The 115,343-nt window shown below is 70.3% G+C and carries 91 protein-coding genes and 1 riboswitch (2 of these 92 cut by a window edge); of the genes, 61 read left to right on the forward strand and 30 right to left on the reverse strand.

All coding sequences use genetic code 11. From position 1 onward, the window contains the following. Positions 1–359 carry the final stretch of a CobW family GTP-binding protein gene (locus ACWGI2_RS00465; protein ID WP_453692743.1) on the forward strand. Its footprint begins 688 nt before the window's first position, so 359 of the gene's 1,047 nt are visible here — the last part of the coding sequence; the start codon falls outside the window, past its left edge; it ends in the stop codon at positions 357–359. Positions 360–363: 4 nt separating this feature from the next. Here ACWGI2_RS00465 and ACWGI2_RS00470 read toward each other — a convergent pair whose 3' ends face one another. Continuing rightward, a complete protein-coding gene (locus tag ACWGI2_RS00470; protein ID WP_453692745.1) occupies positions 364–2,817 on the reverse strand; it encodes a DNA gyrase/topoisomerase IV subunit A in 2,454 nt (817 codons plus the stop codon). Positions 2,818–3,059: 242 nt separating this feature from the next. Here ACWGI2_RS00470 and ACWGI2_RS00475 point away from each other — a divergent pair, with 242 nt between their 5' ends. From ACWGI2_RS00475 to ACWGI2_RS00490, 4 genes are all read left to right on the forward strand, one after another. Beyond that, positions 3,060–4,406, forward strand: a complete 1,347-nt coding sequence (locus ACWGI2_RS00475; RefSeq protein ID WP_453694609.1) for a M16 family metallopeptidase — start codon at positions 3,060–3,062, stop codon at positions 4,404–4,406. Continuing rightward, positions 4,403–5,803, forward strand: coding sequence for a M16 family metallopeptidase (locus tag ACWGI2_RS00480; protein ID WP_453393886.1), 1,401 nt, complete (start codon positions 4,403–4,405; stop codon positions 5,801–5,803). The genes ACWGI2_RS00475 and ACWGI2_RS00480 overlap by 4 nt, the downstream gene beginning before the upstream one ends. 220 nt (positions 5,804–6,023) lie before the next feature. Next, positions 6,024–6,187: riboswitch (cyclic di-AMP (ydaO/yuaA leader) on the forward strand. A 12-nt stretch (positions 6,188–6,199) separates the two neighbouring features. After that, positions 6,200–7,000 (forward strand): M23 family metallopeptidase, encoded by an 801-nt coding sequence (locus ACWGI2_RS00485; RefSeq protein WP_160507643.1) that lies wholly within the window; start codon positions 6,200–6,202, stop codon positions 6,998–7,000. Positions 7,001–7,240: 240 nt separating this feature from the next. Then, positions 7,241–7,927: a GntR family transcriptional regulator gene (locus tag ACWGI2_RS00490; protein ID WP_453393887.1), complete on the forward strand. Its 687-nt coding sequence runs from the start codon at positions 7,241–7,243 to the stop codon at positions 7,925–7,927. 141 nt (positions 7,928–8,068) lie between these two features. On the opposite strand, the gene ACWGI2_RS00495 is transcribed toward ACWGI2_RS00490, so the two are convergent. Beyond that, entirely contained in the window at positions 8,069–8,350 is a 282-nt protein-coding gene (locus tag ACWGI2_RS00495; protein ID WP_160507645.1) for an HPr family phosphocarrier protein, read from the reverse strand. Positions 8,351–8,561: 211 nt separating this feature from the next. On the opposite strand from ACWGI2_RS00495, the gene ACWGI2_RS00500 reads away from it, so the two are divergent. The 4 genes from ACWGI2_RS00500 (at position 8,562) to ACWGI2_RS00515 (ending at position 14,069) form a co-directional block, all read left to right on the forward strand. After that, positions 8,562–11,522, forward strand: a complete 2,961-nt coding sequence (locus ACWGI2_RS00500) for a bifunctional acetate--CoA ligase family protein/GNAT family N-acetyltransferase (RefSeq protein WP_453692747.1) — start codon at positions 8,562–8,564, stop codon at positions 11,520–11,522. Positions 11,523–11,573: 51 nt separating this feature from the next. Beyond that, the gene (locus tag ACWGI2_RS00505) at positions 11,574–12,161 is read left to right on the forward strand and encodes a DUF5998 family protein (protein WP_160507647.1); all 588 of its coding nucleotides are present in this window, start codon (positions 11,574–11,576) and stop codon (positions 12,159–12,161) included. Continuing rightward, positions 12,161–13,354 (forward strand): alkaline phosphatase family protein, encoded by a 1,194-nt coding sequence (locus ACWGI2_RS00510; RefSeq protein WP_453692749.1) that lies wholly within the window; start codon positions 12,161–12,163, stop codon positions 13,352–13,354. The genes ACWGI2_RS00505 and ACWGI2_RS00510 overlap by 1 nt, the downstream gene beginning before the upstream one ends. A 64-nt stretch (positions 13,355–13,418) precedes the next feature. Next, the gene (locus ACWGI2_RS00515) at positions 13,419–14,069 is read left to right on the forward strand and encodes a thymidine kinase (RefSeq protein WP_453393890.1); all 651 of its coding nucleotides are present in this window, start codon (positions 13,419–13,421) and stop codon (positions 14,067–14,069) included. 34 nt (positions 14,070–14,103) lie between these two features. Here ACWGI2_RS00515 and ACWGI2_RS00520 read toward each other — a convergent pair whose 3' ends face one another. Then, positions 14,104–15,576, reverse strand: coding sequence for an NCS2 family permease (locus tag ACWGI2_RS00520; RefSeq protein WP_453393891.1), 1,473 nt, complete (start codon positions 15,574–15,576; stop codon positions 14,104–14,106). Positions 15,577–15,849: 273 nt separating this feature from the next. Here ACWGI2_RS00520 and ACWGI2_RS00525 point away from each other — a divergent pair, with 273 nt between their 5' ends. Further along, the gene (locus ACWGI2_RS00525) at positions 15,850–16,542 is read left to right on the forward strand and encodes a helix-turn-helix domain-containing protein (protein ID WP_453692751.1); all 693 of its coding nucleotides are present in this window, start codon (positions 15,850–15,852) and stop codon (positions 16,540–16,542) included. Positions 16,543–16,567: 25 nt separating this feature from the next. Here ACWGI2_RS00525 and ACWGI2_RS00530 read toward each other — a convergent pair whose 3' ends face one another. Continuing rightward, positions 16,568–17,374: a VOC family protein gene (locus tag ACWGI2_RS00530; RefSeq protein ID WP_453393893.1), complete on the reverse strand. Its 807-nt coding sequence runs from the start codon at positions 17,372–17,374 to the stop codon at positions 16,568–16,570. 230 nt (positions 17,375–17,604) lie between these two features. Here ACWGI2_RS00530 and ACWGI2_RS00535 point away from each other — a divergent pair, with 230 nt between their 5' ends. Further along, positions 17,605–18,459, forward strand: a complete 855-nt coding sequence (locus ACWGI2_RS00535; RefSeq protein WP_453692753.1) for a sulfurtransferase — start codon at positions 17,605–17,607, stop codon at positions 18,457–18,459. 65 nt (positions 18,460–18,524) lie between these two features. On the opposite strand, the gene sepH is transcribed toward ACWGI2_RS00535, so the two are convergent. Further along, positions 18,525–19,634: a septation protein SepH gene (sepH, locus tag ACWGI2_RS00540; RefSeq protein ID WP_453393895.1), complete on the reverse strand. Its 1,110-nt coding sequence runs from the start codon at positions 19,632–19,634 to the stop codon at positions 18,525–18,527. Between the two features lie 462 nt (positions 19,635–20,096). Between sepH and ACWGI2_RS00545 the strand changes: the two genes are divergently transcribed. Further along, positions 20,097–21,329: a hypothetical protein gene (locus ACWGI2_RS00545; protein WP_453692755.1), complete on the forward strand. Its 1,233-nt coding sequence runs from the start codon at positions 20,097–20,099 to the stop codon at positions 21,327–21,329. A gap of 10 nt (positions 21,330–21,339) precedes the next feature. On the opposite strand, the gene ACWGI2_RS00550 is transcribed toward ACWGI2_RS00545, so the two are convergent. Together ACWGI2_RS00550 and ACWGI2_RS00555 are read right to left on the reverse strand one after the other, a co-directional pair. Further along, positions 21,340–22,671, reverse strand: a complete 1,332-nt coding sequence (locus tag ACWGI2_RS00550) for a D-arabinono-1,4-lactone oxidase (protein ID WP_453692757.1) — start codon at positions 22,669–22,671, stop codon at positions 21,340–21,342. Continuing rightward, positions 22,619–23,869: an MFS transporter gene (locus ACWGI2_RS00555; RefSeq protein WP_453692759.1), complete on the reverse strand. Its 1,251-nt coding sequence runs from the start codon at positions 23,867–23,869 to the stop codon at positions 22,619–22,621. The genes ACWGI2_RS00550 and ACWGI2_RS00555 overlap by 53 nt, the downstream gene beginning before the upstream one ends. Positions 23,870–23,977: 108 nt before the next feature. On the opposite strand from ACWGI2_RS00555, the gene ACWGI2_RS00560 reads away from it, so the two are divergent. Both ACWGI2_RS00560 and ACWGI2_RS00565 read left to right on the forward strand, forming a co-directional pair. Next, on the forward strand, positions 23,978–25,105 hold the full coding sequence (locus ACWGI2_RS00560) for a ferrochelatase (protein ID WP_453692761.1): 1,128 nt from the start codon (positions 23,978–23,980) through the stop codon (positions 25,103–25,105). Then, positions 25,098–25,922 carry an inositol monophosphatase family protein gene (locus tag ACWGI2_RS00565; protein ID WP_453692763.1) on the forward strand — a complete coding sequence of 275 codons (825 nt, stop codon included), beginning with the start codon at positions 25,098–25,100 and terminating at the stop codon, positions 25,920–25,922. Before ACWGI2_RS00560 ends, ACWGI2_RS00565 begins: the two co-directional genes overlap by 8 nt. A 97-nt stretch (positions 25,923–26,019) precedes the next feature. On the opposite strand, the gene ACWGI2_RS00570 is transcribed toward ACWGI2_RS00565, so the two are convergent. Next, positions 26,020–26,193, reverse strand: a complete 174-nt coding sequence (locus tag ACWGI2_RS00570) for a hypothetical protein (protein WP_202121369.1) — start codon at positions 26,191–26,193, stop codon at positions 26,020–26,022. A 331-nt stretch (positions 26,194–26,524) separates the two neighbouring features. Between ACWGI2_RS00570 and ACWGI2_RS00575 the strand changes: the two genes are divergently transcribed. The 4 genes from ACWGI2_RS00575 (at position 26,525) to ACWGI2_RS00590 (ending at position 30,050) form a co-directional block, all read left to right on the forward strand. Beyond that, on the forward strand, positions 26,525–27,178 hold the full coding sequence (locus ACWGI2_RS00575; RefSeq protein ID WP_453692765.1) for a response regulator transcription factor: 654 nt from the start codon (positions 26,525–26,527) through the stop codon (positions 27,176–27,178). 6 nt (positions 27,179–27,184) lie between these two features. Further along, positions 27,185–28,417, forward strand: a complete 1,233-nt coding sequence (locus ACWGI2_RS00580; protein WP_453393901.1) for a sensor histidine kinase — start codon at positions 27,185–27,187, stop codon at positions 28,415–28,417. A 393-nt stretch (positions 28,418–28,810) separates the two neighbouring features. After that, positions 28,811–29,107, forward strand: coding sequence for a DUF4193 domain-containing protein (locus ACWGI2_RS00585; RefSeq protein WP_055544889.1), 297 nt, complete (start codon positions 28,811–28,813; stop codon positions 29,105–29,107). A 13-nt stretch (positions 29,108–29,120) separates the two neighbouring features. Beyond that, positions 29,121–30,050, forward strand: coding sequence for a hypothetical protein (locus ACWGI2_RS00590; protein ID WP_453692767.1), 930 nt, complete (start codon positions 29,121–29,123; stop codon positions 30,048–30,050). A 37-nt stretch (positions 30,051–30,087) separates the two neighbouring features. On the opposite strand, the gene ACWGI2_RS00595 is transcribed toward ACWGI2_RS00590, so the two are convergent. Further along, entirely contained in the window at positions 30,088–30,534 is a 447-nt protein-coding gene (locus tag ACWGI2_RS00595) for a DUF3093 domain-containing protein (RefSeq protein WP_453692768.1), read from the reverse strand. Between the two features lie 58 nt (positions 30,535–30,592). On the opposite strand from ACWGI2_RS00595, the gene ACWGI2_RS00600 reads away from it, so the two are divergent. The 16 genes from ACWGI2_RS00600 (at position 30,593) to ACWGI2_RS00675 (ending at position 52,204) form a co-directional block, all read left to right on the forward strand. Further along, complete coding sequence (locus ACWGI2_RS00600; protein WP_351173880.1) at positions 30,593–31,177, forward strand: PaaI family thioesterase; 585 nt, start codon at positions 30,593–30,595, stop codon at positions 31,175–31,177. Then, positions 31,174–31,710, forward strand: coding sequence for a dUTP diphosphatase (gene dut, locus ACWGI2_RS00605; protein ID WP_453393904.1), 537 nt, complete (start codon positions 31,174–31,176; stop codon positions 31,708–31,710). The genes ACWGI2_RS00600 and dut overlap by 4 nt, the downstream gene beginning before the upstream one ends. A gap of 1 nt (position 31,711) precedes the next feature. Continuing rightward, positions 31,712–32,485 (forward strand): DUF3710 domain-containing protein, encoded by a 774-nt coding sequence (locus ACWGI2_RS00610; protein ID WP_453393905.1) that lies wholly within the window; start codon positions 31,712–31,714, stop codon positions 32,483–32,485. 330 nt (positions 32,486–32,815) lie between these two features. Then, on the forward strand, positions 32,816–32,905 hold the full coding sequence (kdpF, locus tag ACWGI2_RS00615; protein ID WP_033264828.1) for a K(+)-transporting ATPase subunit F: 90 nt from the start codon (positions 32,816–32,818) through the stop codon (positions 32,903–32,905). A gap of 8 nt (positions 32,906–32,913) precedes the next feature. Beyond that, positions 32,914–34,578, forward strand: a complete 1,665-nt coding sequence (gene kdpA, locus ACWGI2_RS00620) for a potassium-transporting ATPase subunit KdpA (protein WP_453692771.1) — start codon at positions 32,914–32,916, stop codon at positions 34,576–34,578. 71 nt (positions 34,579–34,649) lie between these two features. After that, entirely contained in the window at positions 34,650–36,758 is a 2,109-nt protein-coding gene (gene kdpB, locus ACWGI2_RS00625; RefSeq protein WP_453694610.1) for a potassium-transporting ATPase subunit KdpB, read from the forward strand. A 23-nt stretch (positions 36,759–36,781) separates the two neighbouring features. After that, entirely contained in the window at positions 36,782–37,462 is a 681-nt protein-coding gene (locus ACWGI2_RS00630) for a potassium-transporting ATPase subunit C (protein ID WP_453692773.1), read from the forward strand. A gap of 112 nt (positions 37,463–37,574) precedes the next feature. Then, positions 37,575–40,826: an FtsX-like permease family protein gene (locus tag ACWGI2_RS00635; protein WP_453692775.1), complete on the forward strand. Its 3,252-nt coding sequence runs from the start codon at positions 37,575–37,577 to the stop codon at positions 40,824–40,826. A gap of 1,151 nt (positions 40,827–41,977) precedes the next feature. After that, positions 41,978–44,563 (forward strand): hypothetical protein, encoded by a 2,586-nt coding sequence (locus ACWGI2_RS00640; RefSeq protein WP_453692777.1) that lies wholly within the window; start codon positions 41,978–41,980, stop codon positions 44,561–44,563. Then, a complete protein-coding gene (locus ACWGI2_RS00645) occupies positions 44,556–45,470 on the forward strand; it encodes an ABC transporter ATP-binding protein (RefSeq protein WP_453393910.1) in 915 nt (304 codons plus the stop codon). Before ACWGI2_RS00640 ends, ACWGI2_RS00645 begins: the two co-directional genes overlap by 8 nt. Before the next feature lie 91 nt (positions 45,471–45,561). Next, positions 45,562–46,788, forward strand: coding sequence for an alginate lyase family protein (locus tag ACWGI2_RS00650; protein ID WP_453692779.1), 1,227 nt, complete (start codon positions 45,562–45,564; stop codon positions 46,786–46,788). A 75-nt stretch (positions 46,789–46,863) separates the two neighbouring features. Continuing rightward, a complete protein-coding gene (locus ACWGI2_RS00655) occupies positions 46,864–47,544 on the forward strand; it encodes an ABC transporter ATP-binding protein (RefSeq protein WP_453692781.1) in 681 nt (226 codons plus the stop codon). Positions 47,545–47,706: 162 nt separating this feature from the next. Beyond that, a complete protein-coding gene (locus ACWGI2_RS00660; RefSeq protein WP_453692782.1) occupies positions 47,707–50,253 on the forward strand; it encodes an ATP-binding protein in 2,547 nt (848 codons plus the stop codon). 44 nt (positions 50,254–50,297) lie between these two features. Beyond that, entirely contained in the window at positions 50,298–50,981 is a 684-nt protein-coding gene (locus tag ACWGI2_RS00665) for a response regulator (protein ID WP_160507672.1), read from the forward strand. An 89-nt stretch (positions 50,982–51,070) separates the two neighbouring features. Then, positions 51,071–51,469 (forward strand): OB-fold nucleic acid binding domain-containing protein, encoded by a 399-nt coding sequence (locus ACWGI2_RS00670; RefSeq protein ID WP_249587256.1) that lies wholly within the window; start codon positions 51,071–51,073, stop codon positions 51,467–51,469. A gap of 3 nt (positions 51,470–51,472) precedes the next feature. Continuing rightward, positions 51,473–52,204, forward strand: coding sequence for a DUF3159 domain-containing protein (locus tag ACWGI2_RS00675; RefSeq protein ID WP_453692784.1), 732 nt, complete (start codon positions 51,473–51,475; stop codon positions 52,202–52,204). 80 nt (positions 52,205–52,284) lie between these two features. On the opposite strand, the gene ACWGI2_RS00680 is transcribed toward ACWGI2_RS00675, so the two are convergent. The 4 genes from ACWGI2_RS00680 to ACWGI2_RS00695 form a co-directional block, all read right to left on the reverse strand. Next, complete coding sequence (locus ACWGI2_RS00680; RefSeq protein WP_190082442.1) at positions 52,285–52,962, reverse strand: potassium channel family protein; 678 nt, start codon at positions 52,960–52,962, stop codon at positions 52,285–52,287. After that, complete coding sequence (locus ACWGI2_RS00685; RefSeq protein ID WP_160507676.1) at positions 52,962–53,630, reverse strand: potassium channel family protein; 669 nt, start codon at positions 53,628–53,630, stop codon at positions 52,962–52,964. Before ACWGI2_RS00685 ends, ACWGI2_RS00680 begins: the two co-directional genes overlap by 1 nt. A 138-nt stretch (positions 53,631–53,768) precedes the next feature. Further along, positions 53,769–54,008, reverse strand: coding sequence for a hypothetical protein (locus tag ACWGI2_RS00690; protein ID WP_453692786.1), 240 nt, complete (start codon positions 54,006–54,008; stop codon positions 53,769–53,771). After that, positions 54,008–54,337, reverse strand: coding sequence for an ArsR/SmtB family transcription factor (locus ACWGI2_RS00695; RefSeq protein WP_453393917.1), 330 nt, complete (start codon positions 54,335–54,337; stop codon positions 54,008–54,010). Before ACWGI2_RS00695 ends, ACWGI2_RS00690 begins: the two co-directional genes overlap by 1 nt. A 160-nt stretch (positions 54,338–54,497) precedes the next feature. On the opposite strand from ACWGI2_RS00695, the gene ACWGI2_RS00700 reads away from it, so the two are divergent. From ACWGI2_RS00700 to ACWGI2_RS00710, 3 genes are all read left to right on the forward strand, one after another. Then, on the forward strand, positions 54,498–56,786 hold the full coding sequence (locus ACWGI2_RS00700; RefSeq protein ID WP_453692788.1) for an MMPL family transporter: 2,289 nt from the start codon (positions 54,498–54,500) through the stop codon (positions 56,784–56,786). A gap of 61 nt (positions 56,787–56,847) precedes the next feature. After that, positions 56,848–58,896 carry an APC family permease gene (locus tag ACWGI2_RS00705; RefSeq protein ID WP_453692790.1) on the forward strand — a complete coding sequence of 683 codons (2,049 nt, stop codon included), beginning with the start codon at positions 56,848–56,850 and terminating at the stop codon, positions 58,894–58,896. Between the two features lie 108 nt (positions 58,897–59,004). Further along, positions 59,005–60,414: a class I SAM-dependent RNA methyltransferase gene (locus tag ACWGI2_RS00710; protein ID WP_453692792.1), complete on the forward strand. Its 1,410-nt coding sequence runs from the start codon at positions 59,005–59,007 to the stop codon at positions 60,412–60,414. A gap of 110 nt (positions 60,415–60,524) precedes the next feature. On the opposite strand, the gene ACWGI2_RS00715 is transcribed toward ACWGI2_RS00710, so the two are convergent. From ACWGI2_RS00715 to ACWGI2_RS00725, 3 genes are all read right to left on the reverse strand, one after another. Then, positions 60,525–61,025: a hypothetical protein gene (locus tag ACWGI2_RS00715; RefSeq protein ID WP_453692794.1), complete on the reverse strand. Its 501-nt coding sequence runs from the start codon at positions 61,023–61,025 to the stop codon at positions 60,525–60,527. A 38-nt stretch (positions 61,026–61,063) separates the two neighbouring features. Further along, positions 61,064–61,270, reverse strand: coding sequence for a hypothetical protein (locus ACWGI2_RS00720; protein WP_453692796.1), 207 nt, complete (start codon positions 61,268–61,270; stop codon positions 61,064–61,066). A gap of 599 nt (positions 61,271–61,869) precedes the next feature. Beyond that, on the reverse strand, positions 61,870–63,702 hold the full coding sequence (locus ACWGI2_RS00725; RefSeq protein ID WP_453692797.1) for a coagulation factor 5/8 type domain-containing protein: 1,833 nt from the start codon (positions 63,700–63,702) through the stop codon (positions 61,870–61,872). Positions 63,703–64,062: 360 nt separating this feature from the next. Here ACWGI2_RS00725 and ACWGI2_RS00730 point away from each other — a divergent pair, with 360 nt between their 5' ends. Then, positions 64,063–65,115, forward strand: coding sequence for a LacI family DNA-binding transcriptional regulator (locus ACWGI2_RS00730; RefSeq protein WP_453692799.1), 1,053 nt, complete (start codon positions 64,063–64,065; stop codon positions 65,113–65,115). Between the two features lie 41 nt (positions 65,116–65,156). Here ACWGI2_RS00730 and ACWGI2_RS00735 read toward each other — a convergent pair whose 3' ends face one another. Together ACWGI2_RS00735 and ACWGI2_RS00740 are read right to left on the reverse strand one after the other, a co-directional pair. Continuing rightward, positions 65,157–65,645 carry an ATP-binding protein gene (locus tag ACWGI2_RS00735; RefSeq protein WP_453692801.1) on the reverse strand — a complete coding sequence of 163 codons (489 nt, stop codon included), beginning with the start codon at positions 65,643–65,645 and terminating at the stop codon, positions 65,157–65,159. Positions 65,646–65,653: 8 nt separating this feature from the next. Beyond that, a complete protein-coding gene (locus ACWGI2_RS00740) occupies positions 65,654–66,517 on the reverse strand; it encodes an MEDS domain-containing protein (RefSeq protein WP_453692803.1) in 864 nt (287 codons plus the stop codon). Between the two features lie 128 nt (positions 66,518–66,645). On the opposite strand from ACWGI2_RS00740, the gene ACWGI2_RS00745 reads away from it, so the two are divergent. Beyond that, positions 66,646–67,614 (forward strand): aminoglycoside phosphotransferase family protein, encoded by a 969-nt coding sequence (locus ACWGI2_RS00745; RefSeq protein WP_453692805.1) that lies wholly within the window; start codon positions 66,646–66,648, stop codon positions 67,612–67,614. 86 nt (positions 67,615–67,700) lie between these two features. On the opposite strand, the gene ACWGI2_RS00750 is transcribed toward ACWGI2_RS00745, so the two are convergent. The 4 genes from ACWGI2_RS00750 to ACWGI2_RS00765 all read right to left on the reverse strand — a co-directional run bounded on the left by ACWGI2_RS00750 (position 67,701) and on the right by ACWGI2_RS00765 (position 72,033). Then, positions 67,701–69,722 (reverse strand): ABC transporter permease, encoded by a 2,022-nt coding sequence (locus ACWGI2_RS00750; RefSeq protein WP_453692807.1) that lies wholly within the window; start codon positions 69,720–69,722, stop codon positions 67,701–67,703. Positions 69,723–69,846: 124 nt separating this feature from the next. Continuing rightward, positions 69,847–70,683 carry a molybdate ABC transporter substrate-binding protein gene (gene modA / locus ACWGI2_RS00755; protein WP_453692809.1) on the reverse strand — a complete coding sequence of 279 codons (837 nt, stop codon included), beginning with the start codon at positions 70,681–70,683 and terminating at the stop codon, positions 69,847–69,849. 18 nt (positions 70,684–70,701) lie between these two features. Next, positions 70,702–71,109 carry a TOBE domain-containing protein gene (locus tag ACWGI2_RS00760; RefSeq protein ID WP_160507704.1) on the reverse strand — a complete coding sequence of 136 codons (408 nt, stop codon included), beginning with the start codon at positions 71,107–71,109 and terminating at the stop codon, positions 70,702–70,704. Between the two features lie 87 nt (positions 71,110–71,196). After that, positions 71,197–72,033, reverse strand: coding sequence for an arylamine N-acetyltransferase family protein (locus ACWGI2_RS00765; RefSeq protein ID WP_453692811.1), 837 nt, complete (start codon positions 72,031–72,033; stop codon positions 71,197–71,199). A gap of 156 nt (positions 72,034–72,189) precedes the next feature. Here ACWGI2_RS00765 and fes point away from each other — a divergent pair, with 156 nt between their 5' ends. The 5 genes from fes to ACWGI2_RS00790 all read left to right on the forward strand — a co-directional run bounded on the left by fes (position 72,190) and on the right by ACWGI2_RS00790 (position 76,201). Then, positions 72,190–73,422: an enterochelin esterase gene (fes, locus tag ACWGI2_RS00770; RefSeq protein ID WP_453692813.1), complete on the forward strand. Its 1,233-nt coding sequence runs from the start codon at positions 72,190–72,192 to the stop codon at positions 73,420–73,422. A gap of 118 nt (positions 73,423–73,540) precedes the next feature. After that, entirely contained in the window at positions 73,541–73,921 is a 381-nt protein-coding gene (locus ACWGI2_RS00775; RefSeq protein ID WP_160507707.1) for a cell division protein SepF, read from the forward strand. A gap of 124 nt (positions 73,922–74,045) precedes the next feature. Beyond that, on the forward strand, positions 74,046–75,212 hold the full coding sequence (locus tag ACWGI2_RS00780; RefSeq protein ID WP_453692815.1) for an AAA family ATPase: 1,167 nt from the start codon (positions 74,046–74,048) through the stop codon (positions 75,210–75,212). Further along, positions 75,209–75,532, forward strand: a complete 324-nt coding sequence (locus tag ACWGI2_RS00785; RefSeq protein ID WP_160507709.1) for a MazG-like family protein — start codon at positions 75,209–75,211, stop codon at positions 75,530–75,532. The genes ACWGI2_RS00780 and ACWGI2_RS00785 overlap by 4 nt, the downstream gene beginning before the upstream one ends. A 186-nt stretch (positions 75,533–75,718) precedes the next feature. After that, positions 75,719–76,201, forward strand: coding sequence for a DUF6099 family protein (locus ACWGI2_RS00790; protein WP_453694611.1), 483 nt, complete (start codon positions 75,719–75,721; stop codon positions 76,199–76,201). Between the two features lie 65 nt (positions 76,202–76,266). Here the strand turns inward: ACWGI2_RS00790 and ACWGI2_RS00795 are convergent, their stop codons facing one another. Together ACWGI2_RS00795 and ACWGI2_RS00800 are read right to left on the reverse strand one after the other, a co-directional pair. After that, complete coding sequence (locus ACWGI2_RS00795; protein WP_453692817.1) at positions 76,267–76,491, reverse strand: hypothetical protein; 225 nt, start codon at positions 76,489–76,491, stop codon at positions 76,267–76,269. A gap of 273 nt (positions 76,492–76,764) precedes the next feature. Beyond that, entirely contained in the window at positions 76,765–77,688 is a 924-nt protein-coding gene (locus ACWGI2_RS00800) for an LLM class F420-dependent oxidoreductase (RefSeq protein ID WP_453692819.1), read from the reverse strand. Between the two features lie 178 nt (positions 77,689–77,866). Between ACWGI2_RS00800 and ACWGI2_RS00805 the strand changes: the two genes are divergently transcribed. The 6 genes from ACWGI2_RS00805 (at position 77,867) to ACWGI2_RS00830 (ending at position 86,511) form a co-directional block, all read left to right on the forward strand. After that, positions 77,867–78,319, forward strand: a complete 453-nt coding sequence (locus tag ACWGI2_RS00805; protein WP_453393936.1) for a cold-shock protein — start codon at positions 77,867–77,869, stop codon at positions 78,317–78,319. A 145-nt stretch (positions 78,320–78,464) separates the two neighbouring features. Further along, positions 78,465–79,985: a 3' terminal RNA ribose 2'-O-methyltransferase Hen1 gene (locus tag ACWGI2_RS00810; RefSeq protein WP_453692821.1), complete on the forward strand. Its 1,521-nt coding sequence runs from the start codon at positions 78,465–78,467 to the stop codon at positions 79,983–79,985. Continuing rightward, positions 79,982–82,546, forward strand: a complete 2,565-nt coding sequence (locus tag ACWGI2_RS00815) for a polynucleotide kinase-phosphatase (RefSeq protein WP_453692822.1) — start codon at positions 79,982–79,984, stop codon at positions 82,544–82,546. Before ACWGI2_RS00810 ends, ACWGI2_RS00815 begins: the two co-directional genes overlap by 4 nt. 63 nt (positions 82,547–82,609) lie before the next feature. Next, positions 82,610–83,836: an arginine deiminase gene (locus tag ACWGI2_RS00820; RefSeq protein ID WP_453692824.1), complete on the forward strand. Its 1,227-nt coding sequence runs from the start codon at positions 82,610–82,612 to the stop codon at positions 83,834–83,836. A 123-nt stretch (positions 83,837–83,959) separates the two neighbouring features. Further along, entirely contained in the window at positions 83,960–84,958 is a 999-nt protein-coding gene (gene argF, locus ACWGI2_RS00825; RefSeq protein ID WP_453692826.1) for an ornithine carbamoyltransferase, read from the forward strand. Positions 84,959–85,065: 107 nt separating this feature from the next. Further along, the gene (locus ACWGI2_RS00830) at positions 85,066–86,511 is read left to right on the forward strand and encodes an amino acid permease (protein WP_453692828.1); all 1,446 of its coding nucleotides are present in this window, start codon (positions 85,066–85,068) and stop codon (positions 86,509–86,511) included. On the opposite strand, the gene ACWGI2_RS00835 is transcribed toward ACWGI2_RS00830, so the two are convergent. Further along, a complete protein-coding gene (locus tag ACWGI2_RS00835; RefSeq protein WP_453694612.1) occupies positions 86,492–86,923 on the reverse strand; it encodes an ATP-binding protein in 432 nt (143 codons plus the stop codon). The two genes, ACWGI2_RS00830 and ACWGI2_RS00835, sit on opposite strands and share 20 nt — an antisense overlap. Positions 86,924–87,179: 256 nt before the next feature. On the opposite strand from ACWGI2_RS00835, the gene ACWGI2_RS00840 reads away from it, so the two are divergent. Continuing rightward, a complete protein-coding gene (locus ACWGI2_RS00840; protein ID WP_393480627.1) occupies positions 87,180–88,007 on the forward strand; it encodes an enoyl-CoA hydratase family protein in 828 nt (275 codons plus the stop codon). Between the two features lie 116 nt (positions 88,008–88,123). Then, the gene (locus ACWGI2_RS00845; protein WP_453694613.1) at positions 88,124–90,430 is read left to right on the forward strand and encodes a bifunctional salicylyl-CoA 5-hydroxylase/oxidoreductase; all 2,307 of its coding nucleotides are present in this window, start codon (positions 88,124–88,126) and stop codon (positions 90,428–90,430) included. A gap of 4 nt (positions 90,431–90,434) precedes the next feature. Here the strand turns inward: ACWGI2_RS00845 and ACWGI2_RS00850 are convergent, their stop codons facing one another. Continuing rightward, positions 90,435–91,253 (reverse strand): PaaX family transcriptional regulator, encoded by an 819-nt coding sequence (locus ACWGI2_RS00850; RefSeq protein ID WP_453692831.1) that lies wholly within the window; start codon positions 91,251–91,253, stop codon positions 90,435–90,437. 4 nt (positions 91,254–91,257) lie between these two features. Next, entirely contained in the window at positions 91,258–92,898 is a 1,641-nt protein-coding gene (locus tag ACWGI2_RS00855) for an AMP-binding protein (protein ID WP_453692833.1), read from the reverse strand. 103 nt (positions 92,899–93,001) lie between these two features. Between ACWGI2_RS00855 and ACWGI2_RS00860 the strand changes: the two genes are divergently transcribed. Next, complete coding sequence (locus tag ACWGI2_RS00860) at positions 93,002–94,162, forward strand: acyl-CoA dehydrogenase family protein (RefSeq protein ID WP_453692835.1); 1,161 nt, start codon at positions 93,002–93,004, stop codon at positions 94,160–94,162. Positions 94,163–94,423: 261 nt separating this feature from the next. After that, positions 94,424–94,822 carry a RidA family protein gene (locus ACWGI2_RS00865; protein WP_453692837.1) on the forward strand — a complete coding sequence of 133 codons (399 nt, stop codon included), beginning with the start codon at positions 94,424–94,426 and terminating at the stop codon, positions 94,820–94,822. A 23-nt stretch (positions 94,823–94,845) separates the two neighbouring features. Here ACWGI2_RS00865 and ACWGI2_RS00870 read toward each other — a convergent pair whose 3' ends face one another. From ACWGI2_RS00870 to ACWGI2_RS00880, 3 genes are all read right to left on the reverse strand, one after another. Beyond that, the gene (locus ACWGI2_RS00870) at positions 94,846–96,195 is read right to left on the reverse strand and encodes an FG-GAP repeat domain-containing protein (RefSeq protein WP_453692839.1); all 1,350 of its coding nucleotides are present in this window, start codon (positions 96,193–96,195) and stop codon (positions 94,846–94,848) included. Positions 96,196–96,289: 94 nt separating this feature from the next. After that, positions 96,290–97,819 carry a helix-turn-helix domain-containing protein gene (locus tag ACWGI2_RS00875; protein WP_453393948.1) on the reverse strand — a complete coding sequence of 510 codons (1,530 nt, stop codon included), beginning with the start codon at positions 97,817–97,819 and terminating at the stop codon, positions 96,290–96,292. A gap of 119 nt (positions 97,820–97,938) precedes the next feature. After that, positions 97,939–99,819, reverse strand: coding sequence for an amidohydrolase (locus ACWGI2_RS00880; RefSeq protein WP_453692841.1), 1,881 nt, complete (start codon positions 99,817–99,819; stop codon positions 97,939–97,941). 171 nt (positions 99,820–99,990) lie between these two features. On the opposite strand from ACWGI2_RS00880, the gene ACWGI2_RS00885 reads away from it, so the two are divergent. The 7 genes from ACWGI2_RS00885 to mads7 form a co-directional block, all read left to right on the forward strand. Then, on the forward strand, positions 99,991–100,980 hold the full coding sequence (locus tag ACWGI2_RS00885) for a LacI family DNA-binding transcriptional regulator (protein WP_453694614.1): 990 nt from the start codon (positions 99,991–99,993) through the stop codon (positions 100,978–100,980). A gap of 258 nt (positions 100,981–101,238) precedes the next feature. Continuing rightward, entirely contained in the window at positions 101,239–103,950 is a 2,712-nt protein-coding gene (acnA, locus tag ACWGI2_RS00890; RefSeq protein WP_453692843.1) for an aconitate hydratase AcnA, read from the forward strand. Between the two features lie 518 nt (positions 103,951–104,468). Continuing rightward, positions 104,469–106,595 (forward strand): AIPR family protein, encoded by a 2,127-nt coding sequence (locus tag ACWGI2_RS00895; RefSeq protein WP_453692845.1) that lies wholly within the window; start codon positions 104,469–104,471, stop codon positions 106,593–106,595. A gap of 247 nt (positions 106,596–106,842) precedes the next feature. Further along, entirely contained in the window at positions 106,843–108,981 is a 2,139-nt protein-coding gene (gene mads2, locus ACWGI2_RS00900; protein WP_453692847.1) for a methylation-associated defense system DNA methyltransferase MAD2, read from the forward strand. Beyond that, entirely contained in the window at positions 108,978–110,402 is a 1,425-nt protein-coding gene (gene mads5, locus ACWGI2_RS00905; protein WP_453692849.1) for a methylation-associated defense system restriction endonuclease subunit S MAD5, read from the forward strand. Before mads2 ends, mads5 begins: the two co-directional genes overlap by 4 nt. Beyond that, positions 110,402–114,721, forward strand: coding sequence for a methylation-associated defense system protein kinase MAD6 (gene mads6, locus ACWGI2_RS00910; protein ID WP_453692851.1), 4,320 nt, complete (start codon positions 110,402–110,404; stop codon positions 114,719–114,721). The genes mads5 and mads6 overlap by 1 nt, the downstream gene beginning before the upstream one ends. Continuing rightward, positions 114,712–115,343 carry the 5' portion of a methylation-associated defense system protein MAD7 gene (gene mads7, locus ACWGI2_RS00915; RefSeq protein WP_453692853.1) on the forward strand. 1,036 nt of this gene lie beyond the right edge of the window, so the window shows 632 of its 1,668 coding nt (coding positions 1–632); it begins with the start codon at positions 114,712–114,714; its stop codon lies beyond the right edge, outside the window. Before mads6 ends, mads7 begins: the two co-directional genes overlap by 10 nt.

Here is a 115,343-nt window from a genome sequence, read left to right on the forward strand (position 1 = left end):
ACGAGAGCCTTTCCTTCTCCTCCGAAGTGCCCATGAGCCCCCGCCCGTTCATGGCACTCCTCGACAGTCGGCCCGAAGGGCTCTACCGCATCAAGGGGTACGTCGATTTCGGCGCCGCCGACCCGCGCAACAGGTACGCCGTGCACGCCGTGGGGCGGTTCCTGCGCTTCTACCCCGAGCCGTGGGCCCCGGGCGAGCCCCGGCTCACCCAGCTCGTCCTCATCGGCTCCGGCATCGACGTACCGGCTCTGGAGAAGGAGCTTGAGGCGTCTCGTGAGTACGCCCCACAGGGCAGTGCCGATGAGCACAGCATGTGGGGCGTACTTCGCTACGTGCAGGAACCCGAGCCGGAGCAGTAGCCGACTAGGCCGGGCCCGCCACCGCGGCCACCGGCTTCGCCAGCGAGACGCCCGAGCCGTCGCGGCGCGGGTCGATCTCCGGCAGCTCCGCGGGCAGACCACTGCGCTGGGCCGCGAGCGGCGGCGTCGGGCCCGCCCACGCGAAGCTCAGGCAGTCCTCGCCCTTCAGGAAGCGCTGGACCCGGACGCCACCCGTGGCCCGGCCCTTGCGGGGGTACTGGTCGAACGGCGTCACCTTGGCCGTCGTCTGCACCGAGTCGTCGAGCGTGCCGCGCGAGCCCGCCACCGTGAAGACCACGGCGTCCACGGCCGGGTCCACCGCCACGAAGGAGATGACCTTGACGCCGTCCGCGAGCTTGATGCCCGTCATGCCGCCCGCGGGACGGCCCTGCGGGCGCACCTGCGAAGCCTGATACCGGAGGAGCTGGGCGTCGTCCGTGATGAAGACCAGGTCCTCCTCGCCCGTGCGCAGCTCGGCCGCGCCGACGATCCGGTCACCGTCCTTGAGGGTGATGACCTCAAGTTCTTCCTTGTTGGACGGATAGTCCGGCACCACTCGCTTGACCACGCCCTGTTCGGTGCCGAGGGCGAGGCCCGGAGAGGACTCGTCCAGGGTCATCAGGCAGATCAGCTTCTCGTCCGCCTCCAGGGAGAGCAGTTCCGAAATCGGCGCTCCTCCGGAGAGGTTGGGAGCCGCGTGCGTCTCCGGGAGCTGCGGGAGATCCACCACGGAGAGGCGCAGAAGGCGACCCTCGGACGTCACCGCGCCCACCTCGCCCCGCGCGGTCGCGGGGACGGCGGAGACGATCACGTCGTGCTTGACGCGCTTGGTGTCGCTCTCGGCGAACGGCTCGCCATTGGCCGTACGGGCGAGGAGGCCCGTCGAGGAGAGGAGCACGCGGCACGGGTCGTCCGCCACCTGGAGCGACACCGTGGGCGCCGGGGTGCTCGCCGACTCCAGGAGGACCGTGCGCCGGTCGGTGCCGAACTTCTTGGCCACGGCCGCCAGTTCGGCGGAGACCAGCTTGCGCAGCTCCGCGTCGGACTCCAGGATCCGGGTCAGCTCCTCGATCTCGGCGTTGAGCTTGTCGCGCTCGGACTCCAGCTCGATGCGGTCGAACTTGGTGAGACGGCGCAGCGGCGTGTCGAGGATGTACTGCGTCTGGACCTCGCTCAGCGAGAAGCGCTCCATCAGGCGCTCCTTGGCCTGCGCGGAGTTGTCGCTGGAGCGGATGAGGCGGATGACCTCGTCGATGTCCAGGAGGGCGACCAGAAGCCCCTCGACCAGGTGCAGCCTCGCCTGCTTCTTGCCGCGGCGGAACTCGCTGCGGCGGCGCACGACGTCGAAGCGGTGGTCGAGATAGACCTCGAGCAGCTCCTTGAGGCCGAGCGTGAGCGGCTGGCCGTCCACCAGGGCTACGTTGTTGATGCCGAAGGACTCCTCCATCGGCGTCAGTTTGTACAGCTGCTCCAGGACGGCCTCCGGGACGAAGCCGTTCTTGATCTCGATGACGAGGCGCAGGCCGTGCGAGCGGTCCGTGAGGTCCTTGACGTCGGCGATGCCCTGCAGCTTCTTCGAGCCGACCAGGTCCTTGATCTTCGAGATGACCTTCTCGGGGCCTACGGAGAAGGGCAGTTCGGTCACGACCAGGCCCTTGCGGCGTGCGGTCACGTTCTCGACGGCCACCGTCGCGCGGATCTTGAAGCTGCCGCGTCCTGATTCGTACGCGTCCTTGACCCCGGACAGGCCGACGATGCGGCCGCCCGTGGGCAGGTCGGGACCCGGCACGAAACGCATCAGCGTCTCCAGGTCGGCCCCGGGGTGCTTGATCAGGTGGCGGGCGGCGGCGATGACCTCGCCGAGGTTGTGCGGCGGCATGTTCGTCGCCATGCCGACGGCGATGCCCGACGCGCCGTTGACCAGGAGGTTCGGATAGGCCGCCGGCAGGGTGACCGGCTCCTGCTCCTGACCGTCGTAGTTCGACTCGAAGTCGACCGTGTTCTCTTCGATCGACTCCGTCATCAGGGACGTCGCGTCGGCCATCTTGCATTCGGTGTACCGCATGGCGGCCGGCGGGTCGTCGTTGCCGAGCGATCCGAAGTTGCCGTGGCCGTCCACCAGCGGCAGACGCATGGAGAAGGGCTGGGCCATGCGCACCAGGGCGTCGTAGATCGACGCGTCGCCGTGCGGGTGCAACTTACCCATGACCTCGCCGACGACGCGGGCGCACTTCACATAGCCGCGGTCGGGGCGCAGGCCCATCTCGTTCATCTGATACACGATCCGGCGGTGCACCGGCTTCATGCCGTCGCGGGCGTCCGGCAGGGCGCGCGAGTAGATGACCGAATACGCGTACTCGAGGAAGGAGCCCTGCATCTCGTCGACGACGTCGATGTCGAGGATCTTCTCCTCGAACGACTCGTCGGGCTGCGGGGTCTTCGTGCTGCGGCGGGCCATCGCTGCTGCGGCTCCTTCACGGTGTCTGCCAGGGCATCAACAAGATCTGACGCCGACCATCAACGGGATCTGACGCCGACCATTGTGGACTGTCCCACTGACAACGCCGACCACGACCCGGACTTCGGGGCCGACTACGCCGAGCGCGGAGCGGGAACTTCACAGGTTGTCGGCACGCTTGCATACAGTGGCAGGACTGGCAGAATTTCCAGCTTTTCGCGATCGAAGGGACGTACATGCCCATGGGTCACACGGCCACAGCCGAGGCCGGTTCCGGCGGCCTGACAGCGACCGAGCACCGGCTGGCCAACGGCCTGCGTGTGGTGCTTTCCGAGGACCACCTGACCCCGGTCGCCGCGGTCTGCCTCTGGTACGACGTCGGCTCGCGCCACGAGGTCAAGGGGCGTACGGGCCTCGCGCACCTCTTCGAGCACCTCATGTTCCAGGGCTCGAAGCAGGTGCAGGGCAACGGCCACTTCGAGCTGGTGCAGGGCGCCGGCGGTTCGCTCAACGGCACCACGAGCTTCGAGCGCACCAACTACTTCGAGACCATGCCCACACACCAGCTCGAGCTGGCCCTGTGGCTGGAAGCCGACCGCATGGGCTCGCTGCTCTCCGCGCTCGACGAAGAATCCATGGAGAACCAGCGGGACGTCGTCAAGAACGAGCGCCGCCAGCGCTACGACAACGTCCCGTACGGCACGGCCTTCGAGAAGCTGACCTCCCTCTCGTACCCCGAGGGCCACCCCTACCACCACACCCCGATCGGCTCCATGGCCGACCTGGACGCGGCGACGCTGGAGGACGCGCGGCACTTCTTCCGTACGTACTACGCGCCCAACAACGCCGTCCTCTCCGTGGTCGGCGACATCGACCCGGAGCAGACCCTCGCCTGGGTCGAGAAGTACTTCGGGTCCATCCCCTCGCACGACGGCAAGCAGCCGCCGCGCGACGGCTCGCTGCCCGACATCATCGGCAAGGAGCTGCGCGAGGTCGTCGAGGAAGAGGTCCCGGCCCGCGCCCTGATGGCCGCCTACAGGCTGCCCGAAGACGGCACGCGCGCGTGTGACGCGGCCGACCTGGCGCTCACGGTCCTCGGCAGCGGCGAGTCGTCCCGCCTCTACAACCGCCTCGTGCGCCGCGACCGCACCGCCGTTGCGGCCGGATTCGGCCTGCTGCGGCTCGCCGGAGCCCCCTCGCTCGGCTGGCTCGACGTGAAGACGTCCGGCGACGTCGAGGTCCCCGTCATCGAGGCCGCCGTCGACGAGGAGCTCGCCCGCTTCGCGGAAGAGGGCCCCACCGAGGAGGAGATGGAGCGCGCCCAGGCACAGCTGGAGCGCGAGTGGCTCGACCGGCTCTCCACGGTGGCGGGCCGCGCGGACGAACTGTGCCGGTACGCCGTCCTGTTCGGCGACCCGCAGCTCGCCCTCACCGCCGTCGGGCGCGTCCTTGACGTCACCGCGGAAGAGGTCAAGGCGGCCGCGGCGGCCCGTCTGCGCCCCGACAACCGCGCGGTGCTCGTGTACGAGCCCATCGCCCCTGAGGCCGACGAAGCCACCGACGAGGACGAAGAGGAGGCCGCGAAGTGACCGAGGCCGCAACGATGCAGTTCCACCCGCAGCCCCAGGCGGGCACCGCACGGCCGTGGGCCTTCCCCGCGCCCGAGCGCGCCACCCTGGACAACGGCCTCACCGTGCTGCGCTGCCACCGCCCCGGCCAGCAGGTCGTCGCCGTGGAAGTCCACCTGGAGGCGCCGCTGGACGCCGAGCCCGAGGGCCTTGACGGCGTCGCGACGATCATGGCGAGGGCCTTCAACGAAGGCACGGACAAACACTCCGCCGAGGACTTCGCCGCCGAACTCGACCGCTGCGGCGCCACCATGGACGCGCACGCCGACCACCCCGGCGTCCGCGTCTCACTCGAAGTCCCGGTCTCCCGCCTCCCGAAGGCGCTCGGCCTGCTCTCCGACGCCCTGCGCGCCCCCGCCTTCGCGGACAGCGAGATCGAACGCCTCGTACGCAACCGCCTGGACGAGATCCCGCACGAGGCCGCGAACCCGGCGCGCCGCGCCGCCAAGGAGCTCTCCCGGCAGCTCTTCCCGGCGACCTCACGCATGTCGCGCCCCCGCCAGGGCACCGAGGAGACGGTCACGGCCATCGACTCGGCGGCGGTGCGCACCTTCTACGAGAAGCACGTGCGCCCCGCCACGGCGACCGCGGTCGTCGTGGGCGACCTGACCGGCATCGACCTGGACGCCGTCCTCGCCGACACCATCGGCGCCTGGACGGGCGGCACCGCCGAGCCGCGTCCGGTGCCCCCGGTGATCGCGGACGACACAGGCCGTGTCGTCATCGTGGACCGCCCTGGCGCCGTCCAGACGCAGTTGCTCATCGGCCGCGTGGGACCGGACCGGCACGACCGCGTCTGGCCCGCGCAGGTGCTCGGCACGTACTGCCTGGGCGGCACCCTCACCTCACGCCTGGACCGCGTCCTGCGCGAGGAGAAGGGATACACCTACGGCGTACGGGCGTTCGCCCAGGTCCTGCGTTCCGCCGCACCTTCTTCCCCGGAGGGGGCTACGGGAGCCGCGATGCTCGCCATCAGCGGCTCCGTGGACACCGAGTCCACGGGCCCGGCCCTCGACGACCTGTGGAAGGTCCTGCGCACCCTCGCGGCCGACGGCCTGACGGACGCCGAGCGCGATGTGGCTGTCCAGAACCTGGTGGGTGTGGCCCCGCTCAAGTACGAGATGGCGGCGTCCGTCGCGGCCACTCTCGCCGACCAGGTCGAGCAGCACCTGCCGGACGACTTCCAGGCCCAGCTGTACCGCCAGTTGGCCGCCACCGGAACCGTGGAGGCCACAGCCGCCGTGGTGAGCGCCTTCCCCGAGGACCGTCTCGTCACGGTGCTCGTCGGTGACGCCGCGCAGATCGAGGAGCCCGTCAGGGCGCTCGGCATCGGTGAAGTGAGTGTGGTCACGGGGTGAGCGCGGGGTGACTGCGAGCTGAGTGACAGTCAGGACATATCGGGACCCCAGTGGCGAGAAAATGCCACTGGGGTCCTCATATGTCCGAATTGCTATGGAGGTTACGTGTCTGACCTGTGGCGTGCGCTACAAAAGCTCTGATCCGTTTGTCGTTTGAAAGACGCCCCGCTTAGCGTCTGGTCCGGCTGTTCGTCATGCAGTACGCCGCACCCGCGGCACCGGACGGTCATCGCCGAGTCCCCGTACGGCGCGAGCCAGGGGAGCCGGGGACCCACATGTCCCCTTGGGGTGAATCGGGAACCTCGCCGTGAGGTGAGGGACTCGTAGGAGACCTTCCTGCTCCGAACCCGTCAGCTAACCCGGTAGGCGAGAAGGAAGGAAAGGATCAGCCGCTTCATGGCGTTCACCCGTGCCACCGGGAAGCACCGTCGCCCGAGCCGCCTCACGCGTACGACCGCGAACGTGGCGGGCGTCGCCGCCCTCACCACCACTGGTGTCATCGGAGGCCTGGCCGCTCCGGCGCTCGCCGCCGACGACGCGGCCCTTGAGCACACCGGCCTGACCCAGGCGATCTCCGTGGGCGACTCGCTCGCCCAGAGCATCGACGCGCAGGCCGCTGCCCAGCAGCAGGCCGCCGACGACGCCGCAGCCGCCAAGAAGGCCGAAGAGGCCGCCAAGAAGAAGGCCGCGGAGGCGAAGCGCAAGGCCGAGGCCGAGGCGAAGGCCAAGGCCAAGAAGGAGCGCGAGGCCAAGGAGCGTGCCGCTCGCGAGGCCGAGCGCAAGCGCCTCAACAGCTACGTGTCGCCGATCACCGGTTCGTCCATCTCCACGGGCTACCAGACCGGCGGCGCCATGTGGTCCTCCGGCAGCCACACCGGCGTCGACTTCCACGCCGCGTCCGGCACCTCGGTCCACGCGGTCGGCTCCGGTACCGTCGTCGAGGCCGGCTGGGGCGGCGCCTACGGCAACAACGTGGTCATCAAGATGAACGACGGCACGTACACCCAGTACGGCCACATGTCGTCCCTCGGTGTCACGGTCGGCCAGGCGGTCACCCCGGGCCAGCAGATAGGCCTCTCCGGCTCCACCGGCAACTCCAGCGGCCCGCACCTCCACTTCGAGGCCCGCACCGGCGCGGACTACGGCACGGACATCGACCCGGTCGCCTACCTCCGCTCGCACGGCGTCAACGTCTGATCCACGCCGATCCCGGGCGGTCGCGTGATCCACGCCGATCCAGGCGGACGCGCGAAGCGCACTGATTCAACGAAAGCCCCGGCTCGTCGAGAGCCGGGGCTTTCGCCGTTCCCGTATCTCCTTTGGCTAAAAGTATCCCTGGATTTCGGTCGACCGTCGGAAATTCAGCCGTTCTGCAATAGAGTCGCTGAACAGGCGTCGATCGACCGCGTTTCGCGGGGATTAAGGCGGAGGTCAGTCATGCGCATTCCCGCGCACTCGGTATGCACGGCCATCCGGGACGACATCGTCTCCGGTGTCTACGAACGGGGTGGCCGGCTCACCGAGGAACTGCTGGCGCGCCGCTATGGAGTCTCCCGCGTCCCCGTGCGCGAGGCCCTGCGCACCCTGGAGGCCGAGGGGTTCGTCGTCACGCGCAGGCACGCGGGCGCGTGCGTCGCGGAGCCCACCGAACAGGAGGCGGCCGACCTCCTGGAGATACGCGCGCTCCTGGAGCCGCTGGGCGCGGCCCGCGCCGCACAGCGCCGCACGGAGGCGCACCTGAAGGTCCTGCGCGGCCTCGTCAGGCTCGGCCAGGAGCGGTCGAGGCGCGGTCAGAGCGAGGATCTGCGCTCCCTGGGCGGCTGGTTCCACGAGACGCTCGCCCAGGCGTCCGGCAGCCAGGGCCTCACGGCACTGCTCACGCAGCTCCGGCACAAGATCGCCTGGATGTACGTGGTCGAGACGTCGGCCGCCCCCGCGGAGGCCTGGGCCGAGCACGCCGCGATCGTCGACGCCGTCGCTCGCGGGGACGCGGAAAGGGCCAGGTCGCTCACCGCCGCCCACACGGAACGGACGACGTCCGCGCACCGGCTGCGCTTCGGGCGCAATCTCTCGGCTGTGAGGGGTTCGCAACATTCCGTAAACACGGCGGGTCTGCGCCTTTAACAGAAGCGCCGTATACAAAGAAGTGCTATTCGACAGGGTATTCCGTCGGGGCATTATTTCCGCTGCCCGAAGCAGAAAAAAACACCGAAGGGCCCGCCCCTATTTCGGGCGGGCCCTTCGGTGTATGAGTATCAGTCTTTACTAGACGGTCTCGGGGAGTTCCTCGAGGCCGTCCGCGACCAGCTTCGCCAGACGGTCGAGAGCGGCGTCCGCGCCCTCGGCGTCGGAGGCGAGGGTGATCTCCTCGCCGCCCTGCGCGCCCAGACCGAGCACCGCGAGCATGGAGGCGGCGTTCACGGGGTTGCCGTCAGCCTTGGCGATCGTCACGGGGACGCCGGCGGCGGTGGCCGCGCGGACGAAGATGGAGGCGGGTCGGGCGTGAAGGCCCTCGGCCCAGCCGACGTTGACGCGGCGCTCAGCCATGTGTTGCTGCCCTTCCAGATGTCTCACACTTGTCTAGACCAGTGTCTCATGCCGTCACGAGTGCTCCGCCGGCCGTAGGTCCGTACCGTGCCGACCGATGGTCCGTGCTCCGTCGACCGTACGTCCTCGCGCCACGGGGCCCACGTCCCGCCCTTCGACGTCTCCTAGCCTGCCCCGGCCAAGGCGCCCCCGCGACCCGTACCCTGGGCCCATGCAGACCCCGTCGGACCGGCACGCATACCCCTCCCACTGGGAAGCCGATGTCGTCCTGCGTGACGGAGGCACCGCCCGGATCAGGCCGATCACGGCCGAGGACGCGGAGCGCCTGGTCAGCTTCTACGAACAGGTCTCCGACGAGTCGAAGTACTACCGCTTCTTCGCGCCCTACCCCCGCCTGTCCGCCAAGGACGTGCACCGCTTCACCCATCACGACCAGGTGGACCGGGTGGGTCTCGCGGCGACCGTGGGCGGCGAGTTCATCGCCACCGTGCGCTTCGACCGCATCGACGAGCGCGGCATGTCCGCCAGCGCGCCCGCCGACGAGGCCGAGGTCGCCTTCCTCGTGCAGGACGCGCATCAGGGCAGGGGTGTCGCCTCCACGCTCCTCGAACACATCGCCGCCGTCGCCAGGGAGCGCGGCATCCGCCGCTTCGCCGCCGAGGTGCTGCCCGCCAACACCAAGATGATCAAGGTCTTCACGGACGCGGGCTATCAGCAGAAGCGCAGCTTCGAGGACGGCGTCGTACGTCTCGAATTCGATCTGGAGCCGACGGACCGCTCCGTTGCCGTGCAGCGCGCCCGTGAGCAGCGGGCCGAGGCGCGGTCCGTGCAGCGGCTGCTCACGCCGAAGTCGGTCGCCGTGATCGGCGTCGGGCGCACGCCGGGGGGCGTGGGGCGCAGTGTGCTCCGGAACCTGCGCGAGGCGGGCTTCACGGGGCGGCTGTACGCGGTGAACAGTGCGTTCGACCAGGGCACCGAGGTGGACGGAGCGCCCGCGTACCGCTCCGTGCGGGACATCGACGAGACCGTCGAGCTCGCCGTCGTCACCGTGCCCGCCGAGCGGGTGCCGCAGGCCGTCGCGGAGTGCGGTGAGCGCGGGGTGCTCGGGCTCGTCGTGATCTCCGCCGGATACGCGGAGAGCGGTCCTGAAGGGCGGGAGCGGCAGCGCGAACTGGTGCGCCAGGCGCGGTCGTACGGCACGCGCATCCTCGGCCCGAACGCCTTCGGGGTCATCAATACGTCGCCGGATGTGCGGCTCAACGCGTCGCTCGCCCCGCATCCTCCCGAGCGCGGCCGGATCGGTCTCTTCACGCAGTCCGGCGCGATCGGCATCGCGCTGCTTTCCGGTCTGCACCGGCGTGGCGCGGGCCTCTCGACCTTCGTGAGCGCGGGCAACCGCGCGGATGTGTCCGGCAACGACGTCCTCCAGTACTGGTACGAGGACCCGGACACCGATGTCGCCCTGATGTACCTCGAATCCATCGGCAACCCGCGCAAGTTCACGCGCCTCGCCCGGCGCGCGGCGACGGCGAAGCCGCTGGTCGTGGTGCAGGGGGCGCGGCACAGCGGGATCGCGCCCACCGGGCACGCGGTGCAGGCCACGCGGCTTCCGCATGCCACGGTGTCGGCGCTGCTCCGCCAGGCGGGGGTGATCCGGGTCGACACCGTCACCGAGATGGTGGATGCGGGGCTGCTGCTCGCGGGGCAGCCGTTGCCTGCGGGGCCGCGGGTGGCGATTCTCGGCAACTCCGAGTCGCTCGGGCTTCTCACGTACGACGCGTGCGTCGCCGATGGGCTTCGGCCGATGCCGCCGGTGGATCTGACCACGGGGGCGACCCCCGGGGACTTCCGCGCCGCGTTGGCCGACGCGTTGTCTGACGACGCCTGCGATGCCGTGATCGTCACGGCGATCCCCTGGGTGGGGGAGGACGGCACCACGGCGTCCCCCGAGACGCTCGCCGGGGAGCTGCATGCCGCCGCTGTGGGGTGCCCCGCGAAGCCTGTAGCCGTGGTGCACGTGGAACTCGGCGGACTCGCCGAAGCGTTGGCCGCCGCGACCCGCACTCGCCCCGACGCAGCTGTAACTGTGCCCGGCAGCGAGGGCTGTGCCCACCCTTCCCCAAGCTCTCAACTGCGTTCGAGCAGGGGAGACCCCAATCGCCCTGCGGGACGCCTGCCCACAGCGGCGGCGCCCGTAGCCGCGGCCACGCACGCCCGGCCCGCAGCAGCGTCGGCGCCCCCGGTGGCAGCGGCGAGGGCGGGGGAGTCCGAGGTCCAGGACCGCCCGAGCCCGGCGCAGCCGTACCGCATCCCCGCCTACCCCGCCGCCGAGCGCGCCGTCCGGGCCCTCGCCGAAGCCGTGAAGTACGCGCAATGGCGGCGTGAGGCCAAGGAGCCGGGCAAGGTTCATGAGTACGAGGACATCGACGAGAGCGGGGCCGCCCGGCGGATCGATGAGCTGCTCGCCGCGCAGGACGACCCCCGCGGCGCCACCCTCGCCCAGGACGACGCCCGCGAGCTGCTCGGGCGGTACGGCATCGACGTACGGGACGCCCTGCCCGCGCCCGACCCGGACGCGGCCGTGGCGGCAGCCCGCGCGCTCGGCTACCCCGTGGCCCTCAAGACCACGGCCCCGCACCTGCGCCACCGTGCCGACCTCGGCGGCGTGCGGCTCGACCTGGCGGATGAGGAACAACTGCGCCGGGCCTACGCCGAGTTGACCGACGCCTTCGGCAAGCCCGCCGAGCTGCGGCCCGTCGTGCAGGCGATGGCCCCCCGCGGCGTCGACACCGTCGTCCGCGCGGTCATCGACCCGGCGGCCGGAGCGGTGCTCTCGTTCGGGCTCGCCGGCGCCGCGTCCGAGCTGCTCGGCGACACCGGGCACCGACTCGTCCCGGTGACCGAACGTGACGCGGGTTCCCTGGTCAGGTCCATCCGGACCGCCCCGCTCCTCTTCGGCTGGCGCGGCTCGGCGCCGGTCGACACCCCGGCCCTGGAGGAGCTGCTCCAGCGGGTCTCGCGCCTCGTGGACGATCACCCCGAGGTGGTCGCCGTGTCCCTGGAGCCCGTGGTCGTCGCCCAGCGGGGCCTCTCCGTGCTCGGCGCCTCCGTGCGGCTCGCGCCCCCGCCCGCCCGCAACGACCTCGGTCCGCGCGCCCTGCCCGGGTACTGAGGCGGCCAGTGGGGCACCGTGCCCCCTCCGCCGGGTCGTAGGATGGGCGGCATGGCAAAGACCGGTACGACGACCCAGGGGCTGCGCGCGGCGATCGAGCGCAGTGGCTACTACCCGGCCCTCGTGGCCGAGGCGGTGGAGGCCGCGATCGGCGGCGAGGCCATCGGGTCGTACCTGGTCCACCAGGAGACCACGTTCGACGCGAACGAAGTGCGCCGGCATGTGACGGTCCTCGTCCTGACCGGGACCCGCTTCATCGTCAGCCACACCGACGAGCAGGCGGCGGACAGCACATCCCCGACGCCGTACGCGACGACCTCCACGGAGTCCGTGAAAATCGGCCGGATCTCATCCGTCGTCGTCAGCCGCGTCGTCGCCAACCCCGAGAAGTACGTGCCGGGCTCGCTGCCCCGCGAGGTCGTCCTGACCATCGGCTGGGGCGCCGTGTCGCGCATCGACCTGGAGCCCGCAGCCTGCGGCGACCCCAACTGCGAGGCGGACCACGGCTACACCGGCAGCTCCACCGCCGACGACCTCAGCCTCCGGGTCAGCGAGGCGGGCGACGGCCCTGACGCCGTGCGCCAGACCCTGGCCTTCGCGCAGGCGCTGTCCGAGGCGACCGCGGACACCGCGCGCTGATGTCCCTGCCCGCCTGGGACGACGTGCAGCCGCTCGCCCTCGAAACCGCGCCCCTGCCCGAGTACGGCGCGGGTTCGCTCGCCGACCTGCTGCCCACGCTCGTCTCCCACCAGGGCGTCGACGGCTTCGCGCCCGTCATCCCGGAACTCGCCCCGGCCGACCGGAACTGCGTCTTCCTGATCGACGGCCTCGGCTGGGAGCAGCTCCGTGCCCACCCGGACGAGGCACCCTTCCTGACCTCGCTCATCAGTTCCTCACGTGGCGGTACGGGACGTCCGATCACCGCGGGCTTCCCCGCCACCACCGCGACCTCCCTCGCCTCGGTGGGCACGGGCCTGCCGCCCTCATCGCACGGGCTGCCGGGCTACACCGTGCGCAACCCCGCCACCGGCGAGCTGATGAACCAGCTCCGCTGGAACCCGTGGACCGACCCGCGCAAGTGGCAGCCGTACCCCACCGTCTTCCAGCAGGCCCACGCGGCGGGCGTGCACACCGCCCAGGTGTCGTCCCCGACGTTCGAGAACACCCCGCTCACCAAGATCGCGCTGAGCGGCGGCAGCTTCCGTGGCCGGCTCTCCGGTGAGGACCGCATGGACCTCGCGGCCGAGCAACTGGGCGCGGGCGACCGTTCGCTGGTCTACACGTACTACGCGGAGGTCGACGGCAAGGGCCACCGCTTCGGCGTCGACTCCGACGCCTGGCGCGGCCAGCTCATGTACGTCGACCGCCTCGTCCAGCGCCTGGCCGAGCAACTCCCGCCGCGCAGCGCCCTGTACGTCACCGCCGACCACGGCATGCTCGACATCCCCTTCGACGAGCAGTCCCGCATCGACTTCGACGAGGACTGGGAGCTGCGCGCGGGCGTCACCCTCCTCGGCGGCGAGGGCCGCGCCCGCCATGTGTACGCGGTGCCGGGCGCCGAGAACGACGTCCTGACCGTCTGGCGCGAGGTGCTCGGCGAGCAGTTCTGGGTGGCGAACCGGGACGAGGCGATCGCGGCGGGCTGGTTCGGCCCGCCCGGTGCCGTCGAGGAGCGGGTGTACGGACGCATCGGCGACGTCATCGCGGCGGCCCACGACGACGTGGCGATCATCGCCACCGAGAGGGAGCCGAAGGAGTCGGCCCTGGTCGGCATGCACGGCTCGATGACCGCCGTCGAGCAGCTCGTACCGCTCCTCGAAGTACGCTCCTGAACAGACCGCCGACCCGCAGCTGACCCGTACCGCCCCCGCACGTCCCGAAAGGCCTCAACTCCCCATGCCCGAGCTGGTGTTCTTCTCCGGAACGATGGACTGCGGAAAGAGCACCCTGGCTCTGCAGATCGAGCACAACCGCTCGGCCCGCGGTCTGAAGGGGATGATCTTCACCCGTGACGACCGCGCGGGCGAGGGCAAGCTCTCCTCGCGGCTCGGCCTCGTCACGGACGCGATCGAGGCCGCCGACGACTTCGACTTCTACGCCCATCTCGTCGACCACCTCTCGCAGGGCGGCCGCGCGGACTACGTGATCGTGGACGAGGCGCAGTTCCTCGCCCCCGGCCAGATCGACCAACTGGCCCGTGTCGTCGACGACCTGGGCCTCGACGTGTTCGCCTTCGGCATCACCACGGACTTCCGCTCCAAGCTCTTTCCGGGCTCGCAGCGGCTGGTCGAACTCGCCGACCGCGTCGAGGTGTTGCAGGTCGAGGCGCTGTGCTGGTGCGGCGCCCGTGCCACGCACAACGCGCGCACCATAGGCGGTGTGATGGTCGTCGAAGGTGCTCAGGTCGTCGTCGGCGACGTCAACCACGCGGCGGACGAGGTGGGTTACGAGGTGCTGTGCCGCCGTCACCACAGGCGCCGGATGACGAGCGCCACGGCGCATGCCGCGGCGCTCTCGCCCGATGTGCTGCCCGTCGCTTCCGCCTGACCGGCGCCTCAGCCCCCAGAGCGGGTCACTTCGCTCACTTCACCCCGAGCAGCTGCTCCAGCGGATCGATGGCGAAGTAGACGAGGAAGAGCGCCGCCGTGCCCCACAGCAGCCAGTGGACCTCGCGGGCCTTGCCCAGGCAGGCCTTGATGGCGACGTACGCGACGAAACCGGCGCCGATGCCGTTGGTGATGGAGTACGTGAACGGCATGACCGCGATGGTCAGGAACGCCGGTACCGCCAGTTCGTAGCGATCCCAGTCGATGTGCTTGACCTGGGTCATCATCAGGAATCCGACCGCGACGAGAGCGGGCGACGCGGCCTGCATGGGCACCATGGTCAGGACCGGGGTCAGGAACAGGGCGAGGCCGAAGAGGCCTCCGGTGACCAGGTTCGCGAAGCCGGTGCGGGCGCCTTCCCCGACTCCGGCCGCCGACTCGATGTACGTGGTGGCGGAGGACGACGAGGACGCGCCGCCCACGACGGCCGCCGCACCGTCGATGAGCAGGACCCGGCCCAGGCCGGGGACCTGGCCGCGCTCGTCAAGGAGTCCGGCCTCGGCCGTGACGCCGACGATGGTGCCCATCGTGTCGAAGAAGTCCGACAGGATGAGGGTGAAGACGAGCAGGACCACCGTGAGGACGCTCACCTGCCCGAAGGAGCCGAACAGGTCGAAGTCGCCGAGGAGGGCGAAGTCGGGGGCGGCGACGGGCTTGTCGGGCATCGACGGCGCGGTCAGGCCCCACGACTTGACGTCGGCGACCCCGTTGACGATCACGGCGAGGACCGTCGTCACCACGATGCTGATGAGGATGGCGCCCTTCACCTTGCGGGCGAGCAGTACGACCGTCAGGAGCACACCGAGGCAGAACACGAGCATCGGCCAGCCGGTCAGTGAGCCGGTGCCGAGCTGGACGGGAATGGTGCTGTTCGCGGCGTCCGGGACACGCGTGACGAACCCCGCGTCGACGAAGCCGATGAACGCGATGAACAGGCCGATCCCCACGCTGATGGCCTGCTTGAGCGGCTGTGGGATGGCGTGCATGATCGCCTCGCGCAGGCCGGTCATCACCAGGACGCAGATCAGCAGGCCTTCGAGCACGATGAGACCCATCGCGTCGTCCCAGCTCATCAGCGGCGCGATCTGGAACGCCACGACGGCATTGATGCCCAGGCCCGCGGCGAGTGCGAGCGGCAGATTGCCGCCGACGCCCATGATCAGGGTCATCACCGCGGCCACGAGAGCCGTGGCGGTGACCAGTTGGGCCGCGTCCAGCTGGTTGCCGAACTTGTCCTCGGCGCTGCCGAGGATGATCGGGTTGAGTACGAGGATGTACGCCATGGTGAAGAACGTGGCGAATCCGCCGCGTATCTCCCGGCCGTACGTCGAACCCCGTTCGGTGATGCGGAAGAACCGGTCGAGCGGGCCGCGGGGATACACCGGCGGCGCGTCGACGGTGCCTGGCTGGCCGAACGGCCCGGACGGGCCTGTCGCGCTGGTCGTCATGAACGTTTCTCCTGGACCGACAGATGGGGACGTGTGACGGAGGGGCACCGAGAGCATGCGAGCGGTATTTGGGGGAACACACATGCGGCGCCTCGCGAGCGGATCATACGGGGGGTCGTCACACCCTCAACTTCGGCCTCATTACCGGGCAGTAAAGGGCAAGGGAGCTCTTGTCGGTTCCTACGAACTTGACTGCGACGCTTACGCGAAAACCGAAACAAAGGCGACAGGTGACGTGGAGTTAACGGCCGTAACTCCATAGTGTCTGGCCCCGTGCACCCACCACCACCGTTCAACGCCCGGGCTGCCCGGATGCTCCGCGACAAGCTGGGAATGGCCCCCGGACACGTCGCCTACGGCATGCGTGTCTCGTACGGCCTGGAGTACGTGTCGCCGGAACATGTCACCGCATGGGAGCAGGGCAGGGCGGTACCCACGTCGAACGAGCTCGCCGCGCTTGCCGGTGCCTTGTGGTGCGCGCCCCATGAACTCATCGGCGCCCCGCGGACCCTGCGGGACCACCGTCTCGCGAGCGGGCTCGCCATCGAGGACGTCTCCCGGGCCACCGGCCTCGACGTGCGCGCCTACCAGCACATGGAAGAGACCAACACGTGGGCGGGAAACCGGCGCCAGTCGGCCCACCTCGGGGCCGTTCTGCAGCTGGGGCCACGGGATTTCGTGGCCGTCACCGGCCTGGAGGACGAACTCGCCCGGCTCCTCGGGGAGGCCGTCAACACACGGTGGCAGGCGCACATCCGCCCCATCGCCAAACTGCTCTCCATGGAGCGCCGCGCCCTGGAGGACCCCCTCAAGGCCATGCACCAGGAGTACCAGTCCCTCCTGACGGCCACCCTCGGCCGGGTCGGCAACGCCGCCGCGTCGGGCGAGACGGGGCGGCGTTACCTCGAAGACATCGTCGACCACTTCTGGTCCAGGTTCCCCGGCAGTGATCCCGGCGGAACGTGACCGTACGTACGGCAGGCTCGCGGAGTCAGTCCTCCGAGCGCACGAGCGTGAAGACCGCGCCCTCCGGGTCGGCGACCGTGGCCACCCGCCCATGGGCGCCCGCCTGCGCGGACTTGACGACGTGACCGCCGAGTTCGGTGACCCGCCGCACCGACTCGTCCACGTCGGCGACTTCGAAGTACGTCATCCAGTGCGCCCCCCGGTCCCGCGGCAGCGCCTGGCCCATGCCGTGCACCGAGGCCACCGGCCGTCCGTCGACCTGGAGTGTCACGTAGTCGAAGTCGGCCGAGACGACCGCCTCTTCCGTGTATCCGAAGACCGCTTGGTAGAACTTGACGACGCCCGCGGTCTCCTGGGTGACCAGTTCGTTCCAGGCCGGGGCTCCGGGCTCACCGACGAGGGCGGAGCCCAGATGCTCCGCTGCCTGCCAGATGCCGAACACCGCGCCCGCGGGGTCCACCGCGATGGCCATCCGCCCGGCCGGGCCCGCGTCCAGCGGGCCGACGCCGATCGTGCCGCAGCAGTGCCGCACCGCCTCGGCCGTCGCGTCCACGTCGTCCGACGCCAGGTACGGCGTCCAGGCGATCGGCAGATGGTGGTCGGGCGGCAGCTGCCCGATCCCGGCGACCTCATGGCCGTCGAGCAGCGCCCGTACGTAGGGCCCGAGCTGCTCCGGGCCAGGCCGGAACTCCCAGCCGAACAACGCTCCGTAGAACTCCTGGGTCGTGGCCAGGCCATGCACCATCAGGCTCACCCAGGTGGGTGTGCCGGGTGCGCGGCGGACGGCCCCCGAGCCGTCACGCTGACCCGTCGACCCCCGTGCCTCCGTCATCGTCACTCTCTCCTCGGCCCGTCATGGTGGCCGCTAGGCTCCGCTTTCGTACGCGCGTAGCGAGGATGCCCGGTTTGCCGTTCCTCATCCGTAAACGCGCGATTGCTCAGTGGTGTCGCTCGGCGGTACACGGTGTGCCCGGTTCCGTACACCGCGTGTTCGGCGGTCGTCCGGCGGCAGGGTAGCCGGACCTGGCCGACGCGGCCACCCCGTACGCAAGGATGGGGCCCATGAACGCCATCATCTCCGCAACCGAACTCGCGAGCGACCTGACGGGCGAGAACCCGCCAGTGCTCCTGGACATCCGCTGGCAGCTGAGCACCGCGAAGGCCGCGGGTGCCCCCGCCTTCGACGGGCGGGCCGAGTACGAGAAGGGGCACATCCCGGGCGCCGTCTTCGTCGACCTGGACGCGGATCTCGCGGGCCCTGCGGGCTCGGCCGGCCGGCATCCCCTGCCGGACGTGGAGCACTTCGGAGCGGTGATGCGGGCGGCCGGGGTCTCCGCGGACCGGGACGTGGTCGTGTACGACGGCGGGCAGGGCTGGGCCGCCGCACGCGCCTGGTGGCTGCTGCGCTGGACGGGGCACCCTTCCGTACGGGTGCTCGACGGCGGGCTCGCGGCGTGGGGCGGCCCGCTGGAGTCGGGCGACGAGCGTCCGGCGGCCGAGGGTTCGTTCGCCCCCGAGACGAACACCACGGATCTCCTGGACGCCGACGCGGCGGCGGCCCTGGCCCGCTCCGGGCTGCTTCTGGACGCCCGCGCGGCCGAGCGCTACCGCGGTGACGTCGAGCCGATCGACCGCGTCGGCGGCCACATCCCGGGTGCGGTCTCCGCCCCGACCACGGAGAACGTCACGGCGGACGGCACTTTCAGGCCGGCCGCCGACCTCGCGGAACGCTTCAACTCCCTGGGCGCGTCCGAGACTTCCGAGGTCGGCGTCTACTGCGGCTCAGGTGTGTCGGGCGCCCACGAGGTGCTCGCCCTCGCGGTGGCGGGCATCCCGGCGTCGCTGTACGTCGGCTCGTGGTCGGAGTGGTCGTCGGACGAGTCCCGTCCGGTGGCCAAGGGCCCGGATCCGCAGTAGCCCACGGAACGTGTCTGGGGCCCCGCACTGTGCGAGTGCGGGGCCCCGGCCGTTCGGACGACGTGCTACTCCTGCTTCTTGCGGCGCGTGCCGAAGACGATCTCGTCCCAGCTGGGCACCGCCGCGCGCCGCCCGGGGCGGACGCCGTCGGCCTCCGCCTGGCGGTCGGTGGTGCCGACGAGGCGGTCGCGGTGGCTGGCCACCGAGCGCGGCATCAGGACGTCCGCGTACGCGGCACCCGCGCCGGCCGACGCCGCGGGGGGCTCCTCCGCCTCCGGGTCCTGCTCGGGCTCCTCCACCGGCACCGGCACCGGCGGAAGATCCGTGGGCTGCGGCACGGGGCGCTCCGGCACGATCATGTCGCCGCGGAAGCTCGGCACCGCCTCCAGGAGGCTGGTGAGCGAGTCCCGCTCCGACTCGGAGACGGCGGCCGTCGCGCCGGTGGCCGCGGTCTCCTCCGAAGGCTCCGGGGACAGCGGCACGCTCGGGCGCTCCAACTGCCGGTCCAGGGCGCGGTCGAGGGGACGGTCGAGCGAGGGCCTGTCCCGGGGCAGCCGGGCGATGCGCGGCACGAACGGGAAGCTGGGCTCGGGCGCGGCGATGTCGTCCGTCTCACCGATCAGCGAGCGGGCCTCGTCGTCCACGGCCTGCACGAGCCGCCGCGGCGGGTCGTACGTCCAGCTCGCGGAGTGCGGTTCGGTCGCGACGCGGTAGACGAGCAGGACCTCCCAGGTGCCGTCGTCGCGGCGCCAGGAGTCCCACTGGACGGTTTCCTTGTCGGCGCCGCGCAGGAGCAGTCGCTCCGAGACGGCCTCGCCGAGCTGGGGTCCGGTGTTCTCGCCGGGACGGCGCACGGGGGTCTTCCGGGCCCGCTCGGCCATGAAGGCGCGCTCGGCGAGCACGGGTCCTTCGAAGCGGCGGACGCGATCGACGGGGATTCCGGCGAGAGAGGCGACTTCCTCCGCGCTGGCACCGGCACGTATACGCGCCTGGATGTCGCGGGGGCGGAGGTGGCTCTCCACCTCGATCTCGATCTGGCCGAGACGCGGGCGGTCGCCGCGCACCGCGGCGCGCAGCCGCTCGTCGATCGGAAGCGTGTACTCCGTGCTGTCCGCAGCTTTGAGCACCAGCCGTGTGCCGTCGTTGCTGACGGCCACGACACGCAGTTCGGGCATGGGGACCTCCCGGGTGGTGCCTGCCGACGTCACGTGCGTCGCTGCTTCCGCTAGTCGAGTGTGGCCTGCCCGGGTGCAGCCTGCCACAACCTTGCCGAGTTGCCCGGCGTGTCGGGCATGGGCCCAAGGTCGCCGTTATGGCACGGTTACCTCTTCGCAACTCTCAGTGACCATTTTGGTCACCCTGTGCAGCGAGCCCCCTCCCGGCGGTCCTGGAAGGCCCCGGGCACCCAGGTGGGAGACCGGACCCAGGGCTCGCAACAGTACTCCATTCGGGCCACGCGGGTGGTCCGCCGCGCCGCCGAAGTTCTCGCAGGGGACGGGAGTTGGCGCCCCGGGATACCCGGGCAGGGTGGTGCACGAGTGGCACACTTCACGGAAACTCCAGAAACGGAACTATCCACTTCACCCATACGTCCCTTTCTCGTGCAGTCAGTCGAGAAAGGCAGGCAAGGGTCGGAGATGCGTGAAAAGCCGGATTCCGACAAGGAGTCGAAGGGCCAGGCGGAGCCGGATGACTCGACGGAGCCGAAGGAGAAGCGGCGCCTCGATCTGAGTGTGCCGCAGGTGGCGGGGAGCGCGGTGGCCGCTGTGGTGGCGGCGAAGCTCGCATCGAGCTTCGGTGTCTACGGCACGATCCTCGGCGCCGGCGTGGTGAGTGCCGTCGCGACCTGCGGCGGCACGCTCTTCCAGCACTTCTTCCGTCGCACGGGCGAGCAGATACGTGACGTCACGGTGCAGGCCAAGCCGAGGGCGCGTCAGGTCCCGCTGACCGACGGCTCGGGCGCGCCTGTGGCGGAGACGTTCAGAGCACCGTCGTACACGAGTGCGGCGGCGCACACCGGGACGGGTCCGGTGACGACGACATGGGGGAGAACGGCCGAGCCGGACGCCACCTCGGTGCTGCCGCCCGCCGTTGACGCGGATCGCACGAGCGTGCTGCCGGTCGTGGGCGCGGACGCGGACGCCGATTCGGACCGTACGACCTTGCTGCCGGTGGCGGGCGCAGCCGCAGCCGCCGATTCCGACGCCGATGCCGAGAAGACGCAGATGCTCGGATCGGTCGATGCCACGCAGCTGGTGGCCCGGGACGACGCGACGCGCGTGCTGCGGCAGGCGGCCCCGGTCGTGCCGGGGGAGCCGGCGGTGCCACCGCTGCCCTCGGACGAGTTCACCCACGGCACCACGCATCGCACACAGGTCCGGAGTTGGAAGCGGCCGTTGATCGCGGCCGCGGTGGTCTTCGGCGTCGCCATGGCCGGCATCACGACGTACGAGATCGTCTCCGGCGAGGACTTCAGCGGGGGCCACGGCACCACGATCAGCAACAGCTTCTCGGGCAGGAACAGCTCGTCGGACGACCGGCCCACGCCCTCGACCGACCCCTCCGGGCAGCCGTCCGACGGTCCTTCCACGGGTACGGACGACGGTCCGCAGCAGGACGGCGGCGCGTCGCGGGAGCCGGACGGTACGAACTCGCAGACCCCGGACAACGGCAACGACTCGGACTCCGGTTCGAAGGACGACCCCGACAAGGGCTCCGGCTCCGGCACGGACTCCGGGGACGACGACGGTTCGAAGACGGACCCGACCCCGACGCCGACCCCCACCCCGACTCCGACGCCGACCCCGTCGAGCGGCGGCGACACCGGAGACGGGAACGACGCACAACAGGGACAGACCGCCACCCCGTAGGCGGCGGTCCTCAGGCGCCCAGGACGCGGCGCAAGTAGTCGTTGCCGAACATGCGGTCCGGGTCCAGGCGGTCGCGCAGCGCCGTGAACTCGGCGAAGCGCGGATAGGCCCCCGCGAAGTAGTCGGCGTCGCGGGTGTGGATCTTGCCCCAGTGAGGCCGGCCCTCGTGCGCGGTGAAGATCCGCTCGGCGGCGGTGAAGTACGCCTGGTAGGGCGTGCCCCGGTACATGTGGACGGCGATGTACGCGCTCTCCCGGCCCGAGGCCGTGGAGAGCGTGATGTCGTCCGCGGGGGCCGTGCGGACCTCCACGGGGAAGCTGATCCGCAGGTTGGAGCGCTCCACCATCGTCTTCAGCTCGCGCAGCGTCTCGACGAGGGCGGCCCGCGGGACGGCGTACTCCATCTCCATGAAGCGCACGCGGCGCGGGCTTGTGAAGACCTTGTAGGGGATGTCCGTGTAGGTGCGGGCGGAGAGCGCCTTGCTGGAGATCTTGGCGATGCCGGGGATCGTCGCGGGGACGGCCCTGCCGATCGTGTTGACCACCTGGAAGAGGCCGTTGGAGAGAATTTCGTCCTCTACGAAGGCGCTCACTTTGCCGGGCGGGGCGGCGGGGCCCGCGCTGCGGTTGTTGCGCTTGGTGGTGCAGTTGCCGGTGTGCGGGAACCAGTAGAACTCGAAGTGCTCGTTCTCCGCGTAGAGCGCGTCGAACTCGCTCGTGACCTTGTCGAAGGTCATCGGCTCCTCACGGGCGGTGAGGAAGAAGACGGGCTCCACGGCGAAGGTGATCGCGCTGATCACGCCGAGCGCGCCCAGGCCGATCCGGGCCGCCGCGAAGACGTCGGGATTCTCCTTCTCGGAGCAGGTGAGGACCGTGCCGTCCGCGGTGACCAGCTCAAGTGCCGTGATCTGTGCGGATATCGAGGCCGAGTCGCGGCCGGTGCCGTGCGTCCCGGTGCTGGTCGCGCCGGAGACCGTCTGCTCCATGATGTCGCCCATGTTCGTGAGCGACAGGCCCTCGCGGGCGAGCGCCGCGTTCAGGCGCTTCAGCGGTGTGCCCGCTTCCACCGTGACGGTGCCGGCCTCGCGGTCGATCTTCCGGATGCCGGTGAGGAGTTCGGGGCGTATCAGGAGGCCGTCGGTCGCCGCGGCCGCCGTGAAGGAGTGGCCGGTGCCGACCGGCTTCACCCTGAGGCCTTCGTCCCTGGCCTGACGCAGCGCTGCGGAGAGCTCGTCGACCGACGCGGGGGTGACCTCCCTGGCCGGGCGTGCGGTGACGTTGCCCGCCCAGTTACGCCACGCCGCTGTGCTCTTCCCGCTGCCCGTGCCCGATGCCGTGCTCATGGGTCCCTCCCCGTTGCAAAGCCGGCCTCTTCAGCCGGCGATACCCAAGGAACCCGACCGCCACCGCGGCGGCCCCGGAAAGTCCGGGGACCGCGTACCCGGCGTCCGATCCGGCCGCGTCGATGACCCAGCCGGCCGCTGAGGAGCCGAGCGCGACGCCGACCGCGAGTCCGGTACTCACCCAGGTCATGCCCTCGGTCAGCTTCGCGCGTGGTACGTGCTGTTCGACGAGGGCCATCGTCGTGATCATGGTCGGCGCTATGGAGAGGCCCGCGATGAACAACGCCACGGCCAGAAACGGAAGGTTCCCGACCAATTGAAGCGGGATCATACTCACGGCCGTCGTACAGACACCCAGCAGCCACCTCGGTGCGGGAGCGCCCTTGAAGTGGATGAGACCGAAGGCGGCTCCCGCCAGGCAGGAGCCGAGCGCGTAGACGGCGAGCACGAGGCTGGCCGCCGACTTGTGACCGTGGTCCTCGGCGTACGCGACGGTCACCACGTCGATGGACCCGAAGATCGCACCTGTCGCCACGAAGGTCGCGACCAGGACCTGGAGCCCTCCGGAGCGCAGCGCCGAGCCCTTGGTGTGGTGCTCACGGCCGTGCGGCACGGGCTCGGTGGCCCGCTGCGCCGTCAGCCAGAAGACACCCACGGCGAGGAAGACCCCGGCCAGGAGCGGACCGGCCTCCGGGAACCACACCGTGGAGAGCCCGATCGAGATGATCGGCCCGAAGATGAAGCAGATCTCGTCGACCACGGACTCGAAGGAGTACGCGGTGTGCAGCTGCGGAGTGTCCCGGTAGAGCACGGCCCAGCGCGCCCTGATCATCGAGCCCACGCTCGGCACGCAGCCGACGAGGGCGGCGAAGGCGAAGAGCGTCCAGTCCGGGAGTTCGTACTTCGCGCAGAGCAGGAGCCCGGCGACGGCGGCCAGGGACGCCAGGGTCGCGGGCCGCAGCACGCGGCGCTGGCCGTACCGGTCGACGAGCCGGGAGATCTGCGGGCCGATCGCGGCGGCGGAGAGCGCGACGGTCGCGGAGAGCGCGCCCGCGAGTCCGTACCGCCCGGTGAGCTGGGACACCATCGTCACGATGCCGATGCCCATCATCGACAGCGGCATCCGGCCGAGGAAGCCAGCCGTCGAGAACCCCTTGGTGCCGGGGGCGGCGAAGATGGCGCGGTAGGGGCTCGGCACGTGGGACTCCGGTAAGGCGTAAAGATGGCCGATACAGCTTACGGTCCCGACGGGGCCGAACGCACCGTGATTTTCCGGCTGTCAGTGGCGGGTGGCAGGATCGGATACATGTCCGATGCGCTCGATGCCTCTCCCTATGACGCCCTGCTGCTGCTCTCGTTCGGCGGCCCCGAAGGCCCCGACGACGTGGTCCCGTTCCTGGAGAACGTGACGCGGGGCCGTGGCATCCCCAAGGAGCGGCTCAAGGAGGTGGGGCAGCACTACTTCCTGTTCGGCGGGGTCAGCCCGATCAACGACCAGAACCGCGCCCTCCTGGACGCCCTGCGCAAGGACTTCGCGGAGCACGGCCTGGACCTGCCGGTCTACTGGGGCAATCGCAACTGGGCGCCCTATCTGACCGACACCCTGCGCGAGCTCGTCCAGGACGGCCACCGCCGCGTACTCGTCCTGGCGACCAGCGCGTACGCCTCGTACTCGGGCTGCCGCCAGTACCGGGAGAACCTGGCCGACTCCCTCGCCGTGCTCGCCTCCGAGGGCCTCGAAGTGCCGCGCGTCGACAAGCTCCGGCACTACTTCAACCACCCGGGCTTCGTCCGCCCCATGATCGACGGGGTCCTGAAGTCCCTGGCCGACCTTCCCGGTGACGTACGCGACGGGGCGCACCTGGCCTTCACGACGCACTCCATCCCGACCGCGGCCGCCGACACGTCGGGGCGCGTGGAGGACCACGGGGACGGTGGCGCGTACGTCGCGGAGCACCTGGACGTGGCCCGGCTCATCGCCGACGCCGTGCGTGAAGAGACCGGCGTCGAGCACCCCTGGGAGCTCGTCTACCAGTCCCGCAGCGGCGCCCCGCACATCCCGTGGCTGGAGCCGGACATCTGCGATCACCTGGAGGAGCGGCAGGCGGCGGGCGCGCCCGCCGTGGTGATGGTCCCGATCGGTTTCGTGTCGGACCACATGGAGGTGCTGTACGACCTCGACACCGAGGCCGAGGCCAAGGCCGCGGAGCTCGGCCTCCCGGTCCGCCGCTCGGCCACGGTCGGCGCCGACCCGCGGTTCGCCGCCGCGGTGCGCGAGCTCGTCCTGGAGCGCGCCGCCACGGAGAGCGGGCAGCCCGTCGCACCCTGCGCCCTGGGCGCGCTCGGCGCGAGCCACGACCTGTGCCCGGTGGGCTGCTGCCCGGCGCGCGCCCCGAAGCCCGCGGCCGCGGGTGCCGACAGCCCGTATGCGTAAGGACCCCGACGTGACCGACGTGACCGACCTCAAGGCAGAACTCCTCACCGTCGCCCTGGAGGCCGCGCACCGCGCCGGGGCCTTCCTGCGGGACGGGCGCCCGGACGACCTGGGCGTGGCCGCCACCAAGACCAGTGCGGTCGACGTCGTCACCGAGATGGACATCGCCTCCGAGAAGCTGATCACCGACTTCTTCGCCGAGCGCAGGCCGGACGACGGCGTGCTCGGCGAGGAGGGCGCGAGCGCCGAGGGCAGCAGCGGCGTCCAGTGGGTGATCGACCCGATCGACGGCACCGTCAACTACCTGTACGGCCGCCCGGACTGGTCCGTGTCCATCGCGGCCCGCAAGGACGGCGAGACGCTGGTCGGCGTGGTGCACGCCCCGATGCGTGGCGAGACCTACCGAGCCGTCCTCGGAGAGGGCGCCTTCGTCAACGACAAGCAGGCGCACACCCGCCCCGCACCCCCGATCGAACAAGCCCTCGTCGGCACGGGCTTCGGGTACATCACCGAGCGCCGCGTCCGCCAGGCCGAGGTGGCCAGGCAGCTGATCCCGCTGGTCAGGGACATCCGGCGCGGCGGCTCGGCGGCGATCGACCTGTGCGACGTCGCGCTCGGCCGCCTGGACGCGTACTACGAGCGCGGCCTCAACCCGTGGGACTTCGCCGCCGGTGAGCTCGTCGCGCGGGAGGCGGGCGCGCTGACCGGTGGACGCCCCGGAGAGGCTCCCACCGGGGAGCTGACCATCGCGGCCCCACCCGGCCTCTTCGAGGACCTGCAAGGCCGCCTGGAGGAGCTCGGCGCCTGGCACGACTGAGGCGGCGCGGGCAGCACACGGCACACGCGGAAGGGCCCCGGCATCTCGTCCACGGATGCCGGGGCCCCTCTGCTTGCGATGGATCAGGAGCGATGGATCAGGCGTGCAGCGCGCCGACCTCCACCCCGTGCTCGGCGGCCAGCCGGTGGAGATCTTCGAGTTCGGCCTGCTCGACCTCGGCAAGGAAGTCGTCGCCCGTCTCACGGGCCATCGTGAGGTCGGATTCCGTGGCCTTTATGCGCTGCAGCAGTCCTGCGGTAAAAGCGTCCATGGTTGCGCCCCCTCGGCTGGGTCGTGGGTCGATGGCACGGGGGTGTGCCCTCAAGAAGGGGCGATCACGTCTCAAGCCGCCCGCCCTGCGGCGAAGAGCGGGTTGTGGCGCGCCACATACAAAGCGTGATCGCGGGTGTGAGGTCGTCCTCCCCTGGCTCCCTTCCACGGAAACCTCAACCCTCGGAGAAAATCCCGCATTCCCCGGCCGGGAGGCCTCGGGGGACCGCCTTACAGCCGGTTTATGGCCGAAAGGGGCAGGATGGAGGCCACACCCACAACCACACCCACGAACAGACCTGCCCGCAGGGGCACAGAGGAAGGACAGCGCCGTGCGCGTACTCGTCGTCGAGGACGAGCAGCTGCTCGCCGATGCGGTGGCCACCGGACTGCGCCGGGAGGCCATGGCCGTCGACGTCGTGTACGACGGAGGGGCCGCCCTGGAACGCATCGGGGTCAATGACTACGACGTCGTGGTGCTCGACCGGGACCTCCCGCTCGTGCACGGCGACGACGTCTGCCGCAAGATCGTCGAGCTCGGCATGCCGACCCGCGTCCTGATGCTCACCGCGTCGGGCGACGTCAGCGATCGCGTCGAGGGCCTGGAGATCGGCGCCGACGACTATCTCCCCAAGCCCTTCGCGTTCAGCGAGCTCACGGCACGCGTGCGTGCCCTCGGCCGGCGTACGAGCGTCCCGCTCCCGCCCGTCCTGGAGCGCGCCGGGATCAAGCTCGACCCGAACCGCCGCGAGATCTTCCGCGACGGCAAGGAGATCCAGCTCGCGCCCAAGGAGTTCGCGGTCCTCGAAGTGCTGCTGCGCAGCGAGGGCGCCGTCGTCTCCGCCGAGCAGCTGCTCGAGAAGGCCTGGGACGAGAACACCGACCCGTTCACGAACGTGGTCCGGGTGACCGTCATGACCCTGCGGCGGAAGCTCGGCGAGCCCGCCGTCATCGTGACGGTGCCCGGCTCCGGCTACCGGATCTGATCCCCGGTGGCCGCGACCCCGGCGCCACCCGCCGCGCCCCCGAAACCCACCTGGGACCCCAGGAAGGCCGAACCGCCCTTCCCGTGGCTGCGCCCCACGATCCGCATACGGCTCACGTTGCTGTACGGCGGGATGTTCCTGATCGCGGGCATCCTGCTGCTCTCGATCATCTATCTGCTCGCCGCGCAGGCCCTGAACGTCGGCAGCGACCTGCCGTTCAAGATCGTCTCCGGCCAGGTGGCCAGCGACACGTGCAACTTCCCGAGCCAGCCGTCGGCGGGCGAGCTCAACAACGCCATGAACGCCTGCGTCAACGAACAGCGCCAGCACGCCCTGGACAACCTCCTGAGCCGCTCGCTGCTGGCCCTGCTCGGGCTCGCGGTGATCGCCTTCGCGTTCGGTTACGCGATGGCGGGCCGCGTCCTGTCCCCGCTGGGCCGCATCACGCGCACCGCGCGCAGGGTGGCCGGCACGGACCTGTCACGGCGCATCGAACTGGACGGTCCCGACGACGAGTTGAAGGAGCTCTCGGACACCTTCGACGAGATGCTCGACCGCCTGGAGCGGGCCTTCACCGCCCAGCAGCGGTTCGTCGGGAACGCCTCGCACGAACTGCGCACGCCCCTCGCGATCAACCGCACGCTCCTCGAGGTGCACCTCTCCGACCCCGGTGCGCCCCCCGAGCTCCACCAGCTCGGCAAGACGCTGCTCGCCACGAACGAGCGCAGTGAGCAGCTCGTGGAGGGCCTGCTGCTGCTCGCCCGCAGCGACAACCAGATCGTGGAGCGCAAGCCGGTCGACCTCGCCGAGGTCGCCGACCGTGCCGTCGACCAGGTGCGGAACGAGGCCGACGCGAAGGGCGTGGAGATCCGCGGGGAGCGGGGCCCGGCCGTCGTCCAGGGCAACGGCGTACTCCTGGAGCGGATCGCCCTGAACCTCGTCCAGAACGCCGTCAGGTACAACGTGCCGGACGAGGGCTGGGTCGAGGTCACCACGGAGGCCCAGCACGGCCAGGCGGTCCTCGTGGTGTCGAACACGGGTCCCGTGGTGCCCGCGTACGAGATCGACAACCTCTTCGAGCCGTTCCGGCGGCTCAGGACCGAGCGCACGGGCAGCGACAAGGGCGTGGGACTCGGCCTGTCGATCGCCCGGTCGGTGGCGCGGGCCCACGGGGGCCGTATCATCGCGGAGCCGCGCGAGGGGGGAGGGCTCGTGATGCGAGTCACCCTTCCTCTCTGAGATGCTGCCGCGGACTCGCCGCGATGTTCGCTTTGCGCGGAATTTTCTGGACCTGTTCCCGGAGATTTCGTGTGCGATCGATCACAGGGGCGAATTTTCGGCCATCTACTCTCCGTGATCGTGAAAGTCGTCGGAAAGCCGGGAAAATCCGGGTTTTCAGGGGTCTTGATCACGGGAAGTACACGGGGTGGCGCCTGTGAAGTGCGACATTCGGACCGTGTACGGTCCCGATCGCCATCCAAACCGATCACCTCTTCAGGGGTGCGGTTGGGTGTCGATTGAGTAACAGACCTTGATGTGAGGCAAAATCTCCGCCTCAGGTCGGGCACAAGTCCGGCCTCTCACGCGTTACGTGCGCTGAGACACCGCAGACACCCAGAGGGGGAGAGCGACATGGCAACGGACTACGACACCCCACGCAAGACCGACGATGACGTCAACGAGGACAGCATCGAGGAACTCAAGGCGCGGCGGAACGACAAGTCGACCTCGGCAGTGGACGTCGACGAGTTCGAGGCCGCAGAGGGCCTCGAACTGCCCGGCGCGGACCTGTCGAACGAGGAGCTCGCCGTTCGGGTGCTCCCGAAGCAGCAGGACGAGTTCACCTGCATGAGCTGCTTCCTGGTGCACCACCGCAGCCAGCTGGCCAGGGAGAAGAACGGCCAGCCGATCTGCCGCGACTGCGACTAGGGCAGGGTCGGCCGTGACAGGCTCGACCCCGCCGAGGAAGCGCCGCTTCCGCAAGCGCGGAGCGGACCAAGAGAGCGCCATCCCAGACGGCGTGCGTGACGACGAGCGGGGCTCTTCCCCCACAGGAACAGCCTCGCTCGGACCGGCGAACGCCCCAGTGGTGGCACACGACGAGACGGCGGCCGACAAGGCGTCCTGGACCGGTGGGTCCAAGGGCCGCGTTGCCGCCGTCACGGACGGAGTCAAGGCGGGCGTACGCAAGAGCGGACGCAGCGCCAAGGCCGGCATCGGCTATCTCGCCGACCGGATCATCGAGAACGCCCCGCGGGTCCCGGTCCGCGACCTGGGCACTCTCCGCAAACAGTTCCCGGGCCTCGACGCCGAGCGGCTCGCGGACAAACTCATCTCCGGCGCGGCCAACGCGACCTCGACGGTCGGTGCCGGAGTCGGCGCCGCCGCGATGATGCCCGTGCCGCCCGCGATGCCCGCGGAGATGGCCGCCGAGATCACCGGAGTCGCGGCGATCGAGCTGAAGCTGATCGCCGAACTCCACGAGGTCTACGGCCTGCGTCCGCCCGGCAACCTCAAGGAGCGCAGCTCCGCCTACCTCACCGCGTGGACCGAGGAGCGAGGCATCGACGTGGTGAAGCCCGCGTCGATCAACGCCGCGCTCGGCGGCCAGATGAAGCGCGAACTGCGCCAGCAGATCATGAAGCGCATGGTGCGGAACCTCCCGAACCTGATGCCCTTCATGGTGGGCGCCGCGGTCGGGGCGGTCATGAACCGCCGTGACACCAAGAAGCTCGCTGAGCGGGTCCGTGCGGACCTGCGGAGGGTGCAGGTGCCCTGGGACGCCCTGCCGGAGCTGCCGCCCCTTGAGCAGCCCGTGAAGCCCCTGGACCCCCTGCGTCCCGGCATGCCGCCCAAGGAGCTGGGGCGCTGACGCGGCGGATGCCGCGCAAGCCCCCGATGAGCAGTCCCTAAGAAGCCCGTACCGCCGTCAGCGCCGCCGCGAGCGCCTCGGGGTTCCGCGTCGACACGTACACGTACGGAGTCGGGTCCTCGGGGTCCGTGATCTCGACGCGCAGCGCCGTGGGGATGTAGGCGCGCAGCAGCATGAAGGCGCGCGGGTCGGCCTTCGGGCCGCGCCAGGCGCGCGCCTCTTCCGCGTCGAGTACCACCGGCTCGCCCAGGGCGGAGACCGGGATCTTCGCGTCGCCCGCGACGAGCGAGCCCGCCACCACGCGGATCCGGGGGGAGCCGTACGAACTGGTGACGACCGCGGCGACCGCCGTCCCGGCGACCAGGCCGCCGAGCAGCGGCAGGGTGCCGAAGGGGAGCATGATCAGCGCCATCGCGACGCCGACCAGGAGCGAGACAAGCCACCAGGAACGGGGCGCCGTCAGGCGTTCTTCGTAAGGCTGCATGTATGCAAGCTTGGCACGATGAGCTGAGTGAGCGGACTCGCGGGTAAGGTCTGCGCCTGTGAGTGGTACTTCAGCAGCTCTGACGCCCCCGGCCGACGCAATAGCGCCCGTCCGCCACCCCGACGCGCCCGCCCCCGGCGAGCTCATCGGAGCCCATTACGAGCACTGTTTCGGCTGCGGCGAAGGACAGGCCCACGGGCTGCACCTCGCTGCGTACGCCGGTGAAGGCGTGGGCGTCACCGCCGAGTTCACCGTCCGGGAGGCCCACCAGGGCGCTCCGGGCCTCGCCCACGGCGGAGTGCTCGCCACGGCGCTCGACGAGACGCTCGGCTCGCTGAACTGGCTGCTGCGGGTGATCGCCGTGACCGGACGGCTCGAGACCGACTTCGCGCTGCCCGTGCCGCTGGGCACCGTGCTCTTCCTCGAGGCCGAGGTGACCGCCGTCGCAGGGCGGAAGATCTACTCCCGGGCCACCGGGCGGATCGGCGGCCCCGAGGGGCCCGTCGCCGTCCGTGCCAAGGCTCTCTTCATCGAGGTCAAGGTCGACCACTTCGTCGAGAACGGCCGCCCGGAGGAGATCCGGGCCGCCATGGACGACCCGGACCAGCTCCGCCGCGCACGTGCCTTCGAGGTGAACCCGTGACCCCCGTATCCCGACCGGAGCTCGACGTGCTGATCCGCCGCGTCGACCCCGATGTACCGCTGCCGTCGTACGCGCAGCCCGGTGACGCCGGAGCGGATCTGCGGACCACCGAAGCGTGCGAACTCGCCCCGGGCGAGCGGACGGTACTGCCCACCGGGGTGTCTATCGCCCTGCCGGAGGGGTACGCGGCCTTCGTGCACCCGCGTTCCGGGCTCGCGGCCCGCTGCGGTGTCGCCCTGGTGAATGCCCCAGGGACGGTGGATGCCGGGTACCGTGGAGAGATCAAGGTGATCGTGGTGAATCTCGACCCGCGCGAACGCGTGCGGTTCGAGCGCTTCGACCGGATTGCCCAACTGGTCGTCCAGCAGGTCGAGAAGGTGCGCTTCCGCGAGGTGGCGGAGCTTCCCGACTCGGCGCGGGCCGAGGGGGGCTTCGGGTCCACCGGCGGCCATGCCGCCGTGGGCGCCGGCTCGGGTGAAAAAACGGGTGGGAATCGATACGCATCGGTCGTATCTGACCGGGAAGGACAGTGACGTGTTCGGACGTCGCAAGAAGGACAGTGCCGCCGAGGACGCGGCGGGCGAGGCCGAGCAGGTCGTCGAGGACACTGACCGTGCTGACAGTGATGACACGGCCGCGGCGTCGTCGCGCGTGAGGCTCGAGCCCGAGCCCCGCCCCGACGGTCCCTGGGACGTCTCGGAGGTCCGGGAGCCCGGCGAGGGCCGCGTGGACCTGGGCGGCCTCTTCGTGCCGGGTGTCGAGGGCATGGAGCTGCGCGTGGAGGTCGCCGGTGACGCGATCGTCGCCGCGACCGTCGTGCTCCAGGACAGCGCCATCCAGCTGCAGGGCTTCGCCGCCCCGAAGAAGCAGGGCATCTGGGGCGAGGTCCGCGAGGAGATCGCCTCCGGCATCACCCAGCAGGGCGGTGTCATCGACGAGGTCGAGGGCCCCCTCGGCTGGGAGCTGCGCGCGCAGGTGCCGGTGCAGCTGCCGGACGGCACGGGTGGCGTGCAGGTCGTGCGCTTCATCGGCGTGGACGGTCCGCGGTGGTTCCTGCGCGGGGTCATCTCCGGCCAGGGCGCGGTGCAGCCGCAGGCAGCGGGTCTCCTGGAGCAGATCTTCCGGGACACCGTCATCGTGCGCGGCGACGGCCCGATGGCGCCTCGCGACCCGATCGTCCTGAAGCTGCCGGACGACGCGCAGATGGTCGCCGAGGGCGGTGTCCAGCAGGAGCAGCAGGAGGGCTCGCGCTTCTCCGGCGGCATGGGCCAGCTCCAGCGGGGGCCTGAGATCACCGAGGTGCGCTAGCCGAGATCACCGAGGTGCGCCAGCGCCCCTGACGTACAGGCCGATGGGCCGCATTCCCTGACGGGAGTGCGGCCCATCGGCGTTTTCGCAGGTGGGAGCCGGGTTCGGGCAGGAGTGCGCAGGCAGACGTAAGAGAGTCGTCAATGGAGCGCCAACGGCCGTAAGGGAGCCGTCAACGGCGGTCGTTTCCGGCCATACAGGGGGTTTGCTCAAGGCGTCAGATCAATCGCATCTCATCTAGGAGCACACGATGGCCGACGTGGCCTTCGTCGTCACCACGATCGCGGTCTTCGCGCTGGTGGCGTTCATCGCCAAGGGGGTGGCGAAGCTGTGACTGCCGAGAACATCGTCGGTCTCGTCGTGGCCGTCGCCCTGCTGGGCTATCTCGTCCTCGCTCTCGTGTTCCCGGAGAGGTTCTGAGTACGGATATGAGCCCTGTTCTTGCTGGTGTGCTCCAGTTCCTTGCGCTGATCGTGGCGCTCGCCCTGGCATACCGTCCGCTCGGCGACCACATGGCCAAGGTCTACTCCTCCGAGAAGCATCTGGGCGTGGAGAAGTGGATCTACAAGGCCATCGGCGCCAACCCGAACGCCGAGATGCGCTGGACCGCCTATCTGCGCGGAGTGCTCGCCTTCTCCGCCGTGAGCGTGCTGTTCCTGTATCTGCTGCAGCGCCTCCAGGGCTCGCTGCCCGGGTCGCTCGGCTTCAAGGCCATCGATCCGGACCAGGCCTTCAACACCGCCGCGTCGTTCGTGGCGAACACCAACTGGCAGTCGTACTACGGCGAGCAGGCCATGGGCCACGTCGTGCAGACCGGCGGCCTCGCGGTGCAGAACTTCGTCTCCGCCGCCGTGGGCATCGCCGTCGCGGTGGCCCTGGTGCGGGGCTTCGCCCGGTCGCGGACGGGGGAGTTGGGGAACTTCTGGTCCGACCTGGTGCGCGGTGTCGTACGCATCCTGATCCCGATCTCGGTGATCGGCGCGGTCGTCCTCGTCGCCTGCGGCGCGATACAGAACTTCTCCGGCATCCACGGGGTCGGCCAGTTCCTGGGCGGCAGCCAGCAGTGGAACGGCGGTGCGGTCGCCTCGCAGGAGGTCATCAAGGAGCTGGGCACCAACGGAGGCGGCTACTTCAACGCCAACTCCGCCCACCCCTTCGAGAATCCGAACGGGCTCTCCAACCTGTTCGAGGTCTTCCTGATCCTGGTGATCCCGTTCGCGCTCACGAGGACCTTCGGGCGGATGGTCGGTTCCCTCAGGCAGGGGTACGCGATCCTCGCCACGATGGTGACCATCTGGGTCGGCTTCACCGCGCTGATGATGTGGACGGAGTTCCACCACGGCGCCCCCGCCTTCGACGTCGCGGGCGGCGCGATGGAGGGCAAGGAGACGCGGTTCGGGATCGCGGGGTCGGCGATCTTCTCGGTCGCCACGACGCTGACATCGACGGGCGCGGTCAACTCCTTCCACTCCTCCAACACCGGCTTCGGCGGCGGGCTCGACCTCCTCGGCATGCAGCTGGGCGAGATCGCACCCGGAGGCACGGGGTCGGGTCTGTACGGCATGCTGATCATGGCGATCATCGCGGTGTTCATCGCCGGTCTCATGGTGGGCCGTACGCCGGAGTACCTGGGCAAGAAGATCGGCACCCGCGAGATCAAGCTGGCGGCCTGCTACATCCTCATCACCCCCGCCCTCGTGCTCGGCTTCACGGCGGTGTCGATGGCGCTGCCGACGCCCAAGGACTCGATGCTCAACTCCGGGGCGCACGGCTTCTCCGAGATCCTCTACGCCTACACGTCGGGCGCCAACAACAACGGTTCGGCGTTCGCCGGTCTGAGCGCGGACACGAACTGGTTCAACACCACGATCGGTCTCGCGATGCTGCTCGGCCGGTTCCTGCCGATGGTGTTCGTCCTCGCGCTCGCGGGTTCGCTGGCCGAGCAGAAGCCGATCCCGGCGACGGCGGGCACCCTGCGCACCGAGAAGCCCCTGTTCACCGGGTTGCTGGTCGGCACCATCATGATCATCACCGGTCTGACCTACTTCCCGGCGCTCGCCCTCGGGCCGCTGGCCGAAGGGTTGGCGTCATGACCACCGGCACGAAGAAGCCAACCGGCGAGAAGAAGCCGACCGATACAGAGAAGCCAGAGGAGCCCGGCTCCATGTCCACCGCTACTCCCACCCGTGCGCCGCACCAGGACGTGCCCGGCGGGCACCAGGACGGCGGCGGCCGTGTCGGCGGGGGTCTGTTCGACCCCAAGCAGCTCCTGAAGTCCTTCCCGGACGCCGTGCGGAAGCTCGATCCGCGGGTGATGGTCAAGTCGCCCGTCATGTTCGTGGTGCTCGTCGGCTCGGTGATCACCACCGTCCTCGCGGTCAAGGACCCGGGGGACTGGTTCGGCTGGGCCATCGCGGTCTGGCTCTGGCTGACCACGATCTTCGCCAACCTGGCGGAGGCGGTGGCCGAGGGCCGCGGCAAGGCGCAGGCGGACACCCTGCGCAAGGCCAAGACCTCCACGGTCGCGCGCAGGCTGAACGGCACGACCGAGGAGCAGGTGCCCGGCACCGAGCTGCGCATCGGCGACCTCGTCGTCTGCGAGGCGGGCGACGTGATCCCCGGCGACGGCGATGTCGTCGACGGTGTCGCGAGCGTCGACGAGTCGGCGATCACCGGTGAATCGGCCCCCGTCATCCGGGAGTCGGGCGGTGACAGGTCCGCCGTCACCGGCGGCACGAAGGTCCTCTCCGACCGCATCGTCATCAAGATCACCACGAAGCCCGGCGAGACGTTCATCGACCGCATGATCAACCTGGTCGAGGGCGCGGCCCGGCAGAAGACGCCCAACGAGGTCGCGCTCAACATCCTTCTCGCGTCCCTCACCATCGTCTTCCTGCTCGCGGTCGTCACGCTCCAGCCGTTCGCCGTGTACGCCGGTGCCGAGCAGTCCATGATCGTCCTTGCCGCCCTCCTGGTGTGCCTGATCCCGACGACCATCGGCGCCCTGCTCTCCGCGATCGGCATCGCCGGCATGGACCGCCTGGTCCAGCGCAACGTCCTTGCCATGTCCGGGCGGGCCGTCGAGGCCGCCGGTGACGTCTCGACGCTGCTGCTCGACAAGACGGGCACCATCACGCTCGGCAACCGTCAGGCAGCCGAGTTCGTGCCGGTGCGCGGGACGACCGAGGCCGAGCTCGCGGACGCCGCCCAGCTCTCGTCGCTGGCCGACGAGACGCCCGAGGGCCGCTCCGTCGTCGTACTCGCGAAGGAGAAGTACGGGCTTCGCGAGCGCCACCAGGGGGAGTTGGAGGGGGCCGAGTGGATCGCCTTCACCGCGCAGACGCGGATGTCGGGCGTCGATCTCGTCGAGGGCGGCACCGGGCGCAAGGTGCGCAAGGGTGCGACCGGTTCGGTCGTCGCCTGGGTCACCGAGAACGGCGGCACCGTCTCCGACGACGCCCAGGCCCTGACCGACACGATCTCGCAGGCCGGTGGCACACCGCTCCTTGTCGCGGCGGAGGACGAGAAGGGCGCGCGGGTACTCGGCGTCATCCACCTGAAGGACGTCGTCAAGGAAGGCATGCGGGAGCGGTTCGACGAGCTGCGGCGCATGGGCATCAAGACGGTCATGATCACGGGTGACAACCCGCTGACCGCCAAGGCCATCGCGGACGAGGCGGGCGTGGACGACTTCCTCGCCGAGGCCACGCCCGAGGACAAGATGGCGCTGATCAAGCGGGAGCAGGCCGGCGGCAAGCTCGTCGCGATGACCGGTGACGGCACGAACGACGCGCCCGCGCTGGCCCAGGCGGACGTGGGTGTGGCGATGAACACCGGGACCTCGGCCGCCAAGGAGGCCGGGAACATGGTGGACCTGGACTCCAACCCCACCAAGCTCATCGAGATCGTCGAGATCGGCAAGCAACTCCTGATCACCCGGGGCGCGTTGACGACCTTCTCGATCGCCAACGACGTCGCGAAGTACTTCGCGATCATCCCCGCGATGTTCGCCGTGGTCTATCCGGGCCTCGACAAGCTCAACATCATGAACCTGTCGTCCCCGGAGTCGGCCATCCTGTCGGCCGTCGTCTTCAACGCGCTGATCATCGTCGCCCTGGTGCCGCTGGCCCTGAAGGGCGTGCGGTACCGGCCGATGAGCGCGGACCGGATGCTGCGGCGCAACCTCGGCGTCTACGGGCTCGGCGGCCTCGTCGCCCCGTTCATCGGCATCAAGATCATCGACATGATCATCTCCCTCATCCCCGGGCTGTAGTTCCTGAAAGCGTGCTGATCGTCATGAACAACTCCGTCGGAAGTACGGCACGGTTGCTGGGCGCGGGCCTGCGTGCCCTGCTCGTGCTGACCGTGATCTGCGGTGTCATCTATCCGCTCGCCGTCACCGGGGTCGCCCAGGGCCTGTTCCACGACAAGGCCAACGGCTCCGAGATCAAGAGCGAGGGCAAGGTCGTCGGCTCCGAACTCATCGGGCAGAGGTACGACCTGCCGCTGAAGAAGGGCCAGGAGACCGCCGAGCCCGATCTGAAGTGGTTCCAGCCCCGGCCGTCCAACGGCCTCGGATCCAACCAGGATTCGGGGGTGAACACCCAGTACGACCTGATCCTGTCGGGCGCGACGAACCTGTCCGGTGACAACAAGGACCTGATCGCGAACGTCAAGGCGGCCAAGGCCGCCGTGGTCAAGGACAACTCCACGGCCGGCTTCAAGGTCAAGCCGTCCGACGTGCCGGCCGAGGCCGTCACCTCGTCCGGATCGGGTCTGGACCCGCACATCTCCCCGGAGTACGCGGAGTTGCAGGCCCACCGGGTGGCCGAGAAGAACGGCCTCGACGTGAAGAGGGTCGAGAAGCTGGTCGACGAGCACACCGACGGGCGGATCCTCGGCTTCGTGGGCGAGCCCCGGGTCAACGTCCTTCAGCTCAACGTCGCGCTGAAGGGCCTTGTCGCCGACGGGAGCTGATCCTCAGTCAACTCCCTTGTGGCCCGCGGTGGTTCGGTCTTGCCGACCGAAGCATTGCGGGCCACATTCGCGTACGTCCATACTGTGCCGGTCACGCGGGGGGAGACCGGTGGTGAGCGGACGGCGCGTGCCCGCCGTGGTGCGGAGCGGCCGGTATCACGGGATGGTGCTCGGGGCGGCCGGGCTCGCCGTCCTGCTTGCGGCCACGGTGCTCGCCGCTCTTGCCGCGCTGACCGAGAGGGCCGTCGAAGGCGGGGTGCGGCAGCGGCTCGCCGCGGACCGCGAAGCCGTCGTCGAGGTGGCGGGGCGTTACGGCGCCGACAGCGTGCGGCGGCTCGACGCGGACGTACGGGCCGCCGTCGACCGCACCTATGGCGACGTGCCCCACCGGACGCGGCTCGCACTGCGGGCGCCCGCGGCACGCAACGACGAGCTCGCCGTGACCGAGGCCGGCGGGCAGCGGCGTGAGGACGCCACGGTGTCCGTGGTCGCGTTCGAAGGGGCCCGGTCCCATGCAGGCCTGGTGGCGGGCCGGTGGCCGCGCGGCGGCTCGGGCGGCTCTTCGCGTGGGGTTACGGAGACGGTGCTGACCAGGGCGTACGCCGCCGAACTCGCGGTGCGTACCGGTGACGATGTGGTCGTGCGCGGCGCCGGTGAGCGCCTTGTGCGGATGCGGGTCGTCGGGCTCTATGCGACCGAGGGGCGCGCGCCCGCGGTCTGGGCGGGCCTGAGCAGCACGTTCGGTACGGCCGACTCCATCGCGCTCGTGCCCCGCGGCGCCTTCACGGCGCGGCCGGGGCTCACGAAGGACGCGGGCGCGTTGTGGCTCGGCGTGCCCGAGGCGCGGGGGCTGCGGCTCGGTGACATCGCGCCGCTGGCCGAGCGTGCCCGGCGGTTCGGCGGCAGCGATGCCTCGCTGTCGGTGCTGCGGGGGAAGAACCCCGAGGCGGAGCTGACCGTGTCGGCGGGGCTGCGCAGGGCGCTCGACCGGCTCACCACGCCCATCGCCGTGGCCCGCGCCGGGCTCTACGTCCCCGCCACGCTGCTGGCCGCGCTCGCGGTCGCGGCCCTGGCGCTGACTGGGCGTCAGCTCGCCGAACACCGGCGCCCGGAGCTGGCGTTGCTGGCCGCTCGGGGTGCGGGGACGCGGCGGCTCGTGGGGTCGGCCGGGGTGCAGTGGGCGGTGGTCGCCCTTCCGGTGGGGATTGCCGCGCCCTTCCTCGCGGGGCCGCTGCTGGGGCTCCTTGAAGGGGCGGGGGTGCTGCACGGCGGGGTGCCGGACGCGGCCGCGATCGGTGCAGCCTGGGTGGCCGTCGCCTTCGCCGTCGTGGTGCACGGGTGCGCGGTGCTGGTGCCGACGGTGCGGGTGGTGCGGGACCGGCAGGCGGTGAGCCGCCTGCGCCTGCGGGTGGGGCGGTTCGCGGGGGCGCAGCGGGTCGGGGCCGATGTGGTCCTCGGGGCGGTGGCCGTCCTCGGGTGGTTGCAGTTGCGGCAGTACCGGTCGCCGGTGACCGGTGACGGTGTCGACCCGGTGCTGGTGTTCGCGCCGGTGGTGATGACCACCGCGGCCGCCCTGCTCGTGCTGCGCCTGCTGCCCTTCCTGACGCGGGCCGTCGATCCGCTCGCCCGGCGGGGCAGGGGGCTCGTGCTGCCGCTCGGCGGGTGGCAGATCGCCCGGCGCGCGGCGCGGCACGCAGGGCCCGCCCTGGTGGTGACGCTCGCCCTGGCCGTCGCGGCGCTGAGCAGCACCGCCCTCGCCATTCTCGACCGGGGGGACCGCGACCAGGCCGCCTTCCAGGTGGGCGCGGACCTGCGGATCGAACCGGGGGAGAGCGTGCCCGCCGGGGAGCGGCGTGCGACGTACGGTGCGCTGCCGGGGGTCGAGTCGGTCACTCCCGTGGTGACCACGGAGGGCTACATCGGGCAGGACGCTGTAGCCATCACCGGCATCAACACCGGGCGGGGTCCTGTGCCTTCACTTCGGGGCGACCTCGCGGAGCGGCCCGTGCGGGAGCTTGTCGCGCCGCTGGGGGAGGGGGTGCCGGCGCACGGGCTGACTGTCGGCGACGATCTTGCCGGTGGCGAACTCCCGCTCCGGGTGGGGCTGTCGGCCGATGGCCCCGGGCGTGCTGTGCCGGTCCGGCTGACGGTCTTCTTCGAGGACGAGGACGGCCTGGTCCACTCAAGTGCCGCCCTTCTTAAAGAAGGCGGCCGGCGGGTGGTACCGCTGAGGGTGCCGGTACGGAGCGGTGGCCTACGGATCCTCCAGATCGACCTGAGCATGGCGGGCGAGACGGTGCGGCGTACGTACCGTCTCCGGATCGACCGGGTGCCGGGGCTCACCCAGGAGGCCCGCTGGCGCGACCTGCGCGAGGACGCGCCGGACCGCTACGGGGCGGGGTGCCCCGGGGCCGAGCCGCCGCGGGGCGCGGTGGGGGAGGCGCCTGGACCGGTGCTCTGCCGTGACCGGCCCGGGGCCGGGGTGCTGCTCGACGCGGTGCTTCGGGGGCCAGACACGCGGCTCAAGTACCCGACGTGGAGCGTCCGTCTCGGTACGGACAACGCGAGGGGGCGCCCCGCGGCACCCGCTCTCGCCGATCGTGCGCTGCTGGACTCCGGGGCGGTGCGGGTGGGGGACGTCGTGACGGTGCGGCGGAGTACGGGCGGCAGCGTCCGGCTGAAGGTGACCGGGCGGATCGGGGCGGTGCCGGGCGAAGCGCGTGACCGCCCCCGGCTGCTGGCCGACTCACGGGCGGTGGCGGCCCAGTTGGTGCTGAGCGGGGCGTTGCCGGGGTCGGAGAGCGCGTGGTGGGCGGGGGCGGAGCGGGGTGACGCGGGCGCCGCATGGAAGGCGGTACGGGACAGCCCGTGGCTCGGAACCGCCGTGGACGTGCCGCACGCGCGCGTGGAGCTCGCCGAGGATCCGCTGCGGCGCGGGGCCCGAGGCGGCCTCTGGCTCTGCCTCGCCCTTGCACCGGCGTTCGCCGTCATCGCCTTCACGCTGCATACGGTGCTGGCGGCGCGGGCGAGGGGGCGGGAGTTCGCGCTGCTGCGGGCATTGGGGGTACGGCGGGGCCAACTCGCCGCGTATCTGTGGACGGAACAGCTGGCGCTGGCAGGGGTGGCGGCACTCCTGGGCACGGGTCTCGGAGCGGGCCTCGCGGCCGTGATCATGCCGGTGGTGACGGTGGACGCGGACGGCGAACCGGTCTTCCCCGGGTTGCTCACGGAGGTGCCGTGGGTGCGGGTCTGGCTGGTGGCGGGTGGAGTGACGGTGGTGATCTGCGGGGTGGTGAGTGGGGTGGCGCGGGTTTTGGGGCGGGTGGATCTGGGGCGGGTTTTGCGGGTGGGGGAGGACCGGTGAGGGGCCCTGCGGGGCTTGGGCGGGGCTGGGGTGGGGTGGGGCTTGGGGTCTGCCGAGGCCTGGCGGCCTCGGTCGGCACGCTGGGCTACTTCGGCGAGGGGTTCGCTGCCGGGTGCGGGTCGTCGTGCGTTGCTGCGGCTGTGGGGCTGCAGGCGGGCGCTGCCGTCTGCGGGTGCGTGGGCGGCGGTTCCGGTCTGTCTGTGGGTGCGGGGCCGCGCCGGTATGTCCGTCCTCGCTATCGTCCGGTGGCCGCGGGGCTACTGCGGCACCGGAGCCTCCGGGAACCGTGCTCCGGGCAGACATACCGGCACGTCCCCTTGCGTCCGCTGCCGTCTGCGGGTGCGCGCGTGCTGCGGGCGGACACCGACACGTCCCCTTGCGAGCGCTGCCGACTGCGGGTGTGGCGCTTTTTCTGGTGGGGGTCACTGCCCACCCGACGTGTACGGATCACCCCCGGCAGTACGTCCCCCTCCGCCCACCCATCCGTGCAACTTCCCACCTCCGGCGGTACGTTCTCGCCCACCCATTGGTGCAGCTTCCCACCTCCGGCGGTACGTTCTCGCCCACCCATTGGTGCAGCTTCCCACCTCCGGCGGTACGTTCTCGCCCACCCATTGGTGCAGCTTGCCACCTCCGGCGGTACGTTCTCGCCCACCCATTCGTGCAGCTTGCCACCTCCGGCGGTACGTTCTCGCCCACCCATTCGTGCAGCTTGCCACCTCCGGCGGTACGTTCTCGCCCACCCATTCGTGCAACTTGCCACCTCCGGCGGTACGTTCTCGCCCACCCATCCGTGCAACTTCCCACCCCCGGCAGCACGTCCACCACCCGCCCCAAAGTGCAACTTCCCACCTCCCTTATTCCGGCGGATCCCCCACCCACCCCCTGTCACCGCGGGGCAATCGGGTGGGTGGGTGGGAGAGCTTGTTCGGGCAGGGGTGGATGCGGGGTGATCGGGTGGGTGGGTGGGTGAGGAGAGGGGGGAAGTCGTGGGGGTGGCGTTCGGGCGAGGGAGGATTGTGAGGCGTGGGGAGTTGGGGCTTTGGGGGTGCCTTGCCTTGCTTGTTGCTGTGCTTAGTGGCCTGGCCGTCGCAGGGCCTGGGGTGTTGGAGCGCGCCGCCGGGCGTGCTCTGGGGGAACGGCTTGAGCAAGTGCAGCGGGACGCGCCCGGCATCACCCACCGGGTGCGGTTCGGCGCGGAGGGCGAGCGGGGCGGGGCGAAGAGCTCACTGGGCGCCGACCTGCGGCGGGTCTCCACCGCCGTCGAGAACGCCGCCCCCAACCCCCTCCGCGGCAAGCTGCTGCGCGACTCCACCCGGATCGCCCTGCCCGGCGTACGGACCCCCGACGGCACCCATCTCTCCCTCGTGTACGCCTCCGACGCCCCGCCCCGGTCCGCGTACGCCGCTGGAAGGCCCCCCGCCGCGCGGGGCCGCGTCGTGGAGATCGCCGTGTCCACCCATACCCGTGACGCCCTGAAGCTGCGCCTCGGGCAGGAACTCCGGCTCGGACGGGGCGCGTTGGAGATCGTGGACGCACCGGCCCGGGTCGTCGGGTTCTACGCCGCGGACGGCGAGCGGCGGCTCTGGCGCGAGCAGCCCCTGCTCGCGCGCACGGGACGGGACGCGCAGGGCGGTGCGGTGCGGTACGCAGGCGCCCTCCTCGCGCCGCGCGGCGTCGAACTGCTGCAGAGCCAGGCGGAGGCCGACCTCACCGTGATCTGGGGCATGCGCCTCGACCTCGGCGACGATGCCGCGCGCTTCGTCGGCGATCAGGGGCAGCGCGACTTCGAGCGCCTCATGCTCCGCTACCCGGACTCCGTGCGGGGCGTCACGTGCGACCTGGGCATGATCAGCGGCGGCATGCCCTGCGCTTTCGGTTCGCATCCGGCCGCCGAGTCCGAGACCGCCACCGAACTGCCGGACACCTTGGAGGAGTTCCAGGCACAGTGGCGGCAGGCCAGTGTCGTGATCTCCTTCGCGCTCGCCTCCGTGACGGCGGTCGGGCTGGCCGCCGTGTTCGTCGGCGCGCTGCTCTCCGTACGCCGTCGCCTCGACGCCCATCGGCTGCAACGCGCGCGTGGGGCATCGGCGCTGGGGATCGCCCTGGGACGTGCCGCGGCGACCGCACCGGCCGTGCTGCTGGGGTTCGTGGGCGGGTGCGTGGTCGCCTCGGTGCTGCCGGGGGCGTCGCCCGCGTACGGGCGAGGGCTGCTCGTCGCCGTGGGCGCGTGGCTGACGCTGCCCCTGCTGACCTGGTGGGCCGTCCGGGACCGCGCCCTGCTCCGGGACAAGGGGGGAAGCGGTGGGCGCCGCGTCGTCGCCGAGGTGGGGGTCGTGGTCGTCGCCTCGGCGGGCGTCCTCGCGCTGCGGGCCCGTGGGACCGCGGGCGGGGCGGGAAGCGATCCGCTGCTCGCCGCCGTGCCCGTGCTGCTCGGGCTCGCCACGGTCGTGGTGCTGGTGCGCCTCTACCCGTGGCCGGTACGCCTCGTCGCGCGCTGGGCCGCCCGTGGACGCGGAGCCGTGACCCTCATCGCGCTCTCCCGCGCCGCCAAGGAGGCTCCCGCTCGGGCGCTCGCGCTGCTCGTCCTGGTGGTGACGCTGGCCGGTGCCGTGTTCGGCGGTCTGGTCGCGGGGACGCTGACGGAGGGGCGGCGGGACGCCGCAGCCTGGCGGGTGGGCGCCGACGCCTCCTTCCTGGGAGCGGGACGCGACCCGGACACCGCGAAGCGCGTGGCACGCGCGCGTGGAGTGCGGGAGACGGTGGCGGTGCGGCAGCTGCGGGTCGATCCGGTGAGCGCGAAGGACGGCGGGCGGTACGGGATCGCGAGCCTGGTGGGCGTCGACGGCGCGAAACTGCGCTCGGCGGCGGGCAGTTCGGCCGCCGCCCGCGCACTGCGGGACGCCGGTCTCAGCGGAGGCACGGGCGGTGGCGGCAGCGGCCGTGACATCCGCGTACTCGCCGACGCCGCCGACGCGGGGGACCTGCTGACCATCACCGTCCACGGCAAGGAACGGCGCCTGCGCGTCGTGGGCACCCTCCCCGAAGCGGTGCGACGCGACCCCGCACTCGGCCCCGTAGGCGCCGCCACCGAGGCCAGGGACCACCTCCTGCTCGCCGACAACGGTGACCTCAAGGGCTTCGGCGCGAGCGAGTTCGAGGAGTCGGCCCTGCTCCTCTACGGCCCGCACCTGGACGTCGGTGAGCTGCGCTCGGTGGTCCCGCGCGCCGCGCCCGGAGGCGCCGCCGGAGAGCTGCGGATCCGTGCCGAGGAACAGGCCGAGGCCGACGAGGACGGTCTGATCGCGGCCCTGACCGCCGCGCACACCGCCTGCACCGCCCTGGCCGTGTTCCTCGCGCTGCTCGCCCTCGTGCTCGAACTCCTGCTGTCCGCCCCGGCACGCGGCAGCACCGCGGCCCGGCTGCGCACGCTGGGACTCGGAGGCCGCGCCACCGCCGGGCTGCATCTGCTCCAGCTGCTGCCCCTGGCGCTCGCGGCAGTGGCCGGCGGCGTCGCGCTCGGCCTGACGCTGCCCGGACTGCTCGGACCCGCCCTGGACCTGCGGGAGTTCACCGGCGGGCCCACCGAGCCGGCCCTGCGGACCGACGCGCTGTTCACCGTGGTTCTGGCGACCGGAACCGTCGCCCTGATGGCCGTCGCCGTGGGTGTGGAGACCTGGCTGGGGCGGCGGCGTGGTCTCGGAGCTGTGCTGCGACTGGGGAGGAACGATGACTGAGCTCGCCGATCTGGAGGCCCGCGCGAACGCCGCGCGCCGTCCCGCGGGGGACGAGGGCCTTGTCGTCTGCGACAACCTCGTACGCGTCTATCGCACCGACAAGGTGGAGGTGCAGGCCCTCCAGGGGCTCGACCTGGTGGTCGGGGAAGGGGAGTGCGTGGCCCTGGTGGGCGCGTCCGGCTCCGGCAAGTCCACCCTCCTGTCGATCCTCTCGGGGCTCGATCTGCCGACCGCGGGACGGGCCCGGGTCGCCGGGCACGACCTGCTCTCCATGGGGCGCCGCGAACGCCTGGGCTACCGCAGGAACACCGTCGGGTTCGTATGGCAGCAGACCGGGCGCAATCTGCTCCCGTACCTCACGGCTGCCGAGAACGTGGCGCTGCCGATGAAGTACGCGCGCGTGCCCCGTCGCGAGCGCACGGCGCGGGCCGTCGAACTGCTCGGCGTGCTCGGTGTCGCGTACTGCGGCGACCGGCGGCCCGCCGAGCTGTCCGGCGGTGAGCAGCAGCGCGTCGCCGTGGCGGTCGCCACCGCCAACGCCCCGCAGGTGCTGCTCGCCGACGAGCCCACCGGGGAGCTGGACACGGCCAGTGGCGAGGAGGTGTTCGCCGCCCTTCGCCGCGCGAATGAGGAGCTCGGGGCGACCGTCCTGGTGGTCACGCACGATCCGCTCGTCTCCGGTCAGGTCCGCCGCACGGTGCGCATCCGGGACGGCCGTACGGCCACGGAGACGCTGCGTGAACAGGGCGGTGCGGGCGAGGAGTTCACGGTTCTGGACAGGGCGGGGCGGTTGCAGCTGCCGCGCGACTACGTGGAGCGCTACGGGCTGCGCGGACGCGTGCGGCTCACGGAGGAGCCGGACCACATCGGGGTCTGGGGCGCGGGCCCGGACGACTTCACACCTTGACGGAAGTCAGGTCCGTACCTATGGTCACGGCCCAACACGCGTGTTCAGAAAGGCACTTGACGTTCACATACGAGAATGGATGGCCCTTCGCATGGCTGACACCCCCACACCCGTGCGCCACCACCGCAGACCCCGCACGGCAGTCCTCGCGACCCTCGCCTCCGTGGTGACCGCCCTGGTCGCCGCCCTCCTCGCCTGGCCCGGCGCCGAACGCGCCGACGCCGCGCCCAGCACCTTCACCCACCCCGGAGTCACCGTCTCCCGCGGGCAGTTGGACTTCGCCAGGGAGAAGGTCAACGCCGGCGCCCAGCCCTGGAAGGGCGCCTATGACCAGATGATGGGGAGTAAGTACGCCTCCCTCTCGCGCACGCCCAAGCCCCGCGCGGTCGTCGAGTGCGGCTCCTATTCCGACCCCAACCACGGCTGCACCGACGAGCGCGAGGACGCGATAGCCGCGTACACCACGGCACTCGCCTGGTACATCACCCGCGACGACCGCTACGCGAAGAAGTCCATCGAGCTGATGGACGCCTGGTCCGGCACCATCAAGGACCACACCAACAGCAACGCCCCCCTGCAGACCGGCTGGGCGGGATCGTCCTGGCCCAGGGCCGCCGAGATCATCAAGCACACGTACAACGGCAGTTGGGGCAACTCGGGCCGCTTCGCGACCATGCTGCGCAACGTCTACCTGCCCGAGATCATCAACGGCTCCAACTCCAACGGCAACTGGGAGCTGTCGATGATGGAGGCCGCTATCGGCATCTCCGTCTTCATCGAGGACAAGGGGTCGTACGACAAGGCGATGGCGAAGTTCCGCACACGTACCGCCGCGTACGTCTATCTCGCCTCCGACGGTGAGCTGCCGAAGACCGTGCCGAGCCAGAACCTCGACACCCGCGCGAAGATCGTCAAGTACTGGCAGGGGCAGGGCACCTTCACCACCGGGCTCACCCAGGAGACGTGCCGCGACTTCACCCACACCGGGTACGGACTCTCCGCGATCTCCCATGTCGCCGAGACCAGCCGCATCCAGGGCGAGGACCTCTACAGGACGGACGTCGGCGAGCGGCTGCGCCAGGGCCTCGGTTTCCAGGCCAAGTACGAACTGGGCGAGGCCCCGCCGAGCTCGCTCTGCGGCGGCTCGGTCCACCGGGGCCTCGGGCCGGTCACCGAGGTCGGCTACAACGCGCTCCACAACCGCCTCGGCCACGCCATGACCAACACCCAGAAGCTCACCGAGCAGAAGCGCCCGGCGGGTTCCAACAACCTGTTCGTCGCCTGGGAGACCCTGACCCACGCCGACAACCCCAGCTGAAACGGCCCTTGTTCGGCCGGGCGCGCGGTGACCATACTGGCGCCCGGCCGGGCAGGACCGTACGGGGGAGTGGACATGACCGAGAGCGCGGTCGTCGTCGAGGACCTGCACCGCACCTACGGCAGTGGCGCGTCCGCCGTGCACGCCCTGCGCGGCGTCTCCTTCACCGTCCCGCGCGGTGAACTGGTCGCCCTCAAGGGGCGCTCGGGATCCGGCAAGACCACGCTGCTCAACCTCGTCGGCGGACTCGACACCCCCGACACGGGGAAGATCACCGTCGAAGGGCTGGAACTCGCGGGACTCGGCGAGGACGGCCTCCTGGAACTGCGCCGCGACCACGTCGGCTTCATCTTCCAGTCCTTCGGCCTCATCCCGATCCTCACCGCCGCCGAGAACGTCGGCGTACCCCTTCGGCTCCGGAAGACCGATCCCCGCGCGCGTGAGGAGCGCGTCGCGCTGCTGCTCGCACTCGTCGGCCTCGCCGACCACGCCGAGCAGCGGCCCGGCGAGCTCTCCGGAGGACAGCAGCAGCGCGTGGCGATCGCCCGCGCGCTCGCCAACAAGCCCTCCTTGCTCATCGCGGACGAGCCCACCGGACAGCTGGACGCCGAGACCGGGCTCGCCGTGATGGAGCTGCTGCGTGCCGTCGTCCGCGGCGAGGGCGTCACCGCACTGGTCGCGACGCACGACGCGGCACTGCTGGACCTCGCCGACCGGGTCCTGGAGCTGAGCGACGGCGAGATCGTCGAACGCTGACCCCCGCGGCCCGCCCCGTCGTCGAACGCTGCCCCCCCGCGGCCCGCCCCATCAGGGTTGCGTCAAAGAGCGCCCTCCCGCGCACCCTCGCCCGATATGCGGGAAATGTTGGCCGTAAGGTCGACGCTGCGTACACAGCAGTTTCGGGAAGACAATGGGGCCATGGCACGCGGCAAGCTTCGGATATACCTCGGTTCGGCACCGGGCGTCGGCAAGACGTACGCGATGCTGTCCGAGGCGCACCGCCGCATCGAGCGCGGCACCGACTGCGTCGTGGCCTTCGTGGAACACCACGACAGGCCGCGCACCGAGGTGATGCTGCATGGCCTGGAGCAGGTGTCCCGCAAGGAGCTCGACTACCGCGGCACCCTCTTCACCGAGATGGATGTCGACGCCGTCCTGGAGCGCGCCCCCGCCGTCGCCCTCGTGGACGAACTGGCGCACACGAACGTCCCCGGCTCCCGCAACGCCAAGCGCTGGCAGGACGTCGAGGAGCTACTCGCCGCCGGCATCGACGTCGTATCGACCGTGAACATCCAGCACCTGGAGTCCCTCGGCGACGTCGTCGAGTCGATCACCGGCGTACGCCAGCGCGAGACCGTGCCGGACGAAGTGGTGCGGCGCGCGGACCAGATCGAGCTCGTCGACATGTCGCCGCAGGCGCTGCGCCGCCGCATGGCGCACGGCAACATCTACAAGCCCGACCGGGTCGACGCGGCCCTGTCCAACTACTTCCGGCCCGGCAACCTCACCGCCCTGCGCGAGCTCGCGCTGCTGTGGGTCGCCGACCGGGTCGACGAGTACCTCCAGCAGTACCGCGGCGAGCACGACATCCGCTCCACCTGGCAGGCCCGTGAGCGCATCGCCGTCGGCCTCACCGGCGGCCCCGAGGGCCGCACGCTGATCCGCCGTGCGTCGCGGATGGCCGCCAAGGGCTCCGGCAGCGAGATCCTCGCCGTCTACATTGCCCGCAGCGACGGCCTGACCGCCGCCTCGCCGAAGGAACTCGCGGTCCAGCGCACCCTCGTGGAGGACCTGGGTGGCACCTTCCACCACGTCATCGGTGACGACATACCGGCCGCGCTGCTCGACTTCGCCCGCGGCGTGAACGCCACCCAGATCGTCCTCGGCTCCTCGCGCCGCAAGACCTGGCAGTACGTCTTCGGGCCCGGCGTCGGCGCGACGGTGGCCCGCGATTCGGGACCCGACCTGGACGTCCACATCGTCACGCATGACGAGGTCGCCAAGGGCCGCGGCCTGCCCGTGGCGCGCGGGGCACGGCTCGGGCGGTCCCGGAGCATCTGGGGCTGGCTGGTGGGCGTGGGCGGCCCGGCGCTCCTGACGCTCCTCCTGACCCATGTCGACGCGGACCTGGGGCTCGCCAACGACATGCTGCTGTTCCTGACGCTCACCGTCGCCGCCGCACTGCTCGGCGGTCTCCTTCCGGCCCTTGCGTCGGCGGCGTTCGGCTCGCTGCTCCTGAACTACTACTTCACGCCGCCGCTGCACCTGTGGACGATCTCCGACTCCAAGAACATCGTGGCGATCATCGTCTTCGTGGGCGTCGCCATCTCCGTCGCCTCCGTCGTGGATCTCGCCGCCCGCCGCACCCACCAGGCCGCCAGGCTGCGCGCGGAGTCGGAGATACTCTCCTTCCTCGCCGGCAGCGTGCTGCGCGGCGAGACCTCGCTCGACGCGCTCCTGGAACGGGTGCGCGAGACCTTCAGCATGGACTCGGTGGCCCTCCTGGAGCGGGCGAGCGACGTCGCCCCCTGGACCTGCGCGGGCCGGGTCGGCGAGGGCCGCATGCTCGACCGCCCCGAGGACGCGGACGTGGACATGCCGGTCGGCGACCACATGGCGCTCGCCCTGTCCGGCCGGGTGCTGCCCGCGGAGGACCGCCGAGTGCTCGCCGCGTTCGCCGCGCAGGCCGCCGTGGTCCTGGACCGCCAGCGCCTGCGGGACGAGGCACAGCAGGCCCGCACCCTCGCCGAGGGCAACCGCATCCGTACCGCGCTGCTCGCCGCCGTCAGCCATGACCTGCGTACGCCACTCGCGGGCATCAAGGCCGCCGTCTCGTCCCTGCGCTCCGACGACGTGGCCTGGTCGGAGGAGGACCAGGCCGAGCTCCTCGAAGGCATCGAGGACGGCGCCGACCGCCTCGACCACCTGGTCGGCAACCTCCTGGACATGTCCCGCCTGCAGACCGGCACCGTCACCCCGCTGATCCGCGCGATCGACCTCGACGAGGTCGTCCCGATGGCCCTCGGCGGCGTCCCCGACGGCAGCGCGGACCTCGACATCCCCGAGACGCTGCCCATGGTCTCCGTCGACAAGGGCCTCCTGGAGCGCGCGGTCGCCAACATCGTCGAGAACGCGGTCAAGTACAGCCTCGACGCCGAACCGGTCCTGGTCTCCGCGAGCACGCTCGGTGACCGCGTCGAACTGCGCGTCGTGGACCGCGGCCCCGGCGTCCCGGATGGAGCCAAGGACCGCATCTTCGAACCGTTTCAGCGCTACGGTGACGCTCCGCGCGGCGCGGGCGTGGGCCTCGGCCTCGCGGTCGCACGCGGCTTCGTCGAGTCCATGGGCGGCACGCTGGAGGCCGAGGACACCCCCGGCGGCGGCCTCACCATGGTCCTCACCCTGCGGGCGGCGGCGGGCGGACCGCAGGCCCTGCCGGACCTCTCCGCCCAGGCCGCCTCATGACCACCGAGACGGCCACAACTGACAAGCCCGAAAGGCAGGTACGCATGACCCGGGTGCTCGTGGTCGACGACGAGCCGCAGATCGTACGCGCCCTCGTGATCAACCTGAAGGCGCGCAAGTACGACGTGGACGCGGCCCCGGACGGGGCCACCGCGCTCCAGCTCGCCGCCGCTCGCCACCCCGACGTGATCGTGCTCGACCTCGGCCTGCCCGACATGGACGGAGTCGAGGTCATCAGGGGCCTGCGCGGCTGGACGCGCGTCCCGATCCTGGTGCTCTCCGCGCGGCACAGCTCGGACGAGAAGGTCGAGGCGCTCGACGCGGGCGCCGACGACTACGTCACCAAGCCCTTCGGCATGGACGAGCTCCTGGCCCGGCTCCGGGCCTCCATCCGCAGGGCGGAGCCCACCGGAGCGGGGGAGGACGACGTGATGGTGGACACGGAGCACTTCACGGTCGACCTGGCCGCCAAGAAGGTCAACCGCGACGGGCGCGACGTACGCCTGACGCCCACCGAGTGGCATCTCCTCGAAGTCCTGGTGCGCAACACCGGGCGACTGGTCAGCCAGAAGCAGCTGCTCCAGGAGGTGTGGGGCCCTTCGTACGGTACGGAGACGAACTACCTGCGCGTCTACATGGCGCAGCTGCGCCGCAAGCTGGAGGCGGACCCGGCGCATCCGCGGCACTTCATCACCGAGCCGGGAATGGGTTACAGGTTCGAGCGATGAGTCAAGGGTCGGGGTCGGGCTGAGCGGGCATAAGCACAGATGAGCGCACCCATTGCGGCGCTGTCGGCGACCCCCGGTACGCTTCCTGTATGAGTGCTGTTCCTGGTTCCGAGAAGCCGGCAGGCCGTTTCCGGCGCATGCTCGACCGGCTGTCCTCCTCCCAGGAGGATCTGGAGTCGGAGGAGCTGCGCGAGGACGCCGAGACGGCGGGGTGCACCCGCATCGGAGACTGCCACGACCGCCAGATAGTCACGGTTACTGGTACCTTGCGCACGGTCACCCTGCGACCACGCGCCGGCGTCCCCGCCCTGGAGGCGGAGCTGTTCGACGGCTCCGCGGCACTGGACGTGGTGTGGCTCGGCCGGCGCTCCATCGTGGGGATAGAGCCGGGGCGCAGACTGATCGCGTCCGGCCGGGTCTCGATGAGCCGGGGCCGCCGGGTGCTCTTCAACCCGAAATACGAACTCAGACCCCTCGGACGGGAGTAGCCGGTGACGTCCCTCGACAAGCCGACGGACCAGGGAACCACGGATCAGGAAGACGATTCCAGGGCCGTGACCGAGGCCGCGCTCTTCGAGGCCTTCGGCGGCGTGCGGGGTCTGGTGGAGACCGTTCTGCCCGGCCTGCTCTTCGTGACCATCTTCACGATCAACAAGGACCTGCACATGTCGGCCATCGCGGCCCTCGTGGTGTCCCTGGTGCTCGTGGCGGTCCGCCTGGTCATGAAGGACACCGTCAAGCACGCCTTCAGCGGCGTCTTCGGTGTCGCCTTCGGCGTGGTCTTCGCGATGATGACCGGCAACGCCAAGGACTTCTATCTGCCGGGCATGCTCTACACCCTGGGCCTCGCCCTCGCCTACATCATCACGGCCGTCGCGGGTGTCCCGCTGATCGGCCTGATCCTCGGCCCGGTCTTCAAGGAGAACCTCTCCTGGCGGACCCGCAACCCGGGCCGCAAGAAGGCGTACACAAAGGCCAGTTGGGCCTGGGGCCTGATCCTGCTCGCCAAGTGCGCGATCCTCTTCCCGCTCTACTGGTGGGCCGACACGACCCAGTTCGGCTGGGTCCTGATCGCCCTGAAGATCCCGCCGTTCCTGCTCGCCGTCTGGCTGACCTGGGTCTTCCTCGCGAAGGCTCCGCCGCCCATCGACGTGTTCGCCGAGATGGAGGCCGCGGAGAAGGCCGAGGAAGAGCGCAAGGCCGCCGCCAGTCGCGAGGTCTAGCAGCCCGATAGGGGCTCAGCAGCCCGATGGGGGCGCCCGGGACATCCCGGGCGCCCCCATCGGCGTACAAGCAGCGCGCGTCAGCCCGCCACGTCCTCCCTGCGGACCGACAGCAGGTCCTCCAGCTGCTCCTCGCGCGCCTGCGCCGCCACGAAGAGGAGCTCGTCACCCGCCTCCAGGGAATCGTCGGGCGTCGGCGCCAGCACCCGCGTGCCGCGGATGATCGTCACCAGCGAGGTGTCCTCGGGCCACTGGACGTCGCCGACCTGCGTGCCCGCGAGCGCCGACTCGGGCGGCAGGGTCAGCTCGACGAGGTTCGCGTCACCGTGACTGAAGCGCAGCAGGCGTACGAGATCACCGACGCTGACGGCCTCCTCGACGAGCGCGGACATCAGACGGGGGGTGGAGACCGCGACGTCGACGCCCCAGGACTCGTTGAAGAGCCATTCGTTCTTGGGGTTGTTCACGCGGGCGACGACCCGCGGGACGCCGTACTCGGTCTTCGCGAGCAGCGAGACGACGAGGTTGACCTTGTCGTCGCCGGTCGCGGCGATCACCACGTTGCAGCGCTGGAGCGCCGCCTCGTCGAGCGAGGTGATCTCGCAGGCGTCGGCGAGCAGCCACTCGGCCTGCGGCACGCGCTCGACCGAGATGGCGGTCGGCGCCTTGTCGATGAGCAGAATCTCGTGCCCGTTCTCCAGGAGCTCACCGGCGATGGAACGTCCCACCGCGCCTGCTCCGGCAATGGCGACCCTCATCAGTGACCGCCTTCCTCGGGGCCTTCGGCGAACGCCGCTTCGACCTTCTCGACCTCGTCGGTGCGCATCATCACGTGCACCAGGTCGCCCTCCTGGAGCACCGTCTGCGAGGTCGGAAGGACCGCCTCGCCCAGCCGGGTGAGGAAGGCCACGCGCACGCCGGTCTCCTCCTGGAGCTCACTGATCTTGTGGCCGATCCAGGACGCGGACGCGTGCACCTCGGCGAGCTGTACGCCGCCGGTGGGGTCGCGCCACAGCGGCTCGGCCCCGGAGGGCAGCAGCCTGCGCAGCATCTGGTCGGCGGTCCAGCGGACCGTGGCGACGGTGGGGATGCCGAGGCGCTGGTAGACCTCGGCGCGACGCGGGTCGTAGATGCGGGCCGCGACGTTCTCGATGCCGAACATCTCGCGGGCCACCCGGGCGGCGATGATGTTCGAGTTGTCGCCGCTACTGACCGCGGCGAAGGCGCCCGCTTCCTCGATGCCGGCCTCGCGCAGGGTGTCCTGGTCGAAGCCGATGCCGGTGACGCGACGGCCGCCGAAGCCGGAGCCCAGACGGCGGAAGGCGGTGGGGTCCTGGTCGATCACGGCGACCGTGTGCCCCTGTTGTTCCAGGGTTTGCGCGAGAGCGGATCCGACTCTCCCGCAGCCCATGATGACGATGTGCACGCCCGTCCTTCCGGCTGTGTCAATACTTTTTGCTCAGGCTGAACGGTAAAAGCGTCTCAGACCGACGCCCAAGCTACACACGCACGGTCCGCGGATGGCACCCCCGTGCACCTACCGGTGCACGGACCCGGCACGGGCTCAGTCCACGCTGCGCAGCAGGCTCTCGACGGACTTGAGCCGGTAGTCCATCTCGACGAGCTGCAGCCGCGCCGCCTCCTGCTCCGACCTGGCGCGCTCGACGACCTCGCGGTACTGCTCCATCGCCTCGGCCCACTGGCGGTCGCGCTCGCGGTTGCGCTGCGACTGGAAGTAGGCGACGGCCACGACCGCGCCCGCGAGTATCAGGAAGAAGGCGACCGGGATGATCACGTCGTCCATTAAGACCCCTCTGGTGAGTGCTGTCCGCCTTCGCCGGACGCGTCCTGCCGGACGGCCGCGAGGATCGTGTCCACGTTCAATCGCACGTCGAACGGCGTCAGTTCGAAGTACTTGAGTGCCTTGCCGTCATCGGAGAGTTCCAGGCGGCCGACGACGAGACCGGCCTTCTCCAGACGGTCGAGGTGCATGTAGAGCAAGGGCCGGGAGACGCCGAGCCGCCGCGCGAGTTCGCTGACGTACAGCTGTCCCGGGGCGAGCTCGGTGATGATCCGGATCCGCTGGGCGTGGCCGACGGCGGAGAGGAAGGCGAGCAGCTCTTCGCTGTCCATGGCCCGCCTTCGCGCTGGTCCCGAAACCTGTCAGCCAAAACTTACGCATGACGGGAAACGGCGTCAATCTGCCTCCCTTCCCTTCGAATGACAGTTGACGGCCTGCTCCTACACCTGTCAGCCTCCACTTACACATGAAGGACGAAGGGGTGGGGACGGTATGAGTAAGGGATCGGTAACGGTGCGGGTGGCGAGATGGAGCGCGCTGCATCCAGGGCGCGCGGTCATCGGCTGGCTGGTGTTCGTGGTGCTCTGCCTGGGGGGCGGTATAGCCGCCGGCATGAACAGCGCGACGTCGGAGGACTTCCGCGTCGGGGAGGCCGGCCGCGCCGAGGCCCTGGCGACCGAGGGCGGTGTCCAGCTGCGGCCCACGGAACAGGTGCTGATCCGCGCCGAGTCGGGGCCGCTCGACGCGAAGGCCGCCGATGCCGCCGTCAAGGACATCACCGCCCGGATGAAGTCGCTGCCGGAGGTCGCCTCGGTGGCGGCGCCGGTGCCGTCCGCCGACGGGCGGGTCCTGCGGGTCCAGGTGGAGCTCAACGGCTCCGAGCAGGAGGACCAGGAGACGGTGCCCCCGCTCCAGGCCCAGACCGAGGAGGCCGCGAAGGCTCACCCGGGCCTGGTGATCGAGGAGACCGGTGACGCCTCCGTGAGCAAGGGCGTCGACGACCAGCGCAACAAGGACCTGCAGTTCTCCGAGGCGATCACGCTGCCCATCACGCTGATCACGCTCGCCGTGGTCTTCGGCTCGGTCGTCATGGTCGGCGTACCGCTGCTGCTCGCCGTCACCTCGATCATGGCGACGATGGGCCTCGCGATGCTGGCCTCGCACCTGCTGCCCGACACCGGCGTCGGGATGAGCATGATCCTGCTCATCGGCATGGCCGTCGGCGTCGACTACACGCTCTTCTACCTCAAGCGCGAACGGGAGGAGCGGGCCCGCGCGGGCGGCCGCCTCACCTCCGAGGCCCTGGTCGAGGCTGCCGCCGCGACGGCTGGCCGCGCCATCGTGGTCTCCGGCCTCGCCGTGATCGTCTCCACCACCGCGCTCTTCCTGGCGCGTGACGTGATCTTCGACTCCCTCGCCACCGGCACCATCCTGGTGGTCGCCGTGGCCGTGGTCAGCTCCGTGACCGTACTGCCCGCGCTCCTCGTCAAGCTCGGCCGCCGCAGTGAGCGCCGCGCCGCCAAGCGTCTCGCGCAGGGCAAGACGGTCCGCAGGACGTACGGCGAGAAGGAGCCGGGCCGCGCCTGGAACGCCCTGCTCGCGCCCGCCCGCAAGCGCCCCGCGCTCACCCTGTGCCTCGCGGTCCTCGCCATGGTGGGACTCGCCCTGCCCGCACTGGACATGAACCTCAAGAACCCGGCGCGTGACAGCTTCTCGCGCGAGATCGAGGCGATGAAGGGGTACGACAGGCTGCTCGAAGCCTTCCCGGAGCAGCGCGTCCGGCACCTGGTCGTCGTACGGGCCGAGGCCTCGCAGGCCGCCGAAGTGCGCGATGCCCTGCGGGATCTTGACCGCCAGGCGCAGACCGACCCGCTCTTCTCGCACCCCTCAGGTGCGCCGATCCTGCGCTCCTCGGAGGACCGGAGGACCACCACCCTGGAGCTCAACACCCCGCACCCGACGTACTCCGAGAAGGCCGAAGCCTCGCTCGACCACCTCCGCCACGACCATCTCCCCGCGACCGTCGGCAAGCTGCCCGGCGTCGAGACGGCCGTCACCGGCGAGGTGCCGCGCGGCACCGACTACGTGGAGCACCAGAACCAGAAGCTGCCGCTCGTCCTCGGCTTCCTGCTCCTCATGACCTTCGCCATGACGGTCTTCGCGTTCCGCTCGATCGTCCTCGGACTGCTCGGCATCGTGCTCAACCTGCTCTCCGCCGCGTCCGCGCTCGGACTGCTCGTCCTGGTCTTCCAGGGGAAGTGGGCCGAGGAACTGCTCTCGTTCATCTCGCTCGGCGGGATCTCGTCGCGGGTGCCGCTCTTCCTCTTCGTGATCCTCTTCGGGCTCTCGATGGACTACCAGGTGTTCGTGGTCAGCCGGATCCGGGAGGCCGCGCTGAACGGCGTACCCACCCGGCAGGCCGTCATCGAGGGCATCAGCTCGTCGGCCAAGGTCGTCACCAGCGCCGCGATCGTCATGGTCACCGTCTTCGCGAGCTTCGTGATGCTGCACATCCTGGAGATGAAGCAGATGGGCTTCGTCCTCGCGGCGGCCGTCCTGCTCGACGCGTTCGTGATCCGCATCATGATCCTGCCGGCGGCGCTGCTGCTCCTCGGGCGCGCCACCTGGTGGCCGTCCCGCGCGATCCGCCGCGCCGAGCAGCGGGTGGCCGAGCGGTACGGCACGCACGGGGCCCGGGACGTACCGGAAGCACCGCTGGCCGCCGACGGGCGTCCGCTTTCCGGGCATTGGGCGGAGCCCGGGGCGGCGCGTCGTGGCTAACCGGCGCGCTTAGGGGGTGGTGGGTGGGCGGGCACCCATTCGAACGCTTACGATCCTCTGCGTGTCCAAACTGACCGACGTGCCCAAACGGATCCTCATCGGGCGCGCACTGCGCAGCGACCGGCTCGGAGAAACCCTCCTGCCGAAGCGCATCGCTCTACCCGTGTTCGCGTCCGACCCGCTCTCCTCCGTGGCCTATGCGCCGGGGGAAGTGCTCCTAGTCCTCTCGATCGCGGGTGTGTCGGCGTACCACTTCAGCCCTTGGATCGCCGTCGCGGTCGTCGTGCTGATGTTCACCGTCGTCGCGTCGTACCGGCAGAACGTGCACGCCTACCCGAGTGGTGGCGGCGACTACGAGGTCGCCAACACCAACCTCGGCCCCAAGGCCGGGCTCACCGTCGCGAGCGCGCTGCTCGTCGACTACGTCCTGACCGTGGCGGTGTCGATCTCCTCGGGCATCGAGAACCTCGGCTCGGCGATCCCGTTCGTCGTCGAGCACAAGGTGCTCTGTGCGGTCGCCGTCATCGTGCTCCTGACGCTGATGAACCTGCGCGGCGTGAAGGAGTCCGGGAAGCTCTTCGCCATCCCGACGTACGTCTTCGTGGTCGGCGTCTTCCTCATGATCGCGTGGGGTGCCTTCCGGGGCATCGTCCTCGACGAGACGATGAAGGCGCCCACCGCGGACTACGAGATCAAGCCCGAGCACCAGGGCCTCGCGGGCTTCGCCCTGGTCTTCCTGCTCCTGAGGGCCTTCTCCTCCGGCTGTGCCGCGCTGACCGGCGTCGAGGCGATCAGCAACGGCGTCCCGGCCTTCCGCAAGCCCAAGAGCAAGAACGCGGCGAGCACCCTGGCCCTGATGGGCGCCCTCGCCGTCACCATGTTCTGCGGCATCATCGCGCTCGCCATGCTGACCAAGGTCAGGATGGCCGAGAACCCGGCCAAGGACCTCTTCCACAACGGTGCGTCGGTCGGCGCCGACTACGTCCAGAACCCGGTGATCTCCCAGGTCGCCGAGGCCGTCTTCGGCAGCGGCAGCTTCCTCTTCATCGTCCTGGCCGCCGCCACCGCGCTTGTCCTGTTCCTCGCGGCCAACACGGCGTACAACGGCTTCCCGCTGCTCGGCTCGATCCTCGCGCAGGACCGCTACCTGCCGCGCCAGCTGCACACCCGCGGCGACCGGCTCGCCTTCTCCAACGGGATCGTGCTGCTGGCGGGCGCCGCGGCCCTGCTCGTCGGGATCTACGGCGCGGACTCGACGAAGCTGATCCAGCTCTACATCGTCGGCGTCTTCGTCTCGTTCACGCTCAGCCAGATCGGCATGGTCCGGCACTGGAACCGCCATCTGAGCAAGGAGAAGGACCAGGCCAAGCGGCGCCACATGCTCCGCTCGCGGGCGATCAACACCTTCGGCGCCTTCTTCACGGGCCTCGTCCTGATCGTCGTACTCGTCACGAAGTTCACGCACGGCGCGTGGGTCGCGCTGCTCGGCATGGTGATCTTCTACGCGACGATGTCGGCGATCCGCCGTCACTACGACCGCGTGGCCGAGGAGATCGCCGCCCCGGAGACCCCCTCCGACGACAGCGTGCGCCCCTCGCGCGTGCACTCCATCGTCCTGGTCTCCAAGATCCACCGGCCGACGCTGCGCGCCCTTGCCTACGCCAAGCTGATGCGCTCGGACACGCTCGAAGCGCTGAGCATCAACGTCGACCCGGCGGAGACCAAGGCCCTCAGAGCCGAGTGGGAGCGGCGCGGCCTGACCGTCCCGCTGAAGATCCTCGACTCGCCCTACCGCGAGATCACCCGGCCGATCATCGAGTACGTGAAGAACCTGCGCCGGGAGAGCCCGCGCGACGTGGTCAGTGTGATCATCCCGGAGTACGTGGTGGGCCACTGGTACGAGCACCTGCTGCACAACCAGAGCGCGCTGCGCCTCAAGGGCCGGCTGCTCTTCACCCCCGGCGTGATGGTGACGTCCGTCCCCTACCAGCTCGACTCCTCCGAGGCCGCGAAGAAGCGGGCACGGAAGCGCTCGGAGTGGAACGCGCCGGGTGCGGTGCGGCGGGGCCCGGTGGAAAAGCGCCAGAAGGAACCGAGCAACAAGGGCTAGCCCCCGACGGTTGGTGAGCGGCCGGACAACACCCACGTAGACTGGTGGGCTGTTGTCCGGCCGTTTCCTTTCGGCCGATGCCCCCTTACGTAGTGGAGTCACCCCGCCATGCAGGCAGAACCGAAGAAATCGCAGGCGGGGAACTCGAAGGAGGACTCGCGCTCGAAGGACGCGCAGGCGGCCTCCCTCATCGGGCAGGAGTACGAGGTCGAGGTGGGCCCGGTCGCGCACGGCGGCCACTGCGTAGCGCGAACGGCCGAGGGCCGCGTCCTCTTCGTCCGCCACACCCTCCCCGGCGAGAAGGTCATCGCGCGCGTGACGGAGGGCGACGAGGACAGCCGCTTCCTGCGCGCGGACGCGGTGACGGTCCTCGACCCGTCCAAGGACCGCGTCGAGGCCCCCTGCCCGTACGCCGGCCCCGGCCGCTGCGGCGGCTGCGACTGGCAGCACGCGAAGCCGGGCGCGCAGCGCCGCCTCAAGGGCGAGGTCATCACCGAGCAGCTCCAGCGCCTCGCGGGCCTGACTCCGGAGGAGGCGGGCTGGGACGGCACGGTCGTCCCGGCCGAGGGTGACAAGCTCCCCTCGGGTGAGGTCCCGGCCTGGCGCACCCGCGTCCAGTACGCGGTGGACCCCGACGGCAACGCGGGTCTGCGCCGCCACCGCTCGCACGAGGTGGAGCCCGTCGAGCACTGCATGATCGCGGCGCCCGGGGTCTCCGAGCTGGGCATCGAGAAGCACGACTGGTCCGGCATGGCGTCCGTCGAGGCGATCGCGGCGACGGGCTCCCAGGACCGCCAGGTCATCCTGGAGCCGAAGCCGGGCGCGCGCCTCCCCCTGGTCGAACTGGACAAGCCGGTCTCGGTCCTCCGCATCGCCGAACAGGACGGCGGCGTCCACCGCGTCCACGGCCGCCCCTTCGTCCGCGAGCGCGCCGACAACCGCACGTACCGCGTCGGCAACGGCGGCTTCTGGCAGGTCCACCCGAAGGCGGCGGAGACGCTGATGCTCGCGGTCATGCAGGGCCTGACGCCCCGCAAGGGCGAGACGGCGCTCGACCTCTACTGCGGGGTGGGCCTGTTCGCCGGCGCGATCGCCGACCGGGTCGGGGACCAGGGCGCGGTGCTCGGCATCGAGTCCGGCAAGCGAGCGGTCGAGGACGCCCGCCACAACCTCGCCGCCTTCGACCGCGTCCGCATCGAACAGGGCAAGGTCGAGGCGGCCCTGCCGCGCACCGGCATCACAGAGGTCGACCTGATCGTCCTGGACCCGCCGCGCGCGGGCGCGGGCAAGCAGACGGTGAAGCACCTGACGAAGCTGGGCGCACGCCGAATCGCGTACGTGGCTTGCGACCCGGCGGCGCTGGCGCGGGACTTGGGGTACTTCCGGGATGGGGGGTATCGGGTGCGGTCGTTGAGGGCGTTCGACCTGTTTCCGATGACGCATCATGTGGAATGCGTGGCGATTTTGGAGCCTGCGGCCAAGGCTTCCTCGACGAGCAGCCAGGGCGCCCGGTCGTAACTGCCGCTCAGGCTTCACCGGCGGTGCGGGGCCGGGCGGGTGGCGGTCCTTGGTCTCAGTCTTGGCGCCGCCTTCGCTCGCCCAGGGCCATGAGCCCGCCGACGCCGCCGTCAGGCCGGAGCCAGGCCGACCAACCGGGCGCTGTCCTCCCACAACGCCTGTGCCACCTCGCCCCTGCGCGCCAGCTCCGACAGGGCCGGCCAGGTGAGTTGTCCCCTTCGTAGGGAGGCGAGTACGTGGCCGGTCGGTGGCTTGGTGGTGCCTAGAGCCACTTCTGCCAGGGTATTTCCCGCCGCCGCGCGGGTGTTGAAGTGCGGGTTGAGTCTGCGCAGCGGGCGGCCGAGTAGTGGTGTGCCGAGGAGTGTCCAGGCTGTGCGGAGGGGGAGTGGGAGGTCCTTGGCCAGGCCTGTTCCGAAGACCTGGCCCGGATCGTAGGCGAGTGCGGTGAGGTGGCGGGCGGGGAGCCCGGACAGGGTGCGGGCGGTGAGTACGGCGCACAGCTTGGACGCCGTGTACGCGTGCTCGCCCGCCTTGCGTGGGCGGGGGTCGCGGCCGGGGCCCTGATCGGGGTGGGCGAGCAGGTCCGCTTCCGCGTGGCGCGGGGGTGTCAACCCGGCCTAGGTGGCCGGGTCGTAGGTACCGCTCGTGGTCAGTACGACGAGTGCCCCGTCCCGCAGGGCGGGCAGCAGCAGGCGTACCAGGAGTAGTGCGCGAGGTGGTTGACCGCGAATGTCGTCTCGAAGCCGTCCATCGTCCTGCCGGTCACGTCGGGGCGGACCACACCGGCGTTGAGGACCAAGGCGTCGACGCGAGTCCCGCCCAGCCGTTCGCGGACCGACGCCGCTAAAGCACGCACCGAGTCGAGCTCGGTCAGGTCGAGTGGGAGTGAGTCGCCGTCGCCGAGTGCCGGGCGGCGACAGCCGGGTCTTGCCCGAGCGGGTCAGTCGTTCGGCGGCGATCGCTCCGAAGCCGGAAGTGCCGCCGGTCATCACCATCGTTGACACGCTGCCCCCTCGGGAGCCGCCGGTCCGGGGCGTCTTCGAGCGTAGCGAAAGGAATCCTCCCGACAAGTGGTCGGCGACTGTTCCGATCACGCGAGAGGAAGTCCTATTCTCGGCTGAGGAGTTAGGACGCAGCTCCGTGGCCACGCCGGTAGCCGTCCTGCGCCTCCTGCCCGGTCGGCACCGAGTGGACACTTTCTGCAGGGCCAGCAGGAGCCGCATCGCCGACGACACGGCTCCTGCCAGAGCCCTTCGTGGTGGGAATTCCCGCATCTCACCCATGAAGGGCACTGCGCGAGGAAGCGACGAGGGGGAGCCTCGTTCCTCGCGCCCCGGGCGGCCGTCGCCACCCAGTGCGCGGCGGCCGCCGTCAATCAGCCGCTCCTATCGCACAGTTACGACTTTACTGCGCCCTTCCTTCACCGTCTGCACACAAGTGCGGAGTTGGTGGGATTCAGGGGAAGGAGACCACCGTGGACGGCACCGTGTTGGAGCCCGAAGTGGGAGCACCCGTCGCGTTGATGACGTGCGCGTACTGGCCCTTGCCGCCGAGCGAGACGACGAGCAGGTGGTGGAACTTCACCCCCGGCTTGTTCGGTGCCGCGAAGCCGTGTTCCTGCACGATGGTCGGGTCGACGTTGTAGTAGCAGTAGCTGCCGAGCCCCCAGCCCTCGTGGGTGTTGACGGAGTCGGCGACCTTGTACGCGGCGAAGCCACGGATGCTGCCGTTCTGGATGGCGGCCTGGTTGGGGGCGTCGTACGCCTTCTCGTTCTGGTAGAAGATCGTGCGCCCGCGCTCGCCGTTCCACTGCACGTCGTACTTGTTGAAGTGCTCCACGAACAGGCCGGTGGCCAGCACGTCCGCACCGTTGACGACGACGCCGTAGTCGGCCCGGTTGGTCTCCCAGCCGACGCCGTCGCCGTGGTCGGCGCGCCAGACCCAGGTGTGGTCGACGATGGTGTGGCGGCTGTTCACCACCATGCTGGTGGTGGCCTTGCCCGCGCCCGCGCCGCCGATGCGGATGAACACGTCCTGGACGGTGGTCGGGTTGCCGACGTGCGAGGCGCTCGCGCCCTGCGGGCCGACCTCGACGAGCGTCCGGGAGTTCTGCGGCCCCGCGTCGACCAGGAACCCGGCGAGCCGTACCCCGTCCACGTCGGCGGTCTTGAGTGCGGTGACGCCGTTGGCCGGAATGAGGGTGGCGTAACCGATGCCGAGGACGACGGTGTTCGCCCGCTTGACCTCGATCGGGCGGTCGAGGTGGTAGATGCCGGGGGTGAGCAGGAGGTGCAGCCCCCGGTCGAGGGCGGCGTTGAGGGTGGCCGCGCTGTCGCCCGGCTTGGCGAGGTAGAAGGCGGAGAGCGAGAGGGACTGGCCCTGTGGGGTGCCGCGGCCCCAGCTGGTGCCGCGGGCGTTGGTGCGCAGGGCGGGCAGGAAGACCTTGTACTCCGCGCCGTCCAGGTAGAGGAACGGCTTCTCACGGGAGTACGGGGTGTTGTTCAGGGTGGTGTAGGGCGGGTTGGGGAAGGTGTCGCCGGGGGCGCCCTCGACCCCGGAGAAGACCATGTTCCACACCGCGTTGAGCCAGCCGCCGATCGAGCTGTCGCGGGTGTACCACTGCTGCTGGGAGTACGGCTGGACGGTGCCGTCGATGCGGCTGTCGGCGATGTAGCCGCCGCTGGCCCAGCCGTAGCCGTTGGGCGCGAGGTTCAGGTCGCCGCGTATGTGCATGCGGCGGAACGGGGCGGCTTGGGAGACCGCCCAGCGGTTGGCGCCGCTGACCGGGGAGAGGGAGAGGTTCTCCGCCGAGCGCCAGAAGTTCTGCGTAGCGTTTCCGTTGAACCAGCCCGCGTCGACGGTGACGTCGCCGTTGAAGTGGGTGTCGTCGGGGGAGAGGCCCAGGCCCATGATCGAGGTGTAGAACCCGATCTGGGCGTTGAGGCCGCTGTAGGTGCCGGGCTTGAACAGCAGGGCGTAGCGGGCCGTGCCGAACTGCGCCGACTCCTGCTTCTTGAAGATCTCGTCCAGTTTCGCCTGGATGCCGCCGGTGGACGGGTCGAAGACGATGACGTTCGGTCCGAAGTCGGGAGCGAGGGCGTTCGCCGGCTGCGGGCGGCGGGCGGCGGGGCCCTGCGCCGGGGGCGCGTCGGGGGCGGCGACGGCCTGGGAGGCGAGCAGGCCGGTGGCCGGGACGGCTAGAGCGGCGGCCAGGGCGGAGCGGCGGGAGAGGGGGGATAGGGGGGAATGGGGGGATCTCGGGGTGGGGGAAGGCTGGTGCTCAGGCATGGCAAGTCCTTCTGGCAGCTGGGTGATTGGGGTGGCGGGGTGCTGGTGGTGGGGGGAGGTGCGTAAGTTCAGAACCTGAACAGTGATCGCTGAGAGAGCGCTCTCTCGCGTTGGATAGTTGTGTCTGGGGCAAGGTGCGTCAAGGGGGTGCGCACGATGTCGCGGTTACTCGGTGGGGAGAAGTCAACTAGGTGATGCTGTGGGCGAGTTGGCGTGCATCGCATGTACGGGGATGAAATGTCCGGCGGCGTGACGACATGAACAACCTGCTGGAGCCGGAGTCGAATTGACGCTGCATCAGGCATGCAGATCCGAACGCTCGCCCAGCTCGACCGCTGCCCCGGTTGCTATAAAGACCTCGTGACCACCGACGCCCTGCGCCCCGCCCGCCCCGTAACCCTGGAGGACGTGGCCCGGACGGCCGGGGTGTCGCGCGCCACCGTCTCCCGGGTCGTGAACGGCGCGCCCACCGTCGACCCGATGCTGCGCCGCAAGGTCGAGGAGGCGGTCGAGGCCATCGGTTACGTCCCCAACCGGGCCGCCCGCTCCCTGGTGACCCAGCGGACAGACTCCATGGCGCTGGTGGTGTCCGAGCGGGAGCGTCGGGCGGTCGAGGCCCCCTTCGTCGGCCGGATGTTCAGCGACCCCCACTTCGGGCGGGTGGTCGGCGGTCTCCTGGACGTGCTGCGCCCGGCCGGGGTCCAGATGGTCCTGATGCTGGTGGACGACGAGATCTCGCGCCGGCAGTTGCTCTCGTATCTGCGCCAGGGTCACGTGGACGGCGCGGTGCTCGTCTCCTCGCACGCCTCCGATCCGCTGCCCAGGCTGCTCGCGGAGACCGGCCTGCCCGCCGTGCTCGCGGGGCGCCCGGCGGGGACGGTTCCGCTGCCGTACGTGGAGGTGGACCAGCGAGCGGGGGCGCGGATGGCCGTCGACCGCCTGGTCTCCGGGGGCCGCCGCAGGATCGGCACCGTCGCCGGACCGCAGGACATGCCGGCCGCCCGGGAACGCCTCCAAGGCTTCCGTGACGCGCTGGCCGCACACGGCCTCACCGAAGCGCCCTGGGTGGAGGCGGACTTCACGCGGGTGGGCGGGGCCGAGGCGACGCGGCGGCTGCTGGCCGAACGCCCGGACCTGGATGGCCTGTTCGTCGCGTCGGACCTGATGGCGCAAGGAGCGCTGCAGACGCTGCTGCGGGCGGGCAGGCGGTTGCCGCAGGACGTGGCGGTGGTCGGCTTCGACGACAGCGAAGCCGCCAGGGCCTGCGAGCCCGCGCTGACCACGGTCAGGCAGCCGGTGGAGGAGATGGCCGCCGAGATGGCCCGCCTGCTGCTCGGGCGAATAAAGCAGCCAGGAGAGGCACCACTGTCGACGGTATTCAGCCCGACGCTGATCGAACGGGCGTCGGCGTGAGGGGCGCAGCTTGCCCCTGGCCCCCTGGCCCCCTGGCCCCCTCAAGACAACAGCGCCACCAACGTCACCGTCGTCCCCGACCCGCAGGCCCTGACGTCGAAGTGGTCCGTGAGGGCCTGGGCCAGCCATAGGCCCCGGCCGTTCTCGGCCTCCTCGGTCTCGGGGAGGGTGGTCGATGTGCACGGATTCGCCAGGGGGAGGCCCGTGCCGTTGTCCGCGATCACGCAGCGCAACCCCTCCGCCGTGTACGTGAGATGGATGCGGCCCTTGCCGCCCCCGTGCACGACGGCGTTGCTCGCGACCTCGTGCACGGCGAGCACGAAGTCGCTGAGCCGGGGGTCGCAGAGCCCCGCGTCCTCGGCGCGGCGGGTGACCTGGAGGCGCAGTCGCGCCAAGTCGGCCATGGTGAAGGGGAGTTCGAGGAGGGCCGCCTCGCCCGGTGTGGGGGCGAGGGCGGCGTCGATGGGCGCCCGGTGCGGGGCCGGGTCACCGCCGTTGTCGTCGTTGCCGATGCCGCGGTTGAGGATCACTTCGCGGATCACCCTTCGCCCAGGACGAGTTGAGGCACTTCGACGGCTCCGCAGAGCCGTATCACTTTGTCCTGCTCGGGCCGGGAGCGGACCGCGAGGAGGTGGTCGCAGGGCAGCCCGTTCGCGAGCCGCACCAGCGTCGATGCGGCGTGTACGTCCATGAAGCACAGCTCGGACAGATCGAGCACGCTGGGACGGTCCGGGCCGGACAAGGCCTGCGCCAGCGCCGAGTCGAACTCCTCGCGCGTGGCGAGGTCGACGTCTCCGGCGACCCGGAGTTCGGTTCCGGCCCGGGTGATGTCCAGGGCGCCGATGCGCCGCAGAACCTGCTTGGGATGGGCGCGGTGGACCCGGCCCATGAGGTCGTCGCCGAACTTCCGCCGGTCGTACTCGCAGATGGCGGTGAACCCGATCTCGGCGAAGAGCGGCGAGAGCCCGGTCTCGTACTCGACCAGGAGATCCTGGTCGACGCCCGGTTCGGCGGCCCATCCCATGTCGCCGACCACCCGGATGCCGGAGAAGCCGTCGTAGCGGGCCTTGTCGGTCAACTCCACCCAGGTGCTGGCCCGTTCGGCAGGGTCGAAGCCGGCGGCCGGGTCGTATCCGGGGACTTCGTTGACCACGACAAGACGTCCGTCCATGAGTGCGGGCCCCAGCGGGAAGCCGCCGGCGCTCAGCTGCTCGGCCGCGAAGGCCGCGGTGGTGGCCCGGTCGGTGAAGAACACCACCTGCTCGCCGCGCGACAGACCGATGTCGGCGTACGCGGCACGGAGTTCCCAACGGGTTTCGTCGTCGTCGAATCCGAGGCAGGCGTGGTCCCCGGAATTCATACGGGTGACGGAGACCGTCCTGGTCACAGAACTGGCATCCATGGGGCAGAGCCTAGAGTCCGCGTGGGGCGCCGCGGCCGCGGTGATCACTGTTGACTGAAGTCGTTCCAATCGCTCGACAACTCGATAATTCGTTGCACGGCACGATCGCGTGAGGCGAAGATCCCCGTATGGTTCCGACTCCTCCTGAGGGTCCAACTCCTCCTGCGGTTCCGACCCCTCCCATCGTTCCGGCTGCTCCTGACGGCCGCGCCGGCATCGACGCCGCCCTGGTGAAGCGTCTGGTCGCCGCGCAGTTCCCGCAGTGGCGCGACCTGCCCGTCAGGCCGGTGGAGGTCGACGGCTGGGACAACCGCACGTACCGCCTGGGCGACGCCCTGACGGCCCGGCTGCCCACCGCCCCCGGTTATGTCCCCGCGGTGGCCAAGGAGAACGAATGGCTGCCCCGGCTCGCGCCGTCCCTGCCGTACGCCGTCCCGCGGGTCCTGGGCGAGGGCGTCCCGGGCGAGGGCTACCCCTTCCCTTGGTCCGTCCGCGGCTGGCTCGACGGTGAGACGGCCGCTCGCGGACACATCGACGACATGGCGCAGTTCGCGGCCTCCGTGGCCGAGTTCATCCTCGCCCTCCAGCGCTGCGACACCACTGGAGGTCCGCTCGCGGGTGAGCACAGCTGGTACCGAGGGGCGTCCCCGGCGTACTACGACGAGGAGACCCGGCGGTGCCTCGCCGCGCTCGACGGCCGTGTCGACACGGCCGGGGCGGCGGCCGTCTGGGATGCCGCCATCGCCGCGGAGTCGGAATGGCACGGGGCGCCCGTGTGGTTCCACGGCGACATCGCGTCGGGCAACCTCCTTGTCGCCGACGGCAAGTTGACCGCTGTCATCGACTTCGGCACGTCGGGCGTCGGGGACCCGGCCTGCGATCTGGTGATCGCGTGGGGGATGTTCTCGGGTGAGAGCCGGGAGGTGTTCCGGCGCGCGGTCGGCCAGGACGAGGGCACCTGGGCGCGGGCCCGCGGCTGGCTGCTGTGGAAGTGCCTGCTGACCCTGAGCGGTTACATCGACTCCGATCCGGTACGGGCGGCCGTCGACCAGCGGCTGATCGCCGACGTCCTGGCCGACCACGAGCTCTTCGGCTGACGTCGCGCGCGCGGCCCGCACGTCTCAGACGTGGCGCGCGCGGCCCGCACGTCTCAGAATTCTGAAGCGCACGCGGCCCGCACGTCTCAGGTGGGCACGACCGTCGCCTCCGTCGCCTTCACGCTGGTCCACACCGACGTCCCGTCGGCGAGGCCGAGTTCGGCGGCCGCCTGCGGGGTGATCTCGGCCACCAGGTCGGGGGCCTGCGGCGAGGTGATCAGGAGGCGGAGCCGGCTGCCGCTGGTGGTGATCTCGCGGATGGTGCCCGGCCAGACGTTGCGGGGGCTGCCGGTGGGCCTGTCGCGGTGGACGGAGACCGCCTCCGGGGCGATGATCGCCAGCGCCTCGGTGCCCGGCGGGAGCGGGTCCGCGATCACGAGGGTCCCGCCGCCGGGCAGGGCGAGCCCCTCGGGCCCCGCGGTGCCGGGCCAGGCGTTGCGGCCCAGCATCCTGGCCACCCACGGAGAGCGGGGGTGCCGGGTCACCTCGGCGGGCGCCTCGTCCTGGAGGGCGAGCCCCTGGTCGAGTACGAGAACCCGGTCGGCGAGGGAGACGGCCTCGACGGGGTCGTGCGTGACGATCAGGCAGACGCCGCCGAAGGTGTCCAGGTGCGTACGCAGGGTGTGGCGCACGTGGGCCCGGGTCGTCTGGTCGAGCGCGGCGAGCGGTTCGTCAAGGAGGAGCAGCCGGGGGCGGGCCGCCAACGCCCGTGCGAGCGCCACCCGTTGGGCCTGACCGCCGGAGAGCTGGGCCGGTCGGCGGTGCGCGAGGTGGCCGACGCCGAGCCGGTCGAGCCACTCCTGCGCGCGCCGCCGGGCCTCGGCCCGCGGGACACCCAGCGCACGCGGCCCGTACGCCGTGTTGGCGAGGGCGCTCATGTGCGGGAACAGGGCGCCGTCCTGCGGGACCCAGGCGACGTGGCGCCGGTGCGGAGGCAGGCCGGTGACGTCGGTGTCGCCGAGCCGGAGTTCGGCGTGGGCGCGCGGGGTGAGGCCGAGAAGTGCGCGCAGCAGCGTGGTCTTGCCCGCGCCGTTGGGCCCGACGACGGCGATGGTGGTGCCCGGTTCGGCGTCCAGGGTGAGCTGGTTGAAGCCGGTGACGTCGGCGTGCAGGGACCAGCGCTCCGAGGGCGGCGCGGGCTCGGCGGCTCCGTACTTACCCGCGCCGTACGCACCCGCAGCGGACTCACCCGCGCCGTGCTCACCCGCGCCGTACTCACCCGCGCCGGACTCGGGAAGCGAGGGCGAAACCGCCTCGTCCGGTAGCCGCTCGGCCCGCACCGGCCGCCCCTGGTCCCGCCCGCCCGGAGCGCTCATCCAGCGGCCGCGCAGCGCGACGAGCACCGCCATGGCGATGGCGAGCAGCAGCAGCGACACGGACGTCGCGGCCTCGGGGGAGTCCTGGAGCAGCAGGTACACCTGGAGGGGCAGGGTCTGTGTGGTGCCGGGGAGGTTGCCCGCGAAGGTGATGGTCGCGCCGAACTCACCCAGGGCCCGCGCCCAGGTCAGGGCCGCTCCGGCGATGAGCCCGGGGGCGACCATGGGCAGCGTGACCGTACAGAACACCCGTACCGGAGAAGCCCCCAGGGACGCCGCGGTCTCCTCGTAACGGGGGCGGAGACCGCCGAGCGCGCCTTCGAGACTGATGACGAGGAACGGCATCGCCACGAAGGTCGCCGCGATCACCGCGCCGGACGTCTGGAACGGCAGGGTGATCCCGAACGTGTCCTCAAGCCAGGGGCCGAGCAGTCCGCGCCGCCCGAAGGCGAGCAGCAGGGCGACGCCGCCCACGGTGGGCGGAAGCACCATCGGCAGCAGCACGAGGGAACGTACGACCGCCTTGCCGGGAAAGTCGACGCGGGCGAGCAGCCAGGCCAGCGGCACCCCGAGCAGTAGGGAGAGGCCAAGCGCCCAGAAGGAGACGACCAGGGAGAGCTGTAGCGCCTCGGTCGTTCCTTCGGTGGTCAGATGGGCCCCGAGCTCGCCCCACTCCGTACGGACGAGGATCCCGAGCAGCGGCAGCGTCAGGAACGCGATGGCGAGCAGCGCGGGGATCGCGAGGGCGATCGGGGTGCGGGGGCCGGTGGTGCGGCCGCGCAGGCGTTTCATCGTGGTCCCTGGGGTGCGCGCGGGGTGGTTCGCGAGGTGAGGGGGCGTACGGGGCGTTCCGGGGGACGGCCCGGAGTGCCCCGACCGGGGAGGCGGTCGGCCCCCTCACCTCGGCGTGTGCGGGCTACGGCTTCTCGAAGCCCGCGTCCTGGAGGATCTTCTGCGCTGCGGGCGTGGACAGCCACTTCACGAAGGCGTTCGCGGCCTCCGCGTGCTTCGACGTCTTCAAGGTGGCCGCAGGGTACTCGGCGATCGCGTTCTGGCTGTCGGGGATCTTGACCGCGTCGACCTTCTTGGGGGAGGTGGCGGCGTCGGTCTTGTAGACGAGCCCGGCGTCCGCCTCGCCCAGTTCGACCTTGCTCAGGACCGCGCGGACGTTGGGCTCCTGCGAGACCGGCTTCACGTCGATCTTCTGGTCGTCCAGGATCTGCTTGCTGTAGCGGCCGACCGGCACCTCGGGCGCGGCGAGCACGACCTTCAGCTTGCTGTCGTTGCTGCCGGAGAGGTCCTTCAGCGCGGCGACCTTCTTCGGATTGCCCTCGCCGACCGCGATGACCAGGCGGTTCTTGGCGATGACGGACGGCTTCCCGGTGTCGGCCTTCAGCCCGTCCATGGTCTTGGTGTCGGCGGTGACCAGGGCGTCGGCCGGGGCGCCCTGCTTGACCTGCGCGGCCAGCTCCTGGGAACCGGCGAAGGAGAAGTTGACCTTCGTCCCCGGGTTCTCCTTCTCGTACGCGGCGCCCGCGGTCTCGAAGACGTCGGTCAGGGAAGAGGCGGCGAGCACCGTCAGGTCGGCCTTCGGGGCGGCGGCGCCCGCGGGCTGCTTGCCGGTGTCGTCCTTGCTGTCGTCGTTGCCGCAGGCGGCGAGCGGGACGAGCAGGGCGGCCGTGAGCACGGCGGCGGCGGTGCGGCGTCGGGCCGGGGTGGTGCGGCGTCGGGCGGGGGCGAGAGGGAGGGACATGAGCGTGGAACTCCTAGGTCAGGTGCGGTCGATGTGGACGCTGGTGGACTTCACGCGGGCGGTTGCCTGCATGCCGACCTCCAGGCCCAACTCCTCCACGGCCTCTCGGGTCAGGAGGGAGACGAGCCGGTGCGGACCTGCCTGGATCTCGACCTGGGCCGCGACGTCGCCGAGCTTCACGGCGGTGACGATGCCGGGAAAGGCGTTGCGGGCGGAGGTGTAGGGGACGTCGTCCTCGCTGTTGCCCCCCTGTGCCTGCCCCTGCGCGACCTCGACGGAGAACGCGGCGAGATCGCGGCCGTCGATGAGCCGACGGCCGCCTTCGTCCCGGTGGGTGGCGACCCGTCCGGCGTCCGCCCAGCGACGAGCGGTGTCGGGGCTGACGCCGAGCAGGCGTGCCGCCTGTCCGATGGTGTAGGACTGCATGCGCGAAACGATATGCCGCTTCACCTGGCATTTACAACACTTCTGGGTCTTTCTCCATGGCAGATGCCACCCCCCTTGGAGGAAAGGTCAAGAGGTGGCGCCTGCCCCGAAGACCACGGTCTCCTTCACCTGCGGCACCTGCTCCAGGGTGATGCCGAAGTGCGTGGCGTACGCGTCGAGCACCTCGGCGTCCGTGGCCAGTTCGGTGGTGTGGCGCTCGCCGCCCGTCGTCGTGGTGAGGGTGCGGCCGCTGAGGGTGATCCGCCCGGTCCCGGTGAGCATCGAGCAGACCAGTGACCGAGTGAAGTGGGACCGGGGCGAGGTGCGGTGCCACCAGGCGCCGGACGTGAAGTCGCCGAGGGCGCGCGGGCGTCGGTCGATCACGTACTGCGCCTTGCCGTCCCTGCTGACGTCCAGATCGCGCTCGGACAGATCGCCCTCGGACAGATCCCCCGCAGGGGTCTCGTCGATACGGAAGGTGCCGCCGGGGTCCGGCTGGTCGCCGCGTTCGCCGAGGGCCAGCGGAAAGTGGCTGTGGGTGCCGAAGCCGACGTCCGCGAGCCAGTCGCCGCCGTCGGAGGTGCGCACGTGCAGGGCCAGGTGGTCGTACGGGATTCCCGGTTGCCCTGCGGCGTCGTACACACGGGCCTGTAGCAGGGTGACCTCGAAGCCGAGCGCGGTGAGCAGCGCGGCGAAGGACCCGTTGAGTTCGTAGCAGAACCCGCCGCGGCGGGCGCCGACGACCTTGGCTACCAAGGAGTCCTCGGTGAGTTCGATGTTCTCGCCGAGGTGGATCGAGAGGTTCTCGAAGGGGACGGCGCGCAGGTGGGCGAGGTGCAGGTCGTGCAGGGCCCGCGTGGTGGGAGCGGCGGGACGCTCGGCGCCGATGCGACGCAGGTAGTCCTCTGTCTGATCAAAATCCATGGCCAGATTCTTACGCCTCGTCCATCGTGCGCCTCGGCCATCGTGGGCCTGGACTTTTCCGCGACTGCTGTGACTTAGGTTAGGCTTAGCTAAGTTGATGTTGTTGTGTGCTGGACCAGGAAGGCGGGGAACGATGCGGGTCCTCTTCGTGTGCGGATGAGTGTCACCACGGGGGTGCTCGCGGCCGACGCGGCGCCCCGCAGGATCGCGGGCGCCGTGCCTCGCGTCGAGCGCGTGGCCGCCCGCGCCGCCGACGCCACCGAAGCTGAACGTGCCGTCATCCTGGAGGAGTTCTGGGCGGATGCCGCCCGCCGCGGCACCCCCCAGATCGAGGCGCTCGACGGCGACCCCGACCACTGCGCCGTGACGTTCCTCTGGCGCGGCCACCGTGCGACCCGGCAGGTCCTCCTGCTCGCCGAGGGCATCGCGGACCGCGCCGACCTCGCGGCATCCCGGCTCAGCCCGCTGCCCGGCACGGACATCTGGCACCTCACCTACCGGCTGCGCGCCGACCACCGCGGCTCGTACCGCATGGCCGCCGACATCTCGCCGGGCGAACCGCCCGCCTCCGCCGAACTCCTCCAGCGGCGGCTGCTCTCCCTGTCCGCGCACGCCGCGCCCGACCCGCTCAACCACCTCCGGATGCGCGGCCGTTGGCCGGACCACGACACCTCCGTCATCGAACTTCCGCAGGCGCCCGGACGGCCATGGGGCGAGCGGCGCGCGGGAGCGCCCCGGGGTCGGGTCGAGCGGCACCGGCTGCCCGCCGGGGTGCTCGGTGCCGAGCGGGACGTGTGGGCGTACCTCCCGCCCGGTGGCAGGGTGGCCGAGCTGCCGGTGCTCGTGCTGAACGACGGCGACATGTGGTTCGGGCGGCTGGCCTTCCAGGACACGCTGGACGCCCTCATCGCCGACGGAGCCGTGCCGCCGCTCGCGGTCCTCGCCCCGGACGCCGTCGACAGGGCCACGCGCAGCCGGGAGCTGAGCGCGCACGACAGCCATGTGCGCTTCCTCGCCGACGAACTGCTGCCGTGGGCGGCCGGCCGCTGGCCCCTCACCACCGACCCCGCGCGCACACTCGTCGCGGGCCAGGGCCTCGCCGGACTGACCTCCCTGTACGCGGGTCTCCGGCGGCCGGAACGGTTCGGCAACGTCCTGGCCCAGTCCGTCCCCGTCTCGCGCCTCGAAGCAGGCGACTTCCGGCCCGTCACCGTGCGCCTCGACGTCGGACTGCGTGAGGAGGCGATTCTCGGCCACCATCGCGATCTGTACGAGATCCTGCGCTCGCGCGGCTGCCCGGTGACCCTGAACGAGTACAACGGCGGTCATGACTGGGCCTGTTGGCGCGCCTGCCTCACTGAAGGGCTTGTGGGACTCCTGGGACACTGACCCGCCGGCCCTGGCACACTGGTCCGCCCACCCCGTGTCGCTGTTGGGCTGAACGGGTGAGGTCGCGTAAGAATGAGCCAGTGCAGATATCGAGTGCGAGCCAGGACGGGGTGGAGCGTTGAACAGCCACGACGTCACCGATGAACAGTGGGAAGGGCTCGCCCAGGTCGTACCGCTGCGCAGCCGCAACGAATGGCCGTCCTGGCCCGGCCACCGCGCGATGCCCGACGCGGAGACCGAGGCGCGGCGGCGTTTTGTGGTGATGCGGGTGAACATTTTCGCGGACGCCCGCGAGGTCGCCGAGACCGTGATGGCGCAGATTCCGGTCCTCCTCGACCTGACCGGGGCGGAGACGGAAGTCGCCAAGCGCGTCCTGGACTTCAGCAGCGGCGTGGTCCTCGGCCTCGGCTGCGGAATGCACCGCGTCGACAAGAACGTCTTCCTGCTCGCGCCGCCCGGCACCGAGGTGCAGGGGCTCGTCGCGGCCGCGCAGTCGTAGGCGGTGCGGGAGTAGCTCCTCTGGGAATCCGGGAACCCCCGAGAACCCCCGGGAATCCCTCATTCGTAGGAAGGTCACTTGGGCGGAACGGTTCACCAGATCCGTCGCCGCCTACCGTCCGGACATGACTGTGCACCTCCCGGAGCCGGGCGCCGGGCCACCACCGGGTCCGGACCGGAGCCGCGTCACCGAACTGCGGCTCTCGGCTTACGCCTCGCACCGGGGCGCCGTGTTCCCGCTCGGTCCGCTGACCCTCGTCGCGGGGCCGAGCGGGAGCGGCAAGTCCACCGCGCTCGCCGCGTACGAGGCGCTGGCGAGGCTCGGCGCGGGCGAGGAACTCGTCGACGTCTTCGCCGATCCCGTGGCCTGCGTGCCCGATCGCGCCCGCGGTGACGAGCAGCGGCGGCGCGGGTTCCGCATCGGCTGCACGGTCGACGGCCCCGTCGGAGCGGTGCGGCTCGACGTCGCCGTACAGGCCGAGCCCGAACTGCGCGTCGTGGGTGAGCGGCTGACCCGGGGCGGGCTCATCCTCCTGGAGACGGCGTTACGCGACCCAGGGCGGCGCACGGTGCAGGCCGCCTGGCACACGGCGGGCATGACGCCGGTGACGCGCGGCCCCCTGCCGGACGACCGGCTCGGCACGGCGCTGCTCCCGCTGCGCGTCGCGGGCAAGACCGCGGGACAGCGCCTGGTGCTCGCCGCGGCCGAGCAGGTCGTGGTCGCGTTGCGCTCGGTGTTCCCGTGCGCTCCCCGGCCTGGGCTCATGCGGCTGCCCGTGCCCCCTGGACTGATCGGCGCGGGGCGCCTGTTGACCGGCTGCGACAACGTCGCCGAGGTCCTTCTCCGTACGAGGGAGGAGTGCGGCCACCGTCATGCGCGTCTGGTGGCCGCGGTGCGGGCGGGGTGTGCGGGGCCGGTCGCCGACGTGTTCGCGGAGGTGGCCGATGACGGGTCGGTCCAGGCGCTCATCGACCGGGGCGGCGGGATCAGATCGCCCGTCGGGCGGCTCGGGGACGGCGAGTTGAGGTATCTGGCGCTCGCCCTGGTGCTGCTCACCGGACCCGGAGTGCTGGAGGTCGACCCGGTGGCCGAGGTGCCGTCGGCCTACCAGAACCTCACCGTGCTCGCCGACGGCCTCGACCACTTCCTCGACCCGCGACAGAAACGCGCACTCGCCGAACTGGCGGCGGACACCTGCCAACGCGGCCACATCCGCCTGGTCGGGACGGTGAGCGACGCGTCGTGGGCCGCCCAGGTGGGCGGGGCCGCGATGGTAGACCTGGGGTCGTGACTGAACTTGATGTAGCGGGACTGCAGCGCAGGCTGGCCGACTTCGCGGCGAAGCGGGACTGGGAGCAGTACCACACGCCGAAGAACCTGGCCGCCGCGCTGAGCGTGGAGGCGTCCGAACTGGTGGAGATCTTCCAGTGGTTGACCCCCGACGAGTCGGCACGGGTGATGGACGACCCGGACTCGGCGCATCGGGTGACGGACGAGGTCGCCGACGTGCTCGCCTACCTGCTGCAGTTCTGCGAGGTGCTCGGCATCGACGCGCTTGCGGCGCTGGCCGCGAAGATCGACCGGAACGAACAGCGCTTTCCGGCGAAGTGAGTTCGGGGAACCTCTTGTCCGTAGATTCGTCACTCTCCGGAGTGGACACGTTGTCCACAGTCGATAGCTTGTCCACAGATTTCCGAGTTGCTCTGGCTTTTCGTCCCGCTGGCGCTCACTCTAGGTAGTGGGCAAGGGAGTTCGGGCGACGTGCGACGGTTGCGCGCGGGATGGATGGGGGTGCGCATGGAGGCAATGCGGCTCATCGAGGCGAGCAGGCACGCTCTGGCGCGGAGCCAGGAGCCGTCGGACATCGTTGCCGAGGTGTGGCAGTCCCAGGCCCTCGCGCAGGCGATCGGCAGCCGGTTCGCGATTGCGGGACCTCCGGAGTTACGGGGCGAGGCGCTAGGCCTGAGCGAGGTCGGCGGCAGAGGCTGCGGGGCTCTGACCACCCCGGGCCTCGGGATGGAGGGGATACGGGCCTCGCGGTTGACAGGCATCGGCCAGGTGTACGAGGTGCTGCGAGGGCTCGACGAACTGCTCGGCGAGGTCGGCATCGCGCTGGTCGCCGTGGCCATGGGCGCTGACGACGAGGGGGTGTACTGGCAGTGCATGGAAGCGATCGACGCCGCCGACGAGTCGAGGGACCGGGTGCTCGAAATGCTGCGCAGACTCGCGGTGCGCGAACAGAGCCTGCCCGAGCCCGACTCGGCGGCGGGGACGCCATGATCGGGCGCTGTGCCGGGGGCCGTGGACAGCCGGGTGGCACAGGCGCCGGGGGAGTGCCGGCGCCGTCAGAAGCGGGTGGGCTCGTCGCCGGCGGAGGGACGAGGGGCGGGGGTGGCGGTGTCGGCGGCCGTCGTGGACTGCTGCAGATCCGCGTCGAGCTGAGTCAGATCCGCGTTGAGCGCGGCCATCAGCTCCTCCATCTGCTGGAGCAGGCCCTTGGGTGGGCCCTTCTGCTCGGGCACGGACGGTTCGCGCGCGGCCTCCTGCTCGGGTACGGCTTCCTGGGACATGGCGGCCTCCTCGGCCCTCGCCCTCCCGGTGCTGGAGGGCAGCTGATGCAAGCGACGCACCAGCAGCGGCCGCCGGCGCGGGTGCCGGGCGGTCCGGCTCCGCCCGAGCCAACGATCACCTGCGGCGGCGGGTCACTGGGGCGGAGCCGCACCGGATGCCGGGTTGACGGAATTTCACCCGGCCGGGGCGGCGCGGGACCGACTCCACCGGGGTCGGCCCCACCGGGGGCGGTTGCGTCGCCGTCAGGTAAGCGGCAGCCAGCCCAACTGCCGTCAGCTCAGCTGCGACATGACCTGCGAGGAGATCAGCTCCAGGTGGTCGAGGTCGTCCAGGTCGAGGATCTGGAGGTACATGCGCTGCGAGCCGACGGCCTGGTAAGCGGCGATCCTCTCGACGACCTCCGCGGGGGAGCCGGCGAGTCCGTTCGCCTTCAGGTCCTCCACCTCGCGCCCGATCGCGTCGGCACGGCGCTTCACCTCCGCGTCCGTCTTGCCGACGCAGGCCACCAGGGCGTTGGAGTAGGTGAGGTCGTCGCCCTTGCGGCCGACCTCCTCCGCGGCGGCGCGCACGCGCTTGAACTGCTGCTCGGTATCGGAAAGAGAGGCAAAGGGAATGTTGAACTCGCTCGCGTAGCGGGCCGCGAGGGCGGGCGTCCGCTTGGCGCCGTGCCCACCGATGAGGACGGGCACCTTGGGCTGCGCGGGCTTGGGAAGGGCGGGGGAATCGGAGAGTTGGTAGTAGGTGCCGTCAAAGGTGAAGCGTTCACCGACCGGGGTCTCCCACAGGCCGGTGACAATGGCGAGTTGCTCTTCCAGGCGCCCGAACTTCTCCTTTGGGAAGGGAATTCCGTACGCGGAGTGCTCCGCCTCGTACCACCCCGAGCCGAGGCCGAGTTCGATGCGGCCGCCCGACATCTGGTCGACCTGCGCGACCTGGATCGCGAGGACGCCGGGCAGCCGGAAGGTGCCTGCGGTCATCAGGGTGCCGAGCCGGATCCGCTGGGTCTCACGGGCGAGGCCGGCGAGGGTGATCCAGGCGTCCGTGGGGCCGGGAAGGCCGTCGGAGGAGCCCATCACGAGATAGTGGTCGGAGCGGAAGAAGGCGCTGTAGCCGAGGTCCTCGGTGGCCTTGGCGACGCGGAGGAGCGTCTCGTAGGTCGCACCCTGCTGCGGTTCGGTGAAGATTCGAAGGTCCATGCAGCTATCTTGCCCGGATGCCGGATCCAGTTTCAGTCCCGCGCAGGCCGTGTTGCCGCCGCTCGCGGTCGGGACGCGAGGGGCCGCTCGGCCGTGCGGTGCCGGGGTCCGGAGGTTAGGCTTCGGCACTGGCTGTCCGGGCGAGGGGCCCGGAGATGGTGTAGGGGTAGGGGTCGAGATGGTTGCTGGCAGGGTTGTCCGGTTCGACGGCGCGCGGGGGTACGGGTTCATCGCCCCGGAGCATGGTGGGGAAGACGTGTTCCTGCACGCCAACGACCTGCTGATTCCGGAGCCTCTGGTGTATACGGGGGCGCGGGTCGAGTTCGAGATCGAGGAGGGCGAGCGCGGCCCCAAGGCATCGTCCGTCCGTCTCCCCAAGGGTGCGCAGGCGCCGACGGCACCGCCGTTCGCGGGCGGCAGGGCTCAGGTGCCTCCGTCGATCCAGGCGTCCGCCGCGGGGTTCGACGACGGTGAGGAGCCCACCTGCGATGTGCTCAGCGTCGCGGAGTACTCGTTCGAGGTGACCGAGCTGCTGCTCGGCGCGGCTCCGTGGATGACCGGTGAGCAGATCAAGCAGCTCCGCGAGCAACTGGTGCAACACGGCAAGAGCCACGGCTGGGTTGAGGGCTGAGCCGGATCCCGGGGAGACCCAGAGGGAGATCCAGGGGGAGCGAAAACCCCTGAGTGACTCAGGGGTGTTCGCTGTACGGTCTAAAGGCGCGCTGGAGCCGCAACCGTAAGTTTCCGCAGTTCAGATGGCGTTTCGAGGCATACCCGTGTTCCTGACGATCAGTACCTCCGGTACCCCTGACAGCCCCGCGACCGACCTCGGGTTCCTGCTGCACAAGCACCCCGACAAGGCGCAGGAGTTCTCCACGTCCTACGGCACCGCGCACGTCCTCTACCCCGAGGCGTCCGTGGAGCGTTGCACCGCCGCGCTGCTGCTCGAGGTGGACCCCGTGGCGCTGGTGCGGCGGGGGAAGGGGAAGGGCCGGGGTGGGGCGCCCGACGCGGCGCTCGCGCAGTATGTGAACGACCGGCCCTACGCCGCTTCGTCGCTGCTCGCCGTGGCGCTGAGCGCGGTGTTCTCCAGCGCGATGCGCGGGGTGTGCAACGCGCGGCCCGAGCGGGCGGGGCAGCCGCTGCCGCTGCGTATCGAGGTGCCGGCGCTGCCCGCGCGTGGCGGTGCGGAGCTGGTGCGCAAGCTGTTCGAGCCGCTGGGCTGGACGGCCACGGTGACGCGGATTCCGCTGGACGAACAGTTCCCGGAGTGGGGCGAATCGCGGTACGTCCACCTCGTACTCGAAGTCCCGGACGGAAAGTTGACGCTGGGCGAGGCGCTTCGGCACCTCTATGTCCTCCTCCCCGTGCTCGACGACGCCAAGCACTACTGGGTCTCGCCGGACGAGGTCGACAAGCTGCTGCGTGCCGGTGAGGGCTGGCTCGCGGACCACCCGGAGCAGAAGGTCATCACCAGCCGCTATCTGGCGCGGCGCTGGTCGCTGACCAGGGAGGCCATGCAGCGCCTTGAACTGGTGCGGCTCGCCGACGCGGACGACACGGACGTCGACGACCTCGACAACGCGGTCGACGAGGAGAGCGACACGGAGGAGAAGCCCGTGCCGCTCGCCGTGCTGCGGCGTGAGGCGATTCTCGCGGCGCTGACCGGCGCCGGTGCCGGGCGCGTGCTCGATCTCGGCTGCGGGCAGGGCCAGTTGGTGCAGGCGCTGCTCAAGGACACGCGGTTCACCGAGATCGCCGGTGTCGATGTGTCGATGCGGGCGCTGACCATCGCGTCGCGGCGGCTGAAGCTCGACCGCATGGGCGAGCGGCAGGCCGAGCGCGTCAAGCTCTTCCAGGGCTCGCTCGCGTACACGGACAAGCGGCTCAAGGGGTACGACGCAGCAGTGCTCAGCGAGGTCATCGAGCACCTCGACGAGGAGCGGCTGCCCGCCCTGGAGTACGCGGTGTTCGGCTCCGCGCGGCCCCGCACCGTGCTCGTGACGACGCCGAACGTCGAGTACAACGTCCGCTGGGAGACGCTCCCCGCCGGGCACGTCCGGCACGGTGACCACCGGTTCGAGTGGACGCGCGAGGAGTTCCGCGGCTGGGCCGGGCAGGTGGCCGAACGGCACGGGTACGGCGTGGAGTTCGTGCCTGTGGGCGACGACGACCCCGAGGTGGGGCCGCCGACCCAGATGGCCGTGTTCACGCAGGCCGACAAGAGCGACAAAAACGACAAGAGCGACCAGAACGACGCGAATCTCAAGACCACGAAGGAGGTGCAGGCAGCATGACGCAGGAAACCGGCACCAGTACCGAAGCCATACGCGCGGGACGCGTGCTGCCCGTCACCGACCTCTCCCTCGTCGTCCTCGTCGGCGCCACCGGCTCCGGCAAGTCCACCTTCGGCCGCAAGCACTTCAAGCCCACCGAAGTACTCTCCAGCGACTTCTGCCGCGGCCTCGTCGCCGACGACGAGAACGACCAGGCCGCGAGCCGCGACGCCTTCGACGTGCTGCACTACATCGCGGGCAAGCGCCTCGCCGCGGGCCGCCGCACCGTCGTCGACGCGACCAACGTGCAGAGCGAGAGCCGCAAGCAGCTGATCGAGCTTGCGAGACAGTACGACGTGCTGCCCATCGCCATCGTCCTCGACGTACCCGAAGAGGTCTGTGCCGCGCGCAACGCCCAGCGCGCCGACCGGGCCGGCATGCCGCGCCGCGTCATCCAGCGCCACCAGCGTGAACTGCGGCGCTCACTCAAGCACTTGGAGCGCGAGGGCTTCAGGAAGGTCCACGTCCTCAAGGGCGTGGAGGAGGTCGACAACGCCACCATCGCCACCGAGAAGCGCTACAACGACCTCTCGCACCTCACGGGCCCCTTCGACATCATCGGCGACATCCACGGCTGCGCCGCCGAGCTGGAGACGCTGCTCGGCAAGCTCGGTTACGTCGACGGCGCGCACCCCGAAGGGCGTACGGCCGTGTTCGTGGGCGACCTCGTCGACCGCGGCCCCGACTCCCCGGGCGTCCTGCGCCGCGTGATGTCGATGGTCGCCGACGGCACAGCACTCTGCGTACCGGGCAACCACGAGAACAAGCTCGGCCGTTACCTCAAGGGCCGCAAGGTCCAGCACAGCCACGGACTCGCCGAGACGATCGAGCAGTTGGGCGCCGAGAGCGACGAATTCCGGGCGAGCGTGCGGGAGTTCGTGGACGGCCTCGTCTCGCACTACGTCCTCGACGGCGGCAAGCTCGTCGTCTGCCACGCGGGTCTGCCCGAGAAGTACCACGGGCGTACGTCGGGGCGGGTGCGCTCACACGCGCTGTACGGCGACACGACCGGCGAGACCGACGAGTTCGGCCTGCCCGTGCGCTACCCGTGGGCGGAGGACTACCGTGGCAGCGCCGCCGTGGTCTACGGCCACACTCCCGTGCCGACCGCGACCTGGCTGAACAACACCATCTGCCTGGACACCGGCGCCGTGTTCGGCGGCAGGCTCACCGCACTGCGCTGGCCGGAGCGCGAGCTGGTCGACGTACCGGCGGAGCAGGTCTGGTACGAGCCGGCCAGGCCGCTGCGCACGGAGGCGCCCGGCGGTCACGACGGACGGCCGCTCGACCTGAACGACGTGCACGGCCGCCGCGCCGTGGAGACCGGCCACGCCGGCCGCGTCGCCGTGCGCGAGGAGAACGCGGCGGCGGCCCTTGAGGTCATGAGCCGCTTCGCGGTCGACCCGCGGTTGCTTCCGTACCTCCCGCCGACGATGGCGCCCACCGCGACTTCGCAGCGCGAGGGCTACTTGGAGCACCCGGCCGAGGCCTTCGCGTCGTACGCCAAGGACGGGGTCGCCCGGGTCGTGTGCGAGGAGAAGCACATGGGCTCGCGCGCCGTGGCCCTGGTGTGCCGTGACGCGGACGTGGCCCGCGAGCGCTTCGGCGTGGACGGGCCGACCGGCTCGCTCTGCACCCGTACGGGCCGCCCCTTCTTCGACGACCCGGAGGTCACCGAGGAGATACTGGGCCGCGTGCGCACCGCCGTCACCGAGGCGGGCCTGTGGCAGGAGCTCGACACGGACTGGCTGCTGCTCGACGCGGAGTTGATGCCCTGGTCGCTGAAGGCGTCCGGCCTGCTCCGCTCGCAGTACGCGGCCGTGGGCGCCGCGTCGGCGGCCGTCTTCCCCGGCGCGATAGCCGCCCTGGAAGCGGCCACGGCGCGCGGTGTGGACACCGGGGGCCTGCTGGCCAAGCAGCGCGAACGCGCCGTGGACGCCGCCGCGTTCACGGACGCCTACCGCCGTTACTGCTGGCCGACCGAGGGCCTGGAGGGCGTGCGTCTCGCGCCGTTCCAGATCCTGGCCGTCCAGGGCCGCAGCCTTGCCGCGCTTCCGCACGACGGACAGCTCGCCCTGATCGACCGCATGGTGGAGCACGACGGCACCGGCCTGCTCCAGACCACCCGGCGGCTCTATGTCGACACGGGCGACGAGGCGTCGGTTCAGGCGGGCATCGACTGGTGGCTGGAGATGACGAGCCGCGGCGGCGAAGGCATGGTCGTCAAGCCGGTCGAGGCGCTGGTCAGGGACGGCAAGGGCCGGATCGTGCAGCCCGGCATCAAGTGCCGCGGACGCGAGTACCTCCGGATCATCTACGGCCCGGAGTACACCCGCCCCGACCACCTCGACAAGCTGCGCGGCCGCTTCCTCGGCCACAAGCGCTCGCTCGCGATCCGTGAGTACGCGCTCGGGCTCGAAGCCCTTGACCGTCTCGCGGCGGGCGAGCCGCTGTGGCGGGTGCACGAGGCGGTCTTCGCGGTCCTGGCCCTGGAGTCGGAGCCGGTGGACCCCAGGCTGTAGGCGAGAGCGACGGCTTTGGGCAACAGCGGGCGTCGGCCGTCCGGCAGGGGAAAGATGGACTCCATGGGATTCCATGTCGACTCCGAGGCCGGGCGGCTGCGCCGCGTGATACTGCACCGCCCCGATCTGGAGCTCAAGCGGCTCACCCCGTCCAACAAGGACGCGTTGCTCTTCGACGACGTCCTGTGGGTCCGCAGGGCGCGCCAGGAACATGACGGATTCGCCGACGTACTGCGCGACCGCGGGGTGGTCGTGCACCTCTTCGGCGACCTGCTGACCGAGGCCATGGACGTGCCCGGCGCGCGCCTTCTCGTCCTCGACCGGGTCTTCGACGAGAAGGAGTACGGTCCGCTGGCGACGGACCACCTGCGGGCCGCGTTCGAGACCATGCCGTCGGCCGAGCTCGCCGACGCGCTGATCGGCGGGATGACCAAGCGGGAGTACCTGGAGCGCCACCCCGAGCCCACGTCCGTGCGCTTCCACTGCATGGACCTGGACGACTTCCTGCTCGGCCCGCTGCCCAACCACCTCTTCACCCGCGACACCTCCGCGTGGATCTACGACGGCGTCTCCATCAACGCGATGCGCTGGCCGGCGCGGCAGCGCGAGACCGTGCACTTCGAGGCGATCTACCAGCACCACCCCCTCTTCCGGGCCGAGGAATTCCACATGTGGTCCCAGGGGCAGTCGGACTACCCCTCCACCATCGAGGGCGGCGACGTCCTGGTGATCGGCAGGGGCGCGGTCCTGATCGGCATGAGCGAGCGCACCACGCCGCAGGCCGTCGAGATGCTCGCGCACAAGCTCTTCGCCGCGGGCTCCGCGCAGACGATCGTGGCCCTCGACATGCCGAAGAGACGCGCGTTCATGCATCTCGACACGGTGATGACGATGGTCGACGCCGACACCTTCACGCAGTACGCGGGCCTGGGCATGCTCCGCTCGTACACCATCGAACCCGGCGACGACGGGCGGGAGTTGAAGGTCACCGACCATCCGCCCGAGCACATGCACCGGGCGATCGCGGCGGCCCTCGGGCTGCCCGGGATCCGGGTCCTCACGGCCACCCAGGACGTGCACGCGGCCGAGCGCGAGCAGTGGGACGACGGCTGCAACGTGCTCGCGGTCGAGCCGGGCGTCGTGGTGGCGTACGAACGGAACTCGACCACGAACACACATCTGCGCAAGGAGGGCATCGAGGTGATCGAGATCCTGGGCAGCGAGCTGGGGCGGGGCCGTGGCGGTCCGCGGTGCATGAGCTGTCCGGTGCAGCGGGATGCCGTCGACTGAACAGTGAGGGACGACTGAGCCAGTGCGGGACGGCCGGGCCTGCGCGAGAATGGGCCTGTATAGAAATGTGTAGCGTCGTATACACTTCCAGTGTCCCCGTATGCGTACCCCTGGAGCGCCATCATGGCCATCGACCTCACCGGCCGCCACTTCCTCAAGGAGCTGGACTTCACCGCCGAGGAGTTCCGCGGCCTGATCGAGCTCGCCGCCGAGCTGAAGGCGGCCAAGAAGGCGGGGACGGAGACGCAGCGTCTGCGCGGCAAGAACATCGCGCTGATCTTCGAGAAGTCCTCCACGCGGACGCGCTGCTCCTTCGAGGTCGCGGCCGCCGACCAGGGTGCGTCGACGACGTACATAGACCCGGCCGGATCGCACATCGGCAGCAAGGAGTCCGCGAAGGACACCGCACGGGTGCTCGGCCGGATGTTCGACGCCATCGAGTTCCGCGGCGCCGCCCAGTCGACGGTCGAGGAGCTCGGCGCCCACGCGGGCGTTCCCGTCTACAACGGCCTGACCGACGACTGGCACCCCACCCAGATGCTTGCCGACGTGCTCACGATGACCGAGCACAGCGCGAAGCCCCTCACCGAGATCGCCTTCGCCTATCTCGGTGACGCCCGCTACAACATGGGCAACTCGTACCTGATCACCGCCGCGCTCCTCGGCGTGGACGTACGCATGGTCGCGCCCAAGGCCTACTGGCCCGCCGACGAGATCGTCGCCCGGGCGCGCGAGCTCGCCGAGAGCAGCGGTGCCCGGATCACGCTCAGCGAGGACGTCACCGAGGCCGTCGCGGGCGTCGACTTCGTCGTGACCGACGTCTGGGTCTCCATGGGCGAGCCCAAGGAGGTCTGGGACGAGCGCATAGCGGCGCTCGCGCCGTACGCCGTGACCATGGACGTCCTGCGCGCCACGGGCAACGCCGACGTGAAGTTCCTGCACTGCCTCCCGGCCTTCCACGACCTGGGCACGCAGGTCGGCCGCGAGATCCACGCCCGGCACGGTCTAAGCTCTCTCGAGGTCACCGACGAGGTCTTCGAGTCGGCGCACTCCGTCGTCTTCGACGAGGCCGAGAACCGCCTGCACACCATCAAGGCGATCCTCGTCGCCACGCTCGCCTGACACCTGGAAGCTCACACGGGCGGGGCCGGGGAACACCTTCCCCCGGCCCCGCCTCTTTGCGGCCCACCCCGCCGCTCGCACAGCACCACCGAAATGAGAACCACCGCATGCGCACGACCGGTCCGGCAGGACTCCGCATCAAGTCCCCCGAACTCCTCGTCGCCGAATCGGGCGCCGACCTCGAAGGCCACGGCCTGAAGCGCACCATGGGCCTGTTCCAGCTCGTGTGCTTCGGCGTCGGCGCGATCGTCGGCACCGGCATCTTCGTCGGCCTCTCCGACAGCGTCGCCGAGGCGGGCCCCGCGGTCGCCGTCTCGTACTTCCTGGCCGCCGTCACCTGCATCTTCACCGCGTTCTCGTTCGCCGAGCTCGGTGGTGCGATCCCGGTCTCCGGCAGCTCGTACTCCTTCGCGTACGCCTCGCTCGGCGAGCGCACCGCGTTCCTCGTCGGGTGGTGCCTGCTCCTGGAGTACGGCGTCTCCGTCTCCGCCGTGGCGGTCGGCTGGAGCCAGTACCTGAACGAGCTGCTCGAAAGCCTCACCGGCTGGCACCTGCCCGACGCGCTCTCCGCCGGTCCGGGCGAGGGCGGCGTCGTGAACCTGCCCGCCGTGGTCGTGATCCTCCTTGCCGCGGTCCTCCTCGTACGCGGTATCCGCGAGAGCGCGCGGGCGACGGCCGCCATGGCCATGCTCAAGATCGGGATCCTGCTGCTGTTCCTCGCGATCGCGTTCACCGCGTTCAAGGCCGGCAACCTCAGCCCCTTCGCGGGCGCCGGAGCCTCCGGCATCACCGCGGGCGCCTCGCTCGCCTTCTTCTCGTTCATCGGCTTCGACGCGATCACCACGGCGGGCGAAGAGGTCAAGAACCCCCGGCGGAACATCCCCATCGCCATCCTGATCTGCATCGGCGTCGCCACACTGCTGTACGTCGCCGTCGCCCTCGGAGCGATCGGCGCGCTGGGCGCGGACGCGGTCGCCGACAAGCCCGCCGCGCTCTCGCTGGTCGTCAACCAGGTCACCGACTCGTCCGTGGGCGGCGGCATCATCGCCTTCGGCGCGGTCGTGGCCATCGCATCCGTCGTGCTCGCCGTGATGTACGGCCAGACCCGCATCCTGATGTCGATGTCCCGCGACGGGCTCATCCCGCGCGTCTTCGAGCGCGTCTCGCCGAAGACGTCTACGCCGGTCGCCAACACCTGGATCGTCGCCGCGGTCTTCGCCGTCCCCGCCGCCTTCTCGTCGCTCGACGTGGTGGTCAACCTGACGACGATCGGCACGCTGGCGATCATGGTCGTGGTGAATGTCGCGGTGCTCGCGCTGCGCCGCTCGGCGCCGGAGCTGAAGCGCAGTTTCCGGGTGCCGCTGTACCCGGTGACCCCGGTCCTGGGCGTGGGCTTCTGCCTCTACCTGATCTGGGGCACGGGCTGGACGACGTGGGTGCAGTTCGCGGTGTTCCTGGTCGTGGGTTCCCTGGTGTACGCGCTGTACGGGCGCCGTCACTCCCGGCTCGGCAAGGCCGCGGAGGCCGATTCGCCTACGCCGCGGGGAGTGTGAACCAGACCGCCTTGCCGGAGTCGGTGGGGCGGTGACCGCAGGACGAGCTGAGGGTGCGGATCAGGAGCAGGCCGCGCCCGTGCTCCTGCCAGGGGTCCGGCTCGCTCATCGGCGCCGGGTCGGTGAGATCGCCGGGCGGCATCGGGTTCGAGTCGTGGACCTCGACCTGGCAGCCGGTCGGCAGGAGCTCGATGACGAGCTCTATCGGGTCCTGCCCCGAGGTGTGCTCCACCGCGTTGGCCACCAGCTCCGCCGTGAGCAGCTCGGCGGTATCGGTGTCGGCGGACGACTCGATATCCATGAGCGCTGTACGCACCAGTGCGCGGGCGATCGGTACGGCCGCTGTGGTGTGCGGCAGCGCGATGCGCCACGAGGCAGGAGCGGGAGGTTCGTGCAAGGCGGGTCCGTTCAGGGCAGCAGGCGATCCTGCTTTCAACCGTACGAATCTTAAGCGTTATGTCGACAGGGTCGACGGTCGGGCATTTCCGGGACGTCCGGCCCTTGGTGGAGCTGGGCTGTGAAGCGGGCCTATCGGGTGGTCTATCGCGCGCTCGTGACGACAGTCACGGATGAGTGATAGCTTCGAAAGGCAGAGAGAACCTCACGAGGCAGCAAGACGTAGCAAGAGGCAGACCGCCGCCGCCCCACCGAGGAGGCCGCACGTCGTCATGAGTCCCTTCACCGGCTCCGCCCCCCGCACCCCCGACTGGCAGCACCTCCGCTTCGAGGTGGACGACGGGGTCGCCACGGTCACCCTCGCCCGCCCCGACAAACTGAACGCGCTCACCTTCGGCGCCTACGCCGACCTGCGCGATCTCCTCGCCGAGCTGTCCCGCGACAAGTCCGTACGCGCCCTGGTGCTCGGCGGGGAGGGGCGCGGCTTCTGCTCGGGCGGTGACGTCGACGAGATCATCGGCGCGACCCTCGGCATGGACACCGCCCAGCTGCTCGACTTCAACCGCATGACGGGACAGGTCGTACGGGCCATCCGCGAGTGCCCCTTCCCGGTGATCACCGCCGTGCACGGGGTGGCCGCGGGCGCGGGCGCCGTGCTCGCCCTCGCCTCGGACTTCCGCGTGGCGGACCCCTCGGCGCGGTTCTCCTTCCTCTTCACGCGGGTCGGTCTGTCGGGCGGCGACATGGGCGCGGCGTACCTCCTGCCCCGCGTCGTAGGCCTCGGCCACGCCACCCGCATCCTCATGCTGGGCGACCCGGTGCGCGCCCCCGAGGCCGAACGGATCGGCCTCATCAGCGAGTTGACGGACGAGGGTAAGGCCCCCGAGGCCGCACAGTCCCTGGCCCGCCGCCTCGCCGAAGGACCCGCCCTCGCGTATGCGCAGACCAAGGCGCTGCTCACCTCCGAACTCGACATGCCGCTCGCCGCCTCGGTGGAGCTGGACGCGGCGACCCAGGCACTCCTGATGACCGGCGAGGACTACAAGGAATTCCACGCGGCGTTCACGGAAAAGCGCCCGCCCAAGTGGCAGGGGCGATGAGCATGGGTGAGACGCAAGGGAGCGGGCTGCCGATGCGGGGCGAGGGGCCGCCGCCCGCCACGCGGTCCGCGCACGGCGGGCCGGGCAGCTCCGCCGAGGTGGCCGGGGCCGCCCGGATGCCCATGCCGCCCACGCCGCCCGAGGCGCACCGCATCGCCGTCATCGGCGGTGGCCCCGGCGGGCTCTACGCCGCGGCCCTCCTCAAGCGGCTCGACCCGGAGCGCGAGATCACCGTCTGGGAGCGCAACGCCCCGGACGACACCTTCGGCTTCGGAGTCGTCCTCTCGGACGAGACGCTCGGCGGCATCGAGCACGCCGACCCTGTCGTCTATGCCGCGCTCCAGGCGGAGTTCGTGCGCTGGGACGACATCGACATCGTGCACCGGGGGAGCCGGCACACCTCCGGCGGGCACGGCTTCGCGGCACTCGGGCGGCGCAGGCTGCTCGGCATCCTGCACGAGCGGTGCCGGGAGCTCGGGGTCGACCTGCGCTTCCGTGCCGAGGCGCCCCCCGCCGCCGAGCTTTCCACCGCGTACGATCTGGTGATCGCGGCGGACGGCGTGCACAGTCTCACGCGCGAGGCGCACGCCGAAGCCTTCGGGCCGAGCGTCGAGACGCACCGCTGCCGCTACATCTGGCTCGCCGCCGACTTCGCCTTCGAGGCCTTCCGCTTCGAGATCGCCGAGACCGAGCACGGCGTGATGCAGCTGCACGGCTATCCGTTCTCGATTGCTGGGAGGGGCGAGTCCACCGTCATCGTCGAGATGCGCGAAGAGGTGTGGGAGGCGGCCGGGTTCGCGGAGCTCGACGAGCGCGATGCGACCGAGCGCTGCGCCAAGATCTTCGCCGACGCCCTCGGCGGCCGGACCCTGCGCGGCAACAAATCCGCCTGGATCAACTTCCGCACGGTCGTCAACAAGCGCTGGTCGCACGGAAATACGGTGCTTCTCGGCGACGCGGCGCACACCGCCCACTTCTCCATCGGCTCCGGCACGAAGCTCGCCGTCGAGGACGCCCTCGCGCTCGCCGCCTGCCTGGAGGAACAGCCCGGCATCCCCGAAGCGCTCGCCGCGTACGAGACGGAGCGCCGCCCCGTCGTCGAGTCCACGCAGCGCGCGGCCCGCGCGAGCCTGGAGTGGTTCGAGCGGCTTCCGGACTACCTCGGCCAGCCGGCGCGCCAGTTCGCGTTCAACCTCCTCACCCGCAGCCGCCGCGTCACCCACGACAACCTCCGCCTGCGCGACGCCCACTTCACCGAGTCCGTCGAGCGTGACTTCGGCTGCCCGGACGGTACGCCGCCGATGTTCACGCCCTTCCGGCTGCGCGAACTCACCCTGCGCAACCGCGTGGTCGTGTCCCCCATGGACATGTACTCCGCGGTGGACGGCGTCCCCGGCGACTTCCACCTCGTCCATCTGGGCGCGCGGGCACTCGGCGGCGCGGGCCTGGTCATGACCGAGATGGTGTGCGTCAGCGAGCGGGGCCGCATCACGCCGGGCTGCGCCGGGCTCTACACCGAAGGACAGGCCGACGCCTGGCGCCGGATCACCGACTTCGCGCACGCGCAGGCGCCCGGCACCGCGATCGGCGTCCAGCTCGGCCACTCGGGCCGCAAGGGCTCGACTAAGCTGATGTGGGAGGGCATCGACGACCCCCTCGACGACGGCAACTGGCCGCTGGTGGCGCCGTCGCCCCTCCCGTACAAGGAGAACAGCCAGCGCCCGCACGAGCTGGACAGGGCCGGACTCGACGAGATCCGCGAGCAGTTCGTCTCGGCGGCCCGCCGGGCCGAGCACAGCGGATTCGACCTCCTCGAACTGCACTGCGCGCACGGCTATCTGCTCTCCGGTTTCCTCTCGCCGCTGACCAACCGCAGGACGGACGAGTACGGCGGCTCACTGACGAACCGTCTGCGCTTCCCCCTCGAAGTCTTCGACGCGATAAGGGAGTTGTGGCCGGACGGCAAACCCATGACCGTCCGCATCTCCGCCACCGACTGGGCCGACGGCGGCACCACCGCGGACGACGCCGTCGAGATGGCCCGCGCCTTCGCCGCGCACGGAGCCGACGCGATCGACGTCTCGACGGGCCAGGTCATCTCCGACGAGCGCCCCGCGTACGGCCGCTCCTACCAGACGCCGTTCGCCGACCGCATCCGCAACGAAACCGGCGTCCCCGTCCTCACGGTCGGCGCCATCTCCTCCTGGGACGACGTCAACTCCCTGATCCTGGCGGGCCGTACGGACCTGTGCGCGCTCGCGCGCCCGCACCTGTACGACCCGCACTGGACGCTGCACGCGGCGGCCGAGCAGGGGTACGCGGGACCGGGCGTCGCCTGGCCCCAGCAGTACGGGGCAGGCAGCCGCCGCCCGCAGACGGGACGCACGGACGCGCCCAAGCCCCGCCTAAAGCTGAGGAGTTGACGTCTCAGGCGCTGTCCGGCGTCACGAAGCGCGCCCCCGCGTCCCGCAGCCGTCCGTCGAGGGCCGTGAACACCTCGGCGGACCGGTCGCCGGGCCACCCCTCCGGCAGGAGTTCCCCCGGCAGCCCCGGGTCCGCGTACGGCAGCCGGCGCCAGGAGTCCAGGGCGAGGAGATAGTCGCGGTACGCCTCCTCCGGCGGGGTCCGTGTCCGCCCCTGCCAGGCCCTGAGCACCGGCTCGTGCCGGTCGAGGAACACTTCGTGCTCCTTGGCGATGGAGGACAGGTCCCACCAGCGGGCCACCGCGTCCGCCGTCGCCGCGAAGCCCAGGTGCTCGCCCCGGAACAGGTCGACGTACGAGGCGAGTTGGAGGCGCTCCAGGGTGTGCCGGGTCTCTTCGTAGAGGTGCGCCGGGGCGATCCACACCCCCGGAGCGGCCGTACCGAAGCCCAGTCCGGCGAGACGGGAGCGCAGCACGTGCCGCTTCTGGCGCTCGGACTCCGGCACGGAGAAGACGGCGAGCACCCAGCCGCCGCCCTGCCGCGCGGCCGGGGGAGAGGCGTAGATGCGCCGGTCGCCGTCCTCCAGGAGCTGGCGCGCGTCCGGCGACAGGGCGTACCCCGCCGCGCCCGCGGCCGTCCGCGCCGGGACGAGCAGCCCGCGCCGCTTGAGCCGGGACACGGACGAGCGCACGGACGGGGCGTCCACGCCGACCGGGGCGAGGAGCCTGACCAGCTCGGCGACGGGCACCGGGCCGGGGGCCGCGCGCCCGTAGGCGCCGTAGAAGGTGACGATCAGGGACCGTGGAGTGTGCTGCTCGGACACGTGATCACTCTACGGGCCCGGGCTCCCGCAGCCGGAACCGTTGCAGTTTGCCTGTCGCGGTGCGTGGCAGTGCGTCCAGATAGACGATCTCGCGCGGGCACTTGTACGGCACCAGCTCACCCTTCACGAACTCGCGCAGCCGGTCGGGATCCCGCTCGGTGCCGGGGCGCTGGACGACGTACGCGACCACCGTCTGCCCGCGCAGCTCGTCGGGGCGCCCCACGACGGCGGTTTCCAGGACGTCGGGATGGCGCATGAGGGCTTCCTCGACCTCCGGGCCCGCGATGTTGTAACCGGCCGAGATGATCATGTCGTCCGCGCGGGCCACGTAGGTGAAATAGCCGTCGGCGTCGCGCACGTAGGTGTCGCCGGTGACGTTCCAGCCGTGGCGTACGTACTGGAGCTGCCGCTCGTCGCCCAGATACCGGCAGCCGACAGGGCCGCGCACGGCGAGCAGGCCGGGCTCGCCGTCCGGCACCGGGGCGCCCGAATCGTCGACCACGCGCGCGTGCCACCCCGGAACGGGGCGGCCCGTGGTGCCGGGCTTGATCGCCTCGTCGGCGGCGGAGATGAAGATGTGCAGCAGCTCGGTCGCGCCGATGCCGTTGATGATGCGGTGGCCGGTGCGCTCGTGCCAGGCCTGCCAGGTGGCGGCGGGCAGGTTCTCGCCCGCGGAGACGCACCGCCGCAGCGTGGAGACGTCGTGCGCGTCCGGCTTGCTCAGCTCGTCGAGCATGGCGCGGTAGGCGGTCGGCGCCGTGAAGAGCACCGTCACGCCGTGCTCGGCGATGGCGGGCAACAGCTGCTTGGGGCCCGCCTGTTCGAGCAGGAGCGAGGAGGCGCCGACCCGCAGCGGGAAGATGACGAGCCCGCCGAGCCCGAAGGTGAAACCGAGCGGAGGGCTGCCCGCGAACACGTCGTCGGGCCCCGGCTTCAGGACGTGGCGCGCGAAGGTGTCGGCGATGGCGAGCACGTCACGATGGAAGTGCATGCAGCCCTTGGGGCGGCCCGTGGTGCCGGACGTGAAGGCGATGAGGGCGACGTCGTCGGCGGAGGTGTCGACGGGTTCGTAGACCTCGGGCTGCCGGGCGGCGCGCGCCAGCAGGTCGTCGTCCGCTTCCCCGCCGAAGGTGGTGACGTCGAGCCCGGGAATCCCGGCCTTGATCAGGTCGTCCACGGCTCGGGCGTCGCACAGTGCGTGGCCGACCTCGGCGATCTCGCAGATCGTGGCCAGTTCGTTCGGGCGCTGCTGGGCCAGGACGGTGACCGCGACGGCGCCCGCCTTCATCACCGCGAGCCAGCAGGCCGCGAGCCAGGGGGTGGTGGGGCCGCGCAGCAGGACGCGCTGCCCGGGCCGTACGCCGAGTTCGCCGGTCAGGACGTGCGCGATCCGGTCGACGTGCCGCCGCAGCTCGCCGTACGTCCACACCTCGCCGGAGCCCGCGCGGAACGCGGGCCGCTCGCCGCCGAGCCGTTCCACCGTCCGGTCCAGGAGCTCGGAGCCGCAGTTGAGGCGATCGGCGTAATGCAGCTCGGGCCGGTCGTGGACGAACGCGGGCCACTGCTCCGGCGGCGGGAGATGATCCCGGGCGAAGGTGTCCACGTGGGCCGATGGGTGGAGTCGCAGTGCACTCTTGGCGTCCACAGCGGGTCGCCCCCTTGCCGTTCGGGCTTGTGGTGAGCTCGCGCAACGAGCGTATCGTGATGGTGACGACAGTCAACGGTGCGCGATAGAGGAGGGGCCCGTCATGACGGCATTCTCGCTCAATCCAGAACAAATCGCCTGGTGTGCGGAGCTGCGGACCCTCGCCGACGAGCGGCTGCGCCCGCTGGCGGAGAAGGGTGAGCCGGGCCGCGTGAACCGCCCGCTGGTGGAGACGCTGGGGGAACTGGGGCTCCTTGACCGGCTGTTCGCGGGGGAGGGGCCGGGCGTCAGGACCGGCGGCGCCACATCGGGCGCCCTGGGTCTCTGCCTCCTGCGCGAGTCCCTCGCCTACGCCTGTACGGAGGCCGAGACCGCGCTCGCCCTGCAAGGCCTCGGGGCGCACCCCGTCGCCGCGTACGGCTCCGCGCGGCAGCGCGAACAGTGGCTCGCGCCCGCCCGCGCGGGGCACGCCGTCGCCGCCTTCGCGCTATCCGAACCCGGGGCGGGTTCGGACGCCGCGGCGCTTTCGCTGAGCGCAGCGCCGGACGGTCCGTCCGCCTGGCGGCTCACCGGCGAGAAGTGCTGGATCTCGAACGCTCCCGAAGCCGACTTCTACACCGTCTTCGCCCGTACGACCCCGGGGGCCGGAGCCCGGGGCGTCACCGCCTTCCTCGTGCCGGCCGACCGGGCGGGGCTCACGGGCACGCCCCTGGACATGCTCTCCCCGCACCCGATCGGCGCCCTCGCCTTTGACGGCGTGACTGTCACCGGGGAGGACGTCCTCGGTGAAGTCGACCGCGGCTTCCGCGTCGCCATGACGACCCTCAACCGGTTCCGGCCCAGCGTCGGTGCCTTCGCGGTGGGTATGGCGTCAGCGGCGCTCGACGCGGCGCTCGCGCATACCGCTCAACGGGACGCGTTCGGCGGCAAGTTGAAGGATCTCCAGGCGGTGGCCCACCAGGTCGCGGAGATGGCCACCCGGACGGAGGCGGCCCGCCTCATGGTGCATGCGGCGGCTGCGGCGTACGACCGCGGCGAGCCGGACATCGCCCGGCGCGCGGCCATGGCGAAGCTGCTGGCTACTGAGGCGGCGCAGTACGTCGTGGATGCGGCGGTCCAGTTGCATGGGGCGTGCGCCTTGCAGCGGGGGCATCTGCTTGAGCACCTCTACCGGGAGGTGCGGGCGCCTCGGATTTATGAGGGGGCGAGTGAGGTTCAACGGTCCATCATTGCCAAGGAGTTGTACTCGGGCCCGAGCGGGTGATTTTTCCCCAACCCCGCCCCTTCCCGAAAACCCGCTCGGCGCGGGGGCCTGGCTGGAGCTCCGCCCCAGACCCCGACAAGATGGCCTCAAACGCCGGCCGGGCTGAACTACCAGCCCGTCCGGCGTTTGAGGACGAACTCGGCGAAGCCGGTGATCAAGGGCACGCAAGGCCCCCGCGCCAGAGCGGGTTTTCGGGAAGGGGCGGGGTTGGGGACAAGCCCGCCGCAGGCGCAACGGACCCGCACACAAAGGAGAAACCCCATGCCCCTCAACCGCCTCAACCCCGTCGACCTCTCCCCACCCACCGGCTTCTCCCACGCCGTCACCGCGACCGGCAGCCGCCTCGTCTTCCTCGCGGGGCAGACCGCGCTCGACGTCGAAGGCAAAGTCACCGGCACCACCCTCCCCGAGCAGTTCGAGCAGGCGCTGACCAACCTCCTCACAGCCCTGCGCCACGCAGGAGGCACCCCCGCCGACCTCGCCCGCGTCACCGTCTACGCCACGGACGTCGCCGACTACCGCGAGCAGGCCCCGCAACTCGGGCGCATCTGGCGAAAGTTGGTCGGCCGCGACTACCCCGCCATGGCCGTGATCGGCGCGGTCCGCCTCTGGGACGAGCAGTGCCTGGTGGAGCTGGACGGGGTGGCGGTCCTCGACTGACTCGGTGGCGGTCCTCGACTGATTCAGCCGCGCCCCGCGAACCTCGTCGTGGCGAACGCCGTCTTGTCCCGCCGCGTCGTGCCGTCCGTGATCCACCAGTGCGTGGGGTCCTGCCCGTTCCGGCTCCAGCCCAGGATCAGCTCCTCCTTGCCGTCGGCGTCGAAATCGGCGGCGGCGTACGGACGCGCCTGCCGGCCTCGCAGGATCTTCGTCCGCTTCTCGCCCTCGCCGTCGATCAGCAGCGCGCCGTCGTCCGTGGCGACGAGGATGCCGTCCTTGCCGTCGCCGTCCGGGTCCGCGGATGCGTAGTCGCCGGGGCCGTAGTAGGAGTTCTCGCGGCTCTTCGGGATCTTGTACGTGGTCGGCGCACCGCCCTTGCCGGGGTAGACCGCGAGCGAGGTCACCTTCGGCCCCTCCACACTCGCGTCCGGCTCGTTGTTGCGGCTGCCGTTGTCGCCGATGGCCACATCGCCGGTGCCGTCACCGTCGTAGTCGCCGAACGCCACCGCGTTGCCCTCGCGCAGCTTGATGGAGGTGCGGGAGAGACCGCTGCCGTCGCGCGCCGGGTAGAGGACCGCGCCCGTCTGCTCGCCGTCGTCGCCCTCGTGGACGAGGAGACCGGTCGCGTGCGGCTCGCCCGACGGATCGATGTCGTCCGCGGCGAGCCAGCTGCCCCTGCCGGGACGGGTGTCGGTGCGGGCCGCGGCACCGGAGCGGGTGAACGGGCCGTACAGCAGGACCACGGAACCGTCCTGCCGGAGCGCCGCGATGTCGTGGTGCCCGTCCCCGTCGAAGTCGCCCCGCTCGGGGGCGGTCAGATCCACGCCGGGGCCGCCTGCCGGTATCTGGATCCGGGTCGCCTCAGCACCCGTCCCCGGCCCGCCCGGACCACCCCAGTTCACGACCGGCCGCTGCCGATCCGTGTACCAGCCGTTCTTGGACTCCTCCTCCGGCACCTTCTCGGTGATCATGGTGACGAAGTCGGGATAGCCGTCGCCGTCCAGGTCGGCGGTGGTGACGGTGCCCGCGGCGTAGTCGTACACGGCGTGCGTCGACGGGTCGAGCCCCTTCGCGGAGCCGAAGACGACGCCGGTACGACCGTCTTCGGTCTGGCTGCGGGAGGGCAGCGGGACGAGCAGATCGCGGTGTCCGTCGCCGTTGATGTCGTCCGGGTCCTTGGAGCCCTTGCCGTCCGAGGGCACGGGACGCGAAGCGGTCGGGGTCGACACCGGGTTGCCGCCGCCCTTGGACGAGGACGACGGCGACGGCTTCTCGTGGTCGGCCTGCTCGCCGCACCCCGTCGCGAGCAGGGCCAGCGAGGCACAGAACACGACGAGGGCGCGCGTGCCGGGGACGGGGGTGCGATCTGCCATGCGCCCACCCCAACACCGCGCCCTCGCCCAGCTCCAGGGGCGACCGGTGATCGTTGCCCAGTCGTAGCGGGACGGCCGGGCAGCCGGGCTCGCTCTAGATGTCCCGGAACGTCTCGATCTGCGCGCCCACGGAGTTGAGCCGCTCGGCCAGTTCCTCGTAGCCACGGTTGATCACGTACACGTTGCGCAGGACGGACGTGCCCTCGGCGGCCATCATCGCGAGCAGCACGACCACGGCGGGCCGCAGCGCGGGCGGGCACATCATCTCGGCGGCGCGCCAGCGGGTCGGTCCCTCCACAAGGACCCGGTGCGGGTCGAGGAGTTGGAGGCGTCCGCCGAGGCGGTTCAGGTCGGTCAGATAGATCGCCCGGTTGTCGTAGACCCAGTCGTGGATCAGCGTCTTGCCCTGCGCCGCCGCCGCGATGGCCGCGAAGAAGGGGACGTTGTCGATGTTGAGGCCGGGGAACGGCATCGGGTGGATCTTGTCGATCGGCGCCTCCAGCTTGGAGGGCCGGACGGTGAGGTCGATCAGGCGCGTACGGCCGTTGTCGGCGAAGTACTCCGCCGTGCGGTCGTGGTCGAGACCCATCTCCTCCAGGACCGCGAGCTCGATCTCCAGGAACTCGATCGGGACGCGGTTCACGGTCAGTTCGGACTCCGTGACGACCGCCGCGGCGAGCAGGCTCATCGCCTCGACCGGGTCCTCGGAGGGCGAGTAGTCCACGTCGACGTCGATGTCCGGGACGCCGTGCACCGTGAGGGTCGTCGTGCCGATGCCCTCGACCTTGACACCGAGCGCCTCCAGGAAGAAGCACAGGTCCTGGACCATGTAGTTCGACGAGGCGTTGCGGATGACGGTCGTGCAGTCGCTGCGCGCCGCGGCGAGCAGGGCGTTCTCCGTCACGGTGTCGCCGCGCTCGGTCAGCACGATCGGGCGGTCGGGGACGACGTCACGCGCGACCTCCGCGTGGTAGAGCCCCTCGGTCGCGGCGATGTCGAGCCCGAAGCGGCGCAGCGCGATCATGTGCGGCTCGATCGTGCGGGTGCCGAGGTCACAACCGCCCGCGTACGGCAGCTTGAAGCGGTCCATGCGGTGCAGCAGCGGACCCAGGAACATGATGATCGAGCGGGTGCGGATCGCCGCCTCGGAGTCGATCGCCTCCATGTCGAGCTTGGCCGGCGGCACGATCTCCAGGTCGACGCCGTCGTTGATCCAACGGGTGCGGACGCCGATCGAGCCGAGCACTTCGAGGAGGCGGTAGACCTCCTCGATGCGCGCCACGCGGCGCAGCACCGTGCGTCCCTTGTTGAGCAGGGAGGCACAGAGCAGCGCCACGCAGGCGTTCTTGCTCGTCTTGACGTCGATGGAGCCGGAGAGCCGGCGATTGCCGACCACTCGCAGATGCATGGGCCCCGCGTACCCGAGCGAGACGATTTCACTGTCGAGAGCCTCGCCGATACGGGCGATCATCTCAAGGCTGATGTTCTGGTTGCCGCGCTCGATGCGGTTCACGGCGCTCTGACTTGTGCTGAGCGCCTCGGCAAGCTGCGACTGCGTCCAGCCCCTGTGTTGACGGGCGTCGCGGATGAGCTTGCCGATACGTACGAGGTAATCGTCTGCCATGTTCCGCAGGTTATCTCAGATATGAGATGACGCATGCGCTGGGGTAGGCCATACGGGAAATGACCGATTCGGTACGGAAGTTCCCGTACGCCGTCCGTACGCCACGTGCCCGTACCCGGTCAGCCGCATCCGCACGAGGCGTGCCGCCCACCGTGCACCGCTGCCTGCGCCGTGGGCCGCGGCCCGGCCGCCGCGCGCGTCACCCGGGCGGCCGCCGCGCGCCCGGCCGACGAGTCGGCGTCATGCACCACTGTGCCTCCGGTCAACGTCAGACGCACTTCGGAGGAGCTGATATCAGCCACCGGACACCGCGTCACATCGCGGTCGAGCAGCACCAGATCGGCCGACTTTCCCGTTTCGACGGTCCCGGTGAGATGGTCCATACGGAGTTGACGCGCCGTCCCGAGGGTGTGCATGAGCAGGGCGGACGAGCGGCTGAGACCTTCCTCGTCGCGGTACAGATCGCCCTCGCCCTCGAACCCGAACCGGTCGACGGCGGTACGCACCTGATTCCACACCTGGAGCGGATCGACAGGCCAGTCCGAGCCACCGGAGAGCAGCGCCCCGTGCCGCTCCAGGCTGCGCGCCGGGTACTGCCAACGGTGGCGCCCGGCACCGATGTAGGGCAGCAGGGCGTCCATCGTCCAGGTGTTGCGGGCGGCCCACTGGAGCTGCATGCAGGGGATGACGCCGAGCTGGGCGAAGCGGGGCAGGTCGGCGGGGTCGACGAGTTGGAGATGGGCGGTCGTGTTGCGCAGGCCACGCGCTCCCGTCGCGCGCAGGGCGTACGCGTACCCGTCGAGGGAGGTGCGGACGGCGCGGTCGCCGATGGCGTGCGCGTGCATCTGCCAGCCGGCCTTGTTGAAGGCGGCCGTCAGCCGGCCGTAGTCCGCCGCCGACACGTACAGGTCGCCGCGGTGGTCGGTGGGCCTGCCGTCCTTGTCGAGATAGGGCTTCAGGAGCGCCGCGGTCTGCGCCGGGTACTCGATGACTCCGTCGAGGAACACCTTGACGGTGCCGAAGCGGAGTCCTCGTACGCCGTCGAAGTCGGCACGCAGCCCGCGCGCGTATGCGAGGGCCGCCGCCGGGTCCTTCGCCAGATCCGAGTCGATCCGCAGCGCGGGCACGATGCGCTGTGGCAGAGCGCCGCGTTCGGCGAGCGCCTGATAGACGCTCAGCTCGCTCTTGCCGACGATCGCTTCCATGAACGTGGTGATCCCGGACGCGGCGGCCTCGGCGAAGGTTTTCGCGGCGGCGGCGACGAGCTGCTCGCGATCCGGCGCGGGGATGTGCCGGGTCACCAGGGGCTGTGCGTCGTCCTTGAGTACACCGCTGGGCTTGCCGTCGGCGTCCTTGACGATCTTTCCGCCGGCCGGGTCCGGGGTGGACGCGGTGATGCCCGCGATGTCGAGGGCGCGCTGGTTGACCCAGATGTTGTGCCCGTCGCCGCCGACCAGGGCGACGGGCCGCCGGGTCGGCAGGGCGTCGAGCATCGAGTGGTGCGGCGCGGTCCCGTGCGGCAGGAGTCCCACCGGATTCCAGTCCTCCACGACGAGCCACCCGCCGGGCTCCTCGTCGTTGGAGTCCTTCAGGAACCCCGTGAGCGTCTTTTGCAGCTCCTCGACGGTCTGCTCGGCATGCGCGAGCGACGGCTTCAGTGAACGGTCGGCGGCGCCCATCGGGTGGGCGTGCCCGTCGTGAATCCCGCTCATGAGGGTGCCGCCCCGCGCGTCCACGACGTCGGTGTCCCGCCCGATGAACCGCTTCAGCGAGGAGTCGCTCCCGACGGCAAGAATCTTCCCGTCCCGCCCGACGGCGACGGCCCGCGCGTGGTCGTGCTTACGAGTGCCGGTGAAGACACGGGCGTTGTGTACGACGAGGGCGGCGGACCGGCGGGGTGTGGCAACAGCGGGCGCCCCTACGGCGGTGAGCAGCCCGGCGGCCCCGGCAGAAGCGAGGAGTCCACGGCGGGAGAGGGGAGGAAGTATCGGAGACGGCATAGGACACTCCGGGCAATCGGGATGGGGGTCCCCCCTGCTCCTTAAGAGCTAGGGGGAGGGTGGGAGAGATCTGTCGCGAAGCGGCGGCGCAACGACTCGCGGCGGCACAAAGACTCCGTGAGTAAGCCGTTAACCAGAACCCCTGGCTACGACGGATTCCGCATCCGTACGATGTGCCGCGTGCCAAGGCCAACCCTCGCCGACGTAGCCCGCGCGGCGGAGGTATCGACCGCGACGGTCTCGCACGCCCTGAACGGCACGGGCCGCCTGGGCGACGCCACCCGCCGCAGGGTGAGGGAGACCGCCACCGCCCTCGGCTACGCCACCCCCCGCACCGCCCCGCGCACGCGAACCCTCGGCGTAGCCGTCACCACGTACCCGAGAGCCTGGAACTACGCCGAGGTCGCCTACTTCTCCCGCGCCCTCACCGCGGCGACCTCCGCGGCCCACGCGCGCGGCTACGCCCTCACCACGCTGCCCGCCGACCGCGCTGCGGACGACGCGTGGCACAGCCTCGCCGTCGACGGCATGCTGATCATGGACAGCCCGCGCGGTGACCCGATGGTCCAGGCGCTGCGCGCCCGTGGCGTCCCGCTCGTCTTCGACGGCGTACCGGGCGACCCCCGCCCCGGCGACCACTGGGTCGACAACGACCACGACGCGACCACCCGCGAGGTCCTCGACCACCTCGCCGCCTCCGGCGCCCGCCGCGTCGCCCTCCAGTCCGGCGACGGCGACGAGCACTACGCGCGCGCGGTGACGGAGGCGTATGCCGCGTGGTGCGCGGAGCGCGGCGCCGATCCGCTGGTGGTGACCTTCGACGTGGCGGACGCTCAAGGGCGGGCGTTCGACGCGTTGTTGCGGGGTCCGGACCGCGCCGACGCCGTCTACGCGGCGTACGACCCGGGCGGCCGCCAGCTCCTGGCCGCCGCGGCCCGGCTCGGCCTGCGCGTCCCGGACGAGCTGCGGGTGGTGTGTGCGAGCGAGGACCCCGGGTACGCGGTGACACAGCCACCCGTGACCACGGTGACCCTCGACCCGGAGCGGACGGCACGCGCCGCCGTCGGCCTCCTCGTCGACCTGATCGAGGGCGGGGACGCGCCGACGCCGGGCCCGGTCGTCGTACCGGCCGCCCTCCTCGTACGTGCCTCGACACGCTGAGGCCCGCCGAGCGGGTGGCCTTCGTCCGACGACGTGCCGGCACGCCCGAAGGAGGGCATGCCGGACTGTGAGCGGGCGCACTTCGTCGTCACGCCGGGCCATGTACTAGAGTTATCTCGACATCGAGATATCTGCCGAGGCGCACCAGAAGCCGCCACTCGGTAAGGGTTACCTAACTAAGCCTTACCTTAGCGGATCGACGAGGAGTCGTGGCGGCAGGATGTGACGGAAACGCGCACATATATGAAGGAGACTGTCGTGTCGGCGAACAGCTTCGACGCCCGCAGCACGCTGCGCGTGGGCGACGAGTCGTACGAGATCTTCAAGCTGGACAAGGTAGAGGGCTCCGCGCGGCTGCCCTACAGCCTGAAGGTCCTCCTTGAGAACCTGCTCCGTACCGAGGACGGCGCGAACATCACCGCCGACCACATCCGCGCGATCGGCGGCTGGGACTCCCAGGCCCAGCCCTCGCAGGAGATCCAGTTCACGCCGGCTCGCGTGATCATGCAGGACTTCACCGGCGTGCCCTGCGTCGTGGACCTCGCCACGATGCGTGAGGCCGTCAAGGAGCTCGGCGGCGACGCGGACAAGGTCAACCCGCTCTCCCCGGCCGAGCTGGTCATCGACCACTCCGTCATCGCCGACAAGTTCGGCACGGCGGACGCCTTCGGCCAGAACGTCGAGCTGGAGTACGGCCGCAACAAGGAGCGCTACCAGTTCCTGCGCTGGGGCCAGACCGCCTTCGACGACTTCAAGGTCGTCCCCCCGGGCACCGGCATCGTCCACCAGGTGAACATCGAGAAGCTGGCCCGTACGGTCATGGTCCGTAACGGCCAGGCCTACCCCGACACGCTGGTCGGCACCGACTCGCACACCACCATGGTCAACGGCCTCGGTGTGCTCGGCTGGGGCGTCGGCGGCATCGAGGCCGAGGCCGCGATGCTCGGCCAGCCGGTCTCCATGCTCATCCCGCGCGTCGTCGGCTTCAAGCTGACCGGTGAGCTGCCGGCCGGCACCACCGCCACCGACCTCGTGCTCACGATCACCGAGATGCTGCGCAAGCACGGCGTCGTCGGCAAGTTCGTCGAGTTCTACGGTGAGGGTGTGGCGGCCACGAGCCTCGCCAACCGCGCCACCATCGGCAACATGTCGCCGGAGTTCGGCTCCACCGCCGCGATCTTCCCGATCGACGACGAGACGCTGAAGTACCTGCGCCTGACCGGCCGTGACGAGCAGCAGGTCGCGCTCGTCGAGGCGTACGCCAAGGAGCAGGGCCTCTGGCTCGACCCGGCCGCCGAGCCCGACTTCTCCGAGAAGCTGGAGCTCGACCTCTCCACGGTCGTCCCCTCCATCGCCGGTCCCAAGCGCCCGCAGGACCGCATCGTCCTCGCCAACGCCGCGCAGCAGTTCGCGCTCGACGTACGCAACTACGTCGAGGACGACGACGAGGCGGGCAAGGAGTCCTTCCCGGCCTCCGACGCCCCGGCCTCCACGAACGGCGTTCCCACGCGTCCGACCACAGTCACCGCCCCCGACGGCTCGACGTACGAGATCGACCACGGCGCCGTCACCGTCGCCGCGATCACCTCCTGCACCAACACCTCGAACCCGTACGTGATGGTCGCCGCCGCGCTCGTCGCGAAGAAGGCCGTCGAGAAGGGCCTGACCCGCAAGCCGTGGGTAAAGACCACCCTCGCCCCGGGTTCCAAGGTCGTCACCGACTACTTCGACAAGGCGGGGCTCACCCCCTACCTCGACAAGGTCGGCTTCAACCTCGTCGGCTACGGCTGCACCACCTGCATCGGCAACTCGGGCCCGCTGCCCGAGGAGGTCTCCAAGGCGGTCAACGAGCACGACCTGGCCGTGACGTCCGTCCTCTCCGGTAACCGGAACTTCGAGGGCCGCATCAACCCCGACGTCAAGATGAACTACCTGGCCTCCCCGCCGCTGGTCGTCGCGTACGCCATCGCGGGGTCGATGAAGGTGGACATCACCAAGGACGCGCTCGGCGCGGACCAGGACGGCAACCCCGTCTTCCTGAAGGACATCTGGCCGTCCGAGGCCGAGGTGAACGACGTCGTCGCCAACTCCATCGGCGAGGACATGTTCAACAAGTCCTACCAGGACGTCTTCGCGGGCGACGCCCAGTGGCAGGCCCTGTCGATCCCGACCGGCAACACCTTCGAGTGGGACCCGCAGTCGACCTACGTCCGCAAGCCCCCTTACTTCGAGGGCATGACGATGGAGACCACCCCGGTCCAGGACATCGTCGGCGCGCGCGTCCTCGCCAAGCTGGGCGACTCGGTCACCACCGACCACATCTCCCCGGCCGGTGCGATCAAGGCCGACACCCCGGCCGGTAAGTACCTCACGGAGCACGGCGTCGAGCGCCGCGACTTCAACTCCTACGGCTCGCGCCGTGGCAACCACGAGGTCATGATCCGCGGCACGTTCGCCAACATCCGCCTGCGCAACCAGATCGCGCCGGGCACCGAGGGCGGCTTCACGCGTGACTTCACGAAGGAGGACGGCCCCGTCTCCTTCATCTACGACGCCTCGCAGAACTACCAGGCGGCCGGCACCCCGCTCGCGATCCTCGCGGGCAAGGAGTACGGCTCGGGCTCGTCCCGCGACTGGGCCGCCAAGGGCACCGCGCTCCTCGGCGTCAAGGCCGTCATCGCCGAGTCGTACGAGCGCATCCACCGCTCGAACCTCATCGGCATGGGCGTCCTGCCGCTCCAGTTCCCGGAGGGCCTGTCCGCCGAGTCCCTCGGCCTGACCGGCGAGGAGTCCTTCTCCTTCACCGGCGTGACCGAGCTGAACGAGGGCCGTACGCCGAGCACGGTCAAGGTCACGACCGACACGGGCGTGGAGTTCGACGCGGTCGTCCGCATCGACACCCCCGGTGAGGCTGACTACTACCGCAACGGCGGCATCATGCAGTACGTGCTGCGCCAACTTGTCGGTTGATGAGCTGATCGGCTCGGATGTCAGAGGATCTGGTCGCTGACCCGCTGCCAACGGCCGTCGCACCAGAGCCTCGCACCAGCGCCCCGCCAGGCTTCGGCCTGGCGGGGCGCTTGTTCATGCTGCTTGCGTAGTGGTCCGTACACGGTCCAATGACGCAAGTTGCTCTGGCTCGCGACTGCCCGCCTCGGCCTTGTGCTGCTGGGCTGTGTGCCGCTCGTCGTCGCGGCGACCCGCCACGCCCAGCACGTCGCGACGCTCTCGCTTATCTCGTTCAGGTCCGGGACACGGACACCCGGGCACGCCCTGGAAAGAACAAACCCCGGCGACATCGCTCCAGCGAGCGAGGGGTCATCCCTTCCCGAAGTCACCGCCCTGCTGCCCTCCTCCCTCTGCGGACGTGTAGACGTGTCGCTCGCCAGGTCCTGCCGACCACGCCATGACGATCTGTAACTCATCCAGCAGAGCAGGATCCACCCGTTAGAGTGACGAGATCGACACTCTTGACGAGGAGCGGCGCAATGAGCGTGGTGCAGGTCCGGCACGTCCAGAAGGTGCTCACCGAGCGCTTCACCGACCTCATCACCCTCGACGATCAGTCCTGGCCGTCGGAGAAGCACAGGACCGACGCCCGGCTGAGCCGCAGCCTGGCCGCCCTCGCCACTCTGATCGAGCATCCCAGCAGCGACTCGGTAGCCGCCAGCGCCGTGTTCGACGGCCGTGACGACGGCGGACTCGACGCCATCGCTGTGGAGTTGAGGGGCACACAGCCGCGCGTCTCGCTGGTGCAGGCGAAGTGGAACTACCAGGGCAGGGCCAAGTTCACCAAGAACGACGTCCACGGCATGCTGGAGGGGCTGGACTGGATCCTGAATCGCGACTTCCACAAGTTCAACAGCCGCTTCCAACCTCACGTCACCTCGATCGAGCGTGCCTTCGAAACCCCGACCGGCACTCCGAAAATCACCTTGGTGCTCGCCCTCCTACGGACGGAGCCGCTCAGCACAGAGGTACGCGATCTGCTGGAGAGCAGCATCGACAAGAGGTACAACCAGGTCGTGGACATGGTCGACTACAAGGTCCTCGACCTGCGCGACGCCCATCGCGAGATCCTCGGTAGTGCGGCGTTCCCCAGGATCGACACCCGTGTACGGCTCGAAGGGTTCGGCCACGAGGCGATGCCGTACCAGGCCATGTACGGGACCATGGCCGTCGCCGACATCGCAGCCTTGTACTCCGAGCACCGCCGCGGACTGTTCGCCCGGAACATCCGCGACGCACTCGACTTGACCGACGTGAACGTCAAGATCCGGAACACCCTGCTCGAGCACCCGGAGAACTTCTGGTATTTCAGCAACGGCATCACCATGCTGTGCGAGAGCGTCAAGCCCGTCGGCACCTCGGTGGTACCCGGCGGAGTGGGAGAGTTCCACCTCACCGGCGCGAGTGTGGTCAACGGCGCACAGACCGTGAGCGCCATCCACAAGGCACACACGACCGACGCCTCAAAGGCTTCCCGGGGACGAGTCCTCGTGCGGTTGATCTCGCTGGAGAACTGCCCGCCCGGCTTCGGCGATCAGGTCACCACAAGCACCAACACGCAGAACCCCATCGAGGACCGCGACTTCAAGTCGCTCGACAAGCGCCAGTCCGACCTCCGCGACGAGTTCGCGCTTTCCCTCCGCCTCAGCTACGTCATCAAACGCGGCGAGCCCACACCCGACCACGAGCACGGATGCTCGATCATCGAGGCCGCTGAGGCGCTCGCAGCGGCGCATCCGAACGCCGAGTACGCCGCTCTCGCCAAACGTGACCTCGACGCCCTCTGGACCGAGGACGTCTACGAGGAGATCTTCGGCCTGGCGCCCGAGGCGTACCGGGTCTGGCGGTCTGTCCTGCTGCTCCGCGCGGTCCGTGACCGTCTGGCCGTACTCCGTGACGGACTCCGTTCGCGCGCCGAGGCCGCGGCGAGCTACGGCGACTTGCTGATCACTCATGTCGTGTACCGCCAGCTGGGCACCAGCGCCATCCAGGAGCCCGAGACCGACTGGGACGCGCAACTCGCCCGGGTACCCGCACTCGTCGATGACGCTCTCGGCTGGTCGTTGCAGGCGACGGACAAGGAGTACGGCCCCACCAGCCACCTCATCGCCGCCGTACGGAACACCGAGCGCATCCAGCGAGTGGTCCGCACCGTCCTGCGGGGTATGACCGCCGGCACCCCCGCACCGGGTCTGGACGCGGAGTACCAGGTGCCGGACAGCGAGGAACCACGAGGACGCCAGGTCGACGCGGTCAAGACACTGCTGAGCGCCAAGCGTATTTCGGATGGGACCATTCTCGAGTTTCGCCCGAGCAGCAGGCCGCAGCGGCGCGAGATGACGGAATGGCTCGCGGCCGAGCCGACCCGGGGACTGGCCGTCTGGCGGAATTCCGCTGCAAAGCAATTGCAGTGGCAGGCGGACAAGGAGTGGTACTCACCGAGCGGCCTGGTCCGGCACATGCGCTTCCTGGCCTCGGGCAAGGACCAGGCCGCTCAGGGACCGGAGCACTGGTACATCCCCGACCAGGGCTCTCTGAGCGTCCTCGCCGAAGCGGTACGGGTCGAGCAGGGGCTTGTGATGGGCGACGAGAAGATCGATGAGTAGTCGCCTTCCCCGGTGCACGATGCCTGCGCACCGGCGGTATACGGCACCTTCTCAGTGTGGAATTCCTTCTTGGATTATGACGGGTGGGCGCTGTCAGCGGCCGGCAGTAGGCTGCCCGCCGTGAGATCAGGCCGTTCCCGCGGCCGTAGGATCACAAGGCCGACTGGGCGGTACGAGCTGATCGATCCGTACCGGTGGAACGTGTGTCACACACCACGACCGAGTGCAAGGAAGAAGCAGCACACCGATGGAAGAACAGACCTTGGACATGGATTTTCCGCAGCAGCCCGGGGACGGTGCCGGCCCGGAGGCGGAGGAGGCCACGCCACAGGTCACCGCGCTGGAAGACGGGTACACCGTCGACTACATCACCGGTGAGGCGATCAAGGAGACCCCGAAGGAGAAGGTCCGGCAGCGCATCGTGCGCGCGCTTGTCCACGAGCACGGGATCGACCCTGCCGACATGAAGCGTGACTTTTCGGTCACGGTCAGCGAGGAGGGGGCACCGCGGAAGCGGAGCAGGAAGGCCGATATCGCGATCTTCGAGCCGGGCAGCAAGCAGATCACGGCCAATCTGCGGCGTGTAGTGGTCTGCAAGCCGGAGCCCAAGCGCGGAAAGCACGTGGTCAAGCTCCGCGAGCCGGACCAGGTCCGGAAGGACCTGGAGGAGCTCGAGGACCTCCTCGGCAACGAGAACCGCCCGCTGTGTACGGACGGCATGTGGACGGACGGTGTCGACTTCTTCTTCCTGAAGAAGATCGTCGGTGACTTCGGCGTGCACTGTGAGGACCGCAGCGACTGGGAGGTCGAGGACGGGACGGTCGGCAGCCGGACCGTTGCCTCGCACCAGCGCCTGCGCACGGCTGATCCCGAGCGGCTGAAGGTCGCCTTCCAGCGGTGTCATAACTACATCCACGGCAACGAGGGCATGCCGAAGGACGCCGCCTTCTGGCAGTTCCTCTATCTGCTCTTCACGAAGATGTACGACGAGCGGGTCAGCCGGGGCACCGGGCGCGGCCGGTTCCGCGTCGGTCTGAAGGAGAAGTTCAAGGCCGAGGGCCGGGCCGAGATCAGCGCCCGGGTCCGGTCTCTCTTCGAGGAGGTCAAGCGCGAGTACGCGGATGTCTTCAAGGACACGGACGAGATCACCCTCTCCGACCGGGCGCTCGCCTTCATCGTCAGCGAGCTCGCGCCCTACGACCTGAGCGGCACCGATGTCGACGCCAAGGGCCTCGCCTACCAGGAGCTCGTCGGCACCAATCTGCGGGGCGACCGCGGGCAGTACTTCACCCCGCGCGGCGCGGTCAACCTGATGGTAGAGATCCTCGACCCCCAGGTGGACGAAACCGTCCTCGACCCGACCTGCGGCACTGGCGGCTTCCTGCAGGCCACCCTCAAGCACCTCCATCAGAGCTGGAAGAAGGAAGCGAAGACCCTCGGTCATCCCGACACCGCCGAGGAGCGGGAGCGGTACGGCGAGAAGCTCAAGAAGTACGCGGAGACTCGCCTCATGGGCGCGGACTTCGACAAGTCCCTGGTCCGCACGACGAGCATGGCGATCATGACGCTCGCCCAGACGACCGGGAACATCTTCTACATGGACTCGCTCGGTTTCCCGCTCGGGCATCTGCCCGGCGTCGAGAAAGCGAAAGAGAAGATCCCGCTCGGGAGCGTCGATGTACTGCTGACGAACCCGCCGTTCGGAGTCGACATCCCGGTCAGCGACGAGTCGGTCCTCGACCTGTACCGCGACGGCATCGCACAGTCCTGGGCTCGGGACAAGGTGACTGGCAAGGTCGTGGCGAGCACCATCAGCACGCCGAAGAGCATGGCGCCCGAGCAGCTGTTCATCCAGCGTGCCATCGAGTGGGTCAAGCCCGGCGGTCGGATCGGCATCGTCCTGCCCAACGGCATCCTGTCTAACCCGGGGCCGACCGACGAGGCGATCCGCCGCTACATCCTGGAGCACTGCTGGGTGCTGGCGAGCGTCGAGCTGCCGGTGGAGACCTTCATCGTCGATGCCAACGTCAACATCCTCACCACGCTGCTCTTCCTGAAGCGGAAGACCGACCAAGAGGTACGCAACCAGCGGCTGGGTACGGAGGAGCCGTACCCCGTCTTCATGGCCGTCGCCGAGAAGGTCGGCTTCGACCGTCGAGGCAACGAGCTCTACAAGCGGGAACCCAATGGGGAGATCGTGGTGGAGCCGGAGACTGTGATCGAGCGGATCCGTATCCGCGGCAAGGAAATCGAGCGGACCCTGACCCGGAGCAAGAAGGTCGTCGACAACGACCTGCCGGTGATTGCGAAGAAGTACCGGGAGTTTCGGGCCAAGCACCCGGTGCCCGGCGCGGACCCGCGCAAGGATGCGGAGGCCGGCGCGTGAAGGTCACCAGCCGCACCCATCCGGTGATGTCCGACTGGTTCGACGGTCAGGGGCTGAGGCTCGACGCGTCGCCGTACGTCTCGGGCGCGCTGGAGGACAAGAAGGCGCTTGAGCGACTGAAGGACACGGTGCCGCTGGCGAGTCTGACCGTCGGCCACAACGGAGGGATCTTCAACGGTCCCATGTTCCGGCGGGTCTACCTCACCGATCCTGATCACAGCGTGCCGTTCCTCGGGACGAAGGACATGATGGCAGCAGACCTCACAGGGCTGCCGCGGCTGCGGAAGTCCGACGCGGAGTCGGCGACGCTGTCCTACCTGCGGCTCAAGCCGGGGATGACGCTGATCTCTTGCTCGGGCTTCAACGCTGGACGGAGAGCGTATGTCCGTCCCGACATGGGCGAGTGCTGGTCTTCGCAGGACACGCTCAAGGTTGAGCCCGACCCCAAGCAGATCAAGTCCGGCTATCTGTACGCCTTCCTGCTCAGCCGGTTCGGTGAGTCGCTGGTGCGGGGGTCGGTCTACGGGTCGGCTGTTAAGCACATTGAGCCGCATCACATCGCCGGGCTGCCCGTGCCGCGGTTCGATGCGGAGCTGGAGGGGCGGATTCATCTGCTGATCCAGCAGAGCGCGCGGCTGAGAGCCTGTCATCAGTCGGCGCTGGTGGCGGCCACGACGGACTTCTTCGACAGCAATGGGCTGTCCGAGCTGAACAAGGTCGGGTGGCATCAGCAGGAGCGGGATCTCGGGTTCGAGGTCGAGAGCGTGGGGCCGGTGTCGCTGCGGGCGTTGAATTTCACGCCGCGGGCGCGGCGGCTCATCGAAGAGCTTTCGTTGGTTCCGGGGGCTACGCTCGGTGAAATCTGTGCTGGGGGATCACTGCGGACCGGTTCGCGTTTCAAGCGAATTGACGCCGATCCTTCGCATGGAGTGCGTCTTATTGGCCAGCGGCAGTCGTTCTGGATCCGTCCCGAAGGGCGATGGATCAGCGCAGATCAGGCCCCGGAGGATATTCGTTTGCAGGACGAGACGATCCTCGTGGCTGCGCGTGGAACCTTCGGCGAGAACGAGGTATACAGCCGCTCGGTCTTCATCACCGGAACGTGGCTTGAACACGCGTACAGCCAGGACTTCGTGCGACTTGTGAGCGGCGACGAAGAGGTCTCCGGCGCGTACCTGTTTGCCTTCTTCCGGTCGGATGTGGCCTTCCGGATTCTGCGTTCGCTCAGCGTCGGTGGGAAGCAGCAGGAATACCATCCTCGCCTGCTCAGGGAAGTCCCGATCCCCCTCGCACCCCCCGCCGACCGCACCCGGATCGCCGACACCGTTCGTTACGCCTACAAGTGCCGCGACCGAGCCGACATCCTCGAGGACAAGGCCCTCGCGCTGCTGACCACCGCCATCGAGGAGGCCGCTGGCTGATGGGTGCCAGGATCGTTGCTGTTGGGGAGGCCGTCAACGATGCCGAGCGGAGGGTGATCGCGCACCTGCGTGATCACGCTCCCGACGACTGGACGGTCCTGCACACCATTGAAATCCCGCAACAGGACCGCCTGTTTGAGGTGGATCTCGTAGTGGTCACCGGTCACGCGGTGTACGTCATCGATGTGAAGGGCACCCGGGGCCGGATCGAGGCCGACGGGCGGAAGTGGTATCCGGCGAACCGGGCTCCGTTCCGCAGTCCGGTGCCCAAGCTCCAGAGTCATGCCAAGCAGCTCAAGACGATCCTGGAAACGGCCCACCCGCCGCTGTCGCGCCTCTGGACCGACGCCTTGCTCGTCCTCCCGGCACCGGACGCCTTACTAACGGACTCCACCGCCCAACAGCGTGACGCGAAGGCGACCGTCTCACTGCCCGACCTGATCGGCCGACTGGCCGATGCCGGGCGGGTACCGGTGTCCAACGGATGGTTCGACACCGACATCTCCGGGCACCACGAGCTGATCGTGCGGACGGTTCAGGGATCATCCCGCCCGCCTTCCGGTCCGCTCCGGTTCGGTAATTGGGAGGTGATCGAGCGACTCAGCGAGTACCAACACGCGACGGGCATCGAGGTCCTTGCCGAGTACCGGGCGAAGAACTCCATGGCGGTGCAGGGTTCCGGCACCGTCCGCCTCCAGGTCCGCAAGGCCGACCCGTACGCGCCGGAGGTCGACCGGTTGATGGAGCGCAAACGGATCGGCATTGCCTATGAGGCGCTCGGGAAGCTGCCCGCGCATCCGAACGTCGTCGGCGTGCGGGACTTCTTTGCCGGTGATGACGAGGACGTCTACGTCACCGTCTTCGACGACGTCCCCGGGCACGCCCTGCGGCTGCACCTGACCGGGGCGGCGGACCCGCTGACCGCCGACGCCAAACTGCGCACGATCCGTGACGTCCTGCAGGGCCTCGTGCACGCCCAGAGCCGCCGGATCGCACACCGGGAGCTGAACCCGTCGACGATCCTGATCGCACAGGACGGGCGGGCCCTGCTGACGGGCTTCGAGTACGCCAGGACCGCACAGCGCCGCGCGCACACCCTGGGCGACGAGGCGCGTCTGGCCGCCGATCCGGCGTACCTGGCGCCCGAATGCCACGCCGCCCCCTCCGCCATGGGAGCGGCCTCGGACATCTACGCGGTCGGTGTCATCGGCTATCAGCTGCTCACCGGGGAACTTCCCTTCGCCAACGCCACCGAACAGGCTGGTGCAGCCGGGCAGTTGCCTGCCTCGGGTCTGGAGAACGCTGGCGTACGGGTGGAGTTGGCGCACTGGCTCCAGATGCTGTGCGCGACTGATCCGGCCGCACGTCCCACCGCCGTGGAGGCGCTGCGCCGCCTCGACCTCGCCGTGGGCGCGGGCCGGGCCCCGTCCCGGCGTATTGGCTCCTCCTCTGTGCGACGAGTCGAACAGCCCGCCGCGGACCCGGCCATCGCGGACACCCCGCGCGGGCCAGACTTCTACCGGAACTTGCCAGCCGACTTCCAGCTCGGTACGAAATATCTGGTGCGGCACCGGCTGGGGCGACCCGGATCGTTCGGGGTGGCCTACCGGGTGTACGACACGATAAGGAGCCGCGACCGGGCGGTGAAGCTGGTCCTGCGAGACCGGGACTCCACCCTGGAGCGGCTGCGCCGGGAGTACGACGTACTGGCCCGGATGGAGAGCGCCCCGCACCCCAACGTGGTGTCGATGGTGGACGCGGACCGGCTGCCGTCCCCGGACGAGTACCCGTATCTGGTCTTCGAGTTCGTCGACGGCAAGGACGTCGCCGAGGTGATCCGGGGCGGGCGGATGGGCGCGGCGGACGTTCTGCGGCTCGCCGTCGACACCGCACGCGGCCTGCGGCACATCCATGAACTCGGTGTGTGGCACTGCGACATCAAGCCGAGTAATCTTCTGTGGACCGACGACGGCGTCAAGCTGATCGACTTCGGGATCGCGAAGACCGCCGACTCCTCCGAGGGGCACACCTACACCAGCCCGCGCTACTCCCCGCCCGACCTCGACGAGGTGCCGGCCGATGCCACCGGCTACACCGACCGTGACCTGTTCGGGCTCGGCGTCACCTTGTACGAGGCGCTCACCGACGGGCAGTACCCGTGGGACGCCAACTGGCCATTGCCTGGAGAGCGGCCCACTGACCCGCGGGTCGCCTACAGCGGCTTCGGGGACCTGACGCCGGGCTTCGCCGAGACCATTCTGCGGGCGATCTCGCCGCACCGGGGCGAGCGGTTCGGTACGGCCGAGGAACTGCTGCGGGCGCTGGAGGACCTGGGCTCGGCCCGCCAAGCGCCCGGCACCGGTACTTCGCCGCGGGCGGGGCGCACCGAGCTGCCGCCGGTCCCACCAGTCGGCGAAGACGGCGGGGCAGAGACCTCTCCGGACCCGAACCAGAACCCGTTCGTCGCCCACCTCCAGACGTTGTACAGCCAGAGCCGCCGCAGCAACCGCGGCACCCGGGGCCTGGACCCGCACGCCGTGTCGGTCTACATCGAGACCGCTCTGGACCGGGAGCTCGCCCCCGCGCTCCGGCAGGGCAGGCACGCGCTCGTGGTGGTCACCGGCAACGCGGGCGATGGCAAGACGGCCTTCCTGGAGAGCTTCGAGCGCGAGGCCCGCGAGGTAGGCGCGGACTTCGGCCCGTACCGTCCCAACGGCAGTGACTTCATCCTGGCCGGTCACCGTTTCCGCACCAACCACGACGGCAGTCAGGACGAGGGTGACACCGGCGGCGACGAGGTCCTTGAGGAGTTCTTCGCCCCGTTCGCGGGGACGTCCGAGGACGACTGGAGCGGCATCGGCGGTGAGACCCGTCTGATCGCGATCAACGAGGGACGGTTGATCGACTTCCTCAGCCACCGCCATGACCGCTACCGCCACCTCGCCAAGATCGTCAATCTGGGGCTGTGCGGCCAGGACACCGGCCAGACCGTCGCCGTCGTCAACCTCAACGCGCGCGATGTGTCCGCCCGGCCGGTCGGCACCGACAACATCCCGCAGGAGGGCGAATCGCTCCTGGAACGGATGCTCGCCCGGATGACGCACGAACGGTTCTGGGAGGACTGCGCTGACTGCGACCTGGTTTCCACCTGCTACGCCCGGCACAACGCCCAGACCTTCCAGCACCCGGCGGCAGGACCGCAGGTGGCACGTCGACTGCGCCAGGTCTACGAGCTCACCCAGCTGCGCGGCAAGCTCCACATCACCCTGCGCGACCTGCGCTCGGCGCTCGCCTTCACCCTCACCTCCGGCCGCGACTGCGCCGAGATCCACCAGCTGTACGCGGACGGCGACGCCCAGCAGATCCTCGACAGCTTCTACTTCTCCGCCCACCTGGGCACCCCGCCCGCCGAGGACGGGACGGTGCGGGAGCGCGACCGGCTGCTCTCGCTGCTCCGCGAGGCCGATGTCGCCACCGCGCCCCGGCCCCGGCTCGACCGGCGCCTGGACCACACCGGTCTCCTGGAGGACCGGGCACTGGTCACCGTGGACGGGCGCGGCGACCGCGACCGTGTCCTGCTGGGCCGGCAGTTCGAGGAACTCGGGCAGATGGGCACCACGGACGGCGGACGGGTCACCCTACACCGCCGCTATCTGGACGCCGCTCGCCGTCTTCTCTACTTCGAACTCCACGACGAGGACCGCGCGCAGCTGATGCTGCCCTTCCCCTCCGTGCTTCGCTTCATGGAGCTGCTCGCCACCGAACCCGCCGGCGTTGCCCGGGAACGCGACTCCGTGCTGCGCGCGCTCAACCGGGGCGAGGGCATGACGGCCCCCGAACGCGTGGGCAGCGCACTCGCGCTGAAGGTGCGCGACGTGCCAGGAGGCACCATCCGCAGCTTCCGCCGCTTCCCCGCCGAAGGCTTCCGCCTCGAACCCGGAACCGTCCCCGCTTCCCCCTACGTCGAGTCCGCCCGCACCTCGTTGCGCCTCAGCTACACGGACCCCGCCGGCCACCAGGGCGGAACGGCCGAACTCGACATCCGGCTCGACCTCTACGAGCTGCTCCAGCGATTCGAGCAGGGCTACCGGCCGTCGGTCGCCGACCTCCAGGGACAGCAATTGGCCCTCGCGGTCTTCAAGAACCGGCTGTCCGCCGTCCCGTACCAAGAGATCCTGCTGACCGCCCACGGACACGATCTGCGGCGAATCCACCGGACCGATGACCGTGTCCTGCACATGGAAGAGGTCACAGGCGTGGCCACAGGCGAACTGTCCGACCAGGACGCCACCGGCGAGGAGGAGACGACATGGCGCTGACTGGATCGCTCGGTACCTTCCACCACCCCGGCGTCAGCAGGGTCGACTACAAGCCCCTCGACATGGACCGGGTCCTCACCGCATTGCTCGCGCGGCTGTGGCACCACGGCATGCCCAGCAAGATCAAACGGGACAAGACGCTCGAAGTCGAGGCGTTCGTCAAACTGTTCCAGGACCATCCCGAGGTGTTCGACGGCTTCGAGAGGGAGACCACCTCGCGCTGGATCTCCACCCATCTCCTGGACCTGGTCAACCGGGGACGGGCCGACGAAGCCGTGGCGGGACCACGGCCCCTGCACGGCTTCACCTACCGGTTCCGCAACAGCCGCAAGTCCCGCCCCTACGGGGCCGACGAGCAGCTTTACGAGATGCTCGCCACCGACGAGGGCGCCCTGAAGGGCCTGCGGGAGTTCTTCTTCTCCGACGTGGACCGTGCCACCGGCACGATCACCCCCGGCCGGGACACGGACGTGGAGACCCAGGCGCTGCTCCACCTCGTGGAACTGGCCGGGAGCCAGATGCAGGACCGCGCGGACACCGGAAACCCCCGCACCCCGCAGCCGCCGCTGTGCGCCGAACCCGCCCAGTTGCTCTGCCAGGACGTCATGCTGCTGCTTTACCA

The organism is Streptomyces sp. NPDC054866 (assembly GCF_053610745.1).

Bases quoted from the DNA above. Each gene is read 5' to 3' on its own strand.
- ACWGI2_RS00470 (WP_453692745.1), bottom strand. From the start codon at position 2,817: ATGGCCCGCCGCAGCACGAAGACCCCGCAGCCCGACGAGTCGTTCGAG.
- ACWGI2_RS00475 (WP_453694609.1), top strand. From the start codon at position 3,060: ATGGGTCACACGGCCACAGCCGAGGCCGGTTCCGGCGGCCTGACAGCG.
- ACWGI2_RS00485 (WP_160507643.1), top strand. From the start codon at position 6,200: ATGGCGTTCACCCGTGCCACCGGGAAGCACCGTCGCCCGAGCCGCCTC.
- ACWGI2_RS00490 (WP_453393887.1), top strand. From the start codon at position 7,241: ATGCGCATTCCCGCGCACTCGGTATGCACGGCCATCCGGGACGACATC.
- ACWGI2_RS00495 (WP_160507645.1), bottom strand. From the start codon at position 8,350: ATGGCTGAGCGCCGCGTCAACGTCGGCTGGGCCGAGGGCCTTCACGCC.
- ACWGI2_RS00500 (WP_453692747.1), top strand. From the start codon at position 8,562: ATGCAGACCCCGTCGGACCGGCACGCATACCCCTCCCACTGGGAAGCC.
- ACWGI2_RS00505 (WP_160507647.1), top strand. From the start codon at position 11,574: ATGGCAAAGACCGGTACGACGACCCAGGGGCTGCGCGCGGCGATCGAG.
- ACWGI2_RS00510 (WP_453692749.1), top strand. From the start codon at position 12,161: ATGTCCCTGCCCGCCTGGGACGACGTGCAGCCGCTCGCCCTCGAAACC.
- ACWGI2_RS00515 (WP_453393890.1), top strand. From the start codon at position 13,419: ATGCCCGAGCTGGTGTTCTTCTCCGGAACGATGGACTGCGGAAAGAGC.
- ACWGI2_RS00520 (WP_453393891.1), bottom strand. From the start codon at position 15,576: ATGACGACCAGCGCGACAGGCCCGTCCGGGCCGTTCGGCCAGCCAGGC.
- ACWGI2_RS00530 (WP_453393893.1), bottom strand. From the start codon at position 17,374: ATGACGGAGGCACGGGGGTCGACGGGTCAGCGTGACGGCTCGGGGGCC.
- ACWGI2_RS00535 (WP_453692753.1), top strand. From the start codon at position 17,605: ATGAACGCCATCATCTCCGCAACCGAACTCGCGAGCGACCTGACGGGC.
- sepH (WP_453393895.1), bottom strand. From the start codon at position 19,634: ATGCCCGAACTGCGTGTCGTGGCCGTCAGCAACGACGGCACACGGCTG.
- ACWGI2_RS00545 (WP_453692755.1), top strand. From the start codon at position 20,097: ATGCGTGAAAAGCCGGATTCCGACAAGGAGTCGAAGGGCCAGGCGGAG.
- ACWGI2_RS00550 (WP_453692757.1), bottom strand. From the start codon at position 22,671: ATGAGCACGGCATCGGGCACGGGCAGCGGGAAGAGCACAGCGGCGTGG.
- ACWGI2_RS00560 (WP_453692761.1), top strand. From the start codon at position 23,978: ATGTCCGATGCGCTCGATGCCTCTCCCTATGACGCCCTGCTGCTGCTC.
- ACWGI2_RS00565 (WP_453692763.1), top strand. From the start codon at position 25,098: ATGCGTAAGGACCCCGACGTGACCGACGTGACCGACCTCAAGGCAGAA.
- ACWGI2_RS00570 (WP_202121369.1), bottom strand. From the start codon at position 26,193: ATGGACGCTTTTACCGCAGGACTGCTGCAGCGCATAAAGGCCACGGAA.
- ACWGI2_RS00585 (WP_055544889.1), top strand. From the start codon at position 28,811: ATGGCAACGGACTACGACACCCCACGCAAGACCGACGATGACGTCAAC.
- ACWGI2_RS00595 (WP_453692768.1), bottom strand. From the start codon at position 30,534: ATGCAGCCTTACGAAGAACGCCTGACGGCGCCCCGTTCCTGGTGGCTT.
- kdpA (WP_453692771.1), top strand. From the start codon at position 32,914: ATGAGCCCTGTTCTTGCTGGTGTGCTCCAGTTCCTTGCGCTGATCGTG.
- kdpB (WP_453694610.1), top strand. From the start codon at position 34,650: ATGTCCACCGCTACTCCCACCCGTGCGCCGCACCAGGACGTGCCCGGC.
- ACWGI2_RS00630 (WP_453692773.1), top strand. From the start codon at position 36,782: ATGAACAACTCCGTCGGAAGTACGGCACGGTTGCTGGGCGCGGGCCTG.
- ACWGI2_RS00645 (WP_453393910.1), top strand. From the start codon at position 44,556: ATGACTGAGCTCGCCGATCTGGAGGCCCGCGCGAACGCCGCGCGCCGT.
- ACWGI2_RS00650 (WP_453692779.1), top strand. From the start codon at position 45,562: ATGGCTGACACCCCCACACCCGTGCGCCACCACCGCAGACCCCGCACG.
- ACWGI2_RS00655 (WP_453692781.1), top strand. From the start codon at position 46,864: ATGACCGAGAGCGCGGTCGTCGTCGAGGACCTGCACCGCACCTACGGC.
- ACWGI2_RS00660 (WP_453692782.1), top strand. From the start codon at position 47,707: ATGGCACGCGGCAAGCTTCGGATATACCTCGGTTCGGCACCGGGCGTC.
- ACWGI2_RS00665 (WP_160507672.1), top strand. From the start codon at position 50,298: ATGACCCGGGTGCTCGTGGTCGACGACGAGCCGCAGATCGTACGCGCC.
- ACWGI2_RS00670 (WP_249587256.1), top strand. From the start codon at position 51,071: ATGAGTGCTGTTCCTGGTTCCGAGAAGCCGGCAGGCCGTTTCCGGCGC.
- ACWGI2_RS00680 (WP_190082442.1), bottom strand. From the start codon at position 52,962: ATGAGGGTCGCCATTGCCGGAGCAGGCGCGGTGGGACGTTCCATCGCC.
- ACWGI2_RS00690 (WP_453692786.1), bottom strand. From the start codon at position 54,008: ATGGACGACGTGATCATCCCGGTCGCCTTCTTCCTGATACTCGCGGGC.
- ACWGI2_RS00695 (WP_453393917.1), bottom strand. From the start codon at position 54,337: ATGGACAGCGAAGAGCTGCTCGCCTTCCTCTCCGCCGTCGGCCACGCC.
- ACWGI2_RS00700 (WP_453692788.1), top strand. From the start codon at position 54,498: ATGAGTAAGGGATCGGTAACGGTGCGGGTGGCGAGATGGAGCGCGCTG.
- ACWGI2_RS00710 (WP_453692792.1), top strand. From the start codon at position 59,005: ATGCAGGCAGAACCGAAGAAATCGCAGGCGGGGAACTCGAAGGAGGAC.
- ACWGI2_RS00725 (WP_453692797.1), bottom strand. From the start codon at position 63,702: ATGCCTGAGCACCAGCCTTCCCCCACCCCGAGATCCCCCCATTCCCCC.
- ACWGI2_RS00740 (WP_453692803.1), bottom strand. From the start codon at position 66,517: ATGGATGCCAGTTCTGTGACCAGGACGGTCTCCGTCACCCGTATGAAT.
- ACWGI2_RS00745 (WP_453692805.1), top strand. From the start codon at position 66,646: ATGGTTCCGACTCCTCCTGAGGGTCCAACTCCTCCTGCGGTTCCGACC.
- ACWGI2_RS00750 (WP_453692807.1), bottom strand. From the start codon at position 69,722: ATGAAACGCCTGCGCGGCCGCACCACCGGCCCCCGCACCCCGATCGCC.
- modA (WP_453692809.1), bottom strand. From the start codon at position 70,683: ATGTCCCTCCCTCTCGCCCCCGCCCGACGCCGCACCACCCCGGCCCGA.
- ACWGI2_RS00760 (WP_160507704.1), bottom strand. From the start codon at position 71,109: ATGCAGTCCTACACCATCGGACAGGCGGCACGCCTGCTCGGCGTCAGC.
- ACWGI2_RS00765 (WP_453692811.1), bottom strand. From the start codon at position 72,033: ATGGATTTTGATCAGACAGAGGACTACCTGCGTCGCATCGGCGCCGAG.
- fes (WP_453692813.1), top strand. From the start codon at position 72,190: ATGAGTGTCACCACGGGGGTGCTCGCGGCCGACGCGGCGCCCCGCAGG.
- ACWGI2_RS00780 (WP_453692815.1), top strand. From the start codon at position 74,046: ATGACTGTGCACCTCCCGGAGCCGGGCGCCGGGCCACCACCGGGTCCG.
- ACWGI2_RS00790 (WP_453694611.1), top strand. From the start codon at position 75,719: ATGGAGGCAATGCGGCTCATCGAGGCGAGCAGGCACGCTCTGGCGCGG.
- ACWGI2_RS00795 (WP_453692817.1), bottom strand. From the start codon at position 76,491: ATGTCCCAGGAAGCCGTACCCGAGCAGGAGGCCGCGCGCGAACCGTCC.
- ACWGI2_RS00800 (WP_453692819.1), bottom strand. From the start codon at position 77,688: ATGGACCTTCGAATCTTCACCGAACCGCAGCAGGGTGCGACCTACGAG.
- ACWGI2_RS00805 (WP_453393936.1), top strand. From the start codon at position 77,867: ATGGTTGCTGGCAGGGTTGTCCGGTTCGACGGCGCGCGGGGGTACGGG.
- ACWGI2_RS00815 (WP_453692822.1), top strand. From the start codon at position 79,982: ATGACGCAGGAAACCGGCACCAGTACCGAAGCCATACGCGCGGGACGC.
- ACWGI2_RS00820 (WP_453692824.1), top strand. From the start codon at position 82,610: ATGGGATTCCATGTCGACTCCGAGGCCGGGCGGCTGCGCCGCGTGATA.
- argF (WP_453692826.1), top strand. From the start codon at position 83,960: ATGGCCATCGACCTCACCGGCCGCCACTTCCTCAAGGAGCTGGACTTC.
- ACWGI2_RS00830 (WP_453692828.1), top strand. From the start codon at position 85,066: ATGCGCACGACCGGTCCGGCAGGACTCCGCATCAAGTCCCCCGAACTC.
- ACWGI2_RS00840 (WP_393480627.1), top strand. From the start codon at position 87,180: ATGAGTCCCTTCACCGGCTCCGCCCCCCGCACCCCCGACTGGCAGCAC.
- ACWGI2_RS00845 (WP_453694613.1), top strand. From the start codon at position 88,124: ATGCCCATGCCGCCCACGCCGCCCGAGGCGCACCGCATCGCCGTCATC.
- ACWGI2_RS00860 (WP_453692835.1), top strand. From the start codon at position 93,002: ATGACGGCATTCTCGCTCAATCCAGAACAAATCGCCTGGTGTGCGGAG.
- ACWGI2_RS00865 (WP_453692837.1), top strand. From the start codon at position 94,424: ATGCCCCTCAACCGCCTCAACCCCGTCGACCTCTCCCCACCCACCGGC.
- ACWGI2_RS00870 (WP_453692839.1), bottom strand. From the start codon at position 96,195: ATGGCAGATCGCACCCCCGTCCCCGGCACGCGCGCCCTCGTCGTGTTC.
- ACWGI2_RS00875 (WP_453393948.1), bottom strand. From the start codon at position 97,819: ATGGCAGACGATTACCTCGTACGTATCGGCAAGCTCATCCGCGACGCC.
- ACWGI2_RS00880 (WP_453692841.1), bottom strand. From the start codon at position 99,819: ATGCCGTCTCCGATACTTCCTCCCCTCTCCCGCCGTGGACTCCTCGCT.
- ACWGI2_RS00885 (WP_453694614.1), top strand. From the start codon at position 99,991: ATGTGCCGCGTGCCAAGGCCAACCCTCGCCGACGTAGCCCGCGCGGCG.
- ACWGI2_RS00895 (WP_453692845.1), top strand. From the start codon at position 104,469: ATGAGCGTGGTGCAGGTCCGGCACGTCCAGAAGGTGCTCACCGAGCGC.
- mads2 (WP_453692847.1), top strand. From the start codon at position 106,843: ATGGAAGAACAGACCTTGGACATGGATTTTCCGCAGCAGCCCGGGGAC.
- mads6 (WP_453692851.1), top strand. From the start codon at position 110,402: ATGGGTGCCAGGATCGTTGCTGTTGGGGAGGCCGTCAACGATGCCGAG.